Annotated in this window: 92 protein-coding genes, 3 tRNA genes, 2 pseudogenes and 1 riboswitch (1 of these 98 running past the window's edge); of the genes and pseudogenes, 19 read left to right on the top strand and 78 right to left on the bottom strand. The window is 41.1% G+C overall.

Annotated features, from left to right (window positions below; genetic code table 11):
- The 9 genes from WJP93_RS05465 to WJP93_RS05425 all read right to left on the bottom strand — a co-directional run.
- Positions 1-324: the 5' end (the start) of an aspartate kinase gene (locus tag WJP93_RS05465; RefSeq protein WP_337547250.1), read on the bottom strand. Its footprint begins 996 nt before the window's first position; 324 of the gene's 1,320 nt are visible here — the first part of the coding sequence; its start codon is at positions 322-324; the stop codon falls past the left edge of the window.
- Between the two features lie 44 nt (positions 325-368).
- Entirely contained in the window at positions 369-1,112 is a 744-nt protein-coding gene (locus WJP93_RS05460; RefSeq protein ID WP_337547249.1) for an RluA family pseudouridine synthase, read from the bottom strand.
- Position 1,113: 1 nt separating this feature from the next.
- Positions 1,114-2,298, bottom strand: coding sequence for a methionine adenosyltransferase (gene metK / locus WJP93_RS05455; RefSeq protein ID WP_066563530.1), 1,185 nt, complete (start codon positions 2,296-2,298; stop codon positions 1,114-1,116).
- 140 nt (positions 2,299-2,438) lie between these two features.
- A riboswitch (SAM riboswitch) is annotated at positions 2,439-2,551 on the bottom strand.
- A 92-nt stretch (positions 2,552-2,643) separates the two neighbouring features.
- Complete coding sequence (locus WJP93_RS05450) at positions 2,644-3,948, bottom strand: UDP-N-acetylglucosamine 1-carboxyvinyltransferase (protein WP_337547248.1); 1,305 nt, start codon at positions 3,946-3,948, stop codon at positions 2,644-2,646.
- Between the two features lie 408 nt (positions 3,949-4,356).
- Positions 4,357-4,944 (bottom strand): flavin reductase family protein, encoded by a 588-nt coding sequence (locus WJP93_RS05445; protein ID WP_262537933.1) that lies wholly within the window; start codon positions 4,942-4,944, stop codon positions 4,357-4,359.
- Between the two features lie 66 nt (positions 4,945-5,010).
- Positions 5,011-6,678: a putative manganese-dependent inorganic diphosphatase gene (locus WJP93_RS05440; protein WP_066563523.1), complete on the bottom strand. Its 1,668-nt coding sequence runs from the start codon at positions 6,676-6,678 to the stop codon at positions 5,011-5,013.
- Positions 6,679-6,987: 309 nt separating this feature from the next.
- Positions 6,988-7,416, bottom strand: coding sequence for a hypothetical protein (locus WJP93_RS05435; RefSeq protein WP_337547247.1), 429 nt, complete (start codon positions 7,414-7,416; stop codon positions 6,988-6,990).
- Between the two features lie 137 nt (positions 7,417-7,553).
- Positions 7,554-9,296 (bottom strand): ABC transporter ATP-binding protein, encoded by a 1,743-nt coding sequence (locus WJP93_RS05430; protein ID WP_118613681.1) that lies wholly within the window; start codon positions 9,294-9,296, stop codon positions 7,554-7,556.
- Positions 9,297-9,379: 83 nt separating this feature from the next.
- A complete protein-coding gene (locus tag WJP93_RS05425; RefSeq protein ID WP_337547246.1) occupies positions 9,380-10,321 on the bottom strand; it encodes an ROK family glucokinase in 942 nt (313 codons plus the stop codon).
- Between the two features lie 238 nt (positions 10,322-10,559).
- On the opposite strand from WJP93_RS05425, the gene WJP93_RS05420 reads away from it, so the two are divergent.
- Positions 10,560-11,072, top strand: coding sequence for an HD domain-containing protein (locus tag WJP93_RS05420; protein ID WP_227100804.1), 513 nt, complete (start codon positions 10,560-10,562; stop codon positions 11,070-11,072).
- 26 nt (positions 11,073-11,098) lie between these two features.
- On the opposite strand, the gene WJP93_RS05415 is transcribed toward WJP93_RS05420, so the two are convergent.
- Entirely contained in the window at positions 11,099-11,998 is a 900-nt protein-coding gene (locus tag WJP93_RS05415) for a DegV family protein (RefSeq protein ID WP_337547245.1), read from the bottom strand.
- Between the two features lie 321 nt (positions 11,999-12,319).
- The gene (locus WJP93_RS05410) at positions 12,320-13,096 is read right to left on the bottom strand and encodes a hypothetical protein (protein WP_337547244.1); all 777 of its coding nucleotides are present in this window, start codon (positions 13,094-13,096) and stop codon (positions 12,320-12,322) included.
- A gap of 152 nt (positions 13,097-13,248) precedes the next feature.
- Between WJP93_RS05410 and WJP93_RS05405 the strand changes: the two genes are divergently transcribed.
- Positions 13,249-13,980 carry a hemolysin III family protein gene (locus WJP93_RS05405; protein ID WP_262537947.1) on the top strand — a complete coding sequence of 244 codons (732 nt, stop codon included), beginning with the start codon at positions 13,249-13,251 and terminating at the stop codon, positions 13,978-13,980.
- Between the two features lie 31 nt (positions 13,981-14,011).
- Here the strand turns inward: WJP93_RS05405 and WJP93_RS05400 are convergent, their stop codons facing one another.
- From WJP93_RS05400 to WJP93_RS05380, 5 genes are all read right to left on the bottom strand, one after another.
- Positions 14,012-15,172, bottom strand: a complete 1,161-nt coding sequence (locus WJP93_RS05400) for an MBL fold metallo-hydrolase (protein ID WP_337547243.1) — start codon at positions 15,170-15,172, stop codon at positions 14,012-14,014.
- A 120-nt stretch (positions 15,173-15,292) separates the two neighbouring features.
- Positions 15,293-16,504 carry an aspartate kinase gene (locus WJP93_RS05395; protein WP_337547242.1) on the bottom strand — a complete coding sequence of 404 codons (1,212 nt, stop codon included), beginning with the start codon at positions 16,502-16,504 and terminating at the stop codon, positions 15,293-15,295.
- A 40-nt stretch (positions 16,505-16,544) separates the two neighbouring features.
- Complete coding sequence (locus WJP93_RS05390) at positions 16,545-18,575, bottom strand: beta-galactosidase (RefSeq protein ID WP_337547241.1); 2,031 nt, start codon at positions 18,573-18,575, stop codon at positions 16,545-16,547.
- Complete coding sequence (locus WJP93_RS05385; RefSeq protein ID WP_308730874.1) at positions 18,572-20,041, bottom strand: DEAD/DEAH box helicase; 1,470 nt, start codon at positions 20,039-20,041, stop codon at positions 18,572-18,574. Before WJP93_RS05385 ends, WJP93_RS05390 begins: the two co-directional genes overlap by 4 nt.
- A 180-nt stretch (positions 20,042-20,221) precedes the next feature.
- On the bottom strand, positions 20,222-21,415 hold the full coding sequence (locus tag WJP93_RS05380; protein ID WP_337547240.1) for a phosphopentomutase: 1,194 nt from the start codon (positions 21,413-21,415) through the stop codon (positions 20,222-20,224).
- Positions 21,416-21,559: 144 nt separating this feature from the next.
- Between WJP93_RS05380 and WJP93_RS05375 the strand changes: the two genes are divergently transcribed.
- The 3 genes from WJP93_RS05375 to WJP93_RS05365 all read left to right on the top strand — a co-directional run bounded on the left by WJP93_RS05375 (position 21,560) and on the right by WJP93_RS05365 (position 24,905).
- On the top strand, positions 21,560-22,273 hold the full coding sequence (locus WJP93_RS05375) for a response regulator transcription factor (protein ID WP_337547239.1): 714 nt from the start codon (positions 21,560-21,562) through the stop codon (positions 22,271-22,273).
- 835 nt (positions 22,274-23,108) lie between these two features.
- Positions 23,109-23,774 carry a HAMP domain-containing sensor histidine kinase gene (locus WJP93_RS05370; RefSeq protein ID WP_337547238.1) on the top strand — a complete coding sequence of 222 codons (666 nt, stop codon included), beginning with the start codon at positions 23,109-23,111 and terminating at the stop codon, positions 23,772-23,774.
- A gap of 87 nt (positions 23,775-23,861) precedes the next feature.
- Entirely contained in the window at positions 23,862-24,905 is a 1,044-nt protein-coding gene (locus WJP93_RS05365; RefSeq protein WP_337547237.1) for an acyltransferase, read from the top strand.
- On the opposite strand, the gene WJP93_RS05360 is transcribed toward WJP93_RS05365, so the two are convergent.
- The 8 genes from WJP93_RS05360 to WJP93_RS05325 all read right to left on the bottom strand — a co-directional run bounded on the left by WJP93_RS05360 (position 24,889) and on the right by WJP93_RS05325 (position 33,881).
- Entirely contained in the window at positions 24,889-26,433 is a 1,545-nt protein-coding gene (locus WJP93_RS05360; RefSeq protein ID WP_337547236.1) for a HAMP domain-containing sensor histidine kinase, read from the bottom strand. The two genes, WJP93_RS05365 and WJP93_RS05360, sit on opposite strands and share 17 nt — an antisense overlap.
- Positions 26,434-26,455: 22 nt before the next feature.
- Entirely contained in the window at positions 26,456-27,145 is a 690-nt protein-coding gene (locus WJP93_RS05355; RefSeq protein ID WP_066558166.1) for a response regulator transcription factor, read from the bottom strand.
- A gap of 217 nt (positions 27,146-27,362) precedes the next feature.
- On the bottom strand, positions 27,363-28,754 hold the full coding sequence (locus tag WJP93_RS05350) for an MATE family efflux transporter (RefSeq protein WP_227100791.1): 1,392 nt from the start codon (positions 28,752-28,754) through the stop codon (positions 27,363-27,365).
- Positions 28,751-29,950 carry an Mbeg1-like protein gene (locus WJP93_RS05345; protein WP_227100790.1) on the bottom strand — a complete coding sequence of 400 codons (1,200 nt, stop codon included), beginning with the start codon at positions 29,948-29,950 and terminating at the stop codon, positions 28,751-28,753. Before WJP93_RS05345 ends, WJP93_RS05350 begins: the two co-directional genes overlap by 4 nt.
- A 171-nt stretch (positions 29,951-30,121) precedes the next feature.
- Positions 30,122-30,682, bottom strand: a complete 561-nt coding sequence (locus tag WJP93_RS05340) for a Gx transporter family protein (protein ID WP_337547235.1) — start codon at positions 30,680-30,682, stop codon at positions 30,122-30,124.
- Positions 30,683-30,828: 146 nt separating this feature from the next.
- Positions 30,829-31,212 carry a NusG domain II-containing protein gene (locus WJP93_RS05335; protein WP_227100788.1) on the bottom strand — a complete coding sequence of 128 codons (384 nt, stop codon included), beginning with the start codon at positions 31,210-31,212 and terminating at the stop codon, positions 30,829-30,831.
- Entirely contained in the window at positions 31,209-32,252 is a 1,044-nt protein-coding gene (locus tag WJP93_RS05330) for an FAD:protein FMN transferase (RefSeq protein WP_337547234.1), read from the bottom strand. Before WJP93_RS05330 ends, WJP93_RS05335 begins: the two co-directional genes overlap by 4 nt.
- Before the next feature lie 111 nt (positions 32,253-32,363).
- Entirely contained in the window at positions 32,364-33,881 is a 1,518-nt protein-coding gene (locus WJP93_RS05325) for a hypothetical protein (RefSeq protein ID WP_227100786.1), read from the bottom strand.
- A gap of 477 nt (positions 33,882-34,358) precedes the next feature.
- Here WJP93_RS05325 and WJP93_RS05320 point away from each other — a divergent pair, with 477 nt between their 5' ends.
- Positions 34,359-35,498 (top strand): FMN-binding protein, encoded by a 1,140-nt coding sequence (locus WJP93_RS05320; protein ID WP_337547233.1) that lies wholly within the window; start codon positions 34,359-34,361, stop codon positions 35,496-35,498.
- Between the two features lie 14 nt (positions 35,499-35,512).
- Here the strand turns inward: WJP93_RS05320 and WJP93_RS05315 are convergent, their stop codons facing one another.
- From WJP93_RS05315 to WJP93_RS05265, 11 genes are all read right to left on the bottom strand, one after another.
- On the bottom strand, positions 35,513-35,935 hold the full coding sequence (locus WJP93_RS05315; RefSeq protein WP_337547232.1) for a hypothetical protein: 423 nt from the start codon (positions 35,933-35,935) through the stop codon (positions 35,513-35,515).
- A gap of 53 nt (positions 35,936-35,988) precedes the next feature.
- Complete coding sequence (locus WJP93_RS05310) at positions 35,989-36,906, bottom strand: carbohydrate ABC transporter permease (RefSeq protein ID WP_337547231.1); 918 nt, start codon at positions 36,904-36,906, stop codon at positions 35,989-35,991.
- Positions 36,907-36,921: 15 nt separating this feature from the next.
- A complete protein-coding gene (locus WJP93_RS05305) occupies positions 36,922-37,854 on the bottom strand; it encodes an ABC transporter permease subunit (RefSeq protein WP_337547230.1) in 933 nt (310 codons plus the stop codon).
- A gap of 118 nt (positions 37,855-37,972) precedes the next feature.
- Positions 37,973-39,622: an extracellular solute-binding protein gene (locus tag WJP93_RS05300; protein ID WP_337547229.1), complete on the bottom strand. Its 1,650-nt coding sequence runs from the start codon at positions 39,620-39,622 to the stop codon at positions 37,973-37,975.
- Positions 39,623-39,742: 120 nt separating this feature from the next.
- Positions 39,743-40,507: a response regulator gene (locus WJP93_RS05295; protein WP_337547228.1), complete on the bottom strand. Its 765-nt coding sequence runs from the start codon at positions 40,505-40,507 to the stop codon at positions 39,743-39,745.
- Positions 40,507-42,243 (bottom strand): histidine kinase, encoded by a 1,737-nt coding sequence (locus WJP93_RS05290; protein WP_337547227.1) that lies wholly within the window; start codon positions 42,241-42,243, stop codon positions 40,507-40,509. Before WJP93_RS05290 ends, WJP93_RS05295 begins: the two co-directional genes overlap by 1 nt.
- A gap of 59 nt (positions 42,244-42,302) precedes the next feature.
- A complete protein-coding gene (locus tag WJP93_RS05285; RefSeq protein WP_337547226.1) occupies positions 42,303-44,693 on the bottom strand; it encodes an alpha-L-arabinofuranosidase C-terminal domain-containing protein in 2,391 nt (796 codons plus the stop codon).
- Positions 44,694-44,898: 205 nt separating this feature from the next.
- Positions 44,899-46,185, bottom strand: coding sequence for an O-acetylhomoserine aminocarboxypropyltransferase/cysteine synthase family protein (locus WJP93_RS05280; protein ID WP_337547225.1), 1,287 nt, complete (start codon positions 46,183-46,185; stop codon positions 44,899-44,901).
- Positions 46,186-46,343: 158 nt separating this feature from the next.
- Positions 46,344-46,820 carry a hypothetical protein gene (locus WJP93_RS05275; RefSeq protein WP_337547224.1) on the bottom strand — a complete coding sequence of 159 codons (477 nt, stop codon included), beginning with the start codon at positions 46,818-46,820 and terminating at the stop codon, positions 46,344-46,346.
- Between the two features lie 33 nt (positions 46,821-46,853).
- A complete protein-coding gene (locus WJP93_RS05270; RefSeq protein WP_337547223.1) occupies positions 46,854-49,751 on the bottom strand; it encodes a glycoside hydrolase family 2 TIM barrel-domain containing protein in 2,898 nt (965 codons plus the stop codon).
- Positions 49,752-49,777: 26 nt separating this feature from the next.
- Positions 49,778-53,080: a DUF5107 domain-containing protein gene (locus tag WJP93_RS05265; protein WP_337547222.1), complete on the bottom strand. Its 3,303-nt coding sequence runs from the start codon at positions 53,078-53,080 to the stop codon at positions 49,778-49,780.
- Positions 53,081-53,357: 277 nt separating this feature from the next.
- Here WJP93_RS05265 and WJP93_RS05260 point away from each other — a divergent pair, with 277 nt between their 5' ends.
- From WJP93_RS05260 to WJP93_RS05235, 6 genes are all read left to right on the top strand, one after another.
- Positions 53,358-54,197, top strand: coding sequence for an AraC family transcriptional regulator (locus WJP93_RS05260; RefSeq protein WP_337547221.1), 840 nt, complete (start codon positions 53,358-53,360; stop codon positions 54,195-54,197).
- A 100-nt stretch (positions 54,198-54,297) separates the two neighbouring features.
- Positions 54,298-55,584, top strand: coding sequence for a chloride channel protein (locus tag WJP93_RS05255; RefSeq protein ID WP_337547220.1), 1,287 nt, complete (start codon positions 54,298-54,300; stop codon positions 55,582-55,584).
- Between the two features lie 196 nt (positions 55,585-55,780).
- Positions 55,781-55,853 (top strand) — tRNA-Phe (locus WJP93_RS05250).
- A gap of 4 nt (positions 55,854-55,857) precedes the next feature.
- Positions 55,858-55,928, top strand: a tRNA-Gly gene (locus WJP93_RS05245).
- A 27-nt stretch (positions 55,929-55,955) separates the two neighbouring features.
- Positions 55,956-56,027 (top strand) — tRNA-Gly (locus tag WJP93_RS05240).
- Between the two features lie 133 nt (positions 56,028-56,160).
- The gene (locus tag WJP93_RS05235; RefSeq protein WP_337547219.1) at positions 56,161-57,432 is read left to right on the top strand and encodes a transglutaminase domain-containing protein; all 1,272 of its coding nucleotides are present in this window, start codon (positions 56,161-56,163) and stop codon (positions 57,430-57,432) included.
- Between the two features lie 124 nt (positions 57,433-57,556).
- Here the strand turns inward: WJP93_RS05235 and dnaB are convergent, their stop codons facing one another.
- The 20 genes from dnaB to WJP93_RS05135 form a co-directional block, all read right to left on the bottom strand.
- Entirely contained in the window at positions 57,557-58,900 is a 1,344-nt protein-coding gene (gene dnaB / locus WJP93_RS05230; protein ID WP_227100285.1) for a replicative DNA helicase, read from the bottom strand.
- A gap of 5 nt (positions 58,901-58,905) precedes the next feature.
- Complete coding sequence (gene rplI, locus WJP93_RS05225; protein ID WP_308730891.1) at positions 58,906-59,352, bottom strand: 50S ribosomal protein L9; 447 nt, start codon at positions 59,350-59,352, stop codon at positions 58,906-58,908.
- A gap of 29 nt (positions 59,353-59,381) precedes the next feature.
- A complete protein-coding gene (locus WJP93_RS05220) occupies positions 59,382-61,571 on the bottom strand; it encodes a DHH family phosphoesterase (RefSeq protein ID WP_337547218.1) in 2,190 nt (729 codons plus the stop codon).
- Between the two features lie 212 nt (positions 61,572-61,783).
- On the bottom strand, positions 61,784-62,185 hold the full coding sequence (locus WJP93_RS05215; protein WP_308730892.1) for a hypothetical protein: 402 nt from the start codon (positions 62,183-62,185) through the stop codon (positions 61,784-61,786).
- 144 nt (positions 62,186-62,329) lie between these two features.
- Positions 62,330-63,937 (bottom strand): phosphoenolpyruvate carboxykinase (ATP), encoded by a 1,608-nt coding sequence (pckA, locus tag WJP93_RS05210; RefSeq protein ID WP_308730893.1) that lies wholly within the window; start codon positions 63,935-63,937, stop codon positions 62,330-62,332.
- Positions 63,938-64,122: 185 nt separating this feature from the next.
- A complete protein-coding gene (locus WJP93_RS05205; protein ID WP_308730894.1) occupies positions 64,123-65,046 on the bottom strand; it encodes an AEC family transporter in 924 nt (307 codons plus the stop codon).
- A 120-nt stretch (positions 65,047-65,166) separates the two neighbouring features.
- Entirely contained in the window at positions 65,167-66,288 is a 1,122-nt protein-coding gene (locus WJP93_RS05200; protein WP_337547217.1) for a J domain-containing protein, read from the bottom strand.
- Between the two features lie 255 nt (positions 66,289-66,543).
- Positions 66,544-67,425: an N-carbamoylputrescine amidase gene (gene aguB / locus WJP93_RS05195; protein WP_337547216.1), complete on the bottom strand. Its 882-nt coding sequence runs from the start codon at positions 67,423-67,425 to the stop codon at positions 66,544-66,546.
- An 83-nt stretch (positions 67,426-67,508) separates the two neighbouring features.
- On the bottom strand, positions 67,509-68,705 hold the full coding sequence (gene aguA / locus WJP93_RS05190) for an agmatine deiminase (RefSeq protein WP_337547215.1): 1,197 nt from the start codon (positions 68,703-68,705) through the stop codon (positions 67,509-67,511).
- Positions 68,706-68,797: 92 nt separating this feature from the next.
- Positions 68,798-69,949, bottom strand: coding sequence for a carboxynorspermidine decarboxylase (nspC, locus tag WJP93_RS05185; RefSeq protein WP_273406267.1), 1,152 nt, complete (start codon positions 69,947-69,949; stop codon positions 68,798-68,800).
- Positions 69,950-69,956: 7 nt separating this feature from the next.
- The gene (locus tag WJP93_RS05180) at positions 69,957-71,216 is read right to left on the bottom strand and encodes a saccharopine dehydrogenase family protein (protein ID WP_337547214.1); all 1,260 of its coding nucleotides are present in this window, start codon (positions 71,214-71,216) and stop codon (positions 69,957-69,959) included.
- A 22-nt stretch (positions 71,217-71,238) separates the two neighbouring features.
- Entirely contained in the window at positions 71,239-72,093 is an 855-nt protein-coding gene (gene speE, locus WJP93_RS05175) for a polyamine aminopropyltransferase (RefSeq protein ID WP_337547213.1), read from the bottom strand.
- A gap of 38 nt (positions 72,094-72,131) precedes the next feature.
- On the bottom strand, positions 72,132-73,574 hold the full coding sequence (locus WJP93_RS05170) for an aminotransferase class I/II-fold pyridoxal phosphate-dependent enzyme (RefSeq protein WP_227100249.1): 1,443 nt from the start codon (positions 73,572-73,574) through the stop codon (positions 72,132-72,134).
- 406 nt (positions 73,575-73,980) lie between these two features.
- Positions 73,981-74,715 (bottom strand): hypothetical protein, encoded by a 735-nt coding sequence (locus WJP93_RS05165; protein ID WP_066558067.1) that lies wholly within the window; start codon positions 74,713-74,715, stop codon positions 73,981-73,983.
- A gap of 192 nt (positions 74,716-74,907) precedes the next feature.
- The gene (locus WJP93_RS05160) at positions 74,908-77,676 is read right to left on the bottom strand and encodes a family 78 glycoside hydrolase catalytic domain (protein ID WP_337547212.1); all 2,769 of its coding nucleotides are present in this window, start codon (positions 77,674-77,676) and stop codon (positions 74,908-74,910) included.
- A 17-nt stretch (positions 77,677-77,693) separates the two neighbouring features.
- Positions 77,694-78,572: a carbohydrate ABC transporter permease gene (locus WJP93_RS05155; protein WP_066558076.1), complete on the bottom strand. Its 879-nt coding sequence runs from the start codon at positions 78,570-78,572 to the stop codon at positions 77,694-77,696.
- An 11-nt stretch (positions 78,573-78,583) separates the two neighbouring features.
- A complete protein-coding gene (locus WJP93_RS05150) occupies positions 78,584-79,525 on the bottom strand; it encodes an ABC transporter permease subunit (protein ID WP_337547211.1) in 942 nt (313 codons plus the stop codon).
- Between the two features lie 116 nt (positions 79,526-79,641).
- Positions 79,642-81,255, bottom strand: coding sequence for an extracellular solute-binding protein (locus WJP93_RS05145; protein WP_337547210.1), 1,614 nt, complete (start codon positions 81,253-81,255; stop codon positions 79,642-79,644).
- A gap of 178 nt (positions 81,256-81,433) precedes the next feature.
- The gene (locus WJP93_RS05140; RefSeq protein WP_262537743.1) at positions 81,434-82,471 is read right to left on the bottom strand and encodes an AraC family transcriptional regulator; all 1,038 of its coding nucleotides are present in this window, start codon (positions 82,469-82,471) and stop codon (positions 81,434-81,436) included.
- The gene (locus WJP93_RS05135; protein WP_337547209.1) at positions 82,450-83,598 is read right to left on the bottom strand and encodes an AraC family transcriptional regulator; all 1,149 of its coding nucleotides are present in this window, start codon (positions 83,596-83,598) and stop codon (positions 82,450-82,452) included. The genes WJP93_RS05140 and WJP93_RS05135 overlap by 22 nt, the downstream gene beginning before the upstream one ends.
- Positions 83,599-83,718: 120 nt before the next feature.
- On the opposite strand from WJP93_RS05135, the gene WJP93_RS05130 reads away from it, so the two are divergent.
- The 4 genes from WJP93_RS05130 to WJP93_RS05115 all read left to right on the top strand — a co-directional run bounded on the left by WJP93_RS05130 (position 83,719) and on the right by WJP93_RS05115 (position 87,191).
- Complete coding sequence (locus WJP93_RS05130; protein ID WP_227100241.1) at positions 83,719-84,258, top strand: TetR family transcriptional regulator; 540 nt, start codon at positions 83,719-83,721, stop codon at positions 84,256-84,258.
- A gap of 114 nt (positions 84,259-84,372) precedes the next feature.
- Positions 84,373-84,786: a hypothetical protein gene (locus WJP93_RS05125; RefSeq protein WP_227100240.1), complete on the top strand. Its 414-nt coding sequence runs from the start codon at positions 84,373-84,375 to the stop codon at positions 84,784-84,786.
- 21 nt (positions 84,787-84,807) lie between these two features.
- Positions 84,808-86,652 carry an ATP-dependent zinc metalloprotease FtsH gene (ftsH, locus tag WJP93_RS05120; protein WP_337547208.1) on the top strand — a complete coding sequence of 615 codons (1,845 nt, stop codon included), beginning with the start codon at positions 84,808-84,810 and terminating at the stop codon, positions 86,650-86,652.
- Positions 86,649-87,191 carry a DUF308 domain-containing protein gene (locus tag WJP93_RS05115; protein WP_337547207.1) on the top strand — a complete coding sequence of 181 codons (543 nt, stop codon included), beginning with the start codon at positions 86,649-86,651 and terminating at the stop codon, positions 87,189-87,191. Before ftsH ends, WJP93_RS05115 begins: the two co-directional genes overlap by 4 nt.
- Here WJP93_RS05115 and WJP93_RS05110 read toward each other — a convergent pair.
- The 12 genes from WJP93_RS05110 to WJP93_RS05055 all read right to left on the bottom strand — a co-directional run bounded on the left by WJP93_RS05110 (position 87,138) and on the right by WJP93_RS05055 (position 98,097).
- The gene (locus WJP93_RS05110; RefSeq protein ID WP_337547206.1) at positions 87,138-87,638 is read right to left on the bottom strand and encodes a TetR/AcrR family transcriptional regulator; all 501 of its coding nucleotides are present in this window, start codon (positions 87,636-87,638) and stop codon (positions 87,138-87,140) included. The genes WJP93_RS05115 and WJP93_RS05110 overlap by 54 nt on opposite strands.
- Before the next feature lie 154 nt (positions 87,639-87,792).
- A complete protein-coding gene (locus WJP93_RS05105) occupies positions 87,793-88,866 on the bottom strand; it encodes a nitronate monooxygenase family protein (protein ID WP_337547205.1) in 1,074 nt (357 codons plus the stop codon).
- A gap of 19 nt (positions 88,867-88,885) precedes the next feature.
- Entirely contained in the window at positions 88,886-90,568 is a 1,683-nt protein-coding gene (accD, locus tag WJP93_RS05100; RefSeq protein WP_337547204.1) for an acetyl-CoA carboxylase, carboxyltransferase subunit beta, read from the bottom strand.
- Between the two features lie 5 nt (positions 90,569-90,573).
- The gene (locus WJP93_RS05095) at positions 90,574-91,920 is read right to left on the bottom strand and encodes an acetyl-CoA carboxylase biotin carboxylase subunit (RefSeq protein WP_337547203.1); all 1,347 of its coding nucleotides are present in this window, start codon (positions 91,918-91,920) and stop codon (positions 90,574-90,576) included.
- 8 nt (positions 91,921-91,928) lie between these two features.
- Positions 91,929-92,357, bottom strand: coding sequence for a 3-hydroxyacyl-ACP dehydratase FabZ (gene fabZ / locus WJP93_RS05090; RefSeq protein WP_118612705.1), 429 nt, complete (start codon positions 92,355-92,357; stop codon positions 91,929-91,931).
- A 23-nt stretch (positions 92,358-92,380) separates the two neighbouring features.
- Positions 92,381-92,851 (bottom strand): acetyl-CoA carboxylase biotin carboxyl carrier protein, encoded by a 471-nt coding sequence (accB, locus tag WJP93_RS05085; RefSeq protein ID WP_337547202.1) that lies wholly within the window; start codon positions 92,849-92,851, stop codon positions 92,381-92,383.
- 16 nt (positions 92,852-92,867) lie between these two features.
- Positions 92,868-94,109 (bottom strand): beta-ketoacyl-ACP synthase II, encoded by a 1,242-nt coding sequence (fabF, locus tag WJP93_RS05080; RefSeq protein ID WP_118612706.1) that lies wholly within the window; start codon positions 94,107-94,109, stop codon positions 92,868-92,870.
- Positions 94,110-94,144: 35 nt separating this feature from the next.
- Positions 94,145-94,879, bottom strand: coding sequence for a 3-oxoacyl-[acyl-carrier-protein] reductase (gene fabG, locus WJP93_RS05075; protein ID WP_337547201.1), 735 nt, complete (start codon positions 94,877-94,879; stop codon positions 94,145-94,147).
- A gap of 8 nt (positions 94,880-94,887) precedes the next feature.
- A complete protein-coding gene (gene fabD / locus WJP93_RS05070) occupies positions 94,888-95,814 on the bottom strand; it encodes an ACP S-malonyltransferase (protein ID WP_337547200.1) in 927 nt (308 codons plus the stop codon).
- A complete protein-coding gene (gene fabK, locus WJP93_RS05065) occupies positions 95,807-96,745 on the bottom strand; it encodes an enoyl-[acyl-carrier-protein] reductase FabK (protein ID WP_066563734.1) in 939 nt (312 codons plus the stop codon). Before fabK ends, fabD begins: the two co-directional genes overlap by 8 nt.
- A gap of 72 nt (positions 96,746-96,817) precedes the next feature.
- Positions 96,818-97,045 carry an acyl carrier protein gene (acpP, locus tag WJP93_RS05060; protein WP_066563736.1) on the bottom strand — a complete coding sequence of 76 codons (228 nt, stop codon included), beginning with the start codon at positions 97,043-97,045 and terminating at the stop codon, positions 96,818-96,820.
- A gap of 65 nt (positions 97,046-97,110) precedes the next feature.
- A complete protein-coding gene (locus tag WJP93_RS05055) occupies positions 97,111-98,097 on the bottom strand; it encodes a beta-ketoacyl-ACP synthase III (protein ID WP_227100294.1) in 987 nt (328 codons plus the stop codon).
- 273 nt (positions 98,098-98,370) lie between these two features.
- On the opposite strand from WJP93_RS05055, the gene WJP93_RS05050 reads away from it, so the two are divergent.
- Positions 98,371-99,669 carry a glycosyltransferase gene (locus WJP93_RS05050; RefSeq protein WP_337547199.1) on the top strand — a complete coding sequence of 433 codons (1,299 nt, stop codon included), beginning with the start codon at positions 98,371-98,373 and terminating at the stop codon, positions 99,667-99,669.
- Positions 99,670-99,727: 58 nt separating this feature from the next.
- On the opposite strand, the gene WJP93_RS05045 is transcribed toward WJP93_RS05050, so the two are convergent.
- Positions 99,728-102,973: a hypothetical protein gene (locus tag WJP93_RS05045; RefSeq protein WP_337547198.1), complete on the bottom strand. Its 3,246-nt coding sequence runs from the start codon at positions 102,971-102,973 to the stop codon at positions 99,728-99,730.
- A 68-nt stretch (positions 102,974-103,041) separates the two neighbouring features.
- Positions 103,042-105,111 carry an MMPL family transporter gene (locus tag WJP93_RS05040; RefSeq protein ID WP_337547197.1) on the bottom strand — a complete coding sequence of 690 codons (2,070 nt, stop codon included), beginning with the start codon at positions 105,109-105,111 and terminating at the stop codon, positions 103,042-103,044.
- Positions 105,112-105,369: 258 nt separating this feature from the next.
- Here WJP93_RS05040 and WJP93_RS05035 point away from each other — a divergent pair, with 258 nt between their 5' ends.
- Entirely contained in the window at positions 105,370-106,005 is a 636-nt protein-coding gene (locus WJP93_RS05035) for a TetR/AcrR family transcriptional regulator (protein WP_337547196.1), read from the top strand.
- Positions 106,006-106,103: 98 nt separating this feature from the next.
- Here WJP93_RS05035 and WJP93_RS05030 read toward each other — a convergent pair whose 3' ends face one another.
- The 7 genes from WJP93_RS05030 to WJP93_RS05000 all read right to left on the bottom strand — a co-directional run bounded on the left by WJP93_RS05030 (position 106,104) and on the right by WJP93_RS05000 (position 113,748).
- Positions 106,104-106,706 (bottom strand): 50S ribosomal protein L25, encoded by a 603-nt coding sequence (locus WJP93_RS05030; RefSeq protein ID WP_066563752.1) that lies wholly within the window; start codon positions 106,704-106,706, stop codon positions 106,104-106,106.
- A 183-nt stretch (positions 106,707-106,889) separates the two neighbouring features.
- Entirely contained in the window at positions 106,890-107,294 is a 405-nt protein-coding gene (locus WJP93_RS05025) for a hypothetical protein (protein ID WP_337547195.1), read from the bottom strand.
- A gap of 59 nt (positions 107,295-107,353) precedes the next feature.
- The gene (locus WJP93_RS05020; RefSeq protein ID WP_337547194.1) at positions 107,354-109,348 is read right to left on the bottom strand and encodes a right-handed parallel beta-helix repeat-containing protein; all 1,995 of its coding nucleotides are present in this window, start codon (positions 109,346-109,348) and stop codon (positions 107,354-107,356) included.
- A gap of 440 nt (positions 109,349-109,788) precedes the next feature.
- On the bottom strand, positions 109,789-110,643 hold the full coding sequence (locus WJP93_RS05015; RefSeq protein WP_337547193.1) for a sugar phosphate isomerase/epimerase: 855 nt from the start codon (positions 110,641-110,643) through the stop codon (positions 109,789-109,791).
- Between the two features lie 78 nt (positions 110,644-110,721).
- On the bottom strand, positions 110,722-111,729 hold the full coding sequence (locus WJP93_RS05010; protein WP_308730919.1) for a Gfo/Idh/MocA family oxidoreductase: 1,008 nt from the start codon (positions 111,727-111,729) through the stop codon (positions 110,722-110,724).
- Positions 111,730-111,744: 15 nt separating this feature from the next.
- A complete protein-coding gene (locus WJP93_RS05005) occupies positions 111,745-112,920 on the bottom strand; it encodes a Gfo/Idh/MocA family oxidoreductase (protein WP_337547192.1) in 1,176 nt (391 codons plus the stop codon).
- Between the two features lie 39 nt (positions 112,921-112,959).
- Complete coding sequence (locus WJP93_RS05000; protein ID WP_337547191.1) at positions 112,960-113,748, bottom strand: sugar phosphate isomerase/epimerase; 789 nt, start codon at positions 113,746-113,748, stop codon at positions 112,960-112,962.
- A gap of 196 nt (positions 113,749-113,944) precedes the next feature.
- Here WJP93_RS05000 and WJP93_RS04995 point away from each other — a divergent pair, with 196 nt between their 5' ends.
- Positions 113,945-114,823 (top strand): AraC family transcriptional regulator, encoded by an 879-nt coding sequence (locus WJP93_RS04995; RefSeq protein WP_337547190.1) that lies wholly within the window; start codon positions 113,945-113,947, stop codon positions 114,821-114,823.
- 22 nt (positions 114,824-114,845) lie between these two features.
- Here WJP93_RS04995 and WJP93_RS04990 read toward each other — a convergent pair.
- Both WJP93_RS04990 and WJP93_RS04985 read right to left on the bottom strand, forming a co-directional pair.
- Positions 114,846-115,094: pseudogene (locus WJP93_RS04990) on the bottom strand (DUF1016 N-terminal domain-containing protein); the annotation flags it as partial.
- Positions 115,084-115,343 (bottom strand): annotated as a pseudogene (locus tag WJP93_RS04985) (hypothetical protein); the annotation flags it as partial. The pseudogenes WJP93_RS04990 and WJP93_RS04985, both read right to left, overlap by 11 nt.

Genomic DNA, 115,343 nt, shown 5'->3' with positions numbered 1-115,343 from the left:
TTCCTTTCCAGCTTTTGCTGCAAACTTTGACGCAATCTCCTCAAACTGCGTGTCAAGTGAAAGGGTTAGTCCAAGACCGTTAATGATCTCATTGTATCTTGCCTGAATTTTAGCAAGCTTATCAGAAAAATCTTCGTCCTGCTCTGCAGCTGCATAACATGTATAAAGCATATCGGTTACTTTAGTGTCACCAGAAAAACGCTTTCCCGGTGCAGATGGAACCACATAACGTCTGTCGGTGTCGCTGCAAATGATGTCTTTTACCTTTGTGAACTGTTCTGCGCTGGCCAGAGAGCTTCCGCCAAACTTTACAACCTTCTTCATAATCGTATCTCCTCAACAATTAGTCTGACCGCAGTTATGTCTGATCACCTTCCATTAACTGCTGTTATATTGGTATCATCATTCCAGGAAAATGTCAAGTATTTTCCTGTTATCGGATGTCGAAATGACAATTGTGCTGCACATAAAGCGATTGCACCGCGTGGTCCATGCGCATTTGCACCGCCATAACGCACATCTGCTGCAATAGGCATACCCGCATGAGAAAGCTGTGCACGAATCTGGTGATGACGCCCCGTTTCAAGCACAATAGACAAAAAATGCCACCCACCCTCTGGTGAAGGATTGATTGCATATGGCAATAATATCTCACCTGATTTCACTTCTTCTCTTGCAATCTCTTTCCATGTTAAAACGGCTTTTTTTGCCAATGGATCTGCCTTACTTGATACTGATGTTGTACCTGTTCGCTTATCTGCCGTTAAATAATCCTCCAGCCTGCCCTCACATGCTGGTACTATTCCACTTACGACAGCTTCATATTTTTTTGAAAAATTTTCTGTCTGCAGCTGTGCACTTAAATCTGCTGCAGCCTTTTTTGTCTTTGCGTAGACCATCACACCGGCTACAGGACGATCTAATCTGTGTACGACAGCCAGATATGGGTTATCTGTCTTTGTTTTTGAGGACAAATAACCACGAAGAAGACTTTCTTGATCCATCGCAAAGCTTTTTCCACGCTGAGATTCCATGCCAAAAGGCTTTTTTACTACGAGAAGGTGTTCATCCTCGTACAGAATGAACACCTTCTGATTGCTGTATCCTGCCATCTTATGCCAGATACTTCTTCAGCGCTTCTGCCTTATCAGTCTTCTCCCACGGAAGATCAATATCAGTTCTGCCGAAGTGGCCATATGCTGCTGTCTGAGCGTAGATCGGACGTCTCAGATCAAGCATCTTGATGATTCCAGCCGGACGAAGATCAAAGTTTTCACGGATAATATCAACGAGCTTTGAATCCTCTACTGCGCCAGTTCCAAATGTATTTACCATGATAGATGTCGGATGTGCAACACCGATTGCATAAGAAACCTGAATCTCACAGCGCTGTGCAAGACCTGCTGCTACGATATTCTTTGCAACATAACGTGCTGCGTATGATGCTGAACGGTCTACCTTTGTACAGTCCTTTCCAGAGAAAGCACCGCCGCCGTGTCTTGCCATACCACCATATGTATCAACGATCAGCTTTCTTCCTGTCAGACCGCTGTCACCCTGTGGTCCGCCTATAACAAAACGACCTGTTGGATTTACGAAAAACTTGGTTTTCTCGTCTACTAAATCTGCCGGAATTACCTCGTCAAATACATACTTTTTGATATCCTCATGGATCTGATCCTGCGTTACATCTGGATCATGCTGAGTAGAAAGAACAACTGCATCAAGACGTACCGGCTTATCATTCTCATCATACTCAACAGTAACCTGAGTCTTGCCGTCTGGTCTTAAATAAGACAGTGTTCCATTCTTACGAACCTCAGTCAGTCTGCGTGCCAGCTTATGTGCCAAAGAAATCGGATATGGCATAAGCTCTGGTGTTTCGTTGCTTGCATAACCAAACATCATACCCTGGTCACCAGCTCCTGTATCCAAATCGTCCTTATCCTCACCAGTTTTTGCCTCAAGAGACTTATCAACACCCATTGCGATATCAGTAGACTGCTCGTCAAGAACTGTCATAACCGCACAGCTGTCTGCGCTAAAGCCATATTCAGCATCGGTATAACCAATCTTTCTGATAGTATCTCTTGCTACCTTCTGGATATCAACATATGCATTTGTGGTGATCTCACCCATAATCATAACAAGACCAGTTGTAGTACATGTTTCGCATGCAACACGGCTCATTGGATCCTGCTCGAGCATTGCGTCTAATACTGCATCAGAGATCTGATCGCAGACCTTGTCTGGATGTCCTTCTGTTACAGATTCAGATGTAAATAAATAATGTGCCATAAATTTTCCTCTCTTTCGTATCTTATATATGTGCAATTCACGGATGCACATTCGCAAAACTAACGTGACGTGTGAATTGCTTGCGCTAAAAAAGTCCGCCCTTAAGGGGCGGACCGACAACATTCTATTTATCCGTTCACCTCTTATTGTTCGACTGCAGGCAATGCCTGCTCGCTCAGGTTGGCACCTTCCTTTTGCAAGGGGTTGCCGTGACTTCACTGATCCTATGTATCTCCATCACTCTGAATAAGGGGGTATTCTTTTTTGCAAATGGGATTATAACCCTGTTTGCATCAAAAAGCAAGTGTTTTTTTTATTTTTTCTTTGTTGTTTATAAATCAACGATCACCAATTAGTTGTGCCATTTTTCAGGCGGAAACGCTGGATATCCTTCTCTGTCTCCACTTCCTCGATGATACCGCCAAGGCTGGTGAGCTTTTCTGCAAAATCTTCATAGCCTCTTTTAATGTATACGATGTCCTCAAGCACACTTACACCCTGTGCTGCCAAGCCTGCAATAACAAGCGCTGCACCGGCACGAAGATCTGGCACTGTAACTGATGTACCTGAAAACTGCTCGATTCCATTTATGATTGCGATGTTGCTCTCCACCTGAATGTTTGCACCCATGCGAATAAGCTCATCCACATAGCGGAAACGATTATCAAAAATACTCTCTGTCACAACGCTAGTACCGCGGGCAAGTGCCAGTACAACTGACATCTGCGGCTGCATATCTGTCGGGAAACCTGGATATGGCAGTGTATTTACTGATGTTGCATGAAGTCTCTCTTTACAGACAACACGCACAGCATCATCAAACTCAGAAACCTCACAGCCTATCTCACGAAGCTTAGAGCTTAAGCAGTCTAAATGCTTTGGAATAACGTTTTTAACAGTTATATCACCTCTTGTAGCTGCTGCAGCCATCATAAATGTTCCTGCCTCGATCTGATCAGGAATAACGCTGTACTCAGCTCCATGAAGCTTCTTCACACCTTCAATACGAATCACATCAGTACCGGCACCCTTAATATTAGCACCCATACTGTTCAACATATTCGCAACATCTACAATATGAGGTTCCTTGGCAACATTTTCAAGAACTGTACGTCCCTCTGCCAACGTAGCAGCCAACATAACATTAATCGTCGCACCTACTGATACCTTATCGAAATAAATACGCGCACCAACCAGCTTTTTTGCGTCAACAATAATCATACCATTGCTGATCTTTCCAGTTGCGCCAAGAGCACGAAATCCCTTTAAATGCTGATCAATCGGACGACTTCCGATGTTGCATCCACCCGGAAGGGCAACCTCTGCATGGTGATACTTTCCTAAAAGCGCACCAAGAAGGTAATATGATGCTCTCATCTTCTTTACATAGCTGTTATCTACAACACAGCTTCCGATTGTTTTTCCATTTAATCTGACGGTATGGCGCTCATCGCGTACTACTGCCGCACCTGTCTCACTGATTGCCTCCAGAAGGATATTTACATCCTTTACATCCGGAAGGTTTGTAACTGTTACAAACTCATCTGCCATGATCGCTGCAGCCAGTATGCCAAGCGCTGCATTTTTTGCACCGCCAATAACAACGTCGCCCACCAACGGATTCCCGCCTTTTATTACATATTGTTCCATATATTCCTATCTCCCGTTCCAATCATTAATCGGTATGTTTGGAGTCTGACAGGCTGAAAATACCGGCATGGAGCTAAAACCTCATGGCAGACATTAAATTAACATTGTCTGTTCTGCCACTTGGTTTTATTGGCAATTCAGCTTATCTTTGTCTTTGATTTTTAGTTACATTTATTTTAAGCTATAAGCGTTTCGTGCATTATGACGAATTAAACCTGATTATGACTTGCCTATTTTATCAAGTCTGTTTCATTATAACATACTTTTCGCCTTTGTAAACCTCTTCTAAATAACTTTATGACTTTTATTGCAAAAGGGACATATTCATGTAACAATTTTGTAATATTTTTCTAAAACATGCGTTTGGAATTAGTAACTGACAGCTATTGTCACTCGAACTTTTTTTCGTCAGTGCTTCTTTTTTTCCTTTTTGTCTTTCTTCTTCACACTATAGCCAAAGGTTCCAAGGATGTTGTCAAACGTCTGATATTCCCCATGTGAATATGCGACAAGGTGTGCCTTATTTAAGTCAAGCTTTCCCTTTTCGTCAAGCAGTGACTCATCAACCTGCACAGCTGTTACCTTTGCTAGAAACATATCATGGCTGCCAAGCTCAAGCACCTGCGTCACCTTGCACTCAATATTAACAGGACTTTCTTTTACAAGAGGAACATTCACTGTAGAAGCCTTTTCTCTTGTCAAACCTGTCGCCTCAAACTTGTCCAGATCACGGCCAGAGCGCACACCACAAAAATCTGCTGCCCGGCAAATTTCCTTTGACACGAGATTTATTACAAATTCCTTGTTTTCCTTTAACATATGATGTGAATAACGCTCTTTTCTAACGGAAATATAAGTCATTGCCGGATCAGAACACACTGTTCCAGTCCATGCAATCGTAATTAAATTATCATTTCCTGCACTGTCTGCAACACTTACAAGAACGGCAGGTACCGGATAAAGCATATTGCCAGGTCTCCAAATTTGTTTGCTCATTATTTTCTCACTTTCTTTTTTATCATTTTGTTCTTCATAGCAAGTCTTGCATAAAGTGTGATCTCTTTACTGCATCATCATCTGAATGCCTGTCATTAAAGCTGGTACAAGCTGCTTCTTTCTTGATACAACGCCCGGCAGTTCAACCTTTCCATCTGTCAGCTGTTTTGTAAATGCATATTGAATAATCTTTTCGCAATTTTTGCCATAGCAAAGAAGTATTGTGCTTTCATCTATAATGCTAGTCAGCATCATAAAGATCATATCTACCTTTTGCTGCTCTGCTGCCTTTTCAAGATAAGCTGGCATGCGTGTGCACAGTTCTGACAGCTCATCTGGATTCATTGAACTAATCTGGGCAACGCCAACCTCTAATGATTCCATTGTAAAGCGCTTGTAATCCTGGAAGAAAATCTGCTCCTCTGTCTTATTCTTTAAATTGCTCCCGGCTGCAAACATTTCCTTTGCAAAGCTTTCCAGATCAATTTTTGCAATCATTCCAAGCTTCTCTGCTACCATGCGGTCAATCGCTGTACATGTCGGAGAACGAAACAGCAGAGTATCAGAAATGATGGCACCGCAAAGAAGTCCTGCGATTTCTCTTGTGAGTTCAACCCCCTGCTCCTGATACATCTGGTAAATAATCGTTGCTGTACAGCCAAGCGGCTGATTTCTGAAATATACTGGTGTCATCGTCTCAATCGTACCAAGACGATGATGGTCAATGATCTCTAGAATCTGTGCATCCTGAATACCTCGCACAGCCTGACCGCTCTCGTTATGATCTACAAGAATTACCTGCTTTTTCTTGGCACCGAGAAGATTTCTACGGGAAATGGTGCCTAGATACTGTCCCTGGCTGTTGATGATTGGGAAATCACGATGACGAACAGATGCCATAGTATCACGAATATCGTCTATAAATTCGTCTTCCTCGAAGGTGATCAAATGATCGCGCTTCATAAAGTAACTGATTGGCATACTCTGATTTATAAAACGTGCTGCAGTAAAAGTATCAAACGGTGTGCTTATAACTGTACATCCACGCTCCTGAGCAAGCTTTCTAATTGTTAAAGATACTGGTGCACCCTCGCAGACAACGATGCAGTCTGCTTCCATTTCAATTGCACAAAGCTGTGACTCGTAGCGGTTTCCAAGAATAACTAAGTCATGCTTACTGATATAGCTTTCCATCAAATCCGGGTTTGCTGCTGCAACAAGAACCTTTCCCTTTGTGTAGTAAGCTTTCTCATCTCCAATAAGAAGCGTACCCTCAAGTGTATCTACGATATTGCAGTAACGCGTATGTGCCGTTGATAAAATCTCACTGTCATACGCTTCCATAAAAGAGTCCGTAATATCACTTACTGTTAAAACGCCCTCAAGACGCTTTCTGTTTACAACCGGAACTGTTACAACACGTTCATCCTTCATGATGCGCCATGCTGTCTTTAATGAAATATTTCTCTGAACGCCAGGTGTTCTTCTAAAATCAATGTCTCTGACCTGTGTTCTCACATCCTCAACCAGCTCTGGCTCCTGTATGCCAAAATAGTCAAGCACATATTTTGTCTCCTCATTGACACGTCCTGCCCTGCAGGCAACATATTTCTTGCCATCATCTGACGTATTTTTTAAGTTGGCATATGAAATTGCTGAACAGATTGAATCTGTATCTGGATTTCGGTGACCTACCACAAAAACCTTTGCCATTTCTTCTTTTTCTTCCATCATTTTGCCTCCATTGTTCACAATTTGTTTACATTATATTCATATTAGAGTCATATATAATTTTTATACTTTATACATAAAGAAAAAGAAATTTTCTTCTTTTCTTTATCCATTTTGCATATAGTGTTTTTCATAATCGCCCCGGTTATCTCCCTCAAGATACCGGGGCCTCCTCTTTGTCCGGTTTTCTTTTTTGTACATTTCGTCTAAATTCTATTTTGTCATCAAAGATCACTGTTTTCTTTCATCTGTTCACATTTTACGTAAAAAGCAAAAAGGCTTCGCATATGCATGCAAAGCCCTTTTTTGTGATTATTTTTCTGCACTCTCGGACTCTGTCTCTTCGTTTTCTGTCTGGGTGAGTGTCTCCTTATTTGATGCTTCATCAGAAGCTGCTGCTTCATCAGATGCACTTTCAGACTCAGAAGACTCAACAGATGAAGCCTCTTCGGACGCGTTTACTGTCTCGCTTTGTGTCTGATCTTCTGTATCTTCTTTCTGAATGCCTGCCATATCAGAAAGAATAAAACTTGTGGAACCGTAAGTTGGAAGTGCCGCCTGCTTTGCCTGATACTTGTTGTAGATAGAAACGCCCATCGCACCTCCTACACATGCGATAAACACTACAACTGCGCCCCACATGGCTGCCATAGTCAGACGCTCCTTGCGTTTTTCCTTTTTGATATTCTCACGGCGGTTTTTCTTATAATTCTTATACTCGTCTACTTTTTTCTGACTCATCGTATACCACCTTTCCTTTGCAGACTTATCAGCCTTGCAAGAACTATCTAAAAGTTTATCATACCTTTACAAAAAAATCCAGTTGTTTTTTATTCTGGTTTACTAAGCAAAGCCATTCGATGCAATGGTTTCGCAATTTACGCGGTCACACCCTGGATATGGTAGAAGTTTGCGTATACTCCGTTCTTTGCCATAAGTTCATCGTGGGTTCCCTCTTCTGCTATGCCATCTTCTGTTAATACAAGGATGCGCTTTGCATTTCTGATTGTTGAGAGACGGTGTGCAATTACAAGTGTGGTACGATTTTTTGCCAAATGCTCAAGAGAATCCTGTACGATTTTCTCGCTTTCGTTATCGAGTGCTGATGTTGCCTCATCAAAGATCAAAATTGGCGGATTTTTCAAGAATACGCGCGCCAATGACAAACGCTGTTTTTGACCGCCTGAAAGCTTCACGCCTCGCTGTCCGATATCAGTATTATAACCATCTGGAAGCTGCATAATAAATTCATGCGCATTGGCATTTTTTGCAGCTGCAATTATTTCTTCATCTGTTGCATCCGGCTTTCCATAACGTATATTGTCTTTTACTGTACCTGCAAACAAATAGACATCCTGCTGTACGATTCCTATGTTTCTTCGAAGACTCTTTTGCGTCATCTTTCGAATATCCATACCATCAATATCAATTTCTCCTGATGTTACATCATAAAAACGTGGAATAAGACTACACATTGTTGTCTTTCCTGCACCGGAGGAACCCACAAGTGCCACATATTCTCCCGCCTTAATATCAAGTGTCAAGTTTGACAATACATTTGTATCAGTATCAACATAATGGAACATGACATTCTTAAAAGAGATATCTCCCTGAAGTGTTCCAACATCTACAGCGTGCTTATCATCAACTATATCTGGCTCTACATTCATAATCTCAAGGAAACGCTCATATCCTGAAGCTCCATTTTGAAACTGCTCTGTAAAGCTTACAAGACGCTTAATCGGATCGGTGAAGTTATTGATATACAGCATAAAGGTTACGAGATCCGCAACTTCTAAAGTCTTATTTGTCAAAAATACAGCGCCGGCAACTACTACTACTATAGTAACTAATGTTGTAAAAACGCCCATACCAGAGTTATAAATACCCATTATTTTATACGCTGACTTTTTACTCTCCAAAAAGGCATTATTTCCACTCTGGAACTTACCCATCTCAGCGTCTTCATTTCCGAAGCTTTTGACAACACGTACACCTGAAAGGCTGTCCTCAAGCTGTGCATTAATATCAGCAATACGATCACGATTTCTCTTGAATGCTCTTTTTAATTTTCCATTATATACATAAGCAAACACAAGCATAAACGGAAGGCTCGCTGCCGCACAAAGCGCCAAACCACTATGAATATTTAATAAAATCACCATGGTTCCAATAAATTTGATAAGTGAAATCACTACGTCCTCTGGTCCATGATGAAACAGCTCACTAATGTCAAACAAATCGTTTGTTACTCTTGACATCAATTGTCCAACCTTTTGATTATCAAAAAAGCTAAAAGACAATTTCTGATAGTGGTCAAAGATTTCTGTTCTCATATCTGTTTCCATCTTTGCACCCATATTGTGACCTACTGTTGCAATAAAATAATTGCAGACAAACTCTACTGCAACTAAAGCAATCATAACGACTGCTAGCACAGCAATATCCTTCATCGCCTTGTCTGGCTCTTCATAGATAACTGTGCCCGTGATATAGCGCACTACCATAGGGATAATAAGCGTTACAGCTGCTCCCAGAATAGCAAAAAACATATCTGCTGCAAAGCTGCCCAAATATGGCTTATAGTAGCGTGCAAATTTTTTCCATTTGTTTTCTTTCATGTTTTTCTCTTTCAATTCTCCTCAAACTTTTATATAGCCATGAGGATGAAAAAACATTCGTCCCCATGGCTTTTAACTTCTGTTTATTTTAAAACCATTCTCGCAGCACCGTAGATTCCAGCATCATTTCCAAGCTTTGCCAAAACAACCTTTGCTTTGTTGTCTCCTATGATTTTTGCAAACTTGTGATAATACTTTGTTATGACATCAATAAGCACCTGACCTGCTTTTGACACACCTCCGCCGATAACGAATACATCCGGGTCAACTGTCAGTGCCACATTTGCTACAACTAGTCCAAGATACTTTCCAAGCACCTCAACTGCCTCAACTGCCAGATTGTCCCCTGCCTTTGCAGCATCAAACACATCCTTTGCCGTAACTGTTTCGAGTGTGCGAAGTGAAGATTCCTCCTTGCTTGCAGCAAGAAGCTTATTTGCAATACGTACAACGCCTGTTGCTGATGCATACTGCTCAAGACATCCGTGATTTCCACAATTACAGGTAGCTTCCTCATCTGGATTTACCGTAATATGACCAAGCTCTCCGCCAACTCCTCTGTGGCTAGGTGCGATCTCTCCATTTATGATGATACCGCCGCCAACGCCAGTTCCAAGTGTCAGCAGTACAACATCAAGATAGCCTTCGCCGCCGCCCTTCCACATCTCGCCAAGAGCTGCAACATTGGCATCGTTTCCTGCCTTTACAGGAATTGATAATAACTCTGACAACTCATTTGCCGGATTCTTATCCTTCCAACCTAAGTTTACACAGATGGATACATATCCAGTATCAAGTGTCGGTCCTGGAACACCGATTCCTGCTCCAGCAACATCTTCCTTTGCGATATTCTTTTCAGCTAACTTTGCTTCTACAGATGCTGCTACATCGTTAAGAATATAAGCGCCTCCATCTTCTTTTCTTGTTGGTATTTCCCACTTATCAAGAAGTTCTCCCTCAGTGGTAAAAAGTCCCATCTTTACGGTTGTTCCGCCTACATCAATTCCAAAACAATATTTTTTCATTTTTATCCTCCATCTCATTTCGTTGCAGAAAAATTTTTTCACTGCTTCTATGGTTTGTTAAAAGTATATCATAGTAATTTTTTCTTTTCAATGGATTATTTGATTATAGTTCACACATCATGCAACGAAAGCCCTTCACCTTCGGGCTTTGCTGTAAATACCAGTTGCATTTTTCCTTGACCTTAGCTATAATAGCGACAGCTAATAAATTTTGACCTCATCAAAGAAAGGATATGACATGCACAGCAGACTTGCCAGAGACCGTTACTTCAATGATTTCTTTCGCTATATCAGCAATTCAGGACAGTTTTCTAAGACAAGACAATTTATCCAGCACGGTGATACTAGCGTTTACAGTCACTGCGTTGCCGTTGCCTATGTAAGTTTATGGTTTTCGTATCGTCTTCATCTTTCTGTTTCCAAGCAGAGCCTGCTTATGGGCGCTTTTTTACATGACTATTTTCTTTATGACTGGCATGAGAATGATCCCAGCCATCGTCTGCATGGTTTTACCCATCCAAAGCGTGCTCTAATCAATGCCACTGCTGACTGGAATTTAAGTGACCGCACTCAAAATATCATTCTGCGCCATATGTTTCCGCTGACACCTGTTCCGCCAGCCTGCCGTGAAGCCTGGCTTGTATGCCTGGCTGATAAGGTTTGTGCACTTGCAGAGACATTTCATATGACCGAACAATTTTTTGCAAGCATTAAGTATCCATATGACATAAAAAATCCCAGACCGTGGTAAAACACGGCTGGGATTTTCTTATTTTATTAACAAAGCGTCTGCTTTCTAATAAATCCAACGCCAATCGGATACGGACCTGTATGAACTGAAATCGTTGCGCCAATCTGAAAACAAGGGCATTCTGCCTCTGTTATCATACCGTCAAAAGCTGACAAAATCTGCTTTTGAAATGCAACAGCTTCTTCACGGTCATAACCAAACCCAATACATAGCTGCCACTTTTTCATGTCGATCTTTCGCTCTTCTATATACTGCTTTAAAAGCTCAATTACCTTAGCCATAGAAGCTTTTCTGCTTCTGCTAATGCCAGAGCTATAAATCTCGCCATCCTTCAATGTAATTAACGGCTTAATTCCAAGCACTGATGCCGCCAATCCAGAAAGCTTTCCAATACGTCCGCCATGCTTTAAATAATCAATGCTTCCAATTGTAAAGAAGATTCTTCCGCTCTCACGCATATCAAGAAGCTCCTTTACACAAGCCTCCATCGGCACGCCTGCATTGCACATTTTTGCGGCTTCAAGTACAAACATTCCCTGCAAAACAGTATTAACCATCGAATCAATCACTTCAATTTTGGCATCTGGATATGTTTCAAGAAGAATATTTTTTGCATTAGTTGCTGACTGTACAGAACCGCTGAACTTCGATGTGATGCAGATACAAACGATTCCCTTTCCTTGCTTGATAATCGGCTCAAAAACTTCCATATAATCCTGCACAGATGGAAGAGATGACTTTGGAAATACACCTTTATTATCTACCATTTTCTGATAGAAATCGCGCACACCAATATCCACGCCTTCCTTCATATAATTTTTCTCATCAAATGATACATAAAACGGTACAACCGTGATATTTTCTTTGGCAGCCAGATCCTTTGGCAGATCACAGGAGCCATCACTGATAATGCAATACTCTGACATAAAACTGCACCTTTCTATTTTTTTCACAAGCTCTCGCTTAGTTTTTATCTTCCTTGAATCATGGTATCACTAATTTTTTATTGTGTCAATAATAAAACGAGATCTGGTTTTGAAAACTACTTTAATTATTACTGTTCATGCCTCATGCTACGAAAGCCCTTCGGTGCAATGGTTTCGTCGCCGGACCAAACTCCGCAGGTTCCTTTTTTGTTCTTTCTTATTATACATTAATTTGAAAGACCTGCTCCAAGTGTCCGGCTCGTGAAATCCATTCACCTTCGGGCATTGCCGCAATATTGACTTATCCATGAACAGTAACATTTAATTAATTTTATACAAATAGCTTCTTCCACATTTTCCGCTTCGTTCTACCAGTCCTAACTGCCAGAGGATAAGAAGTACTGTTCCTGCCAGCTTTCGTGGTATTTTCACTAACTTTGCCAGATCTTCACTTGTGAATGGTTCTTCTAGCTCTAATGGCAGAAACTGCAGATAGTCTTTGGGGGTGTCTAGAATTACTTCGTCTTCGAGGCGAAGCGGCAGTCTGTCATAACGCTTCGAGCCTCTCTTTTTATCTCTGCTCCAGCCATTTAATAAGCGATACTCTTCCATATCCATCAAAACAAGACGCACATGAAAATTAGGATTCTGTAAAAAGTCGCGAATCGTATACAATTCTTTAAAGGCAAGATAGGGATTTCCTTTTTTCGGTGATTTTCGTTTCTGTGTTATTTCACCTGTTTCTTCATTGATCCAGCAAACCCACTTATCATAAGAAATCGGATATACTACTGTTACAGGATAGAGCGGCAAAAATTTTTCAAGTTTTTGTTTCAGGCGATATAATGCGCGTGTCTGAATCTCTATCACTTCACTTCCCGTAAAAATATCGGCAACACTTTTTTCAAGAATAATTTCATGGTGTGACTGATCCTGTTCATAATAATATTTTAAGACAGCATGAACTGTCTTTTCCGAGAGTGTTCCTATTCCATCCCTCACATGATCCTTTCCCACAACCTGTTCTAATGCATACGCAAAGCGTTCCCGCTGATTCTTCGTTGTACGTATCATTTCTGGCTGTATATTATTTGCCATCTTTAGTTTCTCTTTTCTTTACATTTTATCTTGATTTTTTAAATCTTTTGTGTATAATATGTATATACCGATATGTAGTTTTAAAAACTACATATAGTAATATTCATATAAAACTATTAATAACTATTTTATCAGGAAAGGCAGGTATGATTATGAATACATCTACAGCATATTACAGCGGCGCTGAATCTATTTCAAATAAAAAATTTGCAAACAATCAGGCCCGGCGCCATACCCTATATATTAAAGACCCAGCAAGTGCAATAACACATTTTATCGGTGCTATTTTTTCACTCGGTGCATCTTCACCGCTTTTAATAAAAGCTGCGCAGACTCATCAGCCTGTAAATATCATTGCAATGATCATTTACTCAATCAGTCTTGTTGCTCTTTATTCTGCAAGCACAGCTTACCACACTATTCCAGCAGGACACCCTTATGAGGAAACGCTCAAAAAGCTTGACCATATGATGATTTTTGTGCTGATTGCCGGAAGCTACACACCAGTATGCCTCTTAGCAATTCCTGGCATGACAGGCTATATTCTGTTGGCAGTCGTGTGGATTATTGCACTTCTTGGCATGGGCTTTAAATATTTCTGGGTTTACTGTCCAAAGTGGATCTCTTCTGTTTTGTATATTGCACTTGGCTGGGCATGTGTCTTTGCATTTCCTCAGCTTCTAAATACACTGAGCACAGGATGCTTCTTATGGCTTCTTGCCGGCGGTCTTATTTACACTGCAGGCGGTGTCATCTATGCACTAAAATTGTCTGCTTTTGAAAATCGCCACATCAATTTTGGATGCCACGAGATTTTTCATCTGTTTGTAATGGCTGGCAGCTTTTGCCATTATATCGTGATGTATGTCTACCTGCTCCAATAATAAAAAGCCCCTTGATGGGGGCTTTTTTATTTTACTCTAACTCTGCTGCCAGCGCACTCATCTGCTCCTTGATCTGTGGCTTTGCCTGTTTGGTAACTGCACCGCGCACAGTCACTACCGGCTCTGCAAATGTCAGTTTCTTGCATCCTTCAAGCATCTTTTGCATCACCTTTGCTGCCATTGGTGCCCAACTGCCATTTTCGATAAAGCCAACAATGCGGTTTTGATAGTTATGCTCAACAAGCTGATTAATAAATGTCTTCATACACGGATAACAGTCTGCATTATAGGTGATTGAGGCTAACACTAAACTGTTACAGCAAAATGCGTCAGCTACAGCCTGTGACATATCGCATCTTGCTAGATCATGCACTATTACTTCCTTTCCATTTTTGCGAAGCTCTTCTGCCATCATAAGCGCTGCTTCTTTTATATTTCCATATACAGATGCATAGGCAATCACAACTGCCTTTTTCTCTGGTGTGTAAGTTGACCACAGCTGATAAAGATTTACATAGTGAGACAGATCACTTGTCAGTACCGGGCCGTGAAGCGGACAGATTACTGCAATATCAAGCGCAGCTGCCTTCTTTAAAAGTGCCTGCACCTGAACACCATATTTTCCTACAATACCAATATAGTAGCGTCTTGCTTCATCATCCCACGGCTCATCACAGTCGAGTGCACCAAACTTTCCAAAGCCATCAGCTGAAAACAGTACCTTCTCACTGCTCTCATATGTAACCATAACCTCTGGCCAATGCACCATAGGCGCCATCACAAAATGAAGTGTATGTGCACCTAATGAAAGTTCACTCATCTCAGAAGCAACAATTCTTCTGTCTGCATAATCATTTCCAAAGAACTGCTTCATCATGACAAATGCCTTTGCAGTTGCCACTACTGTTGCCTGCGGATATTCCTCTAAAAAGCGGCTGATATTTGCAGAGTGATCTGGCTCCATATGCTGAACTATAAGATAATCTGGCGTACGTCCTGCAAGCACTGCCTTTACATTTGCCATCCATTCCTCTCCAAAATGAATATCTACAGTATCCATAACTGCAATCTTCTCATCGAGAATCACATAAGAATTATAGGACATGCCGTTTGGAACTCGGTACTGTCCCTCAAATAAATCAACCTGATGGTCGTTAACTCCAACATAACGAATTGAATCTGTCACCTGCATAATTTTATCCTTTCATGTCATAATGTCATTTTGTTTGAATAATTATTGTTTTGTTTGAATATTCTTTTTGCATTCATTTTGAATATTCTTTATCAACGCGCTTTGCGAATAATGACTGTCTTACTCTGCAAGTCCAAATGCATCATGCACTGCATTCATCGCACGCAGCGCATCCTTCTCTGGAATCAATACTGTTATACGAATCTCAGATGTTGCAATCATGTTAATATTGATATTTTCATTATACAGACACTCAAACATCTTTGCTGCAACACCTGGATGAGACATCATACCTGATCCAACTACTGAAAGCTTTACAACATCACAATTGTATTCGATATGATCAAATCCAAGCTGATCTTTACAGCTGTTTAACAGCTCGACTGCTTCATTCAAGTTATTGTGCGACACAGTAAAGGAAATATCTTTTGTTCCATCACGTCCTACAGACTGAATGATAATATCGACATTTATATTATTCTTTGCAAGCGTATGGAACAGCTTAAATGCACTTCCTGGCACATCTGCTATTCCTATTACTGAGATACGATCTGCCTCCCTGTCAAGTGCTACACCGCTGATCAACATTCTTTCCATTTTCTTTCCAACTCCCTTCACAATTGTTCCTTCGGACTCATTTAAACTAGAGCGCACAACAAGCTGTACGCCGTATTTTTTTGCAAGCTCAACACTGCGGCTGTGCAGCACTCCTGCGCCAAGCGCAGCCAAATCAAGCATCTCATCATATGAGATAGACTCAAGCTTTCGTGCAGTCGGCACAAGCCTTGGGTCAGCAGTATAAACACCATCAACATCGGTATAGATTTCACAAGCATCAGCATGAAGCACAGCTGCAAGTGCAACTGCTGTTGTATCTGAGCCTCCGCGTCCAAGTGTTGTATAATCATCATATTTATTTACACCCTGAAAGCCTGTCACGATAACGATCTTTCTGTCATCGAGCTCACGGCGAATACGCTCCGTGTCAATTTTTTTCAGACGAGCATTTCCATACGCACTTGTTGTCCTCATTGGTACCTGAAATGCATTTAATGATACAGCACGAACACCAAGCTGTGCCATAGCCATAGCCATTAATGACACAGACATCTGTTCTCCGATTGTAAAGAGCATATCCATCTCTCTTTTTGGTGGATTTGGGTTGATATCCTTTGCTTTTGCGATAAGTTCATCTGTATATTTTCCCATCGCGGAAAGTACGACTACCACGTCATTTCCAGCCTCATAATCGCGAATACAGCGCTTTGCTACATTAAATATTCTGTCTTTGTCGGCAACTGAAGTTCCGCCGAATTTTTTTACTATCAGCATGTTCACTCATTTCTCCGCAAAAAGCGGTCTTTCTTATATTTTATAATAATACCAGTACCCCATATGGTGCTACCTCATAGGTACCTTCAATCTCGTTTCCTGTCAAACGATCTGTTACTTTTTTCTTTAACGTAATCTCGCACGATTGTGCCTTATAATTTAACACAAAGTACTGATCACCGCGCTTTGCAAGCTCACATCCTTCTGGAAGCACAAGCCATGGTGCCGGTGTCTGAATATTAAGTGTCTCTAAAAAGGCATCTGCTGTCTCTTCTGCAAAACAGCCGCCAAAATAAATGGCTAGTCCCTTGCCCGTATTCTTTGTCACAAGCGCTGGCTTTCCATCATAATAGTTGCCCTCGAAAAAGCCCTCTGCCTTACCACCAAATGCCGGCTCTAGCACATCATTAAATACAGGTGCCGGAATGCGCTTTTTATTCCAATTGACATATTCCATTGGCTCCCCTGGCGCCAGGAATGTAAAATCTTCTACTGTAACACCGCAAAGCTCTGCTGCTTCGCCTGGCATTGGCTGCATCGGGCAGCGTCCGTAGATATCCTTATATCCAGTGCGGCATCCCATGACAAGCTTTCCGCCATTTGCCACGTACTGAGTTAGAATTTCAACGCGCTCTTTTGTGAGGATTGCAGCATGAGGATATACGAGCAGTTCATATTTCTCCAGATCCTTAAGATTTGTTTCTTCCCTGAAATCCACAAAATCAAATGGTATGTGTTTTTTCTGAAGAGAACGAAACCATCCATCTGTACTGAAGTTTCTAAGCGGACCATGCCATACATCCTTTTGTCCATCCCACTCATTGTCGTAGTCGCATAAAATGCCTACAGCTGCCTCATATGGATGACCAGCTATGTCCTTAATTGCCTCAAAATCTGCCTTTACCAAAGACAGTTCTTCAAGACGACGATTCGGGCGATTACTGTAATCATTTAATCCATGCCAATAGATTTCAGTTCCAAATGAGCAAGTTCTCCAACGGAAGAAGCTTACAAAATCTGCTCCGTGCGCAACAGACTGCATAGTCCAAAGACGCAGCTGTCCCGGCTTCGGGCTTGCCTGATGAATCCTAAAATTCCAGCCGCCAGGTCCTGCCTGCTGCTCCATAATGCCAAACAACGGTGAAATAGCTCTTGTTCTTGCCAGATTGAAAGAAGAATTTCTATCCTTCAAATCACCTTCACCGCCATCAGGACGATCCATAGCATAGGCAAAGTTTGGATAGCTGTCGTACATGATAAAATCTACACCCGACTCCATCAGCTTTTGATAGTCAAGATTTCCAAAAATACCATTTGTTGTGATAAAGCGATCCCCTGCTGTCTCTCTTACAATTGACGCCTGCAGTGCCAGATAGTGGACTGCACTGTGAGAAATAAAACGAACCTGCTCAAGCTGCATATGCGGATTTGCAATGCCTGTGCCCACTGTACTTCTTCTTGCCAGATGAATCTGATCCCAATCTGTGTACGTCTGACTCCAGAATATCGTACCCATCTTCTCGTTAAGATTATCAAGAGTACCAAAACGCTCCTTTAAAAAGGCGCGAAATGCCTCATGATCACTCTCGGAATAATACTCATTTGTCTCACAGTTAACTTCATTATCAAGCTGCCATCCAATAATGCAGTCATACTTATTAAAATGCTCTGCCATGCGTCTTGTAATCTTCTCGCAGAACTCTAAATATTTTGGTGAAGTTAAATTATGCTGGCATCTCATACCATGGTACATCAGATTTCCATCACCATCTGCATTTAATGTTTCAGGATATTTTTCAGACAGCCATGCCGGCGGTGTTGCTGTAGGCGTGCAAAAAACAACCTTCATATTTTCTTCGGCAGCAAGCGCCAGAAATTCATCCCAGAATGAAAAGTCATATTTTCCTTCTTCTGGCTCCATAAGTGCCCATGAAAACTCAGCAAGACGAATTACTTCAATGCCATACTGCTTCATGCGCTGCAAATCGTCTTTCCACAGCGCACGATCCCAGTGCTCCGGATAATAACATACACCAAGCGTCAATTTTTCCATCTCGATTGAATGTCTCATTTTATTATCGTACCTATCCTTTCTCTTGTCTGATGAACCTTTCTGTATTTTCCCTTCATGGTGCGCTTAGGAAGTTCCTCTAGTACAAGCGCACCCTTTCCATTTAAAATCTCCACATATGTGATACTCTCGCGAATGTCAATCGCTCCAATATCAGTCTTTCCATCTACGCCGTCAATACTGCTGATCGCGCCAACAACATCACCGCTTCTTAACTTCGATTTTTTTCCACCGCCAATTGTAAGATTCATAATCTGTCCGCCAAACACATCCTGCTTCTTCTTTTTGCGCGGACGCTTCTGACGCTGACGCTTTAAAAAAGCACTGCGGGCATTCTCAACATCCTCAGCTGCCGGCGGCTTTAAAATTGCCAATCCTACTCCAGTAAAAGACTCAATCGAGTTAAGCATTTTTTGCTCGTCTTCGCGGATCAGACTTACAGCACGGCCTGTCTCTCCTGCACGTCCTGTTCTGCCAATCCGATGAACATACACTTCCTTGTTAGTCGGAAGATCGTAATTAAATACATGTGTAATATTTTGAAAATCTACACCTCTTGCCGCCACATCTGTTGCAATAAGAATACGAAAGCCCTGTGCCCTAAAATCTTCAATTGTTCTTGTGCGCACCTTCTGATCAATCATACCATGAAGCATACCACATGCAATGCCTTCTTTTCTCAAACGGTAATATAGTACCTCGACCATCTCTCTTGTACCGCAAAAAACCATGGCATTATCTGGATTTTCCATAGTAAGAATATCAAGAAAAAGAGGAAGCTTCTTCTCGTCCTCGTCAACAAAATAGCCAACCTGCTCAATTGTATCTGCTGTCTCTGTATCATTTTCAATTTTAACTTCAAGCGGCTCATGCATAAACTGCGCGGCAAGCGCTTCAAGACGTTCTCCCATAGTTGCAGAAAACAGCATAAACACTGGCTTTCCCTCAAGATGCATCAAAATATTTCTGACATCTTCAATAAAGCCCATATCCAGCATCAAATCAGCCTCATCAATCACGACATAACGCACTTTCGAAAGATCAAGCGTGCCTCTCTTACAATGATCAAGCACACGTCCCGGCGTACCAACTACGATATGTGTCTTTTGCTTTAGAGTTAAAATCTGCTTTTCCATTGGGAAGCCGCCGTACAGCACCGGAACCTTCAGACGCTTAAAACGGCCAATAGCGTAGAGTTCGTCCTTCACCTGAAAGGCAAGCTCTCTTGTCGGCTCTAAGACAAGTGCCTGCGCAGTATTCTGCTCCCAATCGGCAAAATTGCAGATCGGAATCGCAAATGCTGCCGTTTTTCCGCTTCCTGTCTTTGACTTTGCAATGATATCGCGTCCATTTAAAATGGACGGAATCACAGCAGCCTGAATTTCTGTCGGCTGTGTATAGCCAAGCGCATCAAGTGCACCTAAAATATCCTCCTCTAGCGGATACTGTCGAAACTGATTTTCCATATTTTCCTATGTTTTCCTTACTTTTTTAATTAATCAAGCTTGTAACTATTCAGAACCCCATTCGCAAAATCGCATCTTCGATGCTTCTATTTTGCTCATGTGGTTACCTCGCCATATAAAATTGCTATTCTGTCTGAATGCAAGCATTCACAGAAAGCAATTTTGCATGGCTCTGAATAGTTACTCAAGCTGTTCTAAAATGGATGTGCCGATTGTTCCCTTTGGCATAGCTACACCAAAGTTATCTGCAATCGTAGCTCCAATCACAGCAAAACAATTCTGATCGTCGATTCTTCCACTAGTCTTCATAGATGGTGAATAAGCTAAAAATGGTACGCGCTCCTTTGTGTGATCAGTTCCCTTAAAGGTCGGATCATTTCCATGATCTGCTGTCACAATAACAAGATCATCTTCCTTCATCTTCTCTAAAAACTGTCCTAACAGTACATCAAACTTTTCAAGCTCCTCTGCATAGCCCTGCGGATTTCTTCTGTGTCCCCAAAGCGCATCAAAATCAACAAGATTAGTAAAGCAAAGTCCTGTAAAGTCCTGATCAAGACATTCAATAGTCTGCTCCATTCCCTGCACACTGCTCTTTGAGCGAATCGCCTGCGTAATTCCCTCTCCATCAAATATATCGCGAATCTTTCCGATACTGATAACATCAAAGCCAGCTTCCTTTAATGCGTCCATTGCTGTTTTTCCATATGGCTTAAGCGCATAGTCGTGACGATTTGCTGTTCTTTTAAACTCGCCCTTTTTCTTTCCCACATAAGGTCTTGCAATGACACGTCCCACCTTCCACTCTGGCTTCATAGTCAACTCTCTGGCAATCTTACAGCAGCGATACAGCTCATCTAATCCAAATGTCTCCTCATTTCCACAAATCTGAAGAACAGAATCAGATGAGGTATACACGATCATGGCACCTGTCTTTATTTCTTCTTCTGCAAGTTCATCTAAAATCTCTGTTCCGCTGGCTGCCTTATTTCCAATCACGCGATGACCAGTTTCCTTTTCCAGTGCCTCAATTAATTCTTTAGGAAATCCAGTATCGGTAAAGGTCTGAAATGGTGTCTTGATCTCAAGACCCATCATCTCCCAGTGACCAGTCATGGTGTCCTTGCCGTTGCTTTTTTCATTTAATCTCGCATATTTTCCAATGCACTCTGACGGCTGTGGACTTGTCAAAACAGGGGCTGGATGAAGCTGTGTCAATCCCATGTGAATAAGATGGGGGATCTTAATCTCCGGCACCTTATCTGCAATATGACCAAAGGTATCACAGCCTGTATCCCCATACTCAGCTGCGTTATCCATGGCACCGATTCCAAATGAATCAATCACAATCGTAAAAATACGACGATACTTCATATATAAAAACCTCCTGAAATTTTTTTCTTTTTCTAACCTTTAGTATACCAAAAAGCAATTTTTATGTAAAGTAGCTCGGTCATTGTCAAGCAATTTCTTTTGTGATACAATGCAAATCAGAAACAACTATTGGAGGAAACTTTTTTGAATCAACCAAAAAACACAAACTCGCCTGTCATTTTAATTGCAGACGATGACCGTGATATTTTATCTATTATAGAAACAATTCTTCAGGAAGATGGCTATCAGACACTTGCTGCTTCTGACGGTGAGCAGGCTGTTATGCTTGTTCAAACACATGCAGTACAGCTTTTGATTCTTGATATTATGATGCCAAAAATGAATGGTCTTCAGGCCGCCACACAAATTCGCAGACTGACAAATGCACCGATTTTAATGCTGTCTGCAAAAGGTGAACAAAGTGACCGCGTGATCGGGCTGAATATGGGAGCCGATGATTATCTTGTAAAGCCATTTTTCCGTGATGAGCTTCTTGCACGCGTCCATTCTCTGCTGCGCCGCTATTTGTCGCTTGGCTCCGCCTCTGATAATTCAGGCAGTCTTTTGCAATATTATGAGCTGACGCTGAATACGGAGCTGAAGAAATTATATGTGCGCGGCGATGAGGTGCGCCTGACTGCCACGGAGTATAAAATCATGTCTCTTTTATTATCCAGACCGGGGCGCATTTTTCCCGCAGAGGAAATCTATGAGCGTGTCTGGGAGCAGGACAGCTATTCAGTCGAAAATACTGTTATGATACATATCAACCGGCTGCGCAAGAAAATTGAGCTGAATCCAAAAAAGCCGGAATACTTAAAGGTGGTGTGGGGAATTGGTTACAAAATTGAGAAATAATAAAATCTTATGTATTATATGGATGCTTTTTTGTTCCTTCTTTTTCATTACGGCAATCAGGCAATATTCTATTGATTCTTTAGATGGATATTTTTGCCGTCATTCTATCGACTATACAAATCAGTATTCACTAACGCCTCCTACAACACCTGCTTATACCACAGAAGATATTTCTGCAAGCTACACTGTTGTCTCCTATTTAGATAATGTTACTATGCCTACAGCTTCTGACTATACCGGCTATACAGCTTTTATATTCTATATGACTATGGCTGGTTTTCTTCTATGCATAATTGGAGGCTTCTTTTTTAATGGCTTTCATCCAACACTTTATCAGGAAGTATTTCTTTTTTTATTTTTCTTTTGTCTGTTTCAGCTTCTAGGAGACAGCCTTCCTGTTTTGATTTACCAAAATTTTGGTAAGCTTGTTTGGCCTTTTCTATTTCTTTGCATTGTTCTAGGCATGATCTGTGCTGTCAGTCTGCTTTGCTTTTTATGGAGTTGGAACAGCAAAGGCTTTCATGGCAGTCTATTTGGTGAATGGCTTTTTCAAAAAATCTCTGCCAAAAAGCTTTCATCTCAGATTTTCTATGTTATTCTTACATCTTTTATTTTATCTGCAGCTGCCTGCGCCGTACTCATTAGAATTGTCCGAACTTATTTTTACAATTTTCAATCCTCAAAATTTTTTATACCATTTTTTGTTTTTACTTCACTGATTATCTTTATTAGTATTCTTTTTTTCTTTTTAATAGGACGTCACTCGATAACAGCAGATATGGACTTAATTATCCAAAAAAGTATTCGCACGATTTTGGAACAGGAACGGTTAAAAGTGGACTTAATAACAAACATTTCTCATGACTTAAAGACACCGCTTACTTCCATTATCGGCTATGGTGAACAGCTTTCCAGACAGATGCTGTCACCAGAGGCAGATGTGCTTGTTTCTAAGCTTAATCATAAAAGCGTATATCTTCTTGATATGGTGGAGGAAGTTTTTGAACTCTCCAAAGCCTCAAGCGGTCATTTGCCGATGAAACGCGAAACTATTGATATTGGACGTCTTTTGGAACAAACACTTGGTGAGATGGACGAAGAGCTTTGTGCATCTGATTTTCAATTAAAAAAGGATTACCCTCTTACTGGTATGCTTGTCTTATGTGATGGTCTTCATATGCACCGCGTTTTTCAAAATTTATTTGATAATGCATTAAAATATGCCTGCCCACAGACACGAATCTTCATTCACGCCAGTCAGCGCAGTGATCAGTTTTGTGAAATTCGCATTCGAAACACCTCGCGTGTTCCGCTTGATTTTGATCCTGAGGAAATTACAAAACGGTTTGTTCGCGGTGAAAAAGCCAGAACTGGAGAAGGAAGCGGTCTTGGTCTTGCCATTGCAAAAACTTACACAGAAAGCTGCGGCGGTCAATTTCATATTGTGATAGAGGATGACTGCTTTATTGCCATAATATGTCTGCCGTCAATCACATCATGAAAGAGTTTTGAAAGAGTTTTATCGCCTTCGATGAAAGATTTTTCCAATACAATACACCTGTAAATCAATTAAACGGCAGGTGATATTATGAACGAGAAAAAACATGAAAAAAATTATGGAATTGAATGGCTTCGCATTTTATCTATGTATATGGTGGCGGTTCTTCATACACTGGGACAAGGCGGTATTTTAGGCTCTTTTAAACAGGGTGATCTTAGTTTTTCTATTGCATGGTTTCTAGAAACAGCGGCTTTTGGCGCTGTTGACTGCTTTGCACTAATCAGCGGCTATGTTGGATATCACTCACATTCTCGTTATAAAAAAGGTCTGCGCCTTTGGTTTCAGACCTTTTTTTACACGCTTGGAATCACCATTTTATTTGCCATATTTATGCCTGAAGCTGTCACAAAGGATCAATGGATTGCTGCCTTCTTTCCTATCATGAAAAAGCAATATTGGTATATGACAGCCTACGCCGGATTATTTATTTTAATCCCAATTTTAAATCGTGCGATTGTCAATCTTTCTGGAAGAGAGCTTCTCAAGATTTGTATTGCTATTTTTCTTGTATTTTCGCTTATTCCCACGCTTTTAAATGAAACTGTTTTCGGTCTTGGAGGCGGCTACAGCGCAATCTGGCTTTTGCTTCTCTATATTTGCGGAGGCTTCTGGGGAAAATACCACGAAATTTGCCTGACACACTTGCCAGATTTTTGTTTTCGTCATCGTCTTTTTCTACCATTTTTATTTTATCTGCTTTGCACAACTATAAGCTTTCTGTTAAAAATGTTTGGCTTTTCCCAATATGTCAGCTACACCTCGCCAACTATTTTACTTGGCTCTTGTGCCTTATTCTTTCTTTTTTCTCTTATGCCCTGCAGCAAAAAGAGCAGTCGCGTAGCTTCATTTCTCGCCCCTTCTGCTCTTAGCGTATATCTGATTCATGTGCATCCTCTGATATGGAATCATCTGATGCTTTATTTTGCCATCGGCCATTTTCCTTCTGGTCCTATGCTTTTTGTCTGGGTTATAACTGCCGCTCTTTGCATTTACCTTATATGCACAATTATTGATCTTCCAAGAAGATTACTATGGTACATAGCGGCACGTTTTTTTACAAAGCAGTACTAGGCTCTGTTTTATTAAGCGCTACTACTGCCTTGAAAAGATCACCGTCCGTTACAAGATGAAGCGATCCATTCTGCAGTCTCATAAGGCTCTGTGCAATTGAAAGTCCAAGACCATTTCCGCTTGTGCTTCTGGAATTATCGCCTCTTTTAAAGCGCTCAAACAACTCATCTTCTGATAGATTGAGCTGATTTTTTGAAATATTTTTCAGCGTAATCTCTACCTGATCGTGCTCTTTCACAGCCACGTCCATGTAGACACGTGTATTTTCAAGTGCATATTTACAAATATTGCCAAGCAAATTATCGAAAACACGCCACAGCTGACTTCCATCTGCCAGAACAAAAATATCATCTGGTAATGGTGAGGCAATGAGTGTCAAATTTTGTTCAGCCAGGCGCTGCTCATACTCACCTGATATCTGCGCCAAAAGCACATTTAAATTACATGGCTTTATTTCAACATGAATATTTCCTGTAGATGCCTTTGATGCCTCTATCAAATTTTCAATAAGACGCTTCAATTTCTGCGACTGCTTTCCAAGCACCTCTGCATATTCTTGTATATTTGGATTATCTGTCTTTTCCTTAGTGATTAAATCAGCATAGTTTATAATGGAAGTCAACGGTGTTTTAATATCATGCGAAACATTTGTGATTAGCTCCGTGCGAAGACGCTCACTTTTTAATCTCTCCTCAACAGCCTTGTTAACTCCCTCACCAATTCGATTTAAATCTTCTCCATGTGCCCTTAAAGAACCGCACATATGGCTTGTATCTACGCGGTAGCCGTCCTGTCCGTCCCTAAGCGCTTCTCCTGCAATCTTTAGCTTATAAAAGCACAGGCAAAGATACCAGAATGCACTTGGAATTAAAATCACAAGCACAGCACAAAACAAAAAACGAAGCGTAGAACCGACTGTTCCATTATAATTGCGTACACTGGCAAAAAGACTTGCCAAAAATAAAAATAGAAGTACACTTACAATGCTGCAGCTGACCATAAAAGGGATCACGATTCCTGCTCTTCGTGCTGCACTATTTATCTTTTCATAGAGAGAACCGCTTGTAAGAAGTCCTCTGTCCTTTCTTTGAACAATATTTTCACAAAAATGCATCAGCACAGCTGAACCGAGCATTCCAATATATGTGTACTCTCCCGAGCTGATTGACATACAAAGAAGGATTACTTCTGCTGCAAAATAAATAGCTGCGCAGCATTCAATTGGCATGCCATAAAGCCCATTTGGATGCTTTAATTCTTTCTGAGCCTTTTTGTGAGCACGACAAATAATAATCTTTGCACCATGATAAAAGAAAAATGCACATACAAGAACAAACAATAAAGCTGATGCTACATTTCCAAGCTCTCCCAAACCATAACGCTGCAGTATACCAATCTGATATCTAAGCTCACGTAAAAACATGATCATACAAAAACCAGTCATCATGCACATAAAATAAGCTAATATGTATGCTGGAAATGTAGCAGACAGTTTTTCTGGCTTTAATTTTTCTTTTAATTTTCCCATAAATACTCCTTTCCTGCTAAATTTACTCAAACTTATATCCCTGTCCCCAGACAACCTTAAAGTGTCTCGGATCTGATGGCTCTATCTCAAGCTTTTCTCGCAAGTGGCGAATATGTACAGCTACAGTTCCTTCGCTTCCTATCGGCGTATCCTTCCAAACCTCGCTGTAAATTTGTCTTGGTGAAAAAACCTGCTTTGGATGAGACATTAAAAATTTTAAGATCTCGTATTCAGTTGGAGTGAGTGATACTTCTTCGCCGTCCATTGTGACCTGCTTTGTGCGATCATCAAGCGTCACACCTCCACAGCTAAGCACTTCTTTTTTGTTGCTGTCTTCGCTGCCTCCCAACTTATTATATCTGCGAAGCTGAGAACGCACTCTCGCCAATACCTCAATTGGATTAAATGGTTTTGTAATATAATCATCTGCACCTACATCAAGACCTAGCACCTTATCAGCGTCTTCACTTTTTGCAGTTATTAAGATAACTGGAACATTACTCTTTTCGCGTATCGCACGAAGCGCTGTGATTCCATCCATCTCTGGCATCATGATATCCAGAAGAACAAGCGATACATCACCTTTTTTTACAAAATCAAGTGCTTCTCTTCCCGTATATGCGCATAGAAGCTCATAGTTTCTGTTCGACAAGTAAATCTGAAGTGCCCTGACAATATCCTTATCGTCATCGCATATTACGATCTTGTCGATTTTTTCAGCAGAGGCTGCTGTTTCTTTTTTATCTATATTAACATTATTATTCATACTCATTTTTTCAATGCCCTTTCTCTTTTCTGTCCATAGTATACAATCTTTTAGTTTAAGAATAAACAGGGAAAATCTTTAAATTTTGTTTAAGAAGGGGGCAAAAGGGCAGGCTGTAAAATAAATCAGCCTGCCCTAAATTCATTTTTTGTTTGATAAACATTTATACAAGACTGTGTTCTCTTGCTGCCTCGATTTTTCCTGTCTTATTTAAATAAATATAATAAATAATGAACAGTACCGACGTTACCACCCATGACAATGGATAGCTAAATAAAATATTTGTGATTGTTCGATTTTGCGGAACTGCAATAAACAGCCATAAAAGACGAAGCACACACACACCGCCACATGTCATAAGCATTGGTGTGAATACAAAGCCCATGGAACGCACTGTTCCTGAAATTACCTCAATTGTGACATATGTAAAATAAATTGGTGTTAAGAAATATAAAATCTGCATTCCAATCTCAATAACCTGTGCATCTGTTGTGAATAGCATATAGACGTATCGTCCAAAGAAATGAAGAATTACACTTAATCCGATGCTTGCGCCAAGTGCCATACCTAAGCAAATCTTCATACTTTTACGAACACGATCTAGCTTTCCTGCACCGAAGTTTTGACCGGCAAATGTGGATACTGATACACCAAATGCATTCATGATCATCCAGAATACCGCATCGATCTTAGAATATGCTGTGTATGCTGCCATTGTATTGCTTCCAAGCAGATTTACATTGGACTGAATGATGATATTAGCTATGTTATACATAACTGACTGTAAACCTGCCGGGACACCGATCTGAATGATACGAATGAGCAGCATCTTATGGAAGCGAACCTTACTCCACTTCAGGCGATAGCACTCATTGGTTCTCATCAGACAGAATGTGATTAGTACTGCACTGATAAACTGGGAAAGAATCGTTGCAATTCCTACTCCCTGAACAGACATGCGAAACACTACGACAAATACAAGGTCAAGCACAATATTTACAAGACAAGAGAAAATCAAAATGTAGAGTGGTCGCTTGGAATCTCCGACAGCTCGAAGGATTGCTGCACATATATTGTAATATAGATTCGGGATCATACCGATAAAATAAATCTTGATATATGTTTCTGCAAGATCAATCACTGTATCTGGTGTCTGCATCCACTCAAGTGCTGTCCTTGCAAAAATAAATCCAATTGCACTTAAAATCGCACCGCCTGCAATGGAAAGCGCAATCGCCGTATGGACACTTCGGCTTACCATTTCCTTATCGCCTGCTCCGTAAAACTGTGCAATGATAACAGTCGCACCAGAAGAAAGTCCAATAAAGAAACCAAATAAAAGGTTAATAATCGTTCCAGTAGAACCGCCTACGGCTGCCAGCTCAAGCGAACCTGTAAAACGACCCACCACAACTGCGTCAACTGTATTATACAGCTGTTGAAAAAATGCTCCGAACAAAATCGGAAAGAAAAAGACAAGCAGCTGCTCCCATATCACACCATCCGTGATTCCCCCTGCCCTAGCTGATGAAGCAGCCTGTTTTTTCTGACTCATTTTCTTTTTTCCTCCTGTTTCACTTTGTTTTCATTATGATTTTTATTGCTTGTGTGTATAGCTCTATGGCTTGTCACTGCGCGCGGTATATTTTGTCTGTCCACTGTCTTTTGTCTTCCCATAATCAGAAAACCTGAAAATGGCAAAACTGCCTTCAGCAGATTTTCCAGCTCTGACCATGTTCCTGGTACAATCTGATGAAGCTCACGAAGCATTGCAGCCGCATTTTTTAATCCGCCTTCCTGCACCTGCGTCAATGTATCTACACCAGTCGATTCCAGTATTGAAAAGAGATCATCGACAAACTGTGTCCTTGCATTCTCATCAATATTTTCAAGCCAGTTATGAAGCGTCTCATGGAGTGAAATAGCTGATTCACTTAAGCTTGCTGATACAAAATGCGGACCCTCTATTTGCCAGCTCATCGCATCGTGCTGAAGGATTCCCTTAGCTATACTTTTTATGACTTGCGGTTCTACAGGATTTTCAAGAAGCATTCCTATGATGGATGAATCTGGAATATAGCGATGGATTCGATTTTGAATTTTCTTATATGAATCACTCGTCACAAACTCATGCACAAATCCGGGACCATCATTACTATATACATCTGTAATGCGTTCCTGCACCTCTATTTTACAGGCTGCTGCTGCATATACTGCCAAATTGCCGCCTTTTGAATGACCGCTTACGCGAATAGGGGATGTACCAACACCAAATCTGTTCAAATATTCTGATGCCAACTTTTGGGCTGGCACTTCGCCAAGGCCTAGATTAAAATCCTCTTTCCATGCCACAATATTGTCATCCGTTCCCCGGAAGCAAAAATTTTTTGAGCCATCCGAAAGATCAAGCTGTACGGCAGAAAATTGAAGCTCCAACTGTGGATTAACCATATTGACATAATTTGAAATGATAGATGTGCGGTAGCGGTTCGACTGTGCCATCATTTTTACTATATACGGCGCCAGTCTCGTAAATGACTTGTCTGCCGCAAGTTCTTCTTCGCTGTGAAGCACAAAAAATCGCCTTGAAACCTCCTCAAGTGTCACTTGCTCTTCGCCAGCACCAACAGACAGTCCCTCAAGATTCACATATGCCACATATGACAAAAGCAAATTATCTACCTCGTTGAAAGCATCCTGCGAAAATGTCAGATCACCCCTCCATTTCAAATAATCCATAATATTTCCCATTGTTTCACCCGCTTTCCAAAATAGGTTTACAACAAAAAAACAAACCGCTGCGATATAAGAGAAGTATACCTCAGCGGTCTTGTAAAATCAATGGATTATTCTATTATACCTAATGTTGTTTTTCTCTGCGTTACTGTTCACGCGTCATATGCCTTTTCGTAAACTTTGCAGTTAGAAAAACCTCACTCTTAAGATCTTTTGCAGTCTCTTTGAGCACACCTGGGCTGCCAGTCCAGTAAAGAAACCTGTGATCATTGCGCTGAGCATCAAAACAGGTAAATATGCTACTACGCTTATAGAATGTGTAATCACAATGGCAGCCAAAATTTGTCCGATATTATGGGCAGCAGCTCCGCACATGCTTATCAGCACAAGAAACTTTTTCTTAAGGAGCGCACTAATAAGGCTCATGACAAGCCAACACAGAATACCGCCAGACAAACTATAAAAAAATGAAATCATCTGTCCGCCAAACATGCTTCCAAGAAGGATTCGCACGATCAGCACAAATACTGCTTCCTTTGGTCCATATAAAACCAGTACAAGAAGTGTTACGATATTGGCTAGTCCAAGCTTGATTCCTGGAATTGGTACAATTGGACCGATCATGGATTCTGCTGTAAAGATTGTAAGCGCAATCACTGAAAACATTGCAAGCGCTGTCATCTTTTTTATATCCATTTTATTTGCTTTCTCTGCTTTATTCCTTTTATCTTTTTTCTTTGTTTCCATTTTTGTTTATTCTTTCTTATTTTACATAAAATCAGGCAGCTGCCACATATATTAAGTCTCCACACGATGCGCTACGCAACTCCTATGGACGTGGTACTCTGTCTAATTTGATAGAAGTTACATATCACATATTGACTTCATTTACTCTAGTATGTCAGCACATCAAATTCATAATCCGTGCCCTCTTCTGGTGCTGCCGTGATCACAAGATGATTTGGCAGACACACAATCGGAAGAGAACCTTTTCCTCTCCACACGGTATGCATACAAATCTTATCCGGGCAGCTCGCACCGCTCACATGAATCCCGTCTTTGTCTACAGTAATCTCATTCCAATTTTCACCATCTTCAATGCGAAATGTCTCTTCATGATCAGTTGAAATAATTTTAATTAATGTGCCATTCTGATAAATTGCTGCGCTTGCCGCTTCTTGCTTTGCCAGAAATTGGTGCGCAGTCCAGACCGCAGACAATATAAATATCAAACTTAGTATTGAAGCGATTATAATTGCTCGTTTCTTTTCTCTCATTCTTCCACCTGTTCATACGAGGAATCTGTCAATGTAAACATATCTTTTAATCCATCTGTTACAATTACCTCTTTATCCTCGGTTACAAACACAGCCTCTGCCTGATAAGTCTCTAACAGCGGCCGGCTGTCTTCATAACCAAGCACAAAGCATGCAGTAGACAGACCATCGCTCAGCCATCCTTTTTCACAGACAATTGTGACAGAGATTAGTCCGCTATCTGCCGGATATCCTGTCTTTGGATCTAAAATATGATGATAGCGCACTCCATCTTCAATCACATATTTTTCGTAATCTCCTGATGTAGATATACTGCATGTTTTATCAATCGTTAGTGAACCAAGATACGATTCACCATCTTCATTGCGTGGATTTGCAATGCCGATCTTCCATGATTTTCCATCTGGCTTTTTTCCATAAGTCAAAATACTTCCGCCAACGGATACCACTGCTGCGTCAGCATCTGCCTCTTCTAACATTTTTCGTGCTTCATCACATCCTATTCCTTTTCCGACTGCTCCAAGATCAATCTGCACACCATCTTTTAAAAACACTTCACCGTCACCCATACTTATTTTTTCCCAGCCAGTCTCTAAAAGAAGCTCTGTCAGTTCGCTTTTTGATGGAATATAGGGATTGTCACTTTCCAGATTCCAAAGTTGCGATACGCGGCCTAATGTCGGATCGAATGCACCACTGCTTTTTCTTGCAAGATCAAGCACATTTTCCAGATAGCCATATGTCCACTTTGATGGCATAACAGGCTCGTTCTCTGATGCATTTTCATTGATATTTGCAATATCGCTGCCTTCAATGCGCCATGATAAATATTTGTTTTCAATATCAGAAAGCATGTCCATAATATCTTTTGCAGTTCCATCCGAACCATAAACACGGACGCTGCAGTCTGTTCCCATTGCAGTATCTGTTATGCTCTCGCTATTAGTCTTATCAGCCCAAACAAGCTGTGTGCCAATGCATGAACAGACCATAACACAAGTTATTTTCAAAAGATTAGCAAAACTTTTCTTTCGATTCATGAAAATCTTCCTTTCTCTCATTGGTTGCTGTTCTATATTCTACAAAAGGCTGGCTACGAGTCATATGGCAGCCAGCCTTTTGCTTACTATCTACTATTTCAAATTGTTTTATTACTGTGCTGTTACAGTTCCCTTTACAGACGGATATCCAGTTGCTTCTAACTCAATCTCATAGGAATCACTTCCGTCAAATACCTTAACATTTCCATCCTGACCTTCGATTTCAGCATCCATATTTATGCTTCCATCCTCATTGAATAAGATACCTGCAATGCCCTTTGCCTTTACTGGCTCACCATTTACAACAACACTTGTTACCTGTGCCGCATAATCTGCGCCAGTAAGCCCCTGCTCATTATCTGAGATTACAACAGCATTATTTTCGATAGAAACACTGCCTTCCTCTAAACCAGACTCAACAAGTGTGCTTGACTTCTTGCTTGCATACTTGTCATCTGAGAATGTAACTGTGTAGCTACCTGGCTTTAAATCACCGCTCAGAGTAATTACATTGTCATCTACACTGTAAAGTCCATCTTCTACGGCAGTACGTCCTGCTGCGACAGCCTCTACACTATAATCACTGTCATCTGGTGTTGTATATGTGATATTGATTGCAGTGCCATCCTTCTGATAAGTAACACTCTCATCTATTGTAATGGAATATTCTTCTCCAAGAAGCTCCTTGCAGTACAGATCAGTCTCAATAGAGATATCATCCTGGTCTGCTAACATATATGTTACCTTTGTGATTGTCTTTCCCTGAATATCAGCAAAACGCTGCCATGACGGTGTATTTCCATGTGGCTCAGTCATCTCTTCTGCCGCAAACGCAATCTCATTTGCACGCAGCCATAAATTATCCAAATGCTCAAGACCATAAATTTCTCCGTCAGATGTTTCAAGTAGTGCACCCTGAATATCAGCAGATTCAATCTCAAGACCGTCAAAGTCGATTTGATAATTTCCCCATGTTGAAACTGTTGCAAAGGAAACTGTTACATTTTCTGCCTCATTAGTTGTTCCAATTGTCTGGCTTAATGTACCATCAGAATTGATTACCTTATATTCAGCCGGAACTTCTTCTGAAACTTCTTCGAGTGATGATACGAACTCAACAAGTGGGTTGCTGCACTCAGTACCAGCTTCGATTGCTGCCTTTACATCGTCATACAATGTCTTTGGAATTGCCACATTTACACTGGATGGTCCTAAAATATCGGTTCCATCGCCATTCTGCTCAAAATAGCTTTTTTCAAAACGCTGAGATTTCTGGCTTGTCGCAGAAGTAACGGAATCATAAATACCTTCCTCACGAAGACCTGCTGCTGTTACCTTATCCTCTGCATCATACTGACCTGCGGCTGCATCTTCAAGTGCCTCTGGCTGTACATGATTGATTTCTCCATAATAAAAATCTGCATATGGAACATTAATCTTACCAAAGTAATATTCACTTGTCTCAATGCTTACTGTTTGTGCCTCATACTCTGCACCAGAAGCTTCCTCTGTCTGTGCCTCGCTTGTTGCCGGTGTGCTCTCACTTTTTAAAACTCCTCCAAAAGCGCTCATATTTCCTGCTGCCAAGGTACTTGCCGCCAATACAGCTAATGCCATTTTTGTTCTCATAAATGATATCTCCTTCCTGATAAGGCATCTATCAGCTTCTGCTTGCTTTGATTTGCATACGCTGTAATATTGCCGATGGCAGTTAGTATATTCTAACACAATCATAAAAATCAACACCCTTATTGAGAAAAAAAGACTATTTATATAAAAACAGCAATTTGACGTTTTTCATATGTTTTATTGTGAACTTAAGTTAGTTATTTCTAACAATTTTTAATTATGCTTTTCCTTTTATACGAATTGTCTTTCTTCATTTTTGTCTATTTCTTGTTAGTTTGCACTAACTCAATGTCTTTTTTTCGTCTTTTTTGCGCTTCCTGTTTGCTTGTGATGTATTTTTTCTTATGTTACACTACATTTATGATACAAATGTCAAAAGCTCTTAAAGCCAATGCAAGCTCGCTTACAAGATAATTTTGATCTCTTGGTCATATAACATCTCATATAAATCGTATAAACGGAGGTAATCAAATATCTATGTTGTTTATTTTTTCACTGATCATCGCATCAATCTTTGCACTGACTGCAAAATCCACGATCAAACGTCATCCGTATCCCTGGTACATAGGTGCACTTGCGCTTACACTTTTTATATCACTATTTCCTTTTTCAAGGAATCTGCCAGAGGCTGTCACTTTCCTTCTTGATCTATTTCGCCGCGGTGCCCTTTCATGCGCACTCTGGTGTATTGTTATGTGGACAGGTGCCTTCTCTAACGGTTCTTGGCTAATTAAGCGACTTATGCCAGTGCGCGGTGAGCTTTCCATCTTTGCCGCAATGCTGACGCTTGGTCACAACATTGGCTATGGAAGAACTTATTTCGTGCGTTTCTTTACCAATGCATCCGCACTTCCTGCCAATCAATTCGCTGCCTGCATCATTACAATTATTCTTCTTATCATTATGATTTTGCTTACTATCCTTTCTTTTCCAAAGATTCGTAAGCGTATGAAAGCAAAAAAGTGGAAGCAGATCCAGCGCTTTGCTTACCTGTTTTATGCGCTGCTCTACCTCCACATTATGCTATTATTTATTCCGCTTGCCAAAGATGGCAAGGATGGCTACTATTTTTCTGTAATTATTTACACAGCAATTTTCCTTGGATATGCAATCTGTCGAATACGCAAATGGTATTTCTTAAAGAAAAAACCAGAACACCGCCGTGAATTTACATCCATTTGCTTTGGCGTATTTCTTGCTGTTATGGTTATTATCTGTGCTGTTTCAAGCCCAAATGATACCATAGCTGATGGAAATTCAAATACAGAAATGACCGAAAATACAACTATCGAATCTGAGCCTATTTCAAAAGAAGATTCTCAGTCTTTTGATGACACTGCTCTCACCGATGGCGTTTATGAGGGAAAAGCCTACGGATATGATGGCGCTGTAAAGGCAACAGTCACAATCAAGGACGGCAAAATCACCGATATCTCCTGCAGCAGTGACGAGAGCGACCTGTGGTACTTCGATAAATGCAAAGACAAGGTTGTTTCTGAAATTCTTGAAGCACAAAATACCGATGTTGATGCAGTTTCCGGTGCAACTTACAGCTCAAATGGTATCAAAAAAGCTGTGCTTGATGCATTAAAACAGGCTGGATTCCCAACAAACTAATTAGACCCCATAAATCAAATGAAATATGAAATACTCTCAGTTCCATTTGGTCTTTGAATTGCGATGCGTGCCAATTGTGAGTGCGCATCGGCAAGAAAAATTTTCTGCGTTTCACCCGGCTTAAGTGGTTCCAATGTGGTATAGCTTATTAAGCAGCCTGCCCCATCAAAGCCTGCCAGATGATATCCTTTAGCCTCATAGCATGGAAGCGCATTTTTGTTTGCAATCACAATTTCCACGCCTGATGTTCTCTCATCACTATTATCATCTGTATTTATAGCCTTAATTGATGAAATATACAGTGGTGCACATTCACGCTTTACAGTCTCATAGGATGGCTTTGGATTTCCACATAGACCTGCGGAGCCGTGAACTCTGCGGCGAAGACGGCCCTCACCTTCTTCGCCCATCTGAGTAATGATGCTTCTCCTGTACAAACTATATTTTCTTTTCAGATGCTCCCTCATACAGCTCATATTTCCATTTAATTTTACTCTTTTACAGAACCTACCATAACACCCTTTTCAAAATATTTCTGTGCAAAAGGATAAGCAACAATCAATGGAATTGCAGAAATCACCATACAAGCCAGCTCAATTGTCTTATAGTTGGATGCCGCTTCTGACATCACAGTAAGAACAGATGATGCTGCTGTTCCAGTCATTGAACTAGAAAGATCAGCTGCTGACTGCGTTGATTTTGTCAATGACAATGTATAATAAGCCAATGTCTGAAGCGTTTCTGATCTTGTGTAATACAAAGTCTGTGTATAGTCATTCCATGTTGCCACAGCCGTAAATATAGAAAGTGCACTAATTACAGGTTTTGATAATGGAAGCACTATTTTAAAAAATATATAAGGTTCTGAAGCTCCATCTATCTTTGCTGTTTCAAACAAAGAACCTGGGATTGCTTTAAAATTCGCATTAAAAATTATTACATTATAAAATCCACCAAACAAGCATGGAATAATATACACCCAGTATGTATTATACAAATGCATTGCATTAAATAAAATAAAGTAAGCAATCACACCACCATTTAAGTACATAGACAAAAAGCCTATTGTGGAATAAAATCTTTTGCCAACCAAATTGGATCGTGAAAAACCGTATGCAAACATTGACGTTATTAACGTCTGTAATACTGTTACGAGTATTGTTCTAGAGCATGTAATAAACAATGCACGCAAAATTTTGGCATCGCCCAAAACAGTTGCCCAGCTATCCCATGAAAATTTGCGAATCCACAATAGTGCATATCCATTCTTTGCAATATCATTTGCATTATTCAATGAGTTAATCAGCGAATACCACATTGGGTACACCGTAACAGCCATCAAAAGTACCATGAAAGCAGTCAGGATTATCTGAAAGCGACTTTCCTGTCTAGATTTTAACTTACTCATAGTCTGCCTCCTCCTTTAAAACAATCCGCTGTCTGTCAATTTATTTGACACTTTATTTGCAATCAGAAGCAACATAAGCGCAAGTGCAGATTTGAAAACGTTAATTGCAGCAGCCATACCAAACTGCAGATTTTGCAGTCCCACTCGGTAAATATAAGTATCAATCACTTCACTCTTTTCAATATTGAAGGAATTTTGCAATACATAAATTTGATCAAAATTATTATTCATAATACCTGCAACAGCAAATATCAACATAATTACAATCGTACCCTTAATACTCGGAAGTGTAATATACCACATCTTGCGAAATCTTCCTGCACCGTCTAATGAAGCTGCCTCATACAGCTCCTGACTTACGCCTGCAATTGCGGCCGTATACAAAATTGTTCCCCATCCCACTTCCTTTACCAAATTTGAAACAATTGTAATCGTCCAAAAATAATTAGGATTTGCCATGAATGTAATCGGGGAGTGAATAATACCAATTTTCATCATAACAGCATTAATTGCACCATCTGTGCTAAGTAAATTCATAATAATACCGCCAAATACAACCCAGGAAATAAAATGCGGCATATAAGTCACTGTTTGAACAGCATACCTAAATTTGACATTTCTGATTTCATTCATCATCAATGCAAGGCCAATCGTAAGCGGAATCGTAATCAACTGACCGATCAGATTAATGCCTAATGTATTAACCATCATTCGTCCAAAATCATGATTTGCAAAAATGATTTTAAAATTTTGAAATCCATACCATGGACTTGTAAAGATACCTGCAATTCCATCTGTTACCTTATAATTTTTGAATGCCAAAAGCAAACCAAACAACGGAACAATATTAAAGAGTATTATCAATATCGTTCCTGGCAGCATCATCAAATGAAGCTGAATCTGTGTTGCTGGATCATAGCCCAGTCTAAAATTTCTTTTCTTCGCCATAATGCACCTCTTTATAAAGAGACCCTGCTATGCCCGGGCAAACTTTGGACATGCAGGGTCAAAACCTATGTTATATCGTTCCGGTCGTTACTTTATTTTGCAGCTCATTGTTTGAATTTTATTCATATAATGCAGCATTTACATTTGAAATATCAGAGCTATATTCCTCGATATTCTTCTGGAGAATCTTATCGTATTCTGCATCAATTTCTGTAATTGAATAGCTGTTTAATGTATCAATCATATTCTGATATTCCTTTTCAAACTCGTCATCGCTCTTGGCTGATACAATTTTTGCCTTCTGTGACTCCAGATAGCTCTTGATTTGTGTCAGGTTAATTCCAAGATCACTGGTAGGCTCTAATACCGTACCGCTTGCAAAATCAAACAAACCACTATCGTAAATATAGGTATCTTTATACTTGGCAATTGCAGAAGTAATCTTTATATGATAATAGCTGTCAGTTGTCTCGTCAGGCTCTGCTGATCTATTATATGCAAAATCAGTATTAGCAAACGGCCACAGACCAATATTGCTTGCATAATCCTCTGTATAACGTTGTTGTCCTTCTTCTGTACGCACAGCACTGCCATCTACATAATTGAAGTCAACACCCTCTACACCATACTCGTTTAATTCCAATCCTTCTTCGTCAGTGCAGAAGCTGATCATCTTTGCAACTGCTTCCGGATTCTCACAATCTTTTGATACAAAGGTCTGAATCCAGCCTTTTCCTGCCTGCTGATTGATCGGAGCTACCGGCTTTGCACCATTTTCTGCAAGAATCGGTCCAGCAGATACCCACGGAACCTGCTCCTTTTTGCCACTCTGTGCCGGGTTGCCAATCCAACAAAATACACGACCACCCTCCAGATCAACCTTTACTGCAGCTTCATCCAATGTCAGCGTATTGATATCCAGATATTCTTTTTGAATCAGGTTGTTAACAAACTTAAGTGCATTTTTGTAACCTGGATCTAATTCCAGATGACGATAATGACCTTCCGCGTCACATGGCATTGCTCCGAATGTCTCTGCAATAATTCCATCTAACGAACTCTGAATCCAAAGATTTGCATGAAGCGCAACAGGAATTACAGACTGTCCATCAACAGTGTAGCCAGAATTTTTTACCTTTTCAAGAGCATCATATACGCCCTGCTCTGTTTGTAAATCTTCCAGTGTAATTCCAAGTTCCTTCATAATTGTTTCATTAAACATAACTGCTGAATTATGGCTATATGCTACACTGTCCAAATACATAGGCTTTGGCTCATACTGTTTTCTCAGATCAGGTGACTCCAAATGGCTAGGAAGTGCATACCAGTCTCCCCATGTATCAATGTGCTTCTGCTTTATATCTTCTGGAAAATCAACCAGCAGATGAGAGTCAGGATCATATGTTTCCATCAACTCTTCCATAGTAAATACCTTACCAGAATTGATCAGCTCGTTGATCGTATCTCCGTCTGTTAAAGAAATGATATCTGGAAGATCACCTGTTGCGATCATAAGACCCAGCTTTGTATCCGCATCTGTCGGAGGCTGCTCAATGTTTAATGTAATTCCAAATTTTTCCTTTAATGCCGAAGTCAACGGAGAATCGGTCACACCGCTTTTCCATCCTGCAGGTCCCCATCCTGCAACACTAGAGTACCAGTCAATCTCTGTTGTCTGCGTCTCGCCACCAAAAACATTAAATGTTCCAACGCACATAGTAGCTGCAATAGCTGTAGTTACAACTCTTTTCCAATCCTTTTTTCTCATCTTGATATCCTCCCAATTATTTTTTATATCGTATTATCAATGCATTGAACTGATTACAGTATAATAAATCAATGTGAAAAAAGGTATGGAACTATTTTTCAATTTTAGTAATTTTTTTATTTACAGCTTTCTTCGAAATGCAGTAGGACTTAAACCAGTTGCTTTTTTAAACACCTTTACAAAATAAAAATAATCATTATATCCGACTTTCTCTGCAATCTCGGTAATGCTATAATTTGTTATTCTCAAAAGTTCCTGCGCTTTTTTTATTCGAAGATCTAACACATATGAGCTATAAGTCTTTCCCATATATTTTTTGATGAGCTGACTTACCACACTGTTGCTCATACAAAAATGATCTGCCAGATCCTGCTGTCTTAAGTCACAGTAATGTTCCTGAATATATTCCACAATCTGCTCTGCAACTTTTTTTTCAGACATATATCCATTGGACTGCTCATTGACAGCTTCATCAGATTCGACTTGTTTTTGTTCATTCTTATTCTTCTCATCTAAGCGCTTTTTAATCCGCTGTAACGCACTTTTCAAATCTTCCTCGTATACCGGTTTTAATAAATATTCTGCACATCCTAGTCGCAGACCGGCTCTTGCGTATTCAAAATCGGAATAGCCACTGACAAACACTACCTCTGTTGTCATTTTTTCCTGTCTTATTTTTTCAATCAATTCAATTCCTGTCATTCCTGGCATTTGAATATCCGCCAAAATCAAATCTGGATTTAGCCTGCAGATTCGTTCCCACGCTTTGATTCCATCTGTCGCTTCTCCGCAAATAATAAAACCTTCTTCTCCCCAATCAATTAAATTTTTGATACCTAGCATAACCCATGGCTCATCATCCGCTAAAAATACCTTATACATCATTATACCCTCCCTTCTTCATTTTCTGCTTGCAGCATCTTCGGTACAATTAGTACAAACGTTGTTCCTACATTTTCTTGGCTTTCAATCTGCACCTCATAGTCATCCTGATAAAACAGCCACAATCTTCTTGCCACATTTGCAATTCCGATTTCTTTATTTGGTATATGATTTCCAGACTCATGGCGATACATTTCAAACTTGTCACGCTGTTTTTTTATTACTTCCGGACTCATACCAATTCCTGTATCATGGACAATAATTTTCATTGTGTCGCCATTATCGCAAACTAATAATTCAATTTTTCCTCCATCAATTCGCTGCTGAGTGCCATGACGTACTGCATTTTCCACAAGCGGCTGAATCAGCATTTTCGGTATCTGACACTCCTCAACTGAAGTATCAGCACTTATTTTCATCTGCGTTTTTCCCATAAAACGATATTCAATAATTACGGAATAATCCTCAATCGACCGAAGCATTTGTTTTACTGTAACAATTTCTCCTCCTCTGATATTATACTGAAACATACGAGACATCGCTGCCGCTAACTTTGCTATTTCTCGCTCACCTTTGTACAAAGCCATTCCTCGGATACACTCTAGTGTATTATGCAAAAAATGCGGATTAATCTGATTTTTATAGGCAACAATCTCTGTTTGCTTTTTTTCATACTCCAACTGCTGATTTCGCTCCTTCTCAGCAAGAATTTCTCTATTCAGCCTCTCTATCCCATCTAACATTTCATTTAACTCTGCTTCCAATTCTCCAAATTCATAGTTATCGTTTATTTCAATACGTCTGCTCATGTCCTTTGTATAGTTGGAAACAAAGTGAATCTGTTTGTTCAGCGGCACCATAACATGGCTGTACATCATGTAACACATCCATATCTGTGCTAAAATTGTTACAGCATATGTAATTAAATTTATAGTCTGCGCATATTTCATATAACTCATATAGGTATCCTTGTTTGTTAAAAACAACACCTTCCAATCTGACATATCTAGCTGTTCTTCAAAGTACAAATATTTCTCTTTTTTCTCATCGCTCTGAAGATAAGTTTCATAAACCTCACTCTTACCAGACTGTGCCACTGCTTTTCCTGTCCTATCCTGAATTGCAAAATATACACCATCCTTTTGATAATTTGAAATTGCAAAATCACATATGTTCTGAATACTGTTATTTCGAATCAATAATGCAATGCTTCCGACTTGATGATACCCATCTTTTCTTCTCTCCAATACAGGACTCATCGCATAGTAATATATCCCATCATCATCGCTGACAGCTACTTTATTTGAAAATAGTTCATTTTCTTTCCACATGCTTTCCGGAATCTTCGCATATTTTGATCCGTTCATTGCAATTAAATTATTATCTTCATCATACATGCATACTGCCACAATGTTGCTGTCTAGTTCGAGTAGTGTAGCTGATATTTGATTAATCTGTGAAAGTCTATCCCATCTATCTGCAAGATTATCTGATTTCATATAATCAAGCACTGCTGCATTTGAACCTGCACTTATTAAAATGCGCTCTATATCATTTTGCGCATTATCTGCCTCACGTACAACCTCATCAAACAATTCAACACGCAGCTTAATAGACTCTTTCTTATACAAATTTTGTATTACAAAATAATTTAAGATATACGAAACTAGAATAAAAAGACACACACCTGCCAAAATATACATGCTTTGTCTCATAAAACTACTTTTTTTCTTGCGCATCTTACTTCCCCCCTTTTATGCAAAAAAGGACATACCTCACGTATATCCTTTTTGCTCCTCTATTTTGATGTGAAATGATAAACTCTTACAGAATCTGCCGGCATATTAATCTCCAGTTTTCCATTCTTTACCGATATGTCAGATTGTTTTGGAATAACCTTTTGGGGTTCTTCAAAGCTGTTTCTATCCTCTCTTGCAAATCCCTCCATTGCATATAGTACACCATCTGCATTGTTCATTCCATCCAAGTAAACTGTCACATTCTGAACTTGCTGTGACGCATTCACCACCTTTAAAATGACATCACCATTATCATCCAAGGAAGCACTATAATACAACGGCTGTGCTGCAAATGGTTCGCAGTCTGCTTCTACTTCCATTATTCCATCTACCCAAACCTGTACATGTCTCTTATTAACACGCAATTCGATCTGATATTCTTTGTCTGAAAGAAGTTGGAAACATTTTTGTGTTAAATTTGCATTTGAGCCATTGATTCTATTTGTAATAAAGATGTCTGCATTTCCCCAGCCTCCAAAAGATACTCGATACTGATTTTGCTCATCTTTTCCGCCAAATAAAATAGCGAAACCTTGACCTGGTCCCTTCTGACACACGTTAAATTTAATTGTAAAATTTTTCGCATGTTGCTCACCTAACCAAATATTTTCATTTTTTCTCAATGAAACATCATCTATATTTATTTCTGTACTTGTATCTAAATCTGCATAATGAATATCAGAAAACAGCAAATTGCTGCGATAGGCCTCTAAGCCATATTTACCTGAAAATGAGTCAGACTTTTTTTCAAGATAAATTTTTTCTTCCATATCAGAAGCTTCGCATGCTAATCGATAACTTCCCTGATGATTCATAAACAACTTCTGTACATAATAGCTTGGTGTTCCATATACCTGATGATTGTTAAACCAGATCAAATCTGGTGCCCAACGAACATAATCTGCATTGCACAATAGCGGAGCATAACAAGCTAGACCAACTGCTTTGACATTACGTTCAAGTCCTGTCATAAAAGCAGCCTCTGCAAGTGCATTATACCACATATTTTCCTGACATGCATACTCTCCTAAAAATACTTTTGTTTTTCCATCATAATTATCATATCGCTCACTATTTGCCAAAAACCATTCTGGTGACTGATAAAAATGCTCATCAATCAAATCTGAACCCTGCTCTGTCGCAGATTTCCATCCGCGCTCATATATCTCACCAGATGCAAATGGTCCCGCTGAATTGATAATTCGAATGTTCGGATATTTTTCCCTGATCGCCTGATGAAACAAATTATATCGCTCAAAAAAGGCTTCCTGATCTTCTTCATTTCCAATTGCAAGATATTCTAGTCCAAATGGTTCTTTATGTCCTAGTTCACAGCGAATTTTTCCCCATTTTGTATTACAATCTCCGTTTGCAAATTCAATTAAATCCAATGCATCCTCAATCCACGGCTGCATTTCATCCATTGGAACAGCCTGTCCTGAGTGTGGATTGTAGCCAGCTGGAAGCACCGGAAGCGGTTTAGCTCCAATATCTTCACAAAACTGAAAATATTCAAAATAACCAAGCCCTAACGTTTGATGATAATTCCAATTATTTCTTCTGGCTCCTCGCTCCGTTACTGGTCCTAATGTATTCTTCCAAAAATATTGAGAATCTCTTTCCTTTGGATCTAGTGATCCATCGTGCGTTAAGCAGCCACCAGGGAATCGCATGAATTTTGGATGCAGCTCCTCCAACATTTGCGCAATATCTTTTCGAAGACCATTCTTTCTTTGTTTAAATGTCTGTTCTGGAAACAATGATACAAAATCAAACGCAATTTTTCCAGTTCCATTAACTGTAATCTGAAGTCTTCCACAATACTCTGTTCTTTCTGGTGTTAAAACAAGCTCATACTTTTTCCAAGCAATTTTTTTCTCTGGATCCTTCTGATCAGCTGACTGAGTTTCTTTTTCCATAACTTCTTTTGGAAAATCAACCTTAAACTCTTCACTGCACAATTCTTTCCCATCTGCATCTGTAATTGCAGCGCGAACACCATTTATATGCGAGTCATTACATCCAACATAGCATGAAAAAAGATAGTTTGCTCCTTTCTCCACATAAATGCCATCATTGTATCCAATGTTTCGCACACCCATTCTGCTGCCTGCTTCTCTTACGTTTAAGACAAGATAGTGCGGATTTTTTTGACTGACAGGATCCTTTCTCTCGATCAGCCAATCCATTTTTCCACCATCTTCCAACTTTTCCCACGCATATAATGGCCGAAAATCCGGATTATCAATAGAACTGTACTCAAACGCTCTGTTTTGTACAAGTTCTCCATAAAGACCTCCATCAGCTGCATAATTAATATCTTCAAAGAAAATTCCAAAGAGATCTCCCATTGGCTCTTTCTTTTCCCGCGTCTGTACTGTTAATTGCATAAACTCCTCCCTGTACTAGTCCTTACATATTTTTTCTGCGCTTTATCATCAGAAAATTATATTTTTATGATAACGGATTCTCTTATTTTCGTCTATGCAATATATTTTTTATTTTGGTAATCATTTTAAAAAGCCATTGAAGATGCCTCTTTTCGCATCCCCAATGACTTTTTTGTGTATCAACTATTTTACCGTTTTGATGAATTTATTCAATTGCTGCCAATGCCTGTGCCAGATCTGCAATCAGATCTTTCTTGTCTTCCAGTCCACAAGAAATGCGAACCAGTCCTGCTGGAACACCAGCTGCTGCTAACTGCTCATCGTTCATCTGACGATGTGTGGATGTTGCTGGGTTTAAGCAGCAGGTACGTGCATCTGCAACATGTGTCTCGATTGCTGCAAGCTTTAAGTGCTTCATAAATGTCTCTGCTGCTGCACGGCCACCCTTTAACTCAAATGAAACAACACCGCATCCTCCGTTTGGAAGATACTTCTTTGCACGCTCATAGTACTTGTCTGTAGGCAGTCCCGGATAATTTACATAAGCAACCTGCGGCTGTGATTGTAAAAACTCTGCTACAGCCTGTCCATTTTCAACGTGACGCGGCATTCTTACATGAAGTGACTCCAGACCAAGATTTAAGATAAATGCATTCTGTGGAGACTGGATACATCCAAGGTCGCGCATCAGCTGAGATGTACACTTTGTGATGAAAGCACCACCCATGCCAAATTTCTCTGCATATGTAATTCCATGATAAGATTCATCAGGTGTACACAGACCTGGGAATTTGTCTGCATGAGCCATCCAGTCAAAATGACCGCCATCTACAATTGCACCGCCGATTGCTGCACCATGTCCATCCATATATTTTGTGGTGGAATGTGTTACGATATCTGCCCCCCACTCGATTGGACGACAGTTTACCGGAGTCGGGAAGGTATTATCCACAATTAGCGGAACGCCATGTGCATGAGCGGCCTTTGCAAACTTTTCAATATCAAGAACTGTCAGTGCCGGATTTGCGATAGTCTCACCAAATACAGCTCTGGTATCTTCTGTAAATGCTGCATTTAATTCTTCCTCTGTGCAGTCAGGGGAAACAAAAGTAGCACGAATACCCATCTTTGCCAGTGTTACAGCAATCAGGTTATAAGTTCCGCCATAAATAGATGAAGAAGCTACGATATGACTGCCGCACTCACAAATATTAAACAGAGCAAAAAAGTTTGCTGCCTGTCCTGATGAAGTCAGCATTGCTGCTGTACCGCCTTCAAGTTCTGCAATCTTTGCTGCAACATAGTCATTTGTCGGATTCTGCAGACGGCTGTAAAAATAACCGGATGCTTCCAAATCAAATAACTTTCCCATATCCTCACTAGTATCATACTTAAATGTCGTAGACTGAATAATCGGAATCTGACGCGGTTCTCCATTTCCCGGCGTATAGCCTGCCTGCACACATTTTGTATTTAACGTATAATCACTCACTGTTTTTACCCTCCATATATTTTTATTTTACTCATGTTTTTGGCAAGTCAGAGATCAGAAATCCTCTTGCATGCGAGCTTGCATAGGATTTCTGACCTTTTGACACTGGTATCATCATATCATATATAAATGCAAAATTCTAGTATTATATGTAGGATTCATCCCAACATATCTCTAAACCAGGCATCTTCCAACATATTATAAACATACTCATTTGGTGTGCCTGCCCAAAGCTTATCTGCCGAAAAATATGTTTGATTGCTCTTTCCCATCATTTTTTTCGCAAATGCTCCTATTGCACGCGATCTTGACTGTCCGGCATAGCAGTGAATTAACAGCGTATCTACATCCATATGACTGCGAATAAATGCGATAACAGAATCTGCCATATTTTCATCAAACAATACAGCACCTTTTGTTTCCTTCACCACATCATCAAAATATAAAGTAAGAACGCCTTTACAAAATTTATTTTCCGCAAAGGTAACACCGAAACCACCTATGTGAGTATCCTGAATCGAAATGACTGCATATGTATCTTTTCTTTTTGCGTCCTCCTCACATCCTGCCGGATAATAATGATCCATCACAAAATCAAAGGCTTCATTTAATGACTTAACTAATATTCGTCTCATATGCACTCCTTTCGAAAATCACCTGGTTTAATGTTAGATACTTACAACTGTCTCCCACTCTATGCTCTGCTTTGGTGCAAATGCCTCGGAATCCAGATACTTATAAATTGATCTAAGAAGCGCTTTTCCTTCTGGATACTGCTGCAAATCCTGAAGTCCCAGTGTGGAATAGAGAAGCTTTCCATTTCCAACGCGGCACTCAAACAGCTGTGCCATTGGTCTTAAGAATGCATAGCTGTCCATTTCTGTAATAATAGCGTCAAATGGCTGTTTTACCGTATCTGGCAATATGACAGCTCTTTGATTTGCCATTGGCCACCACTGCCAATTTGTATGACTCTCTGTTGGAAACTCCTTAAATAATGGATGATCTTTTTGAATCAGCTGTCCCATCGCACCTTCCTGCCTTCCAAACGTTCCAACAGACCAGAAATCTGTTGAGAATTGAGCACGAATTGAATTATGGAAGGAACTTTCCTCTGACTTTGGCGAATAATACACTATACCGCCGTTATCAAGCACCTTCTTTGCCTGTGAATCTAACTTTGTTGTCTCGTAAACGCTTTCTGGGCATTTTGGCAGTTCATTCTTATAAATCCAAATCGGATATGAATTAACTGCATCTGCAATCTTAACAGTAAGATCACAGCGAACTGGTGCTGTAATTTTATGATTCAGTTCAATCTTTAATGTTCCTGCTTTGCTAAGTGTTCCCTTTGGACATGAAACAGAGCTCATTCGTCCGCTCTTTACAGCAATCTTTCTTACATTTAACTTTGCTTCATCTGAACTTGTTTCATCTGAATTTTCTTCACCTAAGCTTTCATCAGGCATATATGCCCACAATGTCCACTCCAGATCTCCAGCACAATCAGTCTTTCCATAACCTGCTATCTGCACATCTGCACAAAGTGTCTCACCCTCTTCATAAGTATACTTTTCAAGACCAACTAATACAAGCTGTTCTTTAAAGAAAGCTCTAAATTTTTCTGGTTTTGCAAAATCAAATGGCTTTGGCTCTAAATGTGAATCAAGCATTCCCACAAGAGCAGTTCCCTGTCCTGGAAAATCCTGCAGTCCAAGAAGTGAAATACCAGACAGATCTTTTGTGCGCATCGCAGCTTCGATCTCCTCTCGGTAACAAAGCCTTGATAGTTCTCCAGTTGCCTCAACGTACTTCTTCCAAACAGGCTCTAATCCCTTTTCGCGAACCATACGCTGAATACGTCTATAATTTGCTGGATCAGAAATTCCCTTAAAATGTGCAAGCTCATCAAAATCAGGAAGCACTTCAAACTGACCAACTTCAAAGCTAAACACTGGCTTTTTATACTGCTCTCTAATCTTTCTTAAGGTTTCATCAAAGTTTGTCTTCGCATTTGGATACTGATTGTTGATGTAGCCCTTAATGTTAACCTTTGCCAGCTTTCCATTTGCCTTTTCATAAGCATCAACTTTGGCTGCTTCCTCTGGTGTCTCTGGATTTCCTGCAAGCGTTCCTCTTATTCTGTAATTATAAAAGCTTTGTGATGCATAGAAATCACTCTCTTCATCGCATCCTTCATTTCCATAATGCGCATTTGACGCATTAGCATAGAGTCTTGTCGGATCCTGTTTTTTTGCATCCTGCAGCATCTTATGCATTCTGCTTGTGCCAAGCGCTCCGCAATGAAGCTCATTCCCAAATGTCAGCATGATAAAAGATGGATGATTGGCAAGTGCTTTTATAATTTGGCGCAGTTCCTTTTGATAATACGAGAAACTTTCATCAAATTCAAATGCATGCTTTGGATCCCAATGTGAAAGCTCTGGCTGCATCAAAATGCCCATCTCATCAGCTGCAAAAAATGCTGCCTCTGGCGGACAATGCGAATGAAAACGCACCATATTGATGCCATAATCTTTATATGTCTGTAAAATATTCTTCCAAGCTTCCTTTTCCATTGGAATATAGCCTGTCTCTGGAAATTCTGCACAGTTTGCCTCACTTCGAAGGAAAATTCTTCTGCCGTTTAATGACAGATGACCATATCCATCATCACCAAATGTGCGAATGCCAAAGCTAACAGTCTTTTCATCTTCTTTTTGATTTATTTCACTTTCAGATGACTGCAAATCATTTTTATATAGTGCAGCTGTCAGTTCATATAACTTTCCATCATATTCATCCCAGTTTGCTGCTGACGATGAAATAAGTAAATCCTCTGCCACAATTGTTTTTCTGGAATTTGAAGTCATTACACTAATTTTTTGCTCATAGTCCTGCAAAAGTACACTGCTTTTTAAAACAAGCACGCCTTCAAATGATTCATCATATGTATCAAGATCTATCTCTGCGCGAAGCTTTCCTCCATCCTTAGGGTACACGCGCACCTGCGATAAAAAGATCGGATTTTCCTCACGAAGACGAATATAGCCAAGAAGTCCGTTCCAATTTGTCTGTGTCTCATCTGTTGCTGCCGATGAATAGACAATAGCATCGTGCGGCAAACCTGGATAACTGTTATCTGACTCAACGCGAAGTCTATGAATGCCTTCATGACCAGTAAGTTCAAATACATGCGGTGTGCTTATTGTCTGTTCCTCGTATGATGATATTTCCTCGCCGTCTAAATAAACACGCACACATCTGGCTCGCTCAATCTCAAAGAAAGTGCGGCATTTTTCTGCTGGTGCAATCGTAATTTCCTGCTCAAAATATGCCGGACCTTCATACGTATGTTTTCTTGTAAATCGTGTTGCTATCACATCATCATCAAAACTCTGCGCAGTTGTCTCATCTGGATGACATGAGTTGTCGAGCCGATCTTCATGACCGACTCCAAACTCATCAAGTGTTCCTGGCAGATATACCATTTTATTTAGAGAAGTTTCCTTCTCTCCCGGCAGCATAAGCTGCCAGGGTTTGGTTGTTAAATCTACTAGTCTCATGATTTTCCTCGCTTTTTGCTTAACATTTATTGTTTCTGATATAGTGTTGCCATCATATGAGACGGCTCTATTTCAAGCGCCTCATTTAAAAATTCTGCTGCCTTTTCGCGGTTTTGCAATCCAATATTTCCAAGTGCCATAAGATAACAGCAGTGTGCACGATTTTTCTTTGTATAATCCTCATCAAAAATCAGAAAATCTGGAAGTGATACAGCAAAGTATTCAATCTTGCCCTCATCATTTAAATGCTGCTCACCGTAATCAATCAGACGATAAAAACGTGATTTTGCCTCTCTTGTTTTTCCTAATTTTTCAAATGCAAGTCCCTGATAGAGAATCATATCAGCCGGCTGATCATTATAGTACATAGCACCCGCTGGTTCATCTGTTCCAATCGTCGCAGTCTCAAAACATGTTTTTGCTTCATCATGTTTTCCCTGTGCTTCAAGCGCAAGTCCAAGATGATAAAACAGATGATTATCCTTTGTTCCCTCTAGCTTGCCTTCTCCAAGATTTTCTGGATATACAAGTGCTTTTTTAAGCAACTTCTCTGCCTGTTCATATTTTTCTGATGCCAAGCACTGTTTTGCCATCTCGAGTAAGGAAATAGTATACTGCGTTGTAATCTTTCCTTCGCCGCCCTCCCACGGATGGAAACGGCGTCCCATAATGCAACGATAAGCGCGTTCATATTCTCCGCACATATTCATAAGAGTAATATATTCAATATACAAATCATCACGGCTCTCTGCAAGAGATGGATCTTCATCATATTTTGCTAAACGCTCTTTGAAGCTATATCCAAGCTTTTTGTAAAGCTGATCTAATTCAAGGAAAATACGGGCATCCTTGCGATTTAGTGAAAATGCTTTCTCTAGTTCATACTTAGCTGCCTTAGAATCACCCATCTTGTTGTAATAAGCCAGTGCAAGGTTTCTATGAACAATTGAAAATGTGTCATCTGCCTTCTTTGACATTTCCCACAATTCAACAGATTTCTTCCACTGTAATTTATCATAAAAAAGATTGCCCAGGTAATAAGGCGCCTTCTTTTTGCAACCATTTTCAATCGCAAATGTAAGTACAGCAATATCATCAAGCTTATTCGGGAAGCAATAATCGAAAGCACAGCTTTCTGCCTTCTCAAGTGACTTCTTTGCTGCCTCATCTTCACCCATTTTTTCTTCATAATAAGCTGCATAATAATACAGCATCGGATATTTCTTTGTGCACTGCTTTAAAACTAAAACAGCGTCCTCATATGCGCCCCACTGCGCAAAATCTCTTGCTGTCATCAAATAATTTTCCTGGAAATTACGCATCAGTCCATTCAAGTCATCAAGCATTTTCTGCTTCTTTTCTGAATCATTCTCTGCCTTTATTGCCTCAAAACCAGATACAAAATCAAATGGATCAAGTTCTAAATTATCCTCGATCATACGAGCTGCAGCCTTTTCTTTTCCAAGCTTTGCAAGAAGCCAAGCACGTAATCCTCTTGCCTTAATATTATGCGCATTCTTAACAAGTGAGCGATCAATGTGCTCAAGCGCAGTTTCAAATTGACCTTTCTTTGCCGCAAGCGCTGCCATATAATAGAATGACATTTCCTGCTGTTCATTGCTCCATGCTGCCTTATAAAAAGCATCATAAGCCTCATCTTCTCTTCCAAGGTAACACAAATCAAGTCCCAACAGATAATATGCTTCGCTGTTGTATGGATTAGGATTCTTCCAGGTCAGGCGCTTAATAGCTGTTCTAAAATAAGGTTCTGCCTCCTTAAATAAGCCTCTTCTCATCAAGAGCATACCATATGCATTGTTAATGCGAATATCATCTGGATCACGCTTTAATCCCTCTAAATAATAAGGATCAGGTCTCCATGTTGCATGACGGTACTGTTCAATATGCTGTCCCGTTAAATACAGTTCCTCATTTGTCATGATCTTTGACGGTTCATCTGCTGCCTTTGCCGGATCTGGAAGCTTTGGAATTTCTTCCTTCTCTGACTGGTATGCAATTAAGCTTCTGCCATCTGCACAAACTTCAACTTTCAGATCTTCTTCCTGCGTATCATCTGGCAGTACTACACTCTTTTCAAAAATGTCAACAGGAGAAATCATTGCGCTCTCATCACACAGCACGCCGTCTTTTCCTGTCAGAATAATTCTTGCTTTTTCATATACAGCTGTTGCATAGACAATAATCTTTGCAGTCTTCTTTCCAGTTGCTGCATCATTTGCTGCCGAGAGTGAAACAGCAGCTTCCTTTGATGCGTTCTTTACCTGTCCAACTTCCTTGTATGGCATAAAATACTGTGTAAATGTTTTCTCCTCAAACGGCTTTAACCATGTAAAGTCAGGCTGATTATCTGTAAACATACCTGTCATCAGCTCTACATATGGACCATCCTCATCAGTCAGATTACGATCCCATGCCTTTCCAAAATCACCGCAGCCCCAGGTCCACTGCTTCTTTCCCGGTGAAACATGATGATCTGCCACATGCAAAATACCAGCATGCTTTCCATAGTCGTATCCTCCGACAAAATCATACTTTGACTTTTCTGCCATGTAAGAAGTTGGGACTGGAATATTCTTGTAACGTGAAATATCTACGCCTTCGCTGTAATCCTTCTTATAATAAACACCCGTCGCAATTGGAAAACGAGAAACATCTCTCTTTCCATGATCCATAACAGCGTGAACATCTGGCGGGAAAATGGACTGTGTGTTGTCATTAACAGGAACTGCTGGATTTGCCCACCAAAGAAATGTCTGCGGAAGTGATGTGCGGTTATACAGCTGTCCCTTGATTTCAATATAAGCTTTTCCCGGGTATACGCTAATTCTCATAAGTCCCTTTGTTCCATACATCTGATCCACGTCATGACATAAAACAGAAACGCTTCCATCCTCATTTTCCTGAATTTCATAATCAACTGGAAGAAATGTTGTCGGACGATGATGCTGCGGCCAGTTAAATTCAATACCTCCTGAAATCCACGGTCCCGTCAAACCAACAAGTGCCGGCTTGATCACCTGGTTATAGTAAACAAAGTCATAATCATTTGTTTTATCATATGCCCTCTGGATTCGTCCGCCAAGCTCTGGAAGAACCATAACCTTAATGTACTCATTTTCCAGCCATACTGCCGTATATTCCTTATCCTTCTTCTCATCACTTATTTTTTCAATCGTCGGATACGGGTATACCTTTCCGCAGCTTCCCTGATACACACGTTTTTCCAGAAAAATCGGATTCTTCTCCGCCTCTCCAATCTCATATGTAGGAATCATGACTTTTTCTGCCCATACACTTGCCTTTTGCATAATTGCCTCCTGTTTCGCTATTATTTTCTGTTATTATTTATTTACTTGAATCTTTCTATCATTTTCAATATTGTTTTATTTACTTTCAATATTTACTTTTACTATACTACTGTTTTGCTTGAAATACATTATCTTTCGTTGCGGTTGTGTTTTAAAATATTGCTCTGTTGTTTTTTCATGTATTCTAAGTTAAAATGTAATTATTCAAAGCCATGCAAAACTATTTACCGCAATATTGGCTTATCCATGAACTGTAACTATAAAAAAGGAGATTTTTATGAAATCGCACGAACCCTTTATTAAACCTGAATCAACATATTATGTCTACTCGCCAAGTCTCTTGGGACGAAGCATGTTTTTTTATCCGCTTACATGCGGTCATTTTTTCTATGCACCAGGCTATCATCTGCACCGCGCTTCTTTTGACAGCTTTCTTCTTATTTATGTCAAAAAAGGAAGCATGTATGTACAAACAAAAGACGAAATCTTTGATGCAAAAGCTGATGAGTTTATTTTGATTAATTGCTATGAACCGCACAGCTATGGCACAAAAACAGGCAGTGAATGTCTCTGGTGCCATTTTGACGGACCTCTTGCCAAAAACTTTTTTGAATCTATCGTCTCACATCTTGGCACTGTATTTTCTATTGGAAATCCTGCGTCAGCCACAAACAAGCTTGAAGCTATCATTGACAGTTTTTGTCGTTCTTCGATTAAGGAAGCTCTTCTTTCTAAATATATTAATGATATTTTGACAAGCTTTCTGCTCTACAGTGCTGCCGATAAAAAAAATGACAGCACAGATATGATTGAGACTGTCATTTCCTATATCAATGAACATTTTAAAGAAGATCTGCCAGACAAAGTGCTCGCATCAGCTGCTGGATTAAGCTCTTATCATTTTATTCGCGTATTCAAACGAGAGACTGGCTTTACACCACATGAGTATGTCATAAATACGAGGCTAAGTAATGCACGTTACCTGCTTCGCAACACTGCCATGTCTGTCAAGGATATCTGTTTTTCATGTGGCTTTTCAAGTGAAAGTGCCTTTTGCATAACTTTTAAAAAAAGAGCTAAAATGACACCGGCTCAGTACAGACAAAATGGAACATGATCTTTTTGTTTCGTTGACTTTCCCTGCTGTTTCTGCTAGGATTGGAACGGTACAGCATCTTTGCTGCTTCCTATAAACAGTTTCTTTGGAGGTCATGCCTATGTTTTCCCCTAAGCTGCGGGAATTTGCCCGCAAATGCTATCTGACCAACATCGGCCAGAATCTTCTGGTTCTTCTTAAATGGACTGGATTTTCACTTTTGTCAGGTCTTCTGATCGGCGGCGTATCAACACTATTCGCTACTTTACTTGGAAAAGCTATACAGCTTCGCGCTGCGTACAGCTGGCTTTTATTCCTGCTTCCTGTTGCTGGTCTGGCAATCACTGCTCTTTATCATTTTTGCGGACAGTCAAATGACCGCGGTACAAATTTTGTTATTGCCTCAATTCATGCAAATGAAGAGACACCAGCACGTGTTGCACCTCTTATTTTTATCTCTACGATTCTGACACAGCTGTGCGGCGGATCTGCCGGACGCGAGGGTGCTGCACTTCAGATCGGCGGCAGCCTTGGAAATCTTCTTGGAAAAATAGTTCATCTTGATGATGAAGATCGCCATGTTCTAATCATGTGTGGCATGAGTGCTGCTTTTGCTGCTCTGTTTGGTACACCGATGGCTACTGCTGTCTTTTCAATGGAAATGGTCAGTGTCGGCGTCATGTATTATTCCGCATTAGTTCCTTGTGTAATGTCTGCGCTGATTGGTGCTCACCTTGCTTCTACGTTTGGTGTTCATGCCGAAAAATTTACAATTGTAAGTATTCCTTCGTTTTCCATTGACGGTGCTGCAAAAACAGTTCTTCTTGGAATCTTATGTGCCGCTGTCAGCATACTTTTATGCATTATCCTTCACAAAGTTGGAGGTCTTTTAAAAACATACATAAAAAATGTTTACCTACGCGCAATTGTCTCTGCACTGATTGTTATCGTATTTGCATTTCTTCTTCCAGACGGCAAAAGCTATCTTGGTTCCGGAAGCAATCTGATTGAGCAGTCTATTCAAGAAGAAACTATATTCCCAGCAGCCTTTCTTATTAAAATGCTCTTTACAGCAGTCACACTTGGCGGCGGCTTTAAGGGAGGCGAAATTGTTCCTTCCTTCTGCGTAGGTGCATCCTTTGGATGTTTCTTTGGAAGCCTTGCTGGATTTGCCCCATCCCTTTGTGCTGCAATGGGCATGGTTGCTGTTTTCTGCGGTGTCACTAATTGCCCTATTACATCTATTTTGATCGCTTTTGAATTATTTGGCTTTGACTCTGCCCACTACATGATTTTAGCAATTGCAGTAAGCTATGCAATGTCTGGTTATTATGGTCTTTATGCCGATCAAACAATTGTATATTCAAAGTATCGAACAAAGTTCATCAACCGCAAGACAAACCATTAAATGTAAAGCAGACATTCGCAATCCGCTTCCGCTGCTAAATTCAAATTGTATGAATTGGGGCAAAAAACATGCCTTCAAAAAAAAGTTAAGTTTTTTTCAAAAAAGTGCTTGACTTTTCTCTTGTCTTGTTGTAGAATAACTATCGTCGACAGCGAGTAAGAAACAAACGAAACAAAAACTTCGATGTTGATGAGATGCCCAGATAGCTCAGTTGGTAGAGCAGAGGACTGAAAATCCTCGTGTCGCTGGTTCGATTCCAGCTTTGGGCATTGTGCGGGTGTAGTTCAATGGTAGAACACTAGCCTTCCAAGCTAGATACGTGGGTTCGATTCCCATCACCCGCTTTACAGAAGTGATTCTGTATCATATATGCGCGAGTGGCTCAGTGGTGGAGTATCGCCTTGCCAAGGCGAGGGTCGCGGGTTCGAATCCCGTCTCGCGCTCTTATCTAAAGAAGGTCGTAAAGATCTTCTTTTTTTGTGCTTTCTTCCACTTGCTTCTAATTTCTTTTGTGATATAATAACTGATGCAAAAAATGTCTTACATTTTGTCTTATATTGACACTGAGAGGTTTTTATGAAACGCTTATTTCATTTTTTATCACTTAGCTTTATTTTTATGCTGTCTTCTATGGCAGTCTGTGGATGTGTCCCTGCCCAGACACCGCTCTACTACTTTCATGCAGGTCTTAGCACCTACCATGAGCTTCTTGACGATGTCTTAGGTAAAAGAAGCGAGGTTGATCTTTTCTCTTCAGCAGCAGATTCATCTGCACCTGTATCATCTGTTACAGAAACGATCTCTTGTGCCCCACTTTATGCAGATTATAGCTACTACCTGCCTTCTCTTGCAGATGATGAAGCAGCAAACTTTCAGGCTCTTTACGCTGGCATACAAGGTTTTCAGAGCACTATTTCACTCCCTGTTGCCGTCAGTTCTGATAATGTCAGCGATTTGATGCATCTTCTGACAAATGAATGTCCTGAGCTGATGCAGCTGTCATCACGATGGGTTGAACATTCAAATCTGCTTGGTCTTGTTGTATCTGTATCACCTGAGTACACAATATCAAAGGAAACTTTTGATGCGCAGACAGCAGCTGTTAATACACTTATTCAAAGCTGGCAGACAACACTGTCGGGACAAAGTGCTTATCAGGCTGAGCTTACTATTTACAATTATATAATTGAAAACTGTGCATATTCTACTCAGGCAGACAATTGCCAGAGTGCCTATGGTGCTCTGATTGATGGTCAGGCTAAATGTGACGGCCGCGCCAAGGCGCTCGTCTGGGGACTTCGAAGTCTCGGCATCAAAAGCTCTGTTATAACTGGAAATACACATGCCTGGGTCATCGCCCACATCGGAGACTATGACTACAATGTCGATCCGACTTATGATGACAATGAAAATGACGGCATTCAGCAGCCTTTATGTTACGCATATTTTAATATTCCAGAATCAGCTATCTCATCTGATCCATACCCGGCAGATGATTTTTACCAAAGACGAGGCTACCCTGCCACTGTGCGCTGGGACTTTAATTTTCATGTTCAGGCCGGTCTATGGATTTCTGCTGATGACCCTTCGTCAAGTGACCCTGCTTCTGGTACCGCACTTGACCGTGCAAGAGCACTCTTTGTCGCGCAGGCAGAAAGCATCTGGGAAGGCGGCGGTGAAGGTCTTGTAATGATTCGTTTTGAAAATGCATCTGACTACGCTGATGCTGCTGCATCATATAATGACTGGGTCCAATCCTTCATTAACATGCACGCTGCCGGCTGCAACATTGTAAGCTATGATTTTTCCAATCAGCAGCTCTTAGCAGTGCGACTTTCTTTTTATTAAGAACATATCTAATAGTTAAAAAAAGGTAATTATTCAGAACCCCATTCGCAAAAAAGATCAGTGAAAATGGAAGTAAATTCCATTTTCACTGATCTTTTCTATTGCCATCTTAAATCCCAGAATATCACTGTGATGTATACTCTTTATTTCCAAAGCGACACAAATCTCCCATCCAGACAAGCTCAACAGTTCCAATCGGACCGTTACGCTGCTTGGCTATGATAACCTCTGTGATTCCCTTTGACGGCGAATCCTTATTATAATATTCATCTCGGTATAAAAACATTACAATATCTGCATCCTGCTCAATTGCTCCTGACTCACGAAGGTCAGAAAGCATAGGACGATGATCCGTTCTTGACTCACAGGCACGTGAAAGCTGTGACAGTGCGATGACTGGTACATTTAGCTCTCTTGCAAGTGCCTTTAGAGAACGTGAAATATCTGAGATTTCCTGCTGTCTGCTGTCTCCCTTTCTTGCTCCGCTTCCGCTCATAAGCTGAAGATAGTCGATCATGACACAATCAAGACCATGCTCAAGCTTAAACTTACGGCATTTAGAACGAAGCTCTGCCACCGTTATACCTGGCGTATCATCAAGCAAAAGCTTTGTGTTTGCAATGATACCAGAACTCTCGACAACCTGATCCCAATCACTGTCGGAAAGATTTCCTGTACGAAGTGTCTGAGAATCCACACGCGACTCCATGGCCAACAGACGGTTTACTAACTGCTCCTTTGACATCTCAAGAGAAAAGATTGCAACTGTTTTCTTGTCTTTTATGGTCATATTGTGTGCTAAGTTAAGTACAAATGCCGTCTTTCCCATGGACGGACGCGCCGCAATCAAAATAAGATCTGACGGCTGCATACCTGAGGTCTGACGATCCAAATCAGTATATCCAGTAGAAAGGCCAGTTACCATGCTGTGATTTCGCGATGCAATCTCAATCTTATTTACAACATTTATAACTACATCACGTATCGGCACATAGTCACTTGTTGCTCTTGTTTCCAGAAGACCAAAAATACGCTTTTCTGTTGATTCCAGAATGGTATTTACGTCTTCTTTTTCCATGTAGCAATCATTTGCAATCTCTTCATTGATACGAATCAGGCGTCGAAGCAATGCCTTCTCATACACCAGATTGGCATAATAGCGAATATTAACGGAAGTCGGCACCATATTAAGCAGCTCACGGAATGCAGCAATGCTGTAGCTTTCCGGCGGCACATCCTTGGTCTTTAGCTGCTCTTGAACGGCTACTAGATCTGTTGGCTTTCCCTCATTGTAAAGCTCCATTATAGCCTCAAACATGGCACCGTACTGCCGTCCGTAAAAATCATCCGAATGGATAATCTCACTGGCTGCCGATATGGCTTCCTTGTCCATGAGCATACAGCCGATTACTAACTGTTCGGCCTCCGTGTTGTGCGGGAGTACTCGTTTTATTAATGCCTCTTCCATGTTTTTTATGCTTCCTGAACTTTAACGGTCAGCTTTGCAGTTACTTCTCTGTGAAGCTTAACCGGAACAATCGTAGTTCCACATGCCTTAATAGGCTCTGGCAGAACCATCTTCTTCTTATCAATCTCAAGACCTAACTGCTTCTCGCATGCAGCAGCGATTTCCTTTGTGGATACAGAGCCGAACAGCTTGCCGCCCTCACCTGTCTTAACATTCAGTACAACTGACTTTTCCTCAATCTTTGCTGCCAACTGCTTTGCTTCCTCTAACTTCTGTGCTGCAATTCTATCCTCATTTGCCTTCTGTAGCTTCAGATCATTTAAATTCTTTGCTGTTGCTTCAATTCCAAGCTTCTTTGGAAGCACAAAATTTCTTGCATAACCATCGTTAATCTTTACGCGCTCACCCTTTTTTCCAAGTGATTTTACATCCTGTAATAAAATTATTTCCATTTTTTTCTCCTCCAATTCTAATATCTATATCAGCCCTTCACTTCGTCACCTTTTTCTTCCTGAGCCATAAGCACATCCTTCAACATACTTCTGGCCTCTCCAAGTGTGACATTGCGAAGCTGGGCACCTGCGACGTTCATATGACCGCCTCCGCCAAGCTTTTCCATTATGGTCTGTACATTTACCTCATCAATAGAACGGGCACTAATATAAATCTGATTTTCATATTCTGTCATCACAAATGATGCACGAATGCCGCGAATACCCAAAAGCTCATTTGCTGCCTGCGCTGCAATAACTGTCGGATTTCCAGTCATGTCACTTGGACATACACTGATTGCATAGCGCTCATGGAACATCTCCACCTCACGCACGGCCTCTGCCTTTGCCTTGTAATCCTCCATATCATCACGAAAGAGCTTTCGCACTTTTGTAATGTCGGCACCATTTCGACGTAAGAAAGCCGCCGCCTCAAACGTTCTGACACCTGTATTATTCATGAAATTATTTGTATCTACAACAATTCCAGAATACATTGCATCTGCATCAGTCGGACGAATCTTGATTGAATCTGAATAATACTGCAATATCTCTGCCACCATCTCACTGGCAGATGATGCATAAGGCTCCACATAGCTAAGCACTGCACCCTCAATACAGTCACGCGACTGACGATGATGGTCAAGCACTACCACATGCTGTGCTAACTGCAAAAGCTGCGGACACTCTGTTCGGCTTGGTCTGTTATTATCCACCACAATCAGAAGTGTTCCTTCTGTTATCCTCTGAATTGCAGTCTCATTATTAATAAACAGCTTCTTTCCATATTCTTCATCCTCGGCAAGACGATTTAGAAGAGGTTTTATGCTGTTTGCAATAGTATTCAGCACAATATGAACATCCTTACCAGATGTTCTGGCTGCGCGATAAATACCAACTGAAGCACCAATACAATCTGCATCGCTGATTGAATGACCCATGATCAGCACATCAGAAGATGCCTCTATAAGCTCCTTTAACGCCTGTGCCTTGACACGCGCCTTAACACGCGTATTCTTGCCCTGGCTCTGTGTACGACCGCCATAATAGGTGATCTCATCCTGATTTTTAAGAACAACCTGATCACCGCCGCGTCCAAGTGCCATGTCAATTGCCATGCGCGCGTAGTCATAATTTTTCGAATACGTTCCGCCGTTTATGCCAAGTCCGATACTGATCGTAACATTTATCGTGTTTCCGATACTGATCGTCTTCACATCCTCAAGAAGTGAAAAATCATTTGCCTGCATCTCTTTTAAATGCTCGTTGCTGACGATGGCAAAATATTTATCATTCTCTAGCTTTTTAATAACACCATGATAGGCACTGATATACTTTGTAATCTGACGGTCAATCAGCGCTATCAGCAAAGGTCGTCTCGTCTCCTCTATGGAGTCTAGGACTTCATCATAGTTATCAAGATAAATCAGCGCCGCAACAAGCTTTTCATCCTCAACCTTCTGCTTCCACTCAAGCATCTGTGTCTCGTCTGACAAATACACTGCATACATCATTGGTGCCTTTTTTCCCTGATCCTCTTCATCAACAACCGTCTCCACAATATCACGAATCGACACAGCCTTAATCGTGATCTGATATTTTCTTCCCAGATACTCCGAATGGACCTGTGATGTTCTTTGATTCTTTGGAAACTGTCTGTCGATTCCCGGAAACAGCGTACCCAAGTTTTTATGTGCATTGTTATTTAGCTGAACAATTCGCTGAAATGACTGATTCATCCATATTAGACGGCCAATCTCATCTGCCACACCATATGGAAATTCCATTTCCTGTAGCAGCTGCTTTTGAATCTGGGCATAACCTGCGCCAAAGCCAACCATGTCACTGTTAATTCTGCGGTGATAATAGATTGAAAGCGCCATAAGACCTATGATCAGAACAATTGAGCAGGCGCTTGCCGCCACACCAGCCATCCAGTCAATCATAGTGATAATGATGCTTAGAATCAAAAGCGAAATACATACAAGCAGCGGCCAGTTCATATACGCACTTAAGCTTCCATGTACTTTCACAGCCTCCTGCTTTTGCGTCTGACGAAGCTTTTCCTTCTCCTCGCGCTTTCTGTCTATATCCTGCAAAGCAGCTTTTCTCTCTGCCGATATTCTCTCAGATTCACCCGGCTCCGGTACCGTTTCACCCGGCTTATTTTTTTCCTCCATATCCATCTCTCCCCTGCCTGTCATGCAGGCAACGTTGTTTCAATCCACACCTACGAGATGTGGGAGATTTTTGTGTCAGGTTCGTAAAAAGTTTGTTAGGAATTTGTCCTGAGTTTTTTACAAAGCTATACAGGGTATAGTATAACACATTTGGGTAGAAATAGGAAGTAGGAAATTATAGAGAGGCATGCATGTGCATGCCTCCCTATAAGTTATCTCGCACAAAGGCTATTGATGAAGACAATATAGCAACCGAAATCACCTATCGTTTTTCTATAATATTTATCATCTTCTTCATATCCTAGTGCATCTCTCCACTCAGTATTTTTTCCCTGCGTCTTTAAATAGCGCGCCATCATATTAAAATGAGTGATGACACTGTTGTGGCAGGCTGTGCGAAAAGAGTCCTGCTCCATCTTCTGGCTGCGATCTAAGCTCAGCCATTTTGCGCGGATTTCAGCATATGTTGTTGCTTCTCCTATCAATTCATCATACAGTTCCTGACCAACTGGATCATTTTCGATTTCCTTAAGTAATTTCTGATGCAGATCTCTCATCTGATCAAATGTCAGACTCTTTGGTGTTTCTAAATAGTTTTCGTATGTGCTAGCCATGTTTTACCTCCTTTTTCTTCTACTGCCTCTCAAAATACTCTATCCCATTTTCTCCTTCGAAAAAAACGGGCCATGCTTTCGCATGACCCGCTCTCACTTAGTCAATCAGTTGCCTAATTAACATGCATATTAAATTTGCTTGAATTACTCAGCCTTCGGACCTGCAGCTACTAAAGCCTTACCTGCCTCGTTGCCCTCATATTTCTTGAAGTTCTTTACGAAACGGCTAGCAAGATCCTTTGCCTTTGCCTCCCACTCAGAAGCATCAGCGTAGGTATCGCGAGGATCAAGGATCTTCGGATCTACACCTGGAAGCTCAGTCGGAACCTCGAAGTTGAACATCGGGATCTTCTTGGTAGGTGCAGTTGTGATGGAACCATCCAGGATTGCATCGATGATACCACGAGTATCCTTAATGGAGATACGCTTTCCAGTACCATTCCATCCGGTATTTACCAGATATGCCTTTGCACCGCTCTTCTCCATCTTCTTAACCAGCTCTTCTGCATACTTGGTCGGATGCAGCTCAAGGAATGCCTGTCCGAAGCAAGCGGAGAAGGTTGGAGTCGGCTCAGTGATACCACGCTCGGTACCTGCTAACTTAGCTGTGAAACCAGACAGGAAGTAGTACTTAGTCTGCTCTGGAGTCAGAATAGATACTGGCGGCAGTACGCCGAAAGCATCTGCAGACAGGAAGATTACGTTCTTTGCAGCCGGAGCAGCAGAGATCGGACGAACGATCTTCTCGATGTGCTCGATCGGATAAGATACACGAGTATTCTCGGTTACGCTCTTATCTGTGAAATCGATCTTGCCATTCTCATCAACAGTAACGTTCTCAAGAAGAGCGTTTCTCTTGATTGCATTGTAGATATCCGGCTCAGAATCCTTATCAAGGTTGATAACCTTTGCATAGCATCCACCCTCGAAGTTAAATACGCCGTTGTCATCCCAGCCGTGCTCGTCATCACCAATCAGAAGACGCTTCGGGTCAGTAGACAGAGTGGTCTTACCTGTTCCAGACAGACCAAAGAAGATAGCGGTGTTCTCACCGTTCATATCGGTGTTAGCGGAGCAGTGCATGGAAGCCATACCCTTTAATGGAAGGAAGTAGTTCATCATAGAGAACATACCCTTCTTCATCTCGCCGCCGTACCAAGTATTGATGATAACCTGCTCATGGCTGGTGATGTTGAATACTACTGCAGTCTCAGAGTTAAGACCTAATTCCTTGTAGTTCTCAACCTTAGCCTTAGATGCGTTGTAAACAACGAAATCTGGCTTGAAGTTCTCCAGCTCCTCAGCTGTTGGGCGGATAAACATGTTAGTTACAAAGTGAGCCTGCCAAGCAACCTCTACGATGAAACGAACTGCCATTCTGGTGTCCTTGTTTGCACCACAGAATGCATCTACAACATACAGCTTCTTGTTAGAAAGTTCTTCCTGAGCGATCTTCTTTACTGCTGCCCATGCTTCTTCGCTTGCCGGATGATTATCGTTCTTATACTCGTCAGAGGTCCACCATACTGTGTCCTTAGAGTTCTCATCCATAACGATGAACTTATCCTTAGGAGAACGTCCGGTGTAGATACCAGTCATGACATTAACAGCACCCAGCTCGGTAACCTGTCCCTTCTCATAGCCTTCCAGTTCCGGCTTTGTCTCCTCTGCAAACAGATCTTCATAAGAAGGATTGTATACAACTTCTGTAGTTCCAGTAATACCATACTGGCTTAAATCCACTTTTGCCATTTTACATTAACCTCTCTTTTCTTAAATATCTGTATATAATTGGTGGCTTTGGGGCAAACCAAAAAGCATCCCAATCTATCTATATTATTCCAGAATTTTCACTAAAAGTCAATTGCTTTTTTTACCAATTGGGCACATCTTTTTGCCAGTTTTTATGCTTTTTTGTTAAAAAATTAACATTATGTTTAAACGCCATATACAAGCTGTCCAAGCCAGATGATAAATGGGATTGTTGCAGCAAATAAAATCGTAGAAAGAAGCGTTGCCCTCGCACAAAGAGCTGGTTCCATATCGTGCTGAATCGCATATACGCTTGTCAGATTTGCTACCGGACATGCCACATAAATCAACACTGCCATTCTTAAATTCGGATCTAACGGAAGAAGTGCCATCACTACTAACATTATAAGCGGGCAAATCAAATTTCTGATTAATGAGATCACATACGCTCTTTTTTCTGTCACAATCTGAATAAGATTTCCATCCGCAAGCATAACGCCGACGATGATCAGCGCCATAGGTGTTGTGATTCCTCCGATATTGGAGCAAACTGTCTGAAGCGGTCTTGGAAAATGCACATGAAAAATCAACATCAAAATGAGTGCAAGTGTACTTATATTAAGCGGTGTTAAGAAAATCTTTGGATGAAATTTCTGTCTTGTAAAAAGAGAAATCTGAAGTGTGAAAAATAACAAATTAAATGCAATAATTCCTGCTGCACCGTAAAGTGTTCCCCAATCTCCCATTAACGCAATACATAGAGGCATTCCAATAAAGGTGCAATTAGGATATGTGCAAAGTCCCGTGTAGGCTGCACGCTTTTTTTCCGGCACCTGTTTTATTTTTGCATATAGCATACACCCAGCTGATGTAAGTGCCATACAGGAAAAAAGAAGCGCCACAGCAATGGCAACATTTACTATATCTTGTCCACTTGCCTCCATGCTGCTTGCTGACAGCACTGTAAACGGAAGAATGAGTGATGAAACAAGTTTTGAAAGATAGCGCTGCTGCTCTTTTGTGATCAGATTTTTCTTTCCAGCCACGTAGCCGACGATTACATAGCCAAAGATTATAAGAATCTGCTCAAACACAATTTGCATTGACATAAAATAGTCCCCCTTGTTTTTTTACAAATCCATTATACTGAAAGGATTCCCACAGCGCAATAAAAAACTCCCACCATTCCTTTCGGATGATGAGAGTCTTTTTTTCTATCAATCAGGCAATTATGCTGCATGTGTTCCGTTTGACGTGCCTGATGTCTTTGCGCACTCTGCTTCAAATTCACGCAGCTTTCTTGCTGCCTGTGGTGTAAGTGTCGTTGGTACCTGGATCTCGACAACCGCATACTGATCGCCGAAGACTTTGGAATCCTTCATTGATACAATACCTTTGCCTCTTAAACGGATCTTGCTGCCTGACTGAGTACCTGGTTTGATCTTGCAGATAACATCACCATGAATAGTCTGAATGCGAGCCTCGCCGCCAAATACAGCTGTTGTAAATGGAATCTGCACTGTTGTGTATACATCCATTCCTTCACGGCGAAATCCTAGCTTATCCTGTACAGTTACTTTAAGTAACAGATCGCCTGTACGGCCGTTTCTTCCGACATTGCCTTTTCCTTTAAGACGAATTGTCTTTCCCGTATCTATACCTGCCGGAATCTTAATTTCAAGTGTCTGAACCTTTCCATCAGAACCCTGCAGACGAACTCTCTTGTTTGCACCAAAGGCTGCTTCATCAAAGCTAACCGTAACTTCTGCTTTGACATCAAGGGAATTTGCTTCATCTACACCAGTTCCAAAGCCTGAACCATAATCAGATCCAAAGTCTGAATAACTACTGTAGCCATCAGCGCCCTGACCAAAACCAGAACCAAAGCCACTAGACGAATAGCTTCTCCTGCCTGAACTTCCAGTACCGCCAAAACCACCCTTAAAATGACCGCCGCCGAACAAATTTTTTAATATATCATCCATGTCGGCTTCATTTCCATTAAAATGATACTCCTGATAACCGCCGTTTTGGCCGGCATTCTTAAATCCGCCAAAACCACCAAAGCCGCCTGCTCCACCGGAATAGCTACCTGAGTAACCATTTGCGCCCTGACCAAAGCCTTCCTCAAATGCGGCATGGCCATACTGGTCATAAAGCTTACGCTTCTTCTCGTCACCGAGTACATCGTAAGCCTCATTTACCTCTTTAAAATGCTCTGCCGCCGATGCATCTCCTACATTACTGTCTGGATGATACTTCTTGGCTAATTTTCTATATGCTTTCTTTATTGCAGATGCGTCTGCACTGCGGCTGACGCCTAATACTTCATAGTAATCTCTTTTCATCACAGTTCTCACTCCTTTTTTATGAAACGCTCCAAATAAAGAGCTTCGTGCTTAACTGTTTCCAAATGGCAGAATGATATTGTTGTTCTGCTCTACATGTACTATAACACTTATTATTCTATCTGTCAATAAAATTCATAATTTATTTTGTGAAAGTTTTGCGATACCTACAGTTCACGCATCTATATTACGAAAGCCCTTCACCTTCGGGCTTTGCCTCAATATTGGCTTCTATTTGAACTGTAGCGTCAATATCAATCACTTCTTCCCCACGATAATTCCATACATCTCTGGTCTTCTGTCGCGGAATAGTCCCCACTCGAGGCGCTTTTGTGCCAGCTCTGCCAAATCAAATTCACTATAAAGAATTTCTTCCTGATCGCGTGATGCTTCGCTTATAAGCTCTCCTGTTTCGTCTGCAATGAATGATGAACCATAAAAATTTAATGCAGATGTCTGGCCACCATTTTCTTCGCATGGCTCTACTGTTTCTGTTCCAATTCGGTTTGCTGCTATGACTGGCATCAGATTTGCTGCCGCATGACCCTGCATGACGCGTCTCCAGTGCGGCATGCTGTCGCACTCTAGAATTGGTTCGGAGCCGATGGCTGTCGGGTAGAGCAAAATTTCTGCACCTAAAAGTGCCATGCTGCGTGCTGTCTCTGGAAACCACTGATCCCAGCAGATGCCAATTCCGATTGTTCCATAGCGTGTTTTAAATGCCTTGAAGCCTGTATCGCCCGGTGTGAAATAAAATTTTTCCTGATAATAATGATCATCCGGGATGTGCGTTTTTCGATATACGCCAAGCAGTGTTCCGTCTGCATCTATACATGCTACGGAATTATACAGATTGTTGACATCCTTCTCATAAAAACTGATTGGAAGAACAACCTGAAGCTCTTTTGCAAGGCGCTTGCCCATCTGAACTGCCTTATTTTCTTCTACTGTCTTAGCATACTGATAGAAATCGTAGCGGCGCTGCTGACAGAAATATTCGCGTTCAAACAGCTCTGGCAAAAGAATGACATTGGCGCCGTTTGCTGCGGCTTCTCTGACCATTTCTTCTGCATGCGAAAGACTCTCTTTGGGATTTGTGCTGCATTTCATCTGAATTGCTGCTGCTTTTATTTTACTCATGAATTTTCCTCTCTTCTCCACAAATATCGCGTACAGCGTCCGATTTCGCTATAAGGATATCATGCGCTGCTATTTCGTTTCAATCATCTTGGAATCTGCTGTGTTATGCAGTGAATATTTCCGCCTCCTGTCAAAATATCTCTCGCAAAAACAGGTATTACCTTTCGGTCTGGATTCCACTGCTGCATAAGCTGCACAGCTCGCTCATCGCTTTCCTTATTTTCACCGCCAAACACTGGCAAAATGATCGCATCATTTGAAAAATAAAAATTGACATAGGATGCTGCAAGACGCTCTCCAACTTCTCGCATATCCTCGCCTTCCTCAAATGTATAGCCGTCAAGATCCTCTTTTGTGATGCATATCGGATGATCTGGAATTGGAAGCTTATGAATAACAAGCTTGCGGCCTTTTGCATCTCGCACGTTTTCAAGATACGATAAGCTTTGATGTGACAGCTCATACTGAGGATCATCTTTATTATCTGTCCACGCAAGCACTACCTCACCTGGGCGAAGAAATGCACACACATTGTCTACATGCTCATTTGTCTCATCCTGATAAATTCCTCGCGGAAGCCATAATACCTTCTTGATTCCAAGAAAACGTGACAGCTGTTCTTCAATCTGTTCTCTCGAAAGATTTGGATTTCGTCCGGCACTTAACAGACAGCTTTCTGTCGTTAAAAGTGTACCCTCTCCATCGCTGTGAATGGAACCACCTTCTAATACAAATGGCGCAGCATCGTACCAGTCAAAGCCAAACTGATCTGCAAATGCACTGGCAAATGCATTGTCTTTTTCCCAGGAAGCATACAAACCATCGACATTTCCGCCCCACGCATTAAATTCCCAATTTATGGCTCGAATAACAGAATCACTAGCAGAACTTGAACTTTGATCTGAACCTTCTTGATTTGAATTTGCAGTATTGTGTTTATTTGATTTAACAAAAGTAGGTGCCACATCTCTTGCCCATGCATCATCGGTATCTGCAAAGAAAAGCTCAATATTGTCCTGCTGCATTATGTCCGCGTTTTTATTTTCTCCAAACAGCTTTTCTTGTGCAATTGGAAGTGTTTTTTTCGTGACCGCAACGTAGACCTTCTCGCTCTGTGCTATGGCTTTGATCACTGCTGCAAATGCATTCCCTGCCGCTTTGGCCTCATATCCCCACGAACCTGGGCGCTTTGGCCATATTAGAATGCAGCCCTGATGCGGCTCAAACTCGCCGGGCATGTAAAAGCCGTCCTCACTCGGAATTTGCTTTATCAATTTCATATAAATTTCTGATTCCTTCCTCTTTCTTAGATGAATTCTATACGCGTCAATGTTTGACGAAACCATTACACCGATGTCGTTTCGTAACACCACTAAGAAAGTCTATTTTTGAAATCTTCATATCCAAAGCGCTTTACTGTCTCGATGGCTCCATCTTCATGAAGCAAGCAAATATCTGGCAGACCAATTCCATTAAATGTATTGTTTTTTACCATGGAATAAATTGCCATATCTTCAAATACAAGACGGTCTCCCACATGAATTTCATGGTCAAAGCTATAATCACCAATCACATCTCCAGCCAGACATGTCATGGATGAGAGGCGATATGTATAAGGCTTCTTACCAGCTTCATCGCCGCCTTTAAGCGGTGGGCGGTACGGCATCTCTAATACATCCGGCATATGACATGCTGCAGATGCATCCAATATCAGAATAGAAAGGTCATTGTCCACAATATCCTGAACCTCTGTTATCAGATAACCCGCGTTTAATGCAATTGCTTCACCAGGCTCCAGATATACTTCCAGATGATAGGTATCCTTTATTCGCTTTATAAGGCGAATCAGACGTTCAATATCATAGCCTGGTCTTGTGATATGATGACCGCCTCCGAGATTAAGCCATTTGATCTTCTTTAAATATGGTTCAAAAGACTTTTCAAAAGCGTTGAAGGTTGCCTCCAAATCATCAGAATCCTGCTCACAGAGTGTATGCACATGGAGTCCTTCTATTTCTTTTGGAAGTGTTTCTGGAAATTTTGCGCGCACTACACCAAGACGTGAACCTGGTGCACACGGATCATATATTGCATGACCCTCCTGTGTGGAAAACTCTGGATTGACACGCATTCCGATACTTACACGATTCCCGTTTTCTCTCTGACTGTTATTATATTCAGAAATGATTTCTTTGTGCTTTTCAAACTGCGCAAATGAATTGAAAATGATATGATCACAGATCGTTACAAGCTCCTTCATATCCTCTGTCTTGTAAGCTGGTGCAAAGACATGGTTTTCTTTTTTCATCTCTTCATATCCAAGCCTTGCCTCATAAAGACCGCTGGCGGTCGTACCACTTAAGTACGACCCGATCAGCGGATATACGCGAAACATTGAAAAAGCTTTCTGTGCCAAAAGGATATGACAGCCCGTCTCTTCTTCGACACGATGCAGACATTCCAGATTTTCTCTTAGCTTTTTTTCATCAACCACATAGGCTGGTGTTTTGATTGTTTCCCACATAGCTTCATTACTCCACGATCTGCGGATTTTCATCTACTACCCACGGCAGACCATAGCGGTTTAACATATCCATGTATGGATCTGGATCAAACTCTTCCACATTGAATACACCTGGCTTTTTCCACACCTTATCCATGACAAGTGCTGTTCCAATCATTGCCGGAACACCTGTTGTATAAGAGATTGCCTGGGAACCTACCTCGCGGTAGCACTCCTGATGATCACATACATTGTAGATATAGATGGTCTTCTTCTTTCCATCCTTAGTTCCTGTATAAATACAGCCAATATTTGTCTTTCCTACTGTTCTTGGTCCTAAGGAAGCCGGATCTGGCAGCAATGCCTTTAAGAACTGAATCGGAACGATCTCTTTTCCTTCAAAGTTAATAGGTGATGTGGAAAGCATACCAACATTTTCAAGGCACTTCATATGAGTCAGATAACTCTGACCAAATGTCATAAAGAAGCGAATGCGCTTTACACCTGGAATATTCTTTGCAAGAGATTCGATTTCCTCATGATGAAGCAGATACATATCCTTCTCACCAACCTGTGGGAAATCATATACACGCTTGATCTCCATCGGCTTTGTCTCTACCCAGTGACCATTCTCCCAGTAGGAGCCATTTGCAGAAACCTCTCTTAAGTTGATTTCCGGATTGAAGTTTGTTGCAAACGGATAGCCATGATCGCCACCGTTGCAGTCTAAGATATCAATTGTCTCGATCTCATCAAAATAGTGCTTTAATGCATATGCACTGAAAACACTTGTTACGCCTGGGTCAAAGCCAGTTCCAAGAAGTGCAGTCAGACCTGCCTTTTCAAAACGCTCCTTATATGCCCACTGCCATGAATAGTCAAAGTAAGCAGTGAAACCTTCATCCTTGCAGCGCTTTTCATAAATAGCTCTCCACTCTGGATCATCTGTATCCTCTGGCTCATAGTTTGCAGTATCAATATAGTCAACACCACATGCAAGACATGCATCCATAATGGTCAAATCCTGATACGGAAGTGCAACATTCAAAACAGCCTGTGGCTTATAGGAATTGATTAATGCCTTTAACTCTTCTACGTTGTCTGCATCTACCTGTGCTGTCGTGATTACAGTCTTTGTGGTACCCTCAAGCTTTTCCTTTAATGCATCACACTTTGATTTTGTACGGCTTGCAATGCAGATCTCTGTAAAGGTGTCGCTGTTCTGGCAGCACTTATGAATTGCTACACCTGCTACTCCACCACATCCAATAATTAAAAGTCTTCCCATCGTTTTGTCCTCCTGTTTTATATTAGTTTTCCTCTTCTTCCAGCATATCCTCAACATATCGAGGAAGCATAAATGCACCCTTGTGCAGATTCGTGGTGTAATACCACGTTTTTATATTGCGCTCCTTCCAGCGTTCCACATTTAAATCTGTCAACGGATGATATTTTTTTGACGTAAATCCAAACAGCCAATAACCTGATGCACATGTTGGAATATGTGCCTGATATACTCTGCTTATTGGAAAGCTGTGGCTTGCTTTTCGGTGCATTGCGCGGCATGTATCCTCATCTTCATCATAGAATGGACTTCCATGCTGATAAACCATGATGCCATCCTCTTTTAAAGCGCGATAGCAATTTCCATAAAATTCCTTCGTAAACAATCCTGCCGTATGACCTAACGGATCAATTGCATCATTTATAATCAGATCATATTGATCATTCTTTGAACGAAGAAAACGAAGACCATCTGCGTAAAAGACGCGCACACGCGGATCATCCAGACCTCTTGCATTGTCTGGGAAAAACTTCTTGCAGACCTCTACAAATACCTCATCTGGCTCAACAACATCAATCTCTTCAATCTCTTTATAATAAGAAAGCTCTCTTGCTACGCCTCCATCTCCGCCTCCAATTACAAGCACATGGCGCACATTTGGATGAACTGCCATAGGCACATGAACGATCATCTCGTCATATACAAACTCATCCTTCTCGGAAAATACAATGCTTCCATCGGAGCTGATAAATCGTCCAAATTCCTTTGAATCAAACACGTCTATTCGCTGGAAATCGGTCTGCTCGCCGAACAGCTGCTTTTCCACTTTCACTGACATTTTTACCTTGTCAGTATGATAATCTGAAAACCAAAGCTCCATTTTTTATCCTTTCAGCTGCCACATTTTATTCTGCAGCCTTATAATACATTTAAATACTCTACTGCTGGATCTTCCGTTCCCTGCATAGAACAGCCCTTTTCCTTTGCATAAAGTACATATTCAATAATTTCGTCTGTAATAAGCTCGCCTGGTGCCAAAATCGGGATTCCCGGCGGATAACACATGACAAATTCGGCACAAATGCGGCCAGATGTCTCTCTAATTGGAAGGCGTGTCTTTTCTGAATAAAATGCTGTCTGCGGTGATACAAGTACCTTCGGATTAATGTACTCTGTATTTAACATACTAGCCGGGTCCTTTGAATACAAACGCTTTATATCGGCAAGTGCACCAACAAGACGCTCTATATCCTGAATGCGGTCTCCGATAGAAATATAAGCTAAAATATTTGCTATATCACCAAGCTCAATCTGAATATCATACTCATCACGAAGCAAATCATAGACTTCGATTCCCGCAAGACCAATATCTCTTGTGTAAACAGAAAGCTTTGTGACATCAAAATCATAAACGCTTCCTCCATTGATTAAATCCTTGCCGTAGGCATAATAGCCGCCAATCGCATTGATTTCATCACGGGCATACTCTGCCATTTTTGCGACCTTTGCGAAGGATTCTTTTCCGCGAAGTGCCAAATTTCTTCTGGAAATGTCAAGGCTTGACATCAACAGATATGATGCACTTGTTGTCTGTGTCAGGTTAATAATCTGACTGACATACTCCCAATTTACGTTCTTTCCTGTTAAAAGGATGGAGCTTTGCGTCAGGCTTCCGCCTGATTTGTGCATGGAGACTGAGGCCATATCTGCTCCTGCATCCATCGCACAAACTGGAAGATTTTCTCCAAAATAAAGATGCGTTCCATGTGCCTCATCTACAAGCACCTTCATGCCATGTGCATGTGCCACCTTTACAATAGAACGAAGATCCGAACAAATTCCATAGTATGTCGGATTATTGACAAGGACAGCTACTGCCTTTGGATGTTCAAGAATCGCCTTTTCTACCTCGCTTACCTGCATACCAAGCGAGATTCCCAGACGATTATCCATCTCCGGATTTACATATACTGGAATTGCACCGCAAAGCACAAGTGCATTTATTACACTCTTATGAACATTTCTCGGCAAAATGATTTCATCTCCTGCCTTGCAGACAGAAAGCACCATACCCTGAACAGAGGACGTTGTTCCTCCAACCATAAAAAATGCATGATCGGCACGAAATGCCTCTGCCGCTAACTCTTCTGCCTCCTTAATTACTGAAACCGGATGACACAGATTATCAAGCGGCTTCATGGAATTGACATCAAGACTGACGCATTTTTCACCAAGAAGCTCGACTAATTCCGGGTTTCCACGTCCTCTCTTATGTCCTGGCACATCAAACGGAACCACTCTTCGTTTCTTTAGCTTTTCAAGCGCCTCATAAACTGGCGCGCGCATTTGTCCTTTTTCCATTTGCCTACAGTCCTCTCAATTTGATGACCTGTTTCTTTTATAAAAAAAGGAACAGGCTGCATCACCTGTTCCGTAAAGTCCTATGTATCGTTTTTTCGCACGCATGCTTTTGCCCAGATGTGCATCCGATTATTATTGACCGTTTCACAAGTGATGTTTCGACCGGATGAGCACACTACTGTGCCATGTCCCGTCAACTTATAAAATTTGAGCTTCTAACTCAATCAATAACGCGGTTTAAAAACCACAATCGGCAGCTGCCCCGCCTGTCCGTATGGGCTTAATCCTCATCATTAGATGCGGATAGGCATGCGCAATAAAACGCGCTATTTGTAATATAACACGTTTGTTTCAAAAATGCAATTGTTTTTTTTTACATTTTCAGTTTTTGTGAATAGATGTTTCTTTATTCTTGTTCCTCCTTCCACAAATCAATAAACTCCAGAAGTGCTTTCGCCTGTTTTTCTTTTGTTTTTTTAGACGTTTTTTTCAGAATACAGTCAATTTGATCTATTCCTTTTTGATCCATTCGCGCTAACCATTGCCCGTCTCCATATACGCGCCCCTTTGTTATCTCCACAATCTGAAATGGATCGTAGCTGTCTAGCCCCATATGTTCCAGTTCCTTTTTTATTCCGTATCGTGTTCTAGGCATACAGCGATCCTCTAAAAATTGCTCATATTCTTGCCACGAAGGTTTTTCGCGGCTGCCAAATGCCCGACTAATCAGATCATCTGTGAAGTTCCAGATTTCCAGTCTGTTTATTGCTGGATAAATGTCCAACAATGTTGCTGGTTTTTTACGATCCATATATACATAGACAATTCTTGAAGACTTTTTTGCCTCATCTATAACATTGCTTACTGTACCAAGCGACACTCCTGCCTTTTGCGCAGTCTGGCGCATGGAATTTCCCTGCTGATAAAGTGTGCAAATTTTTGCCTTCTTCTCTGTACTTAGTCCTGGTCTTCCCTTCTTTCTTTTTGCAACATTAATCGCTGCCCTTAGTTCATCTCTTTCTTTTGCACACTTCGCATATTCTTCCATCACTCGCTTTAATTTGCGGTTAAGGCGCTCGATTTCCCGTTCATTTTGTGTTTTATTTATATCCTTATCTTTCTTTTCACTTTCAATCTCCATTTGCAGCCTCCTTTCCCTTAAAAATAGTATATCCGTATATGTTCAAAAAAATCAATCTTTTTATGAACATATACGGATTTTCAAATACATTTATGAATAAATTGTCACTCTACAAATTTTAGTTAAAAAACTTGTATACTTTTTAACTGCGAATAATGATAAATGACTTTCTCATGGGCAATAATTTTAGATCTAATTTTCTACCTTAGCCTCAAACTTCCACTCGCCACTTCCAACCTCAAGCTGTGAACCACCGTATTCTTTTGGCATACATACAGTAGCAATAATTCCTAGCGGAATGTATGCCGCAAGAAAAAAGCTTTCATTCTCCTTTTTCCATGACACCTTTACAATTCCCCACGGGGTCATAACACTCCCCTTCGCATACGTCAACTCTGCTACGGCATACGGTGCCACTAACATTTTTGTCCATCCTGGTGACTGCGGACGAAGCCCTAACACAAAGCTTGTCATCCATTCGCGCACATGACCCATCATCGCATGATTACGGGAGCGCACCATACTACCAAGCCAAAGTTCCTCATAATTCCAATACTCCGGCAATGTGGTAAGTCCATTATCGGCAAATACACGATAGCTCGGCGCAGTTGGATTCATTACCATCTGATAGACAACATCACTATAGCCTGCCTCTGCCAGTGCAGTAAATACCTGTTTTAAACCAACTTCTCCTGACGTCAAATGATAACCATTTTTCTTTACAGCTTCTACGAGTGCTTTCACTGCCTGCTCTTCATGCTCCTCTGCCATACCGCTAAACAATGCAATCGCATAGCTTGCCTGACTGCCTGTTCCAAACTGTTCAGTTGCCTCATCGTAACACTCTGGATGGTGATAAAATGCGTCTCTTACGGCTTGTGCTTTTGCCTCGTATAATTTTGCTTTCTTATCTAGCTTATTTTCTTTCTGTTTTTTCTGCCCTTTTAAAATTTCACAAATCTGCTTTGTAATCACGAGCATTCTGTAATATGCACAAGTAGCGACCAGCACATTTGGTGTATGCTCCCCATACTCACCCCATTCGCCCATCTGCGCATAATTTTCCAAGACACCATTTGTCGTCTGGCGATCCAAATAGGCTAGGTAACGCTCTATTACTGGAAATGCCTGACGCAATACAGCTTCATCGCCATAATATTGATAATATGCCCACGGTGTGAAAACACATGCACCATTCCAGTTTGGATCCTTGTAAAGTCCTCCGATACGATAAAACGCAGGAATGATACCTGGCACAAACCCCTCCTCATTATTTCCTGCAAGCGAAGCCTGCTCGTTATCGAGCTGCGAATCGCAGATATCATGAATAATCTTTTTCATCCATGCGCGAATGTCATACACATCTGCAACAGATGCAAACATCAGATGTGAAGTTTCAATCCAGCCGAGTTTTTCAATCTGCGGACAATCGGTAAAGCTCCAGTACATGTTGCTTGAAATTGAGCGGTCTGTAATTTCGCAGATACGATTTAAAGTTTGATTTGAAGTTTCAAAAGTGCCATGCTTCTCATTTGCTACTGCAAGACGACAGCAGATGATCTGATCTGACGTAAGCTCACCTGGGAAGCCGACGACCTCCACATACTGAAAGCCATGATAGCAAAAGGACGGATGCCAACGCTCCTCACCAGTTCCTGCCATTCGATAGGAATCGCGAATCACACAGTCAAACTTCTCACTCCAACTCTGAGTGCACGACCTCTGGTCTACACCATTGTCAGTCTCATTTATCATTTCCGCTGGGTACATAGAAATCCAATTTCCACGATTTTCTTTTGTTGTTCCATGTAGCACAAGCTCCACAAAACCAGCTCCATTTTTTCCCACATCTACCATGAAATGACCTTCTCCCAGCTTTTTTACGCTCTTTGCGGTAAAGCGTTCCTCGATCCTAATTGGCGGACACTCGCGCGCCATAAGCACTCCCTTTGGCGACTGCATTTTCTTTGCTTTGGCCCAGCCATTTTCCTCTGATGGTATCTTTCCTATAAGTTCTTCTGCCAAGCAGGCATCGTAATCCTCGCCGCCATACCAGTTCTGAAAAACAGTCGGTCCATTGACCCACAGCCAGTTTTCATTGGATGTGCAAACAATCTTTCTTGTTCCATCCTTTAAGATCAGCTCTACTTGAGCGATCAACTTCTTTCTGCCACAGATTCCCGGCTTAACAAAACAACTGTCATTTTTCTGATAACGGCCAAATTTTGTCTTTGTTCCATCTTGATATACCATAACCGGGTTGATTGTGTACCCAGTGTACTGACCATTTCCCAGCGTTATCGTAAGGAAATTAGTGCCTGAAATAAGTTGATTTGTAATGTCATAAGTCACATAATAAACAGTCTTTGTCGCATCAGACTCGCCAGGCTCAAAAAAAGCATCGGATAACTTCTGTCCATTCATATCAGCCAGAAACACACCAAGTCCACTGATATACGCTCGTGCACATACTACTTGTTCAAGATCTGCCACTTCAAATTCACCTACCAAAACCGGAGCTAACTCCTGATTTTCATAGTCTTCACCCTGTCCAATCCAAGTGCCTTTCCAATCCTCGCGCTCAAGTAAGCCTGTCTCAAATGATGCCGTCTCACTCCACACGGATGCCTGATTTTCTCCATCCCACACCATCACCTTCCAATACGCTTTCTGTGCAGAATGTAGCTTTTTGCCCTGATACAAAATTCCAAAACAGCGGCTTTCCTTTACAACACCGCTGTCCCAGAGCATCCCTGTCTCATTTATAAGCGATGCCTCACTCTCTGATACCAGAATTCGATATGCAGTCTGTCTTTCATTTTTTTCGTCTTTTTTATCCGATACCAGTTGCCAGGAAAACACCGGATTTTCGTTGATTCCCAGCGGATTTTTCAGTGCCTGTACCCTCAGATCCTCAGTTCTCATTCCAATTAAGCCTCCGTCATCGTTCATCTTTGTCATTTTGTCATTTCATCTTTTTATCCCTTTACAGAACCTACAGTCATACCCTTTACAAAATATTTCTGTGCAAATGGATAAATCAAAATGATCGGTATAATTCCAACAAAGATCTGTGCACACCTCACGGTACGATCTGAAATCATCGACATGGACTGCCAGTCCTCTAAACTAAGCAATGTCATATCACGCTGTACAACAACGGTCTGCAAAAACGATGCTAATGGATAGCTTGATGGGAAATTAGAGAAAATTAATCCATCAAACCAGCTGTTCCAGTGACTAATAAAGGAAAACAGCATCAGAGTCGCGATTGACGGCTTTGCACATGGTACAAAGATCTGGAAACAGATACGCCACTGTCCTGCTCCGTCGATCTCGGCTGCCTCCTCTAATTCGTGTGGAATTCCTCTAAAGAAATTTAACATCAAAATTACGTTGTAAACAGGAACTGCTGCTGGAAGCACCAACGCCCAGATCGTATCCATCATTTTCAGATTCTGAATTAGCAAATAGCCCGGAATCAGGCCACCTGAAAACAGCATTGTAAAGAAGAAAATCCATACATACACAGTTCTCATGCGAAATGAAGTCGATTCCTTTGACAGTGGGTACGCAAGCATAATTGTTAAAATCATATTTAATGGAAGTCCGATTGCGACACGCTCCACCGAGCGAAGCAGTGATTTCCAGAAATCAGCCTTCCCTACTACATAATCATACGCATACAGATTAAATTCAACAGGAAAAATAGAAACTTTTCCAGCTGCAACTGCTGTACTGCTTGAAAATGACATTGCCAGAATATTTAACAACGGAAACAGGCAGGCAAATGACAGCAATGACAGCACAATTACATTAATTACCTCAAAAACAATACGCCCTTTTGATTTCTTCATAACAGTTCCTCCTAAAAGATACGATAATCAGCCAGCTTATACGCCAGGAAATACGATATCGAAATAAAAAGTGTGGAGATAACGGATTTAAACAAACCCACAGCTGTTGCTGGTCCATATTGCGCATCCAAAAGACCAAGACGGTATACAAACGTATCAATGATATCTCCTGTCTGGTATACAGAAGTGCTGTACATATTGAAAATCTGATCAAAACCTGCATTTAATACATTTCCAAGACTAAGTACCATCATCAGCACGATGATCATCTTCATACCTGGAAGTGTAACATGCCATGTCTGCTGCCAGCGATTTGCGCCGTCAATCTGTGCAGCCTCATACAGTTGCGTGTCAATGCCCAAAATAGCAGCTAGGTACACAATTGCTCCATATCCAAAATTTTTCCAGATATCGGTCACAATCATCGTACCTCTAAAATATCGATTGTCACCTAAAAAGAAAATGGATTTTCCGCCAAATGCGGTTATGATTTGATTAATGATTCCTTCTCCCGGGGAAAGCATATCACGGAAAATTCCACCGAGAATAACCCAGGACATGAAGTAAGGCAGATACACAATTGTCTGCACGACTTTCTTAAAACGGCGTCCCTTTATTTCATTTAAAAGAAGCGCAAACACGATTGGAACAACTAATCCCAGCACGATCTTCCATGCTGCTATAATAATCGTATTCATCATCGCCCGTGTGAAACCCGGAAGGGAAAATACATATGAAAAATTGTCAAATCCGATCCACTTCTGTTTTCCAAACATTCCCTTACTCGGGATAAACTTCTGAAATGCAATGATCAATCCGCCCATCGGAACATAGGAAAAAATAAGAACAAGAATCAGTCCCGGAAGAATCATCAGATGCAATGGCAACTCTTTTTTAAACTTTGCTTTCGTATATTTCGTTTTTACTTTTTTTACTATATTTATATTTGGCATTTCAAATCCCTCATTTTCATCGCTGTATTCCAACTGTACTTCAATAAAACAATGAAAAAGCTGCCATGCTGTGCCACACCAGACGCTGCATGACAGCCTTTTTTATCTCTGACCAATTACTGTTGTGCCTGATACCACTCGTTCACTTCATCCGTCATATCCTGACCACCTGCAGAATACCAAGATTCTACAACGTTATCAAACTCATCGGCAGTTGTCTGTCCAGTGATGATCTTAATGAACGCTTCATCGAGCATGGTATCCAATGTTGTCTTTCTCATACTCATGGTCTCAGTTGCGACTCCATAGAACTGATCTCTTACTAACTTTACGTTTTCATCGTTCTCATAATCAATCAAAAGCATCTGGGAACCACCTTCACCGAATACACGATTCCAGCCCCAAAGTGTTGTATCGCCATCCTGCGCTGCCTTGCTGTACTCATACATGCTAAGCTGCTCTCCGTAAAGATCTCCTGGATCGCCAGTCTTTAACGGCTCTGCGATTGCCTTTGCGGTCTGCTGATTCTTATCCGGGCTGTTTAAGGATACCGGTGAAAGTCTCCATACACCCTCTAATCCATCACCTGGGTTTGCATAGTAGCTATACTCATTTAATTCTGGATCGAATACCTTCTCACAATAGAGATTTAGCAATTCAACTAATGCCTCTGGATGCTCACACTCAGAGCTTACTGCATACCAGCTGCTTGTCATCATGTTGATACCCGGTGTCACCTCTGCACTTTCCTCGCTGGTTACGATCTGATATGGTCTCCAGTCTGCATCTGGATTCTGGTTCAAATTATCCTGCAGTGGCCACAAAGCAGTTGCATGCCATCCATACAATACACCACACTTATCGTTTACCAGATCCTCTGCTGCCTTTGTTCCATCATTTACATGGAACTCTTCATCCAGATAACCATTCTGATACAGATCAGCCAATGCTTCCAGTGTCTGCTTCATCTCTGGTGTCGTGCTGCCGTATACGAGTGTTCCGTCATCCTGCTGTACCCAGTAACGCGGGTATGCACCATATGCATTTGCAAAGCCCTTAATATCCATCAAGTTTCCATACAAATCGTTGCAAAGAGCCATGCCAACTGCACCATCTCCTACCTTTTCCATAAAGGCATCCATGATTCCCTTTAAATCATCAATTGTCTTTGGTGCTTCCAGCCCCAACTCATCCATCCAGTCCTGACGAAGCCAAAGCATCTGTGCGGTCTCAATATCACAATCAACATATGGGATTCCGTACTGTACTCCATCAAAAGTACATGCCTGCACACACTGCTCTCCTGCAGATTCGATCATGGACTTGAGCAGATCACTCGCATACTCCTCAAAATATGATCCCATATCAACAACCAGATCTGCTTCTACCAGATTTTTCAGTGTCAATTTATCGACACAAACGATATCTGGTATCGTTCCTGCTGCAACGGCTGCATTAAACTTCTGTGTCTGCTGCTCTTCATTCGGTGCAATCCACAGATACTTCACATTGATTCCAAGACGATCAGCAATCAGTCTAGTCCAACGGTTATCCTCATAGGACTCATCCTTTAAAATAGAAAAAATATCACTCTCCATTGTGGAGTCCTGTGTTCTACAGAATGTCACAGTGTATTCCTCTGTGTTTTCTGCTGCCTGTGCCATCGTTGGTGCTACACTTGAAAGTGCTGTCAATGTGCCGAGAAGTGCTGCTAACGTTCTTTTTTTCATGTTTTTCCTCCTAATAAAAATGTGCTTTTATACAACAAACCGCTGATTTTCGTTCTTAGTTTTGTTGCTTTTTGTTGTACTCATCATATCTTTTTTACTAGTATTTTTCAACATGCTTAAAATTTGCTTTTTATGACCTTTTTTCTGAATTTTTTCTAATTTTTCTATAACCGTTTCCTTATCCTCGCTGGATTCGGTATGTCTGCGGTGTCACACCATATCGTCTCTTAAAATTCCGGTAAAATGCAGCAGAATCGCCACAGCCGACTTCCTCCATAATCTCTTCCACACTTTTATTTGTCCTACACAGCAAATCTGCCGCCGTCTGAAGGCGAATATCACTAAGAAGCTGCGAAAAAGAATATCCAGTTTCCATCTTCAATTCGTGTCGCAGCGTATCCTCTCTTCGATTCCACCTTAACGCTAGCTCTTTTAACGTAATATCCTGTAAATGCTGCTTCATATCCTGCAAAATTTCTGGTATCTGCCACACGCTTCCATCAAAACCCTCCAGAATCTTCATATTCTGTCTATGTCTGCGTATTCCCTCACCGAGCAGAATACAGACATAGCTTTCCTGTACTAGATTACTCTTTTTTGTCTCTAACTGCGCCTGCTCATACAATCGAAGCACCGTCTGTTTCATCCGATCATCTGGTGTTGCTGAAAAAAATAATACGCGATTGCAATAATTGGTGTACGCCATTTTCCAGAAAAAATCGCCTAAAATTCCCTGCTCATACAAAAGTGTGGAAAAGGTTCTGGTAAAAGTCGATGCTCGCATCAAAATATTCACGGCAATTCCGTTTGAATCTGCTGTAAAAAGTGCCTGCTCAACTCCCGGTGCCACAATGCAAAAATTTCCCTCCGACATGTCATACTGCTTATCGCCAAGATAAAAAACAGCGGTTCCTTCCATTATGTAAACAATCTTAATAAATTCCAGTTTATGCAAAAAAGGTGGACAAAATCTTACATTTTTAAAACAGTGTACCTGCACATCCTCATTGGGAAAAATTTCCTTTTCCGACAAAAAACCTTTTATTGGCGTCGGTGCTTCCTTTGCTATTTCAGTTGAAAAACGCTCACGAAATTCCTTCCAGCTTCGAATTGGACTATCATACGCCGCTGGATTTTTCTGGTATAAATTCCTGTATTCTTTCTGACCATGTTCTTCTTGTCTCAATATTTCTTCTAATTGCTTGGATACGGACATAATTCTCCCCTTCCTTTGCGGTATTTCACAGGTGACACACAATACATTGCCTTAAAATTTCGATAGAAACGACTCTTATCGGTATACCCTACTGTCTCCACAATCTTCTCAATCGAAAAATCGGTGTGAAGAAGCATTTTCTCTGCACGTCTCATACGAAATTCACACAAAAGCTGTGCAAACGTTTTTCCAGTCTCTTTTCGAAAATATCGGCTCAAATACCCTTCACTTAAGTTAAATGTACCTGCCAACTCTGGCAAGCTACATGTAAGATGATTTTCCATATAAAATAGCATATCTGCCAACTGATAACCACCTGCACGTCCCTCTCTTCCCAGTACAATCAATTCTTTTTCGTGAAGACGCAGAACATTCCCATAAAAAATCAGCAGCATGCTTTTTCGAATCAAGCTACTTGGATTTTGCGTTTCAAAAAGAATCTCCTCACACAGATTCTTTACATTTTCGGTCACGATTTTTTCCTCTTTTCCATCGTACATCAGACAGCCATTGTCCGTTCTGCTGTACAGCATTCGCCAGAGAAATTCCGACATAATCCCTTGTTCCCGCATCAATCCCAAAAAGGATTCTGCAAATGAAGAAAAGCGCATAATTAAATTCACAACAATATCCTCATCATTGCAGCTATACACAGCCTGCTCTACATTTGGTCCAACAAGACAAAACGATCCTTTTTTCATTAAAATTCTTTCACCGCCAATAAAGAAAAAGCAGCTTCCTCGGAGCACATACACGATTTTAACAAATGCTAGACGGTGCAAAAATGGTGGACAATATCCGCAATTGACAACTAACGCGACCTCATCCTTTGGATTCGGAAAGAAATAGGCACTCTCCTCCAAAAATGGATTCATGTAAGTAGGTGCTTCTTTCGGCATATGAGCGGCAAATTCAGTGCGAAAACGCCCTCGAAATTCCTCCCAACTGCGAATCGGGCTATCATATGCTGCTGGATTTTCAAAATAATAGGGTCGATATGGATTTTTCTCCATATCTCCTGATAGATTTTCCAGCCGTCCCAGCTCGCTGATTCCCTGCCCGTTTACCTCCTGCTCATTCATTCTCTGCTCGTACATATCTTGCTCACATATTCCTAACTCATTCATCCCCTCAGAACACCTCCAAATTATTTTTCTTCTTGCAAACGTCCTCTTTTCTCCCTTATAATAGCAGAAACAGGAAGAAAATAATATAATTTTCAGCAAAAATTTACCAAGGAGGGTATTATGCCAATCGATATGAAAGCGGCGATTTGCCGTTCTGCTTCCGAACTTTTAACAAAAAAGCGTACTAAAAAACTTACAGTTAAGGATATCGTTGAGGAGTGCGGCATCACACGCCAAACATTTTATTATCATTTTCAGGATATTCCAGATCTTATCTGCTACATGATGGAGCAGGGTTCTAAGGAGCTTTTGGAAAATTGTCTTGCTCAGCCAACGCTTGAAGATAAAATTCGTTACCTGTTAAGCGTTGCGCTTAATGCCCGCCCACTGATTCAGCGCACCATTCCTTCCAGCTATCAAAGTGAGCTTGAGCCACTTTTACTTGAACAATTTTATTCTTTTTTCGATCAGCTGACTAACGAATCTGCTTCTTCCTCTCTTGTTTCAGACAGCTTGACAGCATCACAAAGAAAGCTTCTCCTTCGCTATCACAGTCTGGCTTTTCTAGGTCTTGTCCGCACCTGGTCTAAAGATGATTCTGCTCACATGGATGAAATCGTGCATGATCTGGCTCAATTCTTTACACACAAAACACACTAATAAATCTTTTTACACTTTTTAAATTCTGTCCATACACAATACAAATTGTGACTATTGTTTTGGTGTGCCTTTCTTTCTATAATAAAGCTAGCAAAGAAAAGGAGGCACGATGCTATGTTTGCTGCAAAAATGATTGAACTTGACGAAAAACTCCGTCATCTCCATGAACGAATTGACGATGGTGAACACGAAGATATCACCGCACTGATGTGTGAATTAAATGCTCTGACAGAAGAATATAATTTGGAGCAGGATGCAATACGCTATCGTCTAAAGGAATGTAAAGTACCCAAAATTCAGGCACTGATTTCCATGTACAATGACGTCCAGGAACGAATGCACAATGCCGCCGAGAGCGACCCCGAAGCTACGTGGAATGAAAATGCTGAAAACACTGCGCTGCTTGCGGAATACGCGCTTGATTTTGCAATTCTCGCTGCTGACCGCGCACTGCTTCTATCCTTAAAGGCAATTCAGGAGCAGAAAGAGGCCAGCAAAATCGAACTCCAGCAAAATAATCTTGTTTAAAACTAAGAAAGGGGTACTACCATGAAAGAGGTCAAATCACCAAAGAAACCGTTGATTTACTATTACGTGATTGTCCTGCTTGTACTGGCTGCATTCAACTTCTTCGTCTCCCCGCTTTTATTATCGCGTCAGGTGACTGAGGTTGACTACGGAACTTTTATGAGCATGACGGAAAAGAAAAACATCGGACGCGTTGAGATTGAGGATTCTCAGATCATCTTTACCGACAAAAATAATGACAACATATACAAAACAGGTGTCATGGATGATCCAAATCTCACAGAACGACTTTATCAGTCTGGTGCAACCTTCTCAAAAGACATCGAGCAGACAATGTCTCCTATCATGAGCTTTCTATTAACCTTTATTCTTCCGATGGTTATCTTCGTTGTTCTTGGACAATACCTTGGAAGAAAGCTTTTAGAACAGGCTGGTGGAAAAAATTCCATGGCATTTGGCATGGGAAAGAGCAATGCCAGAGTTTATGTTCAGTCTACTGAAGGCATCCATTTTGATGATGTTGCCGGTGAAGATGAGGCAAAGGAAAATCTTGCTGAGATTGTTGATTATCTTCACAATCCAAAGAAATATACTGATGCCGGTGCCTCTATGCCTAAAGGTCTTTTGCTTGTAGGCCCTCCTGGAACTGGTAAAACAATGCTTGCAAAGGCTGTTGCCGGTGAATCTGGTGTTCCTTTCTTCTCAATTTCAGGTTCGGAATTTGTTGAAATGTTCGTTGGTATGGGTGCTTCTAAAGTCCGCGATCTTTTTAAACAGGCAAAGGAAAAAGCGCCTTGTATTGTCTTTATTGATGAGATTGATGCTATTGGTAAAAAACGTGATGGTCAAGTAGGCGGAAATGATGAGCGCGAGCAGACATTGAATCAGCTGCTGACAGAAATGGATGGTTTTGAAGGAAATAATGGTGTCATAATTCTGGCTGCCACAAACCGCCCTGAATCTCTTGATCCGGCTCTGACACGTCCTGGACGTTTTGACCGCCGTGTTCCTGTAGAACTTCCTGATTTAAAGGGACGTGAAGCAATCCTTAAGGTTCATGCAAAGAAAATCAAGCCGGCAGATGATGTTGACTTTCATACAATTGCAAGAATGGCATCTGGTGCTTCCGGTGCTGAACTTGCAAATATAGTAAATGAAGCTGCTCTTCGCGCTGTACGTCAGGGACGAACTATTGTCCATGAGGCTGACCTTGAGGAAAGTGTTGAGGTTGTTATTGCTGGTTATCAAAAGAAAAATGCCGTTCTCTCTGATCAGGAGAAAAAGGTAGTCGCTTACCATGAAATCGGTCACGCACTTGTCGCTGCACTGCAGTCTCACTCTGCACCAGTTCAAAAAATCACGATCATTCCACGTACCTCTGGTGCTCTTGGATACACTATGCAGGTTGAGCAGGGTGACAAATATTTGATGACAAAAGAAGAAATTGAAAATAAAATCGCAACCTTTACAGGCGGCCGTGCCGCTGAGGAAGTAGTTTTCAATCAGATTACTACTGGCGCTTCTAATGATATTGAGCAGGCAACAAAGCTTGCACGTGCCATGATTACACGCTATGGTATGAGTGATGAATTTGATATGGTTGCCCTTGAGACTGTAACAAATCAGTACCTTGGCGGTGACGCTTCTCTTGCATGCTCTGCTGATACACAAAAGGAAATTGACCGTCAGGTAACTGAACTTGTGAAGAAACAGCATCAAAAGGCAAAGAAGCTTCTTCTTGATAATCGCGACAAGCTGGATGAATTATCAAATTATCTATATGAGAAGGAAACGATTACAGGAGAAGAATTTATGGAAATTTTAAACAGAGATTCAAATACTGCTTCAGGAGGTGAATTAAAATGAGAAATCGTTCCCGTTTCGGCTGGATTGAGCTGATCGAAGGAATACTTTTGATTATTCTTGGAATTTTCTCTTTTCTTCGTCCAGACAGTATGTTATCCGGCTTTGTCATGTTCTTTGGACTTATTGCACTTTGTATCGGAATTCTCGACATTATCTTTTATGTCAGAACAGAGGAACATGTCGGCTTTGCGCCAACTATTGCTCTTATATCCGGATGCTTAAGCGTTCTTGCTGGTCTGATGCTTCTTGTATATCCTGGTGCTGTGAAATGGGCTTTTTCACTTTTCTTCCCGATGTGGTTTATCGCCCATTGCATTTCACGACTGTCACAGCTGCCAATGATACGCATTTGGACAGTAAAATGGCATTATTACTTTATTATGATTGCAAATATCATTGGTCTTTTTCTTGGCATTTTCATGCTGATTCGCCCTGTTGCTGCACTCATATCACTTAGCTATCTAATTGGAATTGATTTAATTTTACTAGGCATTGATTCCATTATCCTCGCATTTAGTAGGATGGGAAGTGACTGGTAATCCCATACTTTTTATAATGGAGTCTGCAATTTGTTCTGCGGACTCTTTTTTTTGATCCTTCTGCCACTTTAAAAAGACATTTAATAATGCACCGCCATAAAAATAAAGCTCATACTCTGGAATTTTATACTTTGGCATAATTCTCTTGCTCATGTAATCATTCATCGCATCCCACAGAATATATTGCAGCTTTGCATCTACCAGCTTTCCAATAAACATCTCATACTGATCGAAATATTTCAATGCATGAACGATGCTGCTTCTATCATGAAAGCTTCCTATCTTTTCTGTTCTGCACTCACGTATATATCCAGCAACTATCTCGTGAAAATAATCAGACAGCGCGTCTTCCTTTGTCTCATAATAATGATAAAATGTCATTCTTGATACGCCAGCCGTCTTTACAATATCTGAGATTTTAATTTTCTCATATTCTTTTTTATCCATCAAAACGAACACGGCTTCCCCGATACACATCCGGGTAAACCGTGTTCGTTTATTATGTTCTCTAGAAAATAAATTGACCACTATACTATACCTCCAAAATAAGTATTCCCTCTGTTCACCCTATTTTTATTTCAGTATAGCACATTTTTCTTAATCATGAAAGTAAAGATTCTATTACATCTTCTGCATATTCAAGATGATCACATCTCCACGCATCTGCTCCGCAGAAAACAAGACCATTTTTTGCATCGCCCGTGACTGAGGTAATCAGCGCATCTGTAATACAATATGGAATCTTATCTGGACGGCAATTTTTCAGACAGCCTCTGCAGCGCACTGGCGCTATGCGTCCTCCAGACATAATGGTATCACTAAATTTATTTCTGACAGCTCGTCCCGGAAGACCAACAGGACTGTCAATCAAAATAATATCTTCCTTTGATGCATCAAGATAAGCCTTCTTAAAAGCATCTGACGCATCACATTCATATGTTGTAACGAAACGAGTAGCTGCCTGAATAGCGTCCACGCCTAACGAAAAAGCATGATCTGCTGCTTCCTTTGTGCTGATGCCTCCTGCCAAAACGACTGGAATTTCTTTGTTAAAACGCGCCGCATACTCACGGCAGACTTCAATAATATTACGCACCTCTTTTTCATAGACATCAAAGGTATAATAGGAGAGCTGATCTTTTGCAAAGCCAAGATGACCACCAGCAAGCGGTCCTTCAATAATCACAAAATCTGGTGCGCAGTGATGCTTTTTCTCCCAATAGCGAAAGATTACACGCGCCGATTTTTCAGTTGAAACGACTGGTGCAAGCGCTGGTGCCTCCACAGATTGATCCATCTCTTCCATTGCCTTAGCAACAATTTTAGGAAGATCAACTGGAAGACCTGCTCCGCATACAAGAAAATCTGTTCCTGCCTTAACAGCAGCCCTCACATACTCTTCGTAATGCTGCATTGCAACCATAATATTAAAACCGATTATGCCATCCTTGCTTATTTTTCTTGCCTTATCAAATTCACTTTTGATTGCGCGAAGATTTGCCTCAAACGGATCTTTGTCAAATTCAGGATCTAAAAATCCAATCTGTGCTGCTGATATCGTGCCGGCTCCTCCTGCCTTTGCGACTGCACCAGCCAGTCCAGAAAGACTTACGCCGACACCCATACCGCCTTGAAAGATCGGCTTTTTCAGCTCTTTATTTTTTATTTTTATCATATTTTATTTCCTGCCATAATCAATATTTACGAAATCTCTGATAGCGGTGTTCGCACAGCTCTATGCTGTCCATACTGCCATATTTTAATAAAAACTGATCAATCTGGCTGCGAAGTGCCTCTGCTACATCTTCCATCTGATCCTTTGAAAAATGTTCCGGCTCCTCAAATACACGCTCGACAATTCCTGCCTTTTTCAAGTCGGCAGCTGTAAGCTTCATACTGTCAGCAGCCTCCTTTGCACGCTTGCTGTCTTTCCAAAGAATACTTGAAAATCCTTCAGGAGAAAGGATGGAATATACTGCATTTTCCATCATCCATACCTCATCTGCTACTGCAAGCGCAAGTGCACCGCCGCTTCCGCCCTCTCCAATCAAAATGGAAAGAATTGGTGTCTTTAAAGATGACATTTCAAAAAGATTTCTTGCGATTGCCTCTCCCTGTCCATGCTCCTCTGCTTCAATTCCACAGGCAGCGCCTGGCGTATCGACAAAGCAAAGAATTGGACGATGAAATTTTTCAGCCTGCCTCATCAAACGAAGTGCCTTTCGATAGCCCTGTGGAGAACACATGCCAAAATTTTCATTTTTCTCCTGCGCAATCACAGTGACAGGTTGACCATTAAAAAATCCAATTCCTGCCGTAACAGCTTTATCATCTGTCATTATTCGATCACCATGAAATTCATAAAACTGATCAATTAGTGCATTAATATAATCATAACCTATAGGGCGTTTTTTATCGCGTGAAAAGCAAACGCGGTCCCATGCCGAATATTTTTTCTGAATATTTTCTTCTGCAGCTTTGACATTTTCAATTTCAGTTTTTTCTGCGAAAAAACTTATCTTCAATTCAGCCGATACACTATGAAGATGCAAAAGATCTGTCAGCACTTTCTTTTGCTCATGACGCTCAACAATGCGATCCACAAAGCCATGCTCAAGCAAAAATTCTGCTCGCTGAAAGCCTGCCGGAAGGCGCTGTCCTGTCGTCTGCTCTATCACACGAGGTCCCGCAAAACCAATAAGTGCCTTTGGCTCTGCCAAAATAATATCAGCCTCCATAGCAAAACTTGCCGTCACACCGCCTGTTGTTGGATCTGTAAGCACACTTATGTATAAAAGTCCTTCATCACTGTGACGCTTAAACGCAGCTGATGTCTTTGCCATCTGCATAAGAGATATAATTCCCTCCTGCATTCTTGCACCGCCAGAGCATGTAAAAATGATAATAGGCAGCTTCTTTTTTGTTGCCTCTTCTGCTGCACGCGTAATTTTTTCGCCTACTGCCTCTCCCATGCTTGCCATCATAAAGCGGCCATCCATCACGCAAAGCACACACGGCTCGCCGCCTATTGTACATTGTCCTGTTACAACAGCTTCTTTTAATCGTGTCTTTAACCTCGCAGCAGCAATTTTTTCCTCGTACCCTTCAAACTCCATGGGATTTTTGCCCACAAGATTCTGATCCCATTCAAGAAAGCTTCCCTCATCTGCAATTCGCGCAATACGCTCCTGTGCACGAACACGAAAATAGCCATTGCAGCTTGGGCAGACATAGAAATTTTTTCTGACATCCTCTGCTACTATCGCCTTTTTGCACATGCTGCATTTGCAAAGAAGACCTTCTGGCACCTCTGGTTTCTTGCGGATTCCGGCAAATGGCCGCACCAATGTCTTTTTAAATACATGATCGAGATTCATAATCTTTATGCCTCCTGCTGAATACGGTCAATAAATTCAATGTCAATATTTCCTGCCAGAAAATCCGGATGATTAAGCAGCGCATACTGATAATTGACATTGGTATCAACGCCCTCTATGATTACCTCACCGAGCGCACTTTGCATTTTTTGAATTGCCTCACGTCTGTTTTTTGCCCACACACTTATCTTTGCTATCATTGAGTCATAATATGGCGGAATCGTATAGCCACTATAAATTGCAGAGTCAATGCGCACTCCCTTGCCTCCTGGCAGATGAAGTCCTGTAATAGTTCCTGGACATGGCAAAAAATTCTCCTCTGGACGCTCTGCATTTATTCGTACCTCAATTGCATGGCCACTAATCTTTACCTGATCCTGTGTATAAGAAAGCCTCTTTCCATCAGCGATTCGAATCTGCTCTTTAATAAGATCTATTCCTGTGATCCACTCTGTAATTGGATGCTCTACCTGGATTCTTGTATTCATCTCCATAAAATAGAAGCTACCATCTTGCTCAAGCAAAAATTCAATTGTGCCAGCATTAACATAACCTGCTGCCTTGGCTGCACGCACTGCTGTCTCTCCCATTCTTTGACGAAGTTCTGGCGATAACGCTGCACTTGGCGCCTCCTCGATCATCTTCTGATGATTTCTTTGAATAGAACAGTCACGCTCACCGAGGTGAATTACATTCCCATAAGAATCTGCAAGAATTTGAAATTCAATATGACGCGGTCTTGTAATAAAATGCTCAATATACATAGCATCATCGCCAAATGACTGCTTTGCTTCTGCCTGTGCTATTGCAAAATTTTTTACAAACTCTTCTTCATCCTTTGCCGTGCGCATTCCCTTGCCGCCTCCGCCAAGGACTGCCTTAATCATAACTGGATAACCAACCTTTTTTGCAGTCTCTTTCGCATCCTTTTCATCATACACTGCATGATCACCGCCAGGTATAACTGGCACACCGGCACTAATCATAGTCTCTCTGGCAGCCTGCTTGTCACCAAGTTTAGCAATCACATTAGAATCTGGCCCGATAAAAATAATGTTGCATTCTTCACACAGTTTTGCAAAGCGGCTGTTTTCCGACAATAATCCAAAGCCTGGATGAATGGCCTCTGCACCTGACACAATTGTTGCACTTATGATACGCTCCATTGACAGGTAGCTCTCGCTAAGCTTTGCCGGTCCGATACAAATTGCCTCATCTGCGAGCTTCGCATGAAGCGCATCCTTATCGGCCTCTGAATAGACTGCTACCGTTTCAATCCCCATCTCTCGGCAGGCACGAATAATGCGCACTGCAATCTCTCCCCGGTTTGCTACAAGAACTTTCCTTATCATGTTATCTCCTATCCTATCATAAATGTTAACTCAGCACGGACAACTACCTTGCCATCCACGCTTGCAACTGCCTCTCCAATACCGACAGGTCCTTTTGTCTTGATGATCTTTGTCTCAAGACGTACCTTATCACCAGGCACTATTTTTCCGCGAAAACGGCACTTGTCAATTCCGCCAAAGTAAGCTGTTTTTCCCTTATTTTCTGGAAGTGAAAGAATTGCAACTGCTCCCGTCTGCGCCAGTGCCTCGATTGTCAAAACACCTGGCATAACTGGTTCCTGCGGAAAATGACCGGCAAAAAACTCCTCACGGTATGATACACATTTATATCCAACAGCATACTCACCCGGTACATAATCCTCTATGTAATCAATTAATAAGAACGGATGGCGATGCGGAATAATATCTTTAATCTGGTTAATATCTAAATGATTCATATTCTGATTCTCCAATTTTTGGCTTAAGCTTCTTCTATAATAAACAGCTTCTGACCGTACTCAACAGCATCACCGTTTTGTGCACAAATTTCTTTTACAATGCCATTTTGTTCGCAGGTAATCTCATGCATCAGCTTCATTGCCTCTACAATGCCAAGCGTCTGACCCTTCTTTACGCGGTCACCTACTGATACAAACGGTGCTTCTCCTTCTCCCGGTGCCGTATAAAAGATACCAACAAGAGGAGAATCAATATATTTGTCAGATGATGCTTCATCTGTCTTTTTTGATGTATCTGCGTCAAAAACATCCTCACAATTTTGAACAATGGCAAATTCTGACGCTGCGTTTTTTACTTCTTTCTGCTGCACAACGATTTCCTTTGCTGCATTTTTCTTTAGGCGAAGCTTTATCTCTCCTGTCTCGTAGCAAAAATCATCCAGCTTTGACTTTGATACGTGATCGATCAGCTTCAAAAGATCGTCCAATTCCATATGACTTTTACCACCTTTACGCATTTTCGTATTTCTTTATTAAAATTGAAGCATTATGGCCGCCAAATCCAAGTGAATTGCTCATCGCATAGACAACATCTTTTTCCTTAGGCGCCCCAATTGTGTAGTCAAGATCACATTCCTCGTCAGTCTCTTTTGTGCCCATCGTCTGATGAATGTAGCCTTCCTCAACAGACTTTGCACATACAACAAACTCGACGCCTCCTGCTGCTCCAAGCAAATGGCCTGTCATGGATTTTGTTGAATTGATGCAGACATTTTTTGCTGCCTCTCCAAATGCCAACTTAATTGCACGCGTCTCAAAAAGATCATTGTGATGCGTTCCAGTTCCATGTGCATTGATATATGTGATTTCTTCTGGAGCAGCCTTTGCCTCTGTCATGGCAAGCTCCATTGCCTTAGCTGCACCGCTTCCATCTTCGCATGGTGAAGTGATATGGAATGCGTCTGCTGTAGCTCCATAGCCTACTACCTCTGCATAGATATGCGCACCGCGCGCTTTAGCATGTTCAAGCTCCTCAAGAACAACTACACCTGCACCCTCTCCTAAAACAAAGCCTTTTCTGTTTTTATCAAACGGAATTGATGCGTACAGCGGATCATCTGATGTTGAAAGAGCAGTCAGTGACTGAAATCCTGCAATTCCTGTCGGACAGATACTGCTCTCTGCACCGCCTGCAAACATAATATCAGCATCATCATACTGAATTGCACGAAATGCATCTCCAATGCAGTGTGTACCAGATGCACAAGCTGTTACGACATTCGTGCACTTTCCGCGAAGTCCAAGCTGAATTGAAACATTTCCTGCTGCCATGTTTGAAATCATTCTAGGAACCATAAGCGGATTGACACGGTTCACCTGTCCCTTTAAAATCTTTTCATGCTCTGATTCCATCATCTCAAGAGAACCAATTCCTGAACCTATCACAACGCCTGCGCGAAATGCATCCTCTTTTGACAGATCAAGACCTGAATCCTCAAGTGCTTCTTTTGATGCTGCCACAGCATAGTGTGAAAAGCGATCCATTCTCTTTGCTGCCTTAAAATCCATACGATCTGCTGCCTTAAAATCCTTTACCTCGGCAGCAAGCGTAACTTTATAACCAGTCGTGTCAAAACGAGTGATAGGTCCGATTCCTACCTTTCCATCGCGGATTCCCTTCCAGAACTCCTCTACTGTATTTCCAATTGGAGTCACAGCGCCCAAGCCTGTCACAACTACTCTTCTTTTCATCAATTATCCTTGCCTTTCTGCTATGTTATTATAGATTACATTCCGCCATCGACCTGAATGATCTGACCGGTAATGTATGACGCATCATCTGACGCCAGAAAGGCCACTGTTTTTGCCACATGCTCTGGCTTTCCAAATGTGCCTGCCGGAATCTGGCTAAGAATCTGATTTCTTATCTGCTCGCTTAATTTCTGCGTCATATCAGTTTCAATAAAACCTGGTGCTACAGCATTTACGGTGATGCCGCGCGATGCAAGTTCCTTTGCTGCTGATTTCGTAAGACCTATAACACCTGCCTTTGATGCCGCATAATTTGCCTGTCCTGCATTTCCAAAAATACCAACCACTGAAGAAATATTAATAATTCTTCCGCTTCTTTGGCGAAGCATTGGACGCGCCACGAGACGCATCGTATGAAAAGTTCCCTTTAAGTTTGTATCAATGACTGCGTCAAAATCCTTCTCTGATATACGCATCAAAAGATTGTCACGCACGATTCCTGCATTGTTGACTAAAATATCAATTCGACCATATTCGCTAATGATATTATTTATAAAAGCTTCGCACTCGGCTGCATCTGCCACATTGCACTGCACACCTACAGCCTTGCCGCCTGCCTGTATAATCTCATTTACTGTCTCATCAGCTGCCTGTTTTGAGCCATTGTAATTAACAATTACAAATGCTCCTTTAAGCGCAAGCTCCTTTGCAATGGCTCTTCCGATTCCGCGGGATGCCCCTGTTACGACTGCAATTTTTTCTTCTAACATACTTCACCTCACGCCTTTGACAGACATTTTTCAAGTGCTATGGCATCCTCGAAAGAGGATACGTTATATACAGTTGCCTTTGGTGCAATCTTTCTCATAAAACCTGCAAGTGTCTTTCCAGGTCCTATCTCAACAAAAGTATCCACACCGTTTTCAAGCATTATCTCGATACTTTGCTGCCAGCGAACAGAAGAATAAATTCCTTTTGCAAAAAATGTACTGATCTTTTTACTGTCTGTCACTATTTCGGCAGTCGCATTTGCAACATAAGGAACCTGCAGCGTTGAAAATGACATTGATTCCATCTCCTTAAGCAGCGCTTCTCCTGCTGGTTTTAAAAGCAGGGAATGAAATGGTCCACTGACTTTAAGCTCCACAACACGCTTTGCACCTGCCTCTTTTAATGCTAAAGATGCCTGCTGCACCTCATTAGTCAGACCAGTTATTACTATCTGACCAGGACAGTTATAATTTGCGATCCATACATTTTCAAAGCTTTCAAGAATTTCTTCTATTTTTTTTGCATCTAATCCTAAAACAGCTGCCATTGCGCCTTCACCGGCTGGAACAGTGCTCTGCATCAAAATTCCTCTGCGTCGCACTAACTTTATAGCATCTAGCTCGTTCATGCCGTCTGCTGCTGCAACTGCTGCATACTCTCCAAGGCTTAAGCCTGCTGTGATGTCAGGATTAATGCCGCGTTTTTTTAGTTCCTGCACAATTGCAAGGCAAACGCTTACCATACATGGTTGTGTGTACTCTGTCAAGTTAAGTTCTTCGTGCTCACCAAAACACATTTCCTTCAAATCGAAGTCAAGAATTTTTTGTGCTTGATCAAAAAATGATCTTGCGGCTTCACTGTTTTCATAGAAATCTTTTCCCATTCCAGCTTTCTGCGCACCCTGTCCTGGAAAAATAAATGCAAGCTTACTCATAACATGCCCCTTTCTCAAGAAGCTTTGCTGCCTCAGCCACAATGTTTTCAATGACCTCCCTGCAAGTTAACTCCTCTTTGATCATTCCTGCTATCTGACCAGACATGACACTTCCATTTTTCACATCGCCTTCTACAACAGCCTTTCTAAGACCACCTAACGTCAGATACTCAAGTTCCTCTAATGTTGCACCTTTCTTTTCCAGATCAAGATACTGCTTTGTCATTTCATTTCTAAGTGCTCTGACTGGATGACCAGTGCTTCTGCCTGTTACTTTCGTATCAATATCTTTTGCTTTTAAAATCTTATCCTTATAATTTTGATGTGCCCAGCACTCCTTTGTCGCAACAAAACGAGTTCCCATCTGTACACCGCATGCCCCAAGCATAAAAGCTGCTGCAAGACCTCTGCCATCTGCTATTCCGCCTGCCGCAATAACTGGGATATTCAATGCGTCAACTACCTGCGGAACAAGTGTCATTGTCGTACTCTCACCAATATGACCACCTGATTCACATCCTTCTGCAACAACAGCATCGGCTCCTGCTCGCTCCATTCTTTTTGCTAAAGCAACGGATGCAACGACTGGAATCACCTTAATGCCCTTTGATTTCCAAAGTGCCATATAACTCTCTGGATTTCCTGCACCTGTCGTAACAACACTTACGCCCTCCTCTGCAACTACCTGTGCAATCTCTGGCGCATAAGGACTCATCAGCATGACATTGACGCCAAACGGCTTATCTGTCAGCTGCTTTGTCAGGCGAATCTGTTCTCTGACCCACTCAGCCGGTGCATTTGCGGCACCGATAATACCAAGTCCGCCTGCATTTGATACTGCTGCTGCAAGCGTATGTTCCGCCACCCATGCCATTCCGCCTTGAATGATTGGTGCCTGGATTCCAAGCAATCTGGTTAATTCTGTCTGCATCCTTTTTTCCTGCCTTTTCTCGTTTCTCATTTATAATCATGAACATGCTCTTGTTTCATGATCGTATGTTATTTACTCTTTATGACTCTGAATATAATCGATTACATCAGCAACAGTCTCAAGCTGACCCAGATCATCAGTTGGAATTTCAATTCCATAGTTTTCCTCAAGTGCCATTACCATCTCAAATAAATCAAGAGAATCTGCCTTTAAATCATCCTTGAAAGAGGACTCCATTGTAATGCTGTCTTCCTCTACACCTAAGTTTTCTGCTACGATAGTCTTAATTTCTTCAAACATTTTCATTTCTCCTTTATAATAAATTATTGTTTTACCGTTTTTTGCGGTTTCTGCTTTGATCGTTCTTACTTCTTTCTCCAAGTAATCACATCTGCTCCCCAGGTTAAGCCTCCGCCAAAGCCTGCAATGATAATTTTATCACCGTCATGAAGCAGCTTTTTTTGATTCATTTCATCAAGAAGAATCGGGATTGATGCTGATGAGGTATTTCCATATTCATCCAAATTCATTGGAAATTTTTCAATTGGCTGATCCATACGCTTTGCCACTGCCTCTACAATGCGGCGATTTGCCTGATGAAGAAGATAATATGCAATCTCTTCTTTTTTCAGATTGTTCTTCTCTAGAAGTTCGTCAATTACTTCTGGCACCTTGCGCACGGCAAATTGAAAAATAGCTCTGCCATCCATGCTTATAAAGTAGTCGCGCTTAAACAAGTCTGGATGCTCCTTTTCAAACAGCCAATTTGCATCATGACGACTCTTTAAGGTAAGTGCCTGTGACTGTCTTCCATCAGCATGAAGAACAGGAACCCATGAATCATTTTTTGATGCTTCTAATATAACTGCACCGGCGCCATCGCCGAACAATATACAGCTTCCCCTGTCTTGCCAATCCACTACATTGGAAAGCACCTCGCTTCCGATGACAAGTGCATAGCGTACAATTTTGCTTTCAAGATATGTACGCGCCGTGACAAACGCACTCACAAAACCGCTGCATGCTGCGTTCAGATCAAAACATAATGCATTAGAAGCACCTATTGCTGCCTGCACAAGACATGCCGTACTCGGCATGATGCTCTCTGGGGTCATAGTGGAAACAATAATCAGACCAATCTCATCCGCTAAAATTTCCGCATCCAAAAGTGCTTTTTTTGCTGCACAAACTGCTAAAGAGGAAACCGTCTCATTTTCTGCAATATGACGTCTTTTTATTCCGGTGCGCTCTGTGATCCATGCATCGCTTGTATCAACAAACTGTGCCAGATCATCATTTTCCATTACATGTGATGCAGCGCATGCACCTGTTCCTATGATTGTTCCTGTCATATCCATCCTCTGCTCTTTCTTTCCATTGCAGTTCACAAGTTCAGCTCTCTGCAAGAATATCTCAAAGCAGATGCTTTTTACTCATGAGCTGTTACCAGTTTACCAAATTGCCAGTTAATTACAATTTACAAAAAAGCGTAAAATGTAAGAAATTTAAGAAAATCATCATAGCATTTCAAAAACAGTTCTGGTAAAATAAGAATATAAAAAGTTGATTTGTACACGCAAACCAAATACTTATTTTTCAGGAAATAGAAAGGATGGATTAGCTTTATGTCTGTTAAAGTTAGTATTATCGTGCCTGTATACAACTCTGCAAAGACACTTCGACGCTGCGCAGACAGCATTTTAAATCAAGATTTTACTGATTATGAACTTTTTCTTGTTGACGATGGAAGCACCGATGATTCTGGTGCGATCTGCGATGAATATGCCGCCCTTGATAACCGTGTCCATGTCATTCACAAAAATAACAGCGGTGTATCTGATACAAGAAATACAGCTCTTGATCTGGCTCACGGAAAATACATACAATTTTTAGACAGTGACGACTGGATTACACCAGATGCTACAAAGCTTCTTGTGCGCACTGCTGAGAAAAACAACTGCGATCTTGTAATCGCAGATTTTTATCGTGTCAATGGGGAGCGTGTTTCTCAAAAAGGAGATATTGATGAGGATGCCGTACTTTCAAAAGAAGAATTTTCCCACCATATGATGGAAAATCCTGCCGACTTTTATTATGGTGTGATTTGGAATAAGCTGTATCGCCGCGACATTATTGAAAAGCATGAGCTTCGCATGAACGCACAGATTAACTGGTGTGAAGATTTTATGTTTAATCTGGAGTATATAAGATATGCTGAGCGTTTTATTGCATTGAAGGTTCCGATCTATTACTATGTCAAAACAAAAGGTTCTCTTGTGAGTCAGAGTGTAACGATCTCCAATACTGTCAAGATGAAACTCGAAATTTTTGAATACTATAACAATTTTTATAAACACACATTTGATGAAGCATATTATGAGAAAAACCGACTGAGAATCTACCATTTTTTGATTGACTCAGCAAAGGATGGATTTGTAATGCCTTCAATTCTTCCAGGATCAAAAAAATTAGGAAGTGAACGCACAAGTGTATCTCCACAGGCATTAAACGGACATGGCGTTATTATTGATATCTACCGCAGCAAAATGCTTTTATATCGTTATCTTGAATCTGCTGCTATTAAGCATGATTTGACACTAAATGATGCCTGCCTTTTACTTGCTTTGGAAAATCCAATTCCATTTACAACAAAAAAAGAGCTGGCCAATTATGCACAGCTCCCACTTCATATTCTTTCTTTGTCGCTCTCTCATCTTTCGGTGCGCGGTTTCATTCAGCCTCTTCCGATACAGCATTTTTCAGTTCGTTTGCTTGAGACAGCCGCGCCAGTGCTTGACGATCTGAAAGCTGCAATTAATGATTTTGAATGCACCTGCATGCGCGACTTTACAAAAGAAGAGAGCTGCCTTTACAGACAGCTCTCAGAACGGATTCACGAAAATGTATTAGAAAGTCTTCGCTGATCCAAATATAGTATTTTTTAGACACCATGTGCTCATTGCAGTACATGGTGTTTTTTAATTATTCGATCTCGTCAGTCTCAATGATGAATTTAACAGAACCATTCATGCTGTCACTTCTGCCGCTGTAGGTATCATATGAAATCTCATCTGAGGTCAGAGCCTTTAAGCGGTCAAGAATTACTGTCAGATTCTCATCAGCCATATCCTTGATCTTGCTGATTCCTTCATCATAAAACTCCTGCATACCGTCCTTTAAATCCTCTGCGCCATCCTTAAGCTCGCTGATTCCATCTACTACATCATCACTTGCATCTGATAATGTGTCTGCACCATCCTTAAGATCACTAACGCCATCTGCTAACGTCTGTGCACCACTCTTTAAGTCAAGTGTTCCCTTTCTCAAATCATTAGTTCCAGACTTCAATGTATCAGCACCACTGCTAAGTGCACTTGTACCAGACTTTAATGTGTTAATTCCGCTTTGTAATGTACCAGCACCACTCTTTAAGGTATCTGCACCTGTCTTTAAAGTATCAGTTCCGCCCTTTAAAGTGTCAGTTCCGCTCTTTAAGGTGTCAATTCCGCTCTTTGCACTGTCGATGCCGCCCTTTAAGGTTGCTGCACCATCACGTAATGTCTGACTGTTTGCTGCAAGCTGTCCTGCTCCTGCCATCATCTGTGTGCTTAACTGATTTAATCCTTCGATCAGCTGTCCTGCTCCAGTCTGGAGTGCTGCTGCGCCGCTTGTAAGAGATGCACTGTTTGCCTTTAACTGTGCTGCACCACCTGTAAGTGTGTCGTTGTTTGCATCAAGCTGTGCAAAACCATCTAATAGCTGTTTGATACCTGCCGAAGCCTGCGTGTTTAATGTAGCAACTTGTGTTGAAAGATTACCCATTGCTGCATTGAAATCTTGCATATTAGAGTCAAGTAAATCAACACCCGTGCTAAGCGCAGTGATATCTGCTGCCGGAATCTGATCCTTCATAGAAGTAATACTGTCGATCTTTGTCTGCACATCTGTAAGTGAGGTAATTAAACCTGTAACAGTTGTCTGAAGAGTATCAAAGGTATTCTTAATGCTTTCTACCTTCGCTGCCATATCTTCCAAATTTGCATTCAATGTTGGAAGTGTTATTCCATCAATTCCTTGTACTGGGGTATATGCTGGCGCATCAACATTTACCGCCTCTACTCCACTTACATTTACAAGGCTATTAATTGCTGTCTGTAACGATGCTGCCAGCTCAGTATTTCCTGCTGCATTTGCTGCGTCAAGCTGCTGCTGAAGAACTGCTCTTGCGCTGTCAATCTGTGCATTTGCGTTGGCGATCTGCGTATTTGCATTGTTTATCTGCGCATTTGCTGCATTATTTACACTGTCAGCCAGTCCCTGTGCAGCACTTGAGAGCTCTGTATTTGCATTAGCAATCTGCGCATTAATCGTATCCTTTGCCGTTGCTGCTGTTTTTGCTAACTCAACAGTGTAACTCTGTACTGCCGTGATCTGATTCATCAAATATTCAGCATTTGCCATCATGCCCTGAACTGGTGCTACGATTTGCTCTTTCATAACACTAGATAATCCACTTGCTTCTGTGATCAGCTCATTTCCAGTTTTCAACATGCTGTCTAACAGAGTCATTAACTGTTTAGTCTCGTCAGTTCCCAAGGAAGCCTTTAAGGATTCTGTTCCCTGTGCCAGTGCATTTGATGCTGCGACAAGATCCTCTGTCGTCTCTCCCTCTCCATCAAGTGCTGCAGTAAGTGTGCTTAACGCACCTTGAATCTGAGTCAGTGCCTGTGCACCCTGTGAAAGCTGCTGTTCGCCTGCAACATATGCACTTACGCCATCTGCTAAAGAATCTGTTCCTGCTGTGTAGCTGTTAACACCAGCTGCCAGTGTGTTGATTCCTTGGGCAAACTGAGAAACCTTTGTGTTTAATTCACTGTCACTTGACAGATTTGCCTGAATACCTGCATTTAACAGATCGACACCAGATGTATAATCATTGATTCCACTCTGTAATGTACCTGCACCACTCTGTAACTGTGCTGCTCCGCTTTGCAACTGTCCTGCACCGCTCTGTAACTGACCTGCTCCACTCTGAAGTGAAGTTGCACCACTTGCAAGCTGACTCACACCACTTGCAAGATCCTTAGAACCACTCTGAAGCTTTCCAGCTCCATCGTCAAGCGTCTTTGCTCCGCTTGCGAGATCACCTGCTCCGCTTTGTAACTGCTTTGCTCCATCTGCAAGTTTATTTACACCATCTGTCAGATCACCAACGCCATCCGAAAGATCATGTGTGCCATCTCTTAATTCCTTAACACCATCATCAAACTCGCCATACTTCTCGTCAAGTTCCTCCACACCATCATACAGATCAGAGGTTCCATCAACAAGCTGTGTTGCTGCATCTGTAAGATCATCAAGTGCATCCTTGATGTCATCTAATGCACTGTCATCATCAAAATCAATATCCTTTAACAGATCAGACAATGCAACTGTAAGAGAAGAACTCATTGAGAAATCTGTTACATCAGCTTCAATCGATACGCTGTCTGGAATGTCAATATCAAGCGTTTTGTCTTCACTGTTCTTATTGTCATCATCTGCAGAAAGATCAATCGTGTCAAGCTTTAAGCTATCCTTAAGACCAGGCATTCCGACACCCACAACAATATTTCTGCTTCCATCGGAAATTACCTTTCCGTTGTCGATGGTGACATTAGAGAATGTATCATCTGGAAGTATCATTGCAGTCAGCATTACAAATGGACTGTAGATAGTCTCATTCTTTCCATCTACCTTTGCACTCTTCTTCTCGTTGTTAGTATACTGAATCTTGATCTGAAGATGACCGCTCTTGCCGACAAGATCCTGCGGCTGCATCTCTTGTCCATCTAATAAGTATGTAAACTTTACAGATACCGGAAGATCCTTATTGCTCTGACCCTGATAATAAATATCGCTGCCATCTGTATTCCATGTCAGGCTGTCACCATTTTCACTAAAAGTCTCATCACCTTTTACATTCTTTATATTTGTCAGATCAGACTGATCCTCAACGCTGCTTTCACTGCCTGCATTCTTTAACCAGTTAGATACTGTGATCTGCTGTGGATTTCCAGACGCATCTGCATTTACATAGACGGTTTCCTCTTTTGATACACTGCTTGATGAATCCTTTGTATTTGCTGTGTTAGCAGCCATTGCCATTGGAACACTTCCTACTGCTACTGCCATGCCGACTGCAAGTCCGGCTGTCATTTTTCTTTTCAGCATATGATTTCTATTCATAATATAACACCCTCATTCTCATTTCTAAATCAGAATTGCACGCTTGTGCACGCCAGTTACTTTACTTTTTATTTCTTTCCAAGAAAGTTAATTGATGTCTTACAAATTACCTTATCAAAAATCAGGAACATTGCCGGCAAAACAAGTGCTACAACGACAACACTGATTAATGCACCTCTTGAAAGAAGTGTACAGATGGAACCAATCATATCAACCTTTGAATAAGCTGATACACCAAATGTTGCTGCGAAGAAGCTAAGACCACTCGTTATAATGGATTCAAGGCTTGCCTTATGTGCTGCACTTACAGCTTCCTTTTTATTCTTTCCTCTGCTTCTCTCTTTCTGATAACGGCTCGTCATCAGGATTGCATAATCTACTGTCGCACCTAATTGAATAGTTCCGACAACGATAGAGGCAACAAACGGAAGACTGATATTTTGATAGAACGGCACTGCCATATTGACTGCTATCGCAAATTCGATTACTGCTACCAGAATAATTGGCAGTGAAATCGACTTGAAGATAATCATGATAATGATGAAAATCGCTGCCATTGATACTGTGTTAACACTTTGAAGGTCGATATTTGTTACATCCTCAAGGTCCTTCATCATAGGAGCTTCACCGATTACCATTGCATTTTCATCATAACCCTTTACAATGTCATTGATCTGGGCAATTTGACTGTTAACTTCTTCTGTCGCTGACTGATATTGTGAGCATACAAACGCAAGCTCCCAATTATCACTTTGCAGCATACTCTTGATATCCTTTGGAATCATGGAATCTGGAATAGTTGCACCAACTAAGGAATTTAAGCTGATCGTCCACTTAACACCGTCCACTTCGTCAATGGCATTTAACATATCGCGCTTATCCTTTGCGTCCATGTTCTTATCCATCATAACCATGTGAAGAACACTCATATCAAAGTCTTCTTCAAGCTTTTCATTTGCCACATTGCTCTCAAGTGTAGATGGAAGAGATTTTGCAATGTTGTAATAAATCTTTGTATTGCTGTTTCCATAAATTGCCGGAGTTAAAAGAACAAGGAAGATAACAAGCCAAATCTTATAATGCTTTGTAATGAAGCCAGACAATCTATCCATGCTCTTAATGAGCGGCTTATGTTTTGTTTTTTCAATCGGCTTATCGAAAATAAGAATCATAGCCGGAAGAACAGTTACACAGCAAATAACACCGATTACAACTCCCTTTGCACTGACAATACCAAGATCGCGACCAAGTGCGAAGGTCATAAAACAAAGTGCGGCAAAACCAGCAATTGTTGTAACAGAGCTTCCCACGATAGACTTAAAGGTATTGGCGATTGCATGACCCATCGCACGCTCCCTATCATCTGGGAAACGTTCTTTATTTTCCTCATAGCTGCTAAGAAGGAAAATGGAATAATCCATTGTAACACCGAGCTGAAGAACAGCTACAAGTGCCTGTGTAATATAGGAAATCTCTCCAAGGAATACATTCGTTCCCATGTTGTAGAGAATAGATATTCCGATACTTAATAAGAAAAACAGCGGAACCAAAAACGAATCAGTAAACAGCTGCAATACGATGAAGCAAAGAATTGCGGCAATCACAACGTATGCCGGCATCTCGCTTAATGCCAGGTTCTTAATATCGGTAACAATACCAGTCATACCGCTTAAGAAACACTGATCATTACTGATCTTTCTCATTTCGGTAAGTGCTTCCATAGCTTCATCAGATGATGTCGTGTTGTCAAACAGCACAAGCATCATGGTCGCATCACCTTTAAAGAACGCCTCTCGCAGATCCTTTGGAATCATCTCGACTGGAAGACTTAAATCAGCAACATCATCATACCAAAGAACATCCTTAACGTGATCAATCTCGCTGTATGCATCTTCTAGCTTTTGCACATCCTTTAGTTCCATGTTTTCCACGACGACCATGGAAAACGCGCCCATTCCGTATTCATCAACCATAATATCCTGGCCCTTGATTGTCTCAAGCGTGTCTGGCAGATAACTTAAGATATCATAGTTGACTCTTGTCTTTGCCATACCGATCACGGAAGGAATCATAAGCAAAATGCTGATCAATATGATCAGATATTTATGTTTTGCAATCCATTTTCCTACTTTAACCATAGCAACCATCTCCTATCTTTTTTTCACACTACGCATTATATGCAGAAACTGACTTTTGGTCAATATTAAAAGTATCCGAAAAATATATGGTAACAAAATGAATTTTGGTCAGTTTTTAATAATTGACTTTTAGTCAGTTTTGTAAGATAATAACTCTAAGATTCAAATTTTTAAACATTTACACCTTTACTATTACTTAGTATCTTGATATAATGATAGCTTAGGATAAATTACAAGTATTACAGGAGGGGTTCTCGTATGGGAAAAGTGGATATCAATAAGAAACAAAAGAAAAACGCTTTGCTGCAGACGGCCTTTGATTTGTTTCGCGATAAGGGCTTTGCAAAGACGACTATCTCTGATATTGTTTCAGATGCCGGCCTTGCAAAGGGAACTTTCTATTTATATTTTAAGGATAAATATGATTTGAGGGATAAGCTGATTGCCCACAAAGCAGGGCAGCTGTTTGCAGATGCTCACCATGCACTGCTGGATCAGAAGTTTAATAGCTTTGAAGACCAGATTATCGCAGTTGCCGACTACATCATCGGCCGCCTGAATGATGATCACGGTCTTTTAACCTTTATTTCCAAGAATTTATCATGGGGGATTTTTAAAACAGCTTTTGAAAATACACTGCCAGATGAGTCTTTACAGTTTTATGATTATATATTTGAACAGATGAAAAAAAATTCATATGTCTGTCCAGAGCCTGAGCTAATGCTCTTTACAATTATCGAACTCGTTGGTTCTACATGTTACAGCTGTATTTTGTATGGCCAGCCAGTATCAGTTGAAGAATATCTTCCTTATCTCCATACTGTAATACGCCAGATTCTGGCTGGATTTTTGGTTCAGCAGTCGGCACAAATTGAAACAAAAACTGCTTCGTAATAAATTTTCATATTTTTTTGTGCAAAAAAGGAATGGTCATTTTCGTGACCATTCCTTTTTTCGAATCATTTAATTGTTCACTTATAATTTTCTCCAGATTATTCGTCCTTCTTTGGCTCTTCTTCAGTTTCTGCTGTCTCTGGCTCAGGTACTGCTGCATTGTGTGCTACATTTAATGCTACTACAACCGCATCTGGATCTGTCATAATAGTAATCTTCTTATCTGCATAAATTGGAAGATCCTTTACACGAATAACATCGCCAATCTTCATGTCGCCAACATCAACTCTGACCTCATCAACCAGATCTGCCGGCAATGCCTTATAGGCAATCTCTTCAAGGCTCTCCTGAAGTACACCTTCTGCAATCTTGTCATGATTCTCTAAGACAACCTCAACAACAGAATGAACTTTTTCTGTGCTTACAAGTGCCTGAAAATCAATCTCATCAATTCTTCCTGCAACAGGGTTATATGCGACGTCCTTGATCAGTGCATCATACTGAGTTCCCTCAACATCAAGCATGATCTGACTTCCTTTATGTGCTTTCTTTAAGAATTTCTCTAACTCCAGTTTCTGAAACTTTACTGGGATAGAACCTTCAATTTTCTTTCCGAACACGTTGCCTACAACGTATCCCTCTCTTCTAAGCTTCTTTGCTTTGATGTCCATGCTTCGTTTTTCAGCTTTTAAAGTATTCATTTTGTCTTTTCCTCCAAAAATCTGATTCCTTAGCAGCCTTCGACAAGAGGTTTTGTTAAGAAACTGACCTGTCTGGTCATTTCCTTTGTTCGATATGTAATATAACACCACAAACTCAAAAATGCAAGAGTTTTTTTGTGAAGATTTTGTGAACAGTTCACGCGTCATGCTAGACAGTTTCTTTTATTTTGCTGCCACAATTGGCTTAAAATCTGCTGTATCTGCACAAAAATATCCGCCAAGCTTTTTTGTTATAAAAAGCATAATCTCTTTTGCCTTTTCATAATCATCTGGACGAATTGTAGCTGCAAATACGGTATGAATACCATTCTGAAGCAAATAAGCATCGCCTTCGTCATCACCAAGTGTGCCTTCTAAATCTTCCATATCCAGTGTACCGCTCTCTGGCAATGAAATTTCAAGTACACCTGCTGCCTCCCAATATTCAGCATTCTGCGCTTCATTAAACAGCTCATAGATTTTGCGAAGCGGCAATTCTTCTTTGTTTAAATACAGCCATTCACCTGGCATTTTGGCAGCCGGTTTCTTACTAGTTTTTCCGTTCTTTTTTAAATTTGAGTGTGCCATAAATTTCTCCTATCAAACATTCTAACTGTTTATGAGGGTATCTATCTGACAGATCTCGATTAATACAGCTTCTTCACTGATTCCTTAGCATCTGCAAACGGTCCTGGGATGACATCGACACCACGATGCGTTCCAAAATAGTCACTGTCAAATCGGATTGCAGTTCCATCAGGATTTTCAAAGCGTTCCTCTGGCTCAAATGCCTTTCCGAGCACATCTGAATCAATCATTCTATTTTTAAAGCCTTCGATCAGTTCGTATACGTTTGTATCCAGATAATAGCCGTCCTCTTTCTGAACAAGCTCTACGCGCACATCCTCACGTGCGACAGCTGATATCATGGCATTGACATCCTTCTTACTTGGCTTTGCACCACCAAGATAAGCGTTGCCTTCAATCCATACTGGCAACTTTCCTTCGTGTGCGCCATAAAGTTTTGCCATATCAGCAGGCTTACTAAAATCAAACTGAGAAATCCACTCATCATATGTCGGATACTCATCAAACATCCAGGTACCTGCTGCACGATTTTCTGTGTCAAATCCATCATCTGAATCGTGCATTGTTATAATATCATCTGATGGCCATTTCTGTACAAAGATATTATTATAGAAACGATCATCACCATGAAGTACGGTCATAAAGCCCATTACCTCAGTACGATGCGGCATATGATACGGTGTATAACGCGGTCCTGTTCCTCCGCCCACACAAGTAAGTGCACCACAGATCAAATTGTGGACAAGTGCTACACCCTCTGTTGCAAAACGAAGACTTGCATCGGAAAGCATAATGTTATTATCAATCAATGTCGGACCATGTCCAACTTCAACAAAGATATCCTGTGACATCATGCCGCCCTTTAATACAGACGCAAACGGCGGACGCTGATTATCATGCAGCAGGTTCTGGCTCAGTCTTGTTCCCTGTGCTTCCCAGTCACACCAAATACCCATTGTACAATGATGAATGTGATTGCGGCGCATTGTCACATCGATTGCAGCATGCATCTTAATTCCAGCAATCTCAGCACCGCCTAACTCCATCATGTTGTTGATATGATGAATATGATTATCCTCAATAATACTGAACACACCACCCATACGGCCTATGATTCCGCCCTGCTCGCAATGATGAATGTTGTTTCGGCGAATGATATGGCTTCCAACTTTTTCTTTCAGCCAGCCATGATACTGACCACGACATACAGCATCACGCTCCATCTGTGTCGGGCTCTTTACATATTTTGTAGTAAAGTAATGGTCATTCTCTGGATCAAGATATTTGCCAAGCGAAATTCCTGCACACTTGCTGTTTGAGATCTCGCAGTCCTCGATGATCCAACCCTTGCTCCAATGTGGTCCAATCATTCCATCCTGATATGCAGCAGGCGGTGCCCATGTTGTTGCAGCCTTTGTCACAGTAAACCCGCTTACTGTAATATAGCCAACACCTGTCTTTGACGGCATAAAGCACTCACGTCTTACATTAATTTCTACATTTTCCTTGTTCGGGTCTGCTCCCTTAAAATTCGCATAAATAATAGTCTCATCTGTTTCCTGATCCTGTTCTGTATACCACTTGTAAACAGATTCCTCTGGAACCCAGCTGCACTCATAAACTTCGCCCTTAATACAATCCTCAAGCGAAGATGTCTCATACAATGCTCTGTCATTTAAATAAACACATCCAGTATGCTTGTCTGCCTTGGCAAAATACCAATCGCCATATACAAATGTAGTATACGGATTATATGCACCAAAGGTACTGTTTGGCACTCGGCACACCCATACATTGTCCTGATAATGCTTCCAACTGGTGATACGCTCTGCTCCTGTAATAACTGCTGCTAATGGCTCTGTACTCTTATATGTAATGCGTGCATCTGGCTCTCCTGCAAAAATAGGATCCACATACTCACGATATACACCAGGTGCTACAAGCACTGTATCACCTGGTTTTGCGACCTTTGCAGCCTCATTAATACGGCGAAATGGCATTTCCTTGCTTCCGTTTCCATCACGTCCTGCACGGACATCAACATAAATATCCATATCATTTTTTCCTTTCAATATTAGAGATTCTTATTTTTAGATGTTGTATATTTTTACTTACACAACAGCTTGACACGGTCTGATTATGTATATTTATTGACTCTAAGAATCAAATTGTGTCTACCGCGATTATACATCATTGCTATCAAAATGTCTCTCTTTTTCTTTATTTTTAGAAAGGTTTTTATAGTAAAACGTTACTCTTTACGTGAGATTTTACTGTATCTTCAACCTCTGAAAAAACGCTTCAATTGTTTTCATTATTTTTCCGCCTTTTCTCTCGTTCATGTAATACTCTAACTGCCTTTATTTTATCCTGTTCTTTCTGCTTTCGTCAAGATAATTTTTCATTCAGTAAAAGATTCCGAAAACACCTGCGTTGTCACAGATATCTCGGAATCTTATCTAGGTTTATAGGTTTATAGGGTTTACAAGTTTAATTATTTTCCAAGAAGTCCTTCTAGTGCACGGTATGCAATGCAGAATGCCTTCTCAGTATCATTTTCAGCACGCACTGCGGCATCCTTTTCAAGACTTCCTAATCCTGCAAAGTTTGCCAGATGCGGTTCAAGACTCAAATAGCCCTTGTAGCCAGACTGGTCAAGTTTGTCAAAGATTGCGGATAACTGGCCATCTCCTGTTCCTGGAGGAACAACCTCACCGTCTGCCATACGTGCATCTTTTACGTGAACATACTCAATATATGTTTTTAACATTTCGTAAGCATCTGCTGTATTTTGTCCACACTGAATGAAATTTGCAAAATCAAAGGTCGCTTTAAAATGATCTCCATAAAATTCTTTCATCAGATCAAGACAGCGTGCTGCGTTGTCACCATAAATACCTTTCTCATTTTCATGAAGTAATACAAGACGACTAGCCTTTGCCTCCTGCACCATGCGATCCATACGTTTCATAACTGCGTCACGAGAATCCTTCGGATCGGCATTTTCTGGCAGATAAAAACTGAACATACGAATATATGGTGTCTCAAAGATATCAGCTATGCGCTCAATACGCTGCAGCTTTTTCATATGAGCTTCAAAATCATCCTCAATGCCAATTTTTCCAATTGGAGAACCAACTGCGGATACACGGATTCCAGCAGCGTCAAGACTTTTTTTTGCTTTCTTTGCCTGCTCATCGGTAAAATCTGCTACGCCAGTGCCATCAGCACTTCTAAACTCCACAAATTTAATTCCAAGCTCATTTAATACCTGAATCTGTCTGTCAAGTGATACACTGATTTCATCAGCAAAACAGCTGACTGGACAGTTTGAAAGTATTTTTCTCATGTTTTCTCCTTCTTAGTCACAAAACTTAACTATTCAAAACTACATTCACAGCAAGTAATTTTACATGACTCTGAATAGTTACGAAAATTCCACAACATGATGCTCACGCGCTGACTCATATGCACCAAGCATCAAACGAATACTATTTTCTAACACTGGAAGCTCCAACGCAAAGTCGGTATTATTTTCCAATGCCTTATAAAAATCACCAATACATGCTGTATGACCGCTTCCCCAGTAACTTTTTCCAATTGGAACAGGGCGCTCCACGTCTGGCTTTGTAATTGTTCCATCCGGATAACGATAAGAAACATCCAAATCCTCAATGCGAACTGTTACCTTCTCGCAGGAAATCTCAATTAACGGCGGAACATCTGCACAATATGCATTCGTTGCATAAAAACATGCAACTTTTTCACCAAATCTAATATATGCCTCCAGCGTATCTTCAACCTCGATAAGCCCTTTTAAATGATGATTTGAAAGTGAAGCATCAATCCAATCTGGCTTTCCTAATAAATCAGAAAGAAGATCTAATGTATGTACAGCCTGATTAATCAATACACCGCCGCCCTCTGTTGCAAGCTTTCCTCTCCACTCACTCTGCGTATAATATGGTGCCGGACGATTCCAAGTGACAAGTCCACGTGCGCCTAACACTTTTCCTGCCGCGCCTGATGCAATAAATTCTTTTGCTGCGCGATAGCTTGGATTATAACGATTCTGATAGCATAAGCCCAGCTTTGCCTTTGACGCATAAACTGCCTGCTTTAACTGATCCAGCTGCGCCAATGTGATTGCCGGTGGTTTTTCCATAAACACATTTATGCCGCGCTCTAGTGCATACTGTGTCATAGGTACATGAAGATAATGCGGCGTACAAACATGAAGCACATCAGGCTGCTCTTTTTCAATCATTTCCTCTAGTGAGGCATATGGCTTTGTATGAAATCTTTCGGCATAATCCTGGGCTTTCTCAAAATGAATATCTGCCACACCGACAAGCTCTGTATCTTTTTGAGCAGTCAGTACGGCAGCATGGACTGCGGCGATATTGCCGCAGCCAACAATCACTGCACGTTTCATAGAAGCACCTCCTACTTATTCCTTAGTCTTGCTTCCGTAACTTCCTGTTGTATCAAAAGTAATATCCTGTACATTTTCCTTTTTCTTGGAATTTGCACGATGCTCATTCAATTTTTCAAGGAAGAGATCCTCGTCAATTGGCAGACTAACCGGCTTTTCAAGCCATGAAGACAAATGCATTGCATTAGACAGCTCAAGTCCATGAATACCTTCAACGCCATCTGCCACTAATGGCTCACCGCGAAGAATAGCAGCAGCAAACGCATTTAATACACCAATATGCTGAGGATTCTTTCCGTCAAGCTCTAATGTCGTCTCATGACACGGTGGCTTTGCAAATCCTTCTGTTGCCTGATAGCAGTACTCTCTCTCATTAATTTCAAGCTCATAGAACTTAAGCTCATCTTTTTCTGCAACAAGCTTTCCTTTTTCGAGTGTTACCTCAAGACGGTTTGTTCCAGGTGCATCAGCTGTTGTAGTAACAAATACACCCGTTGCGCCATTCGGGAACTCCAGATATGCAGTCACATCATCCTCAACCTCTATATCATGCCACTTTCCGTTATGACAGAATGCACGTACCTTTGACGGCATTCCGCAGATCCACTGCAGCAAATCCAGATTGTGCGGACACTGATTTAATAAAACGCCGCCGCCTTCGCCGTCCCATGTTGCTCTCCAGCCGCCTGAATTATAATATGCCTGTGTGCGGTACCAGTCTGTGATTATCCAATTCACACGCTTTAATTTTCCGTAATCACCGCTCTGTACCATGTCATGCATCTTTTTATATATACAATTTGTTCTCTGATTGAACATCATACCAAATACGCGGTCGCTCTTCTCTGCGGTCTCGTTCATTTCTCTTACCTGCTTTGTATAAACACCTGCCGGCTTCTCGCACATAACATGAAGTCCATTTTCAAGTGCAAGTATTGTCAGACGCGGATGATCATAATGCGGTACTGCGATCAATACAGCATCACATGTACCTGATTTGATTAAGCTGTCGCCATCCTCGAAAATTGCTGTGCCCTCCGGCATATTTTCCTTTGCCCACTCTCTTCTGCTCTCACGAAGATCTGCCGCTGCCGTAATACGCACTTCCGGCACTTTTCCTGCCATGATATTGGCGGTGTGGCCACTTCCCATGTTACCAACACCAATAATTCCAAGTCTTACCTGTTCCATCTATCTTTTTCTCCTTCTTATATTCACTATCATAAAAGATTAACGATATCCAGCCTTTGCAAGATTATCATAACTTGTCTTCAAACACTCAAATGGGCTGCCCTGTGTGCAGACATCCTGCTCTACCAACATATATTCACAACAACTGTTCTCAAGTTCCTTAAAGATTGCCGGGAAGTTTAAATTACCCTCCATAACTGGTGCCATGATCTGGTTCCAACCCTTAATCTGCATATCTTTTAAATGAACGCACGGAATACGATCCTTTAACAGACGAATCCACTCGCATACATCAGCACCCGCTGCTGCTACCCAATAGGTATCCAGAGTAATTCCCATCTCATCTGGTGCAAATCCTTCCATAAGATACTCAATTATTCGTTTTTTCGAATTTGCATTTGGCAGATTTTCTGCCTCAAATGCCTCAAACTCAGTATTGTGATTGTGGTACATCAAAAGCTTTCCTGATGCAGCAATCTTTTTTGCCGGCTCCTTAAAATCATCCATGAAATGGCTCAGCCACTCCTTTGTACGATAGCGATCTGGCATCATTCCAAGTCCAATGTAGCGGCATCCCATGATATCATGCTCCTTAATAAGTGCTTCAGTATCATAGAGGATTCGATTAGGATCACTGTGTGTCAATGCAATCTCAAGACCATTTGCATCACAGATTTCTCTAATCTGCTCTGGCTTAAGATCCTTTCCTACTGCGGAAATCTGGACAGTCTTATAGCCCATTTCTGCAATTTTTTTCATAGAACATGCGAAATCCTTTACATTCTGAGTATACGATTTAATCGTATAAAGCTGTGCACCTGTTTTCATAATAAATCTCCTTTTTCATTTTATTTTTTGTTGGTTTTTATCAAGTTTGTTTCGTTTTTTCTAGGCTTCTATGTCTACTATACTTCTTTTAATCCAAAAGATCCATTGCAAAAAAGAAACAAAACATTGCATATATAGCGATCATATGGTATCCTGTTTTGCAGAGCACAAAAAAGTAAAGAAAGGTTCTGATCATATGGATTCAACGGCACATATCAATACCGATCTTGTTTCATTTGGCTATTCAGAAAGCACATATGTGATGACAGATTATGCGCTTCACTGCCATAATTTTTATGAAGTTTTTTATTTTCTTTCTGGTGACGCCGACTATCTGGTAGAGGGTGTTAACTATCAGCCGACACCTGGAAGTGTGCTGTTACTATCACCGCACGCATTTCACGGTGTGCGTGTTAACAGCACTGCCCCATATAGACGCTATTCCCTTCATTTTCACCCAGATCTGCTGCTCCCAGAACGGCGTGATTTTTTATTGCGCGCATTCCCTCAAACAGGTGAAAATGCCAGACAGCCTATTTATTTTAAACATACTGAACAATTTCATCTACTGTCCTATCTGGAAAGTCTTGAATCCTGTTCTCGTAAAAGCAATGAATTTCAGGCACAGATGCTTCCAATCTGCGTAGAAGCGCTGCTGATGCAAATTGCAGATATGAGTGATTCGTGCAATGCTTTTTCAAAACAGTCTGACACTCCACAGACGCAGCTTAGTTCCATTCTTTTTTATTTAAATCAGCATTTGAAGGACCCAGTGACACTTGATGAAATTTCAGATCATTTTTTTATCAGCAAGCATCATTTAAATAAAGTTTTCAAAAAGGCAACCGGAACAACTGTAATTGACTACCTTTTAAGAAAACGAATCGCTTATGCACAGATGCTCCTTTTTAATGGCTACCACGCAAAAGAAGCCGCTGCAAACAGCGGCTTCCTTGACTATTCTTCTTTTTATCGTTCTTATGTGCGCATACTAGGACATCCGCCTGGCGCAGACCGTGGAGTCCTCGCCAAACCAAATGATTCTGGTATTGGAAATGTGACGGTGCAGATTTAAATTTACTTATTTCTGCTGACTTTTTGATATACCATTTGCGTTCATCCATATCAGCTACCTTATCCAGAAGAACAATATTATGACCCCACGGAATTTGTGCAACAACCTGTTGCACAAATTCCCGATCTGGATAAGTCTCAGCGAATTTTGCCATATATTTTAAATTTCGAACGGAATATCCCTTACTCTCTGGAAAAGCAATCAGCATATCTGAATTCACATGAATCGTTGCACGGTATTGTGCAGCCCTAATTTCCCTCTTAATATGCAATCCTGAAATAATCCAAGTATGCCTTATATCGATCTTGCGCTGTCAAGCAAGTGTCTGTCAGGTACCCTTTTTCATTGTTCCATTCTTTCAATCCTCGATAATAAAACATTTTCAAATTATCCTCAATAATGAACGGAACAATATTGTATTTTAGGCATTCTTTGAACATAATCAATCGTCCCACACGACCATTACCATCAGGCGATACCACATTGAGACCCCGCAAGAAAACGATAGTTAATTTCCACT

Origin of the sequence: Anthropogastromicrobium sp. (genome assembly GCF_037349415.1) — a bacterium.
Lineage (GTDB): Bacteria > Bacillota > Clostridia > Lachnospirales > Lachnospiraceae > Anthropogastromicrobium > Anthropogastromicrobium aceti.
This window is presented reverse-complemented; position numbering and strand designations above follow the sequence as displayed.

Coding starts and splice junctions, on each gene's coding strand:
- WJP93_RS05460 (WP_337547249.1), bottom strand. CDS start 1,112: ATGGCAGGATACAGCAATCAGAAGGTGTTCATTCTGTACGAGGATGAA.
- metK (WP_066563530.1), bottom strand. CDS start 2,298: ATGGCACATTATTTATTTACATCTGAATCTGTAACAGAAGGACATCCA.
- WJP93_RS05450 (WP_337547248.1), bottom strand. CDS start 3,948: ATGGAACAATATGTAATAAAAGGCGGGAATCCGTTGGTGGGCGACGTT.
- WJP93_RS05445 (WP_262537933.1), bottom strand. CDS start 4,944: ATGAGCAAACAAATTTGGAGACCTGGCAATATGCTTTATCCGGTACCT.
- WJP93_RS05440 (WP_066563523.1), bottom strand. CDS start 6,678: ATGATGGAAGAAAAAGAAGAAATGGCAAAGGTTTTTGTGGTAGGTCAC.
- WJP93_RS05435 (WP_337547247.1), bottom strand. CDS start 7,416: ATGAGTCAGAAAAAAGTAGACGAGTATAAGAATTATAAGAAAAACCGC.
- WJP93_RS05430 (WP_118613681.1), bottom strand. CDS start 9,296: ATGAAAGAAAACAAATGGAAAAAATTTGCACGCTACTATAAGCCATAT.
- WJP93_RS05425 (WP_337547246.1), bottom strand. CDS start 10,321: ATGAAAAAATATTGTTTTGGAATTGATGTAGGCGGAACAACCGTAAAG.
- WJP93_RS05420 (WP_227100804.1), top strand. CDS start 10,560: ATGCACAGCAGACTTGCCAGAGACCGTTACTTCAATGATTTCTTTCGC.
- WJP93_RS05415 (WP_337547245.1), bottom strand. CDS start 11,998: ATGTCAGAGTATTGCATTATCAGTGATGGCTCCTGTGATCTGCCAAAG.
- WJP93_RS05410 (WP_337547244.1), bottom strand. CDS start 13,096: ATGGCAAATAATATACAGCCAGAAATGATACGTACAACGAAGAATCAG.
- WJP93_RS05405 (WP_262537947.1), top strand. CDS start 13,249: ATGAATACATCTACAGCATATTACAGCGGCGCTGAATCTATTTCAAAT.
- WJP93_RS05400 (WP_337547243.1), bottom strand. CDS start 15,172: ATGCAGGTGACAGATTCAATTCGTTATGTTGGAGTTAACGACCATCAG.
- WJP93_RS05395 (WP_337547242.1), bottom strand. CDS start 16,504: ATGCTGATAGTAAAAAAATTCGGCGGAACTTCAGTTGCCGACAAAGAC.
- WJP93_RS05390 (WP_337547241.1), bottom strand. CDS start 18,575: ATGAGACATTCAATCGAGATGGAAAAATTGACGCTTGGTGTATGTTAT.
- WJP93_RS05385 (WP_308730874.1), bottom strand. CDS start 20,041: ATGGAAAATCAGTTTCGACAGTATCCGCTAGAGGAGGATATTTTAGGT.
- WJP93_RS05380 (WP_337547240.1), bottom strand. CDS start 21,415: ATGAAGTATCGTCGTATTTTTACGATTGTGATTGATTCATTTGGAATC.
- WJP93_RS05365 (WP_337547237.1), top strand. CDS start 23,862: ATGAACGAGAAAAAACATGAAAAAAATTATGGAATTGAATGGCTTCGC.
- WJP93_RS05360 (WP_337547236.1), bottom strand. CDS start 26,433: ATGGGAAAATTAAAAGAAAAATTAAAGCCAGAAAAACTGTCTGCTACA.
- WJP93_RS05350 (WP_227100791.1), bottom strand. CDS start 28,754: ATGAGTCAGAAAAAACAGGCTGCTTCATCAGCTAGGGCAGGGGGAATC.
- WJP93_RS05345 (WP_227100790.1), bottom strand. CDS start 29,950: ATGGGAAATATTATGGATTATTTGAAATGGAGGGGTGATCTGACATTT.
- WJP93_RS05340 (WP_337547235.1), bottom strand. CDS start 30,682: ATGGAAACAAAGAAAAAAGATAAAAGGAATAAAGCAGAGAAAGCAAAT.
- WJP93_RS05335 (WP_227100788.1), bottom strand. CDS start 31,212: ATGAGAGAAAAGAAACGAGCAATTATAATCGCTTCAATACTAAGTTTG.
- WJP93_RS05330 (WP_337547234.1), bottom strand. CDS start 32,252: ATGAATCGAAAGAAAAGTTTTGCTAATCTTTTGAAAATAACTTGTGTT.
- WJP93_RS05325 (WP_227100786.1), bottom strand. CDS start 33,881: ATGAGAACAAAAATGGCATTAGCTGTATTGGCGGCAAGTACCTTGGCA.
- WJP93_RS05320 (WP_337547233.1), top strand. CDS start 34,359: ATGTTGTTTATTTTTTCACTGATCATCGCATCAATCTTTGCACTGACT.
- WJP93_RS05310 (WP_337547231.1), bottom strand. CDS start 36,906: ATGAGTAAGTTAAAATCTAGACAGGAAAGTCGCTTTCAGATAATCCTG.
- WJP93_RS05305 (WP_337547230.1), bottom strand. CDS start 37,854: ATGGCGAAGAAAAGAAATTTTAGACTGGGCTATGATCCAGCAACACAG.
- WJP93_RS05300 (WP_337547229.1), bottom strand. CDS start 39,622: ATGAGAAAAAAGGATTGGAAAAGAGTTGTAACTACAGCTATTGCAGCT.
- WJP93_RS05295 (WP_337547228.1), bottom strand. CDS start 40,507: ATGATGTATAAGGTATTTTTAGCGGATGATGAGCCATGGGTTATGCTA.
- WJP93_RS05290 (WP_337547227.1), bottom strand. CDS start 42,243: ATGCGCAAGAAAAAAAGTAGTTTTATGAGACAAAGCATGTATATTTTG.
- WJP93_RS05285 (WP_337547226.1), bottom strand. CDS start 44,693: ATGCAATTAACAGTACAGACGCGGGAAAAGAAAGAGCCAATGGGAGAT.
- WJP93_RS05275 (WP_337547224.1), bottom strand. CDS start 46,820: ATGAGACGAATATTAGTTAAGTCATTAAATGAAGCCTTTGATTTTGTG.
- WJP93_RS05270 (WP_337547223.1), bottom strand. CDS start 49,751: ATGAGACTAGTAGATTTAACAACCAAACCCTGGCAGCTTATGCTGCCG.
- WJP93_RS05265 (WP_337547222.1), bottom strand. CDS start 53,080: ATGCAAAAGGCAAGTGTATGGGCAGAAAAAGTCATGATTCCTACATAT.
- WJP93_RS05260 (WP_337547221.1), top strand. CDS start 53,358: ATGAAATCGCACGAACCCTTTATTAAACCTGAATCAACATATTATGTC.
- WJP93_RS05255 (WP_337547220.1), top strand. CDS start 54,298: ATGTTTTCCCCTAAGCTGCGGGAATTTGCCCGCAAATGCTATCTGACC.
- WJP93_RS05235 (WP_337547219.1), top strand. CDS start 56,161: ATGAAACGCTTATTTCATTTTTTATCACTTAGCTTTATTTTTATGCTG.
- dnaB (WP_227100285.1), bottom strand. CDS start 58,900: ATGGAAGAGGCATTAATAAAACGAGTACTCCCGCACAACACGGAGGCC.
- rplI (WP_308730891.1), bottom strand. CDS start 59,352: ATGGAAATAATTTTATTACAGGATGTAAAATCACTTGGAAAAAAGGGT.
- WJP93_RS05220 (WP_337547218.1), bottom strand. CDS start 61,571: ATGGAGGAAAAAAATAAGCCGGGTGAAACGGTACCGGAGCCGGGTGAA.
- WJP93_RS05215 (WP_308730892.1), bottom strand. CDS start 62,185: ATGGCTAGCACATACGAAAACTATTTAGAAACACCAAAGAGTCTGACA.
- pckA (WP_308730893.1), bottom strand. CDS start 63,937: ATGGCAAAAGTGGATTTAAGCCAGTATGGTATTACTGGAACTACAGAA.
- WJP93_RS05205 (WP_308730894.1), bottom strand. CDS start 65,046: ATGTCAATGCAAATTGTGTTTGAGCAGATTCTTATAATCTTTGGCTAT.
- aguB (WP_337547216.1), bottom strand. CDS start 67,425: ATGAGTAAAATAAAAGCAGCAGCAATTCAGATGAAATGCAGCACAAAT.
- aguA (WP_337547215.1), bottom strand. CDS start 68,705: ATGAAATTGATAAAGCAAATTCCGAGTGAGGACGGCTTTTACATGCCC.
- nspC (WP_273406267.1), bottom strand. CDS start 69,949: ATGTGGGAAACAATCAAAACACCAGCCTATGTGGTTGATGAAAAAAAG.
- WJP93_RS05180 (WP_337547214.1), bottom strand. CDS start 71,216: ATGGGAAGACTTTTAATTATTGGATGTGGTGGAGTAGCAGGTGTAGCA.
- speE (WP_337547213.1), bottom strand. CDS start 72,093: ATGGAGCTTTGGTTTTCAGATTATCATACTGACAAGGTAAAAATGTCA.
- WJP93_RS05170 (WP_227100249.1), bottom strand. CDS start 73,574: ATGGAAAAAGGACAAATGCGCGCGCCAGTTTATGAGGCGCTTGAAAAG.
- WJP93_RS05165 (WP_066558067.1), bottom strand. CDS start 74,715: ATGGAGATTGAAAGTGAAAAGAAAGATAAGGATATAAATAAAACACAA.
- WJP93_RS05160 (WP_337547212.1), bottom strand. CDS start 77,676: ATGACAAAGATGAACGATGACGGAGGCTTAATTGGAATGAGAACTGAG.
- WJP93_RS05155 (WP_066558076.1), bottom strand. CDS start 78,572: ATGAAGAAATCAAAAGGGCGTATTGTTTTTGAGGTAATTAATGTAATT.
- WJP93_RS05150 (WP_337547211.1), bottom strand. CDS start 79,525: ATGCCAAATATAAATATAGTAAAAAAAGTAAAAACGAAATATACGAAA.
- WJP93_RS05145 (WP_337547210.1), bottom strand. CDS start 81,255: ATGAAAAAAAGAACGTTAGCAGCACTTCTCGGCACATTGACAGCACTT.
- WJP93_RS05140 (WP_262537743.1), bottom strand. CDS start 82,471: ATGTCCGTATCCAAGCAATTAGAAGAAATATTGAGACAAGAAGAACAT.
- WJP93_RS05135 (WP_337547209.1), bottom strand. CDS start 83,598: ATGAATGAGTTAGGAATATGTGAGCAAGATATGTACGAGCAGAGAATG.
- WJP93_RS05130 (WP_227100241.1), top strand. CDS start 83,719: ATGCCAATCGATATGAAAGCGGCGATTTGCCGTTCTGCTTCCGAACTT.
- WJP93_RS05125 (WP_227100240.1), top strand. CDS start 84,373: ATGTTTGCTGCAAAAATGATTGAACTTGACGAAAAACTCCGTCATCTC.
- ftsH (WP_337547208.1), top strand. CDS start 84,808: ATGAAAGAGGTCAAATCACCAAAGAAACCGTTGATTTACTATTACGTG.
- WJP93_RS05115 (WP_337547207.1), top strand. CDS start 86,649: ATGAGAAATCGTTCCCGTTTCGGCTGGATTGAGCTGATCGAAGGAATA.
- WJP93_RS05110 (WP_337547206.1), bottom strand. CDS start 87,638: ATGGATAAAAAAGAATATGAGAAAATTAAAATCTCAGATATTGTAAAG.
- WJP93_RS05105 (WP_337547205.1), bottom strand. CDS start 88,866: ATGATAAAAATAAAAAATAAAGAGCTGAAAAAGCCGATCTTTCAAGGC.
- accD (WP_337547204.1), bottom strand. CDS start 90,568: ATGAATCTCGATCATGTATTTAAAAAGACATTGGTGCGGCCATTTGCC.
- WJP93_RS05095 (WP_337547203.1), bottom strand. CDS start 91,920: ATGATAAGGAAAGTTCTTGTAGCAAACCGGGGAGAGATTGCAGTGCGC.
- fabZ (WP_118612705.1), bottom strand. CDS start 92,357: ATGAATCATTTAGATATTAACCAGATTAAAGATATTATTCCGCATCGC.
- accB (WP_337547202.1), bottom strand. CDS start 92,851: ATGGAATTGGACGATCTTTTGAAGCTGATCGATCACGTATCAAAGTCA.
- fabF (WP_118612706.1), bottom strand. CDS start 94,109: ATGAAAAGAAGAGTAGTTGTGACAGGCTTGGGCGCTGTGACTCCAATT.
- fabG (WP_337547201.1), bottom strand. CDS start 94,879: ATGTTAGAAGAAAAAATTGCAGTCGTAACAGGGGCATCCCGCGGAATC.
- fabD (WP_337547200.1), bottom strand. CDS start 95,814: ATGAGTAAGCTTGCATTTATTTTTCCAGGACAGGGTGCGCAGAAAGCT.
- fabK (WP_066563734.1), bottom strand. CDS start 96,745: ATGCAGACAGAATTAACCAGATTGCTTGGAATCCAGGCACCAATCATT.
- acpP (WP_066563736.1), bottom strand. CDS start 97,045: ATGTTTGAAGAAATTAAGACTATCGTAGCAGAAAACTTAGGTGTAGAG.
- WJP93_RS05055 (WP_227100294.1), bottom strand. CDS start 98,097: ATGACAGGAACAATCATAGGAACAGGTGCATGCGCTGCATCACATGTA.
- WJP93_RS05050 (WP_337547199.1), top strand. CDS start 98,371: ATGTCTGTTAAAGTTAGTATTATCGTGCCTGTATACAACTCTGCAAAG.
- WJP93_RS05045 (WP_337547198.1), bottom strand. CDS start 102,973: ATGAATAGAAATCATATGCTGAAAAGAAAAATGACAGCCGGACTTGCA.
- WJP93_RS05040 (WP_337547197.1), bottom strand. CDS start 105,111: ATGGTTAAAGTAGGAAAATGGATTGCAAAACATAAATATCTGATCATA.
- WJP93_RS05035 (WP_337547196.1), top strand. CDS start 105,370: ATGGGAAAAGTGGATATCAATAAGAAACAAAAGAAAAACGCTTTGCTG.
- WJP93_RS05030 (WP_066563752.1), bottom strand. CDS start 106,706: ATGAATACTTTAAAAGCTGAAAAACGAAGCATGGACATCAAAGCAAAG.
- WJP93_RS05025 (WP_337547195.1), bottom strand. CDS start 107,294: ATGGCACACTCAAATTTAAAAAAGAACGGAAAAACTAGTAAGAAACCG.
- WJP93_RS05020 (WP_337547194.1), bottom strand. CDS start 109,348: ATGGATATTTATGTTGATGTCCGTGCAGGACGTGATGGAAACGGAAGC.
- WJP93_RS05015 (WP_337547193.1), bottom strand. CDS start 110,643: ATGAGAAAAATACTTTCAAACTGTCCAGTCAGCTGTTTTGCTGATGAA.
- WJP93_RS05010 (WP_308730919.1), bottom strand. CDS start 111,729: ATGAAACGTGCAGTGATTGTTGGCTGCGGCAATATCGCCGCAGTCCAT.
- WJP93_RS05005 (WP_337547192.1), bottom strand. CDS start 112,920: ATGGAACAGGTAAGACTTGGAATTATTGGTGTTGGTAACATGGGAAGT.
- WJP93_RS05000 (WP_337547191.1), bottom strand. CDS start 113,748: ATGAAAACAGGTGCACAGCTTTATACGATTAAATCGTATACTCAGAAT.
- WJP93_RS04995 (WP_337547190.1), top strand. CDS start 113,945: ATGGATTCAACGGCACATATCAATACCGATCTTGTTTCATTTGGCTAT.